The 88,245-nt window shown below is 71.6% G+C and carries 51 protein-coding genes and 4 pseudogenes; 32 read left to right on the top strand and 23 right to left on the bottom strand.

Features of this window, described 5'->3' with window-relative positions; genetic code table 11:
- Positions 1-286: 286 nt before the first annotated feature.
- The gene (locus tag A5481_RS27245; RefSeq protein ID WP_048435982.1) at positions 287-982 is read right to left on the bottom strand and encodes a hypothetical protein; all 696 of its coding nucleotides are present in this window, start codon (positions 980-982) and stop codon (positions 287-289) included.
- A 17-nt stretch (positions 983-999) separates the two neighbouring features.
- On the bottom strand, positions 1,000-1,656 hold the full coding sequence (locus tag A5481_RS27240) for a glycosyltransferase family 29 protein (RefSeq protein ID WP_425339761.1): 657 nt from the start codon (positions 1,654-1,656) through the stop codon (positions 1,000-1,002).
- Between the two features lie 97 nt (positions 1,657-1,753).
- On the opposite strand from A5481_RS27240, the gene A5481_RS27235 reads away from it, so the two are divergent.
- Positions 1,754-2,743 carry a glycosyltransferase family protein gene (locus A5481_RS27235; protein ID WP_048435981.1) on the top strand — a complete coding sequence of 330 codons (990 nt, stop codon included), beginning with the start codon at positions 1,754-1,756 and terminating at the stop codon, positions 2,741-2,743.
- A gap of 3 nt (positions 2,744-2,746) precedes the next feature.
- On the opposite strand, the gene A5481_RS27230 is transcribed toward A5481_RS27235, so the two are convergent.
- Both A5481_RS27230 and A5481_RS27225 read right to left on the bottom strand, forming a co-directional pair.
- A complete protein-coding gene (locus A5481_RS27230) occupies positions 2,747-3,931 on the bottom strand; it encodes a glycosyltransferase family 4 protein (protein WP_048435980.1) in 1,185 nt (394 codons plus the stop codon).
- Positions 3,931-4,971 (bottom strand): glycosyltransferase family 4 protein, encoded by a 1,041-nt coding sequence (locus A5481_RS27225; protein ID WP_048435984.1) that lies wholly within the window; start codon positions 4,969-4,971, stop codon positions 3,931-3,933. The genes A5481_RS27230 and A5481_RS27225 overlap by 1 nt, the downstream gene beginning before the upstream one ends.
- Before the next feature lie 78 nt (positions 4,972-5,049).
- On the opposite strand from A5481_RS27225, the gene A5481_RS27220 reads away from it, so the two are divergent.
- The 6 genes from A5481_RS27220 to A5481_RS27195 are packed head-to-tail and all read left to right on the top strand — an operon-like array spanning position 5,050 to position 11,931.
- Positions 5,050-7,104, top strand: a complete 2,055-nt coding sequence (locus A5481_RS27220) for an HAD-IIB family hydrolase (protein ID WP_048435979.1) — start codon at positions 5,050-5,052, stop codon at positions 7,102-7,104.
- Complete coding sequence (locus tag A5481_RS27215; RefSeq protein ID WP_197514246.1) at positions 7,094-7,963, top strand: glycosyltransferase family 2 protein; 870 nt, start codon at positions 7,094-7,096, stop codon at positions 7,961-7,963. Before A5481_RS27220 ends, A5481_RS27215 begins: the two co-directional genes overlap by 11 nt.
- Positions 7,964-7,971: 8 nt before the next feature.
- The gene (locus A5481_RS27210) at positions 7,972-9,165 is read left to right on the top strand and encodes a glycosyltransferase (protein ID WP_048435978.1); all 1,194 of its coding nucleotides are present in this window, start codon (positions 7,972-7,974) and stop codon (positions 9,163-9,165) included.
- A gap of 47 nt (positions 9,166-9,212) precedes the next feature.
- Positions 9,213-10,166, top strand: a complete 954-nt coding sequence (locus A5481_RS27205) for a galactosyltransferase-related protein (RefSeq protein ID WP_048435977.1) — start codon at positions 9,213-9,215, stop codon at positions 10,164-10,166.
- Positions 10,163-11,257, top strand: a complete 1,095-nt coding sequence (locus tag A5481_RS27200; protein WP_048435976.1) for a glycosyltransferase — start codon at positions 10,163-10,165, stop codon at positions 11,255-11,257. Before A5481_RS27205 ends, A5481_RS27200 begins: the two co-directional genes overlap by 4 nt.
- Positions 11,254-11,931, top strand: coding sequence for a class I SAM-dependent methyltransferase (locus A5481_RS27195; protein WP_048435975.1), 678 nt, complete (start codon positions 11,254-11,256; stop codon positions 11,929-11,931). The genes A5481_RS27200 and A5481_RS27195 overlap by 4 nt, the downstream gene beginning before the upstream one ends.
- A gap of 149 nt (positions 11,932-12,080) precedes the next feature.
- On the opposite strand, the pseudogene A5481_RS32910 reads toward A5481_RS27195, so the two are convergent.
- The 10 genes and pseudogenes from A5481_RS32910 to A5481_RS32835 all read right to left on the bottom strand — a co-directional run.
- A pseudogene (locus A5481_RS32910) lies at positions 12,081-12,363 on the bottom strand (transposase); the annotation flags it as partial.
- A 284-nt stretch (positions 12,364-12,647) separates the two neighbouring features.
- Positions 12,648-29,246 (bottom strand): tandem-95 repeat protein, encoded by a 16,599-nt coding sequence (locus A5481_RS35435; protein ID WP_064504422.1) that lies wholly within the window; start codon positions 29,244-29,246, stop codon positions 12,648-12,650.
- A 148-nt stretch (positions 29,247-29,394) separates the two neighbouring features.
- Positions 29,395-39,969, bottom strand: a pseudogene (locus A5481_RS34770) (calcium-binding protein); the annotation flags it as partial.
- Positions 39,970-44,474: 4,505 nt separating this feature from the next.
- Positions 44,475-44,921 (bottom strand): hypothetical protein, encoded by a 447-nt coding sequence (locus tag A5481_RS33980; RefSeq protein ID WP_156312157.1) that lies wholly within the window; start codon positions 44,919-44,921, stop codon positions 44,475-44,477.
- Between the two features lie 52 nt (positions 44,922-44,973).
- Positions 44,974-45,528, bottom strand: a complete 555-nt coding sequence (locus tag A5481_RS27185) for a toxin-activating lysine-acyltransferase (protein WP_048437265.1) — start codon at positions 45,526-45,528, stop codon at positions 44,974-44,976.
- Positions 45,529-45,831: 303 nt separating this feature from the next.
- Entirely contained in the window at positions 45,832-50,172 is a 4,341-nt protein-coding gene (locus tag A5481_RS27180; RefSeq protein ID WP_156655656.1) for a hypothetical protein, read from the bottom strand.
- A gap of 29 nt (positions 50,173-50,201) precedes the next feature.
- Positions 50,202-50,828, bottom strand: a complete 627-nt coding sequence (locus tag A5481_RS33975; RefSeq protein ID WP_156311778.1) for an imm11 family protein — start codon at positions 50,826-50,828, stop codon at positions 50,202-50,204.
- 42 nt (positions 50,829-50,870) lie between these two features.
- Positions 50,871-51,410 (bottom strand): toxin-activating lysine-acyltransferase, encoded by a 540-nt coding sequence (locus A5481_RS27175; protein ID WP_048432956.1) that lies wholly within the window; start codon positions 51,408-51,410, stop codon positions 50,871-50,873.
- 304 nt (positions 51,411-51,714) lie between these two features.
- Positions 51,715-52,218, bottom strand: coding sequence for a hypothetical protein (locus A5481_RS27170; protein WP_048432957.1), 504 nt, complete (start codon positions 52,216-52,218; stop codon positions 51,715-51,717).
- A gap of 104 nt (positions 52,219-52,322) precedes the next feature.
- Positions 52,323-52,697: pseudogene (locus tag A5481_RS32835) on the bottom strand (molybdopterin cofactor-binding domain-containing protein); the annotation flags it as partial.
- Between the two features lie 365 nt (positions 52,698-53,062).
- Between A5481_RS32835 and A5481_RS27160 the strand changes: the two are divergent.
- The 9 genes from A5481_RS27160 to A5481_RS27120 all read left to right on the top strand — a co-directional run bounded on the left by A5481_RS27160 (position 53,063) and on the right by A5481_RS27120 (position 63,283).
- Positions 53,063-54,142 (top strand): tartrate dehydrogenase, encoded by a 1,080-nt coding sequence (locus tag A5481_RS27160; RefSeq protein WP_048432959.1) that lies wholly within the window; start codon positions 53,063-53,065, stop codon positions 54,140-54,142.
- A 45-nt stretch (positions 54,143-54,187) separates the two neighbouring features.
- Positions 54,188-55,138 carry a LysR family transcriptional regulator gene (locus A5481_RS27155; RefSeq protein WP_048432960.1) on the top strand — a complete coding sequence of 317 codons (951 nt, stop codon included), beginning with the start codon at positions 54,188-54,190 and terminating at the stop codon, positions 55,136-55,138.
- A gap of 104 nt (positions 55,139-55,242) precedes the next feature.
- Complete coding sequence (locus A5481_RS27150; protein WP_048432961.1) at positions 55,243-56,367, top strand: ABC transporter ATP-binding protein; 1,125 nt, start codon at positions 55,243-55,245, stop codon at positions 56,365-56,367.
- Between the two features lie 33 nt (positions 56,368-56,400).
- Positions 56,401-57,135 carry an HAD-IA family hydrolase gene (locus A5481_RS27145; RefSeq protein WP_048432962.1) on the top strand — a complete coding sequence of 245 codons (735 nt, stop codon included), beginning with the start codon at positions 56,401-56,403 and terminating at the stop codon, positions 57,133-57,135.
- Positions 57,136-57,137: 2 nt separating this feature from the next.
- Positions 57,138-58,439, top strand: a complete 1,302-nt coding sequence (locus A5481_RS27140) for an NAD(P)/FAD-dependent oxidoreductase (protein ID WP_048432963.1) — start codon at positions 57,138-57,140, stop codon at positions 58,437-58,439.
- Between the two features lie 30 nt (positions 58,440-58,469).
- Positions 58,470-59,510 carry an ABC transporter substrate-binding protein gene (locus A5481_RS27135; RefSeq protein ID WP_048432964.1) on the top strand — a complete coding sequence of 347 codons (1,041 nt, stop codon included), beginning with the start codon at positions 58,470-58,472 and terminating at the stop codon, positions 59,508-59,510.
- Between the two features lie 392 nt (positions 59,511-59,902).
- Entirely contained in the window at positions 59,903-60,772 is an 870-nt protein-coding gene (locus tag A5481_RS27130; protein ID WP_048432965.1) for an ABC transporter permease, read from the top strand.
- A 1-nt stretch (position 60,773) separates the two neighbouring features.
- Complete coding sequence (locus A5481_RS27125; protein ID WP_048432966.1) at positions 60,774-61,568, top strand: ABC transporter permease; 795 nt, start codon at positions 60,774-60,776, stop codon at positions 61,566-61,568.
- Positions 61,565-63,283: a GMC family oxidoreductase gene (locus A5481_RS27120; protein ID WP_048432967.1), complete on the top strand. Its 1,719-nt coding sequence runs from the start codon at positions 61,565-61,567 to the stop codon at positions 63,281-63,283. The genes A5481_RS27125 and A5481_RS27120 overlap by 4 nt, the downstream gene beginning before the upstream one ends.
- A 25-nt stretch (positions 63,284-63,308) precedes the next feature.
- On the opposite strand, the gene A5481_RS27115 is transcribed toward A5481_RS27120, so the two are convergent.
- On the bottom strand, positions 63,309-64,103 hold the full coding sequence (locus A5481_RS27115) for an enoyl-CoA hydratase/isomerase family protein (protein ID WP_048432968.1): 795 nt from the start codon (positions 64,101-64,103) through the stop codon (positions 63,309-63,311).
- A 176-nt stretch (positions 64,104-64,279) separates the two neighbouring features.
- On the opposite strand from A5481_RS27115, the gene A5481_RS27110 reads away from it, so the two are divergent.
- The 8 genes from A5481_RS27110 to A5481_RS27075 all read left to right on the top strand — a co-directional run bounded on the left by A5481_RS27110 (position 64,280) and on the right by A5481_RS27075 (position 72,609).
- Positions 64,280-65,053 carry a GntR family transcriptional regulator gene (locus A5481_RS27110; RefSeq protein WP_082173014.1) on the top strand — a complete coding sequence of 258 codons (774 nt, stop codon included), beginning with the start codon at positions 64,280-64,282 and terminating at the stop codon, positions 65,051-65,053.
- 61 nt (positions 65,054-65,114) lie between these two features.
- Positions 65,115-65,948: a transporter substrate-binding domain-containing protein gene (locus A5481_RS27105; protein ID WP_048432969.1), complete on the top strand. Its 834-nt coding sequence runs from the start codon at positions 65,115-65,117 to the stop codon at positions 65,946-65,948.
- Between the two features lie 22 nt (positions 65,949-65,970).
- Positions 65,971-66,636: an amino acid ABC transporter permease gene (locus A5481_RS27100; RefSeq protein WP_048432970.1), complete on the top strand. Its 666-nt coding sequence runs from the start codon at positions 65,971-65,973 to the stop codon at positions 66,634-66,636.
- A gap of 10 nt (positions 66,637-66,646) precedes the next feature.
- Positions 66,647-67,312, top strand: a complete 666-nt coding sequence (locus A5481_RS27095) for an amino acid ABC transporter permease (RefSeq protein WP_048432971.1) — start codon at positions 66,647-66,649, stop codon at positions 67,310-67,312.
- Between the two features lie 16 nt (positions 67,313-67,328).
- Positions 67,329-68,123 (top strand): amino acid ABC transporter ATP-binding protein, encoded by a 795-nt coding sequence (locus A5481_RS27090; protein WP_048432972.1) that lies wholly within the window; start codon positions 67,329-67,331, stop codon positions 68,121-68,123.
- 19 nt (positions 68,124-68,142) lie between these two features.
- Positions 68,143-69,057 (top strand): aminotransferase class IV, encoded by a 915-nt coding sequence (locus tag A5481_RS27085; RefSeq protein ID WP_048432973.1) that lies wholly within the window; start codon positions 68,143-68,145, stop codon positions 69,055-69,057.
- An 11-nt stretch (positions 69,058-69,068) separates the two neighbouring features.
- Entirely contained in the window at positions 69,069-70,820 is a 1,752-nt protein-coding gene (locus A5481_RS27080) for a chloride channel protein (protein ID WP_064504420.1), read from the top strand.
- Between the two features lie 73 nt (positions 70,821-70,893).
- Positions 70,894-72,609, top strand: coding sequence for a M14 family metallopeptidase (locus A5481_RS27075; protein WP_048432975.1), 1,716 nt, complete (start codon positions 70,894-70,896; stop codon positions 72,607-72,609).
- Between the two features lie 51 nt (positions 72,610-72,660).
- Here the strand turns inward: A5481_RS27075 and yghU are convergent, their stop codons facing one another.
- The 5 genes and pseudogenes from yghU to A5481_RS27055 all read right to left on the bottom strand — a co-directional run bounded on the left by yghU (position 72,661) and on the right by A5481_RS27055 (position 75,838).
- Entirely contained in the window at positions 72,661-73,539 is an 879-nt protein-coding gene (gene yghU / locus A5481_RS27070) for a glutathione-dependent disulfide-bond oxidoreductase (RefSeq protein WP_048432976.1), read from the bottom strand.
- A 136-nt stretch (positions 73,540-73,675) separates the two neighbouring features.
- On the bottom strand, positions 73,676-74,485 hold the full coding sequence (locus tag A5481_RS27065) for an N-acyl homoserine lactonase family protein (RefSeq protein WP_048432977.1): 810 nt from the start codon (positions 74,483-74,485) through the stop codon (positions 73,676-73,678).
- Positions 74,486-74,496: 11 nt separating this feature from the next.
- Complete coding sequence (locus A5481_RS35855; protein WP_342586429.1) at positions 74,497-74,895, bottom strand: NAD-binding protein; 399 nt, start codon at positions 74,893-74,895, stop codon at positions 74,497-74,499.
- 18 nt (positions 74,896-74,913) lie between these two features.
- Positions 74,914-75,399: pseudogene (locus tag A5481_RS35850) on the bottom strand (NAD(P)-dependent oxidoreductase); the annotation flags it as partial.
- 43 nt (positions 75,400-75,442) lie between these two features.
- On the bottom strand, positions 75,443-75,838 hold the full coding sequence (locus A5481_RS27055; RefSeq protein WP_048432979.1) for a carboxymuconolactone decarboxylase family protein: 396 nt from the start codon (positions 75,836-75,838) through the stop codon (positions 75,443-75,445).
- A 206-nt stretch (positions 75,839-76,044) separates the two neighbouring features.
- On the opposite strand from A5481_RS27055, the gene A5481_RS27050 reads away from it, so the two are divergent.
- From A5481_RS27050 to A5481_RS27020, 7 genes are read left to right on the top strand one after another with little or no spacing between them, the layout of a single operon-like run.
- Positions 76,045-76,791, top strand: coding sequence for an IclR family transcriptional regulator (locus A5481_RS27050; RefSeq protein ID WP_048432980.1), 747 nt, complete (start codon positions 76,045-76,047; stop codon positions 76,789-76,791).
- A gap of 49 nt (positions 76,792-76,840) precedes the next feature.
- Complete coding sequence (locus tag A5481_RS27045) at positions 76,841-77,905, top strand: TRAP transporter substrate-binding protein (RefSeq protein ID WP_082173015.1); 1,065 nt, start codon at positions 76,841-76,843, stop codon at positions 77,903-77,905.
- 37 nt (positions 77,906-77,942) lie between these two features.
- Entirely contained in the window at positions 77,943-79,145 is a 1,203-nt protein-coding gene (locus A5481_RS27040) for a CaiB/BaiF CoA transferase family protein (protein WP_064504419.1), read from the top strand.
- A 12-nt stretch (positions 79,146-79,157) separates the two neighbouring features.
- A complete protein-coding gene (locus tag A5481_RS27035; RefSeq protein WP_048432982.1) occupies positions 79,158-80,324 on the top strand; it encodes an acyl-CoA dehydrogenase family protein in 1,167 nt (388 codons plus the stop codon).
- Positions 80,325-80,339: 15 nt separating this feature from the next.
- Positions 80,340-80,813: a MaoC family dehydratase gene (locus A5481_RS27030; RefSeq protein ID WP_048432983.1), complete on the top strand. Its 474-nt coding sequence runs from the start codon at positions 80,340-80,342 to the stop codon at positions 80,811-80,813.
- Complete coding sequence (locus A5481_RS27025; RefSeq protein ID WP_053082301.1) at positions 80,810-81,382, top strand: TRAP transporter small permease; 573 nt, start codon at positions 80,810-80,812, stop codon at positions 81,380-81,382. The genes A5481_RS27030 and A5481_RS27025 overlap by 4 nt, the downstream gene beginning before the upstream one ends.
- Positions 81,379-82,662: a TRAP transporter large permease gene (locus tag A5481_RS27020; protein ID WP_048432984.1), complete on the top strand. Its 1,284-nt coding sequence runs from the start codon at positions 81,379-81,381 to the stop codon at positions 82,660-82,662. The genes A5481_RS27025 and A5481_RS27020 overlap by 4 nt, the downstream gene beginning before the upstream one ends.
- 230 nt (positions 82,663-82,892) lie before the next feature.
- Here the strand turns inward: A5481_RS27020 and A5481_RS27015 are convergent, their stop codons facing one another.
- Genes A5481_RS27015 through A5481_RS27005 form a run of 3 tightly spaced genes read right to left on the bottom strand, consistent with a single transcriptional unit; the run spans position 82,893 to position 87,088 of the window.
- On the bottom strand, positions 82,893-84,083 hold the full coding sequence (locus A5481_RS27015) for a CaiB/BaiF CoA transferase family protein (RefSeq protein ID WP_048432991.1): 1,191 nt from the start codon (positions 84,081-84,083) through the stop codon (positions 82,893-82,895).
- An 11-nt stretch (positions 84,084-84,094) separates the two neighbouring features.
- Positions 84,095-85,333 carry an ABC transporter substrate-binding protein gene (locus A5481_RS27010; RefSeq protein WP_048432985.1) on the bottom strand — a complete coding sequence of 413 codons (1,239 nt, stop codon included), beginning with the start codon at positions 85,331-85,333 and terminating at the stop codon, positions 84,095-84,097.
- A gap of 60 nt (positions 85,334-85,393) precedes the next feature.
- Complete coding sequence (locus A5481_RS27005; RefSeq protein ID WP_156311779.1) at positions 85,394-87,088, bottom strand: acyl-CoA dehydrogenase family protein; 1,695 nt, start codon at positions 87,086-87,088, stop codon at positions 85,394-85,396.
- Positions 87,089-87,192: 104 nt separating this feature from the next.
- Between A5481_RS27005 and A5481_RS27000 the strand changes: the two genes are divergently transcribed.
- Positions 87,193-88,086: a LysR family transcriptional regulator gene (locus tag A5481_RS27000; RefSeq protein WP_048432986.1), complete on the top strand. Its 894-nt coding sequence runs from the start codon at positions 87,193-87,195 to the stop codon at positions 88,084-88,086.
- Positions 88,087-88,245: the final 159 nt, after the last annotated feature.

The following is an 88,245-nucleotide window of genomic DNA, read 5'->3' as shown; positions in this document are numbered from 1 at the left end:
ACGATCCAGGCCGAAACCCGGATCCGCAGGGACGACGCCGTCCACGCTTCTCTTTCTCAGATGCACTTGTCAAAGAGCAGACCGACCAGGAGCCGATCTCGACCTCCGGAGAACGAAAAGCCGAACCAGGTCGCCCCGGCCCTTGCTTGATCATCTCTGGAGAGGTCCGTCGCGGCGGCCGGTTCGTCGGCGCCCCGTCGGTGAGCGGCTGTCTAAGGGTAGCCGGCTCCCCTGTCAACACGCCCCGGTCCGGGGGTCGGGAGCGGCCGAGCTTCGGACGCGGCCGTCACCGTTCGAGCGCCGAGGGCGGGCGCGGGGAATCCGGGTTCCCCTTCCCTCGAGAACCGAGCCAGGCCGCATGAACGGAGCCCTGGGCCGTGTCCGGCTTCGCATCGCCGATGAAGATCACGACCGGGCCGTGCGCATCGCGTCGGGGATCGTAGAAGTCGAGCAGGGCCGGGTAGCGGTGCTGGAGGAAGAGCGGCCTCCGGTCGCGGCGACCCAGCAGGTGGTCGATGACGACCTGGTCGCCATGGACGGCATTCGGGACCGGGCCGCACGATCCCGGCCTCATCCAGCGCTCGGGCTCGGCCGCGAAGGCGGCGTAGAGGGGGGACAGCTCGTCGCCGTGCCAGCGCAGCAGCGCGCTGGAGACGCGGCCTCTATGAAAATAGTCCTCCATCGCGGCGAGGCCGGGCTCGGCGAGGGCGTCGGCCGGTCCGGTGAGGACGGTGTCGAGGTCGCACAGCAGCGCCGTCCCGTCGACGAGGCCGGGGCGGAACGCCTCCATCTTCGCCCACCAGGCCGGCCAGTCGTGCCGGAGCGGCACCCGCTCGACCCCGTCGACCGCGAGCGGAAGGTCGGTGAGGCAGAGGATCCGCTCGAAGGTTGGGGCGTGGCGGCGGACGCCGTCGGCCAGGCGCGCGACCCATGTCGCATCGTAGCGGCCGCCGCCCTTCAGGACGGTGATCAGGGTTGCCATGGTGCAGGGGCCATCCGTCAGGGTCGTGCGTCGGTCGAGGGGGGATGCAGCCGCAGCCGCCCGGCCGCGCCCGCCTCGGCGAACCAGGCGCGCTCGGCCGCCCAGGGGTGGCCGGGCCAGCCGGCGAAGCCGAACCCGTAGGCCTCGACCGCGGGCGACCCGGCCGGACGCCCGAGGAGGAGGGCGAGCGCCACCAGGAAGCCGGTGCTCGGGTTCGGCCGGCCCTCGGTGCGGGCGCCGAGCGCGCGCCGGGCCTCGTCGTGCAGCGCCTCGGGCAGGACGTGGACCGGCTTGCCGAGCGGGCGCAGCATCGCCAGCGCCTCGCGGGTGAAGCAGATCGGCTCAGGGAGGTTATGCGCCGCCGGCAGCATCGGGAACGGCAGCAGGAAGGCCTGCGCCTGCCGGACGACCGGGCGGTCGAGGAAGCCCGGATCGGCCACCCACTCGCGCATCTGCCCGCCGCGGTTGACGAGGGCCAGGTGCGTGACCCGCGACCCGGTCCGGCCGCCGAAGCCCGGGGCATTGTTGAAGCGCACGACGCTGTCCGCCGCATCCGCCGCGGCCGCCTCGATTCCGGGCGCGTTGCCGACGAGGGCGATCGAGGCGAGGTCGGAGAGGCCGGACCAGGAGAGGCCGGAGCAGGCCGCGCGGAGGGGGTCGACGTCGTCGGGCAAGCGGGGCAGAGGTCTCGGCGGGGGCGTCACGGGCGAACCCGGGAGGTATGGCGCGCAGGGCCGCGCGACCAGCCCCAGCCGGAACGGGACCTTCGCGATGACCCTCGAGACCCGCCGCTGCTTCCTCTGCGCCGCCGCCATGCTGGCGCCGAGCGACCGCCGCCTGATCGACGGCGAGGGGCGCCCGCGCGCCTTCCCGGTGGCCTGCGCCTCCTGCGGCGTCCTGACCGAGCGGGACGCGGATCCGGCGCAGAGCTGGCGCGACCTCGCCGGGCGCCTCGCCGGACCGATCTTCGTCCCCGATCCGGACGGCGCCTACGGCCTCGACATCTACACCCTGCGCATCGCCGCGACCCGCCTCGGCCGCGGCCTGCGCCCGCTCACCCCCGAGGACCGTGCGGCGCTGCTGGCGCCTCACGGCCCTCGTCCGGCGCGGGCCGCGCTCTACGATCTCGCGGACGGGCCGCCGGTCTCGCTGGGCCTTCTCTGCCGGCCGGCCGAGCTCGACGCGGTGCTCGCCGGCCTCGCCGCGCAGGCGGGCTGGACCGACGACGTCGCGATCCTCCTCGACGGCGAGGCCGCGCCGCCGCGCGCGGTCGCGGTCGAAGGCTTCGCGGCGGGCGCGGTGCGGGTGGCGGCACGCCCCCTCGCGGGCGACTTCGCCGCGCAGCGCAACGCCCTGCAGGACCTGGCCCGCCACGCCTGGATGCTGCAGCTCGACGCCGACGAGACCCTCGGCCCCGAGACCGGCCGCCGCCTTCCCGCCCTCGCGGCCCTGGCCGAGGACGGCGACATCCTCTCGGTCGGGCTGCCCCGCTGCAACCAGGTCGATGGGGTCCTGTCGGACGTCTACCCGGACGTGCAGTACCGGCTGAACCGGACTTCCGTGCGCTATGCCGGCCGCGTCCACGAGCGCCCGGCCCTCGACGGCGGCTGGCGCCGCAGCTTCATCGCCCTGCACGGGGCGATCGAGCACCGCTTGAGCCGCGCCCGCGTTCTCTCCCGCTCCCGGTCCTACGAGGCCCTCGATCCCGGGCGCGGCCGGCTGGAGGAAGAGGAGGCGCTGCTGCGCCCCTATCGGGCGTGAGGATCAGCCCTCGCGCGCGGCCGCGATCGCCCGGGCGTACAGGTCGAGCGTCGCGCGCCCGAGGCTTGCCCGGGTGAAGCGCCCGGCCGCCGCCAGCGCCCGCGCGCGGTAGGCCCGGCGGAGCGCGGGATCGCGCAGGAGCGGGCGCAGGGCGTCGGCGAGCGCAGGTCCCGTGGCCGCCGCCGCGAGCGGGCCGGCCCCGGGCGCGCCGACGAAGGCGCGGGCGCTCGCATCCTCGGCGCAGGCCACCACCGGCCGGCCGTAGGCCAGGGCCTCCTGGTAGACGAGGCCGAAGCTCTCGTAGCGCGACGGGGCGAGAACCGCGTGGGCGTCGGCGTAAGATCCGGCCAAAGCCTCGGCGCCGATCCGGCCGCGGGCGCGGAGGCGGGCCCGGGCCGCATCGGGCAGGTCCGCCGGCAGGTCGTCCGGCGGCACCCCGACGAGGTCGAGCCGGAACGCCGGCAGGGCGCCGCGCTCCGCCTCGTCCGCCAGGATTACCAGGGCATCCATCAGCGCGTCGAACCCCTTTCGCGCCTCCGCCCGCCCGACGAAGAGCAGGCGCACGGGCGCCTCCGCCTCGGGATAGGGGGCGTCCCGGGCGCCCTCCGCGAGGTCCGGCGGCAGGCTCAGCCCGATCACCGCTTCGGGCCGGCAGCCCGGGAGGCGGTAGGCTTGGCCGATCACCGCCCCGTGCGCCGCGGTGTTGGCGATGAGGCCGGCGCTGCCCCGCGCCTGGCGCCGCTCGAGCGCATCGGCGGTCGCGCCGTCGAGGCGGTCGCGAAACGACGGGGCCGGCCCGCGGGTGAAGGCCGCCGGGGTCGAGGACCGCGTCACCAGGGGCAGGTCCCGGCGGCCTGCGAGCAGCACGGCGGGCGCGTACCAGTTCGTCGCCTCGACCACGTCGAAGGGGCGGCCGGCATGGGCGGCCAGCACCGCGCGCCGGAACGCCAGCGGGGCGGCGAGGTGGCCGACCGAGCCCCAGAGGCGCAGAGCGGCGAGGCCCCCCGCCGGCGGCAGGGCGAGGCCTAGGACCGTCACACCGTTGATCCGCTCGGTGACCGCGCGATCGAGGGTGAACACCGTCACGTCGGCGCCTGACTCGGACAGGCTCTCGGCGATCTCCCGGGCCGCGGTCGAGAGGCCGCTCGGGGCCGGCGGGTAATCCCAGGCGAGAAGGGCGGTGCGCATCAGGCGGACAGGAGGCGACGGTAGAGGGCGAGGTAGTCCCGCGCCATGCGCTCGGCGGTGAACCGCTCCTCGAAGCGGCGGCGCACCCCCGCCCGATCGATCTCCCCGACCCGCGCGAGCGCCGCCACGGCCTCCTCCTCGGAGGCGACGACGAAGCCCGTCACCCCGTCCTCGACGATCTCCGGCACCGAGCCTCGGTTCCAGGCGATCACCGGGGTGCCGCAGGCCATCGCCTCGATCATCACGAGGCCGAACGGCTCCGGCCAGTCGATCGGGAACAGGAGCGCGCGGGCCCCGCCGAGAAGCGCGCCCTTCCCCGCATCGTCGACCGGACCGAGATAGACCGCGTCGTCGGTGAGCAGCGGGCGGACCTCGCGGTCGAAATAGCCCGGGTTGCCGACGTCGATCGTGCCGCCGAGCCGGATCGGCAGGCCGGCCTGCCGCGCCACCCGGATCGCGGTGTCGGGCCGCTTCTGGTCGGTCATCCGGCCGATGAAGGCCAGGTACTCTCCGGCTGCCAGCGACGCGGCGTAGCGGTCGCGGGCGATGCCGTGATGCACCACCCCGGCCCGGTTCGCGGCCGGGATGGCGGCGCCCTGCGCCGCCGAGATCGCCGCCACCGGCAGGTCGGGGAAGCCCGCGAAGAACAGCGCCCGGTCGAGCTCGTCGACCCGCCAGTGGATCGTCGTCAGGCTGTGCCGCCGGCGCTCGCCGAGGAGAGCGGCGTGGGCGAACTCGCCGTGGCAGTGGACGATGTCGAAGTCGTCGAGGTGCTGGCGCAGGGCCTCGAGCTGCACGGCGTCGAGGGCCGCCGGCACCCCGGGCGCGACCTTGCCGTAGCGACGCTCCAGGGCGGCGAGGCTCGGATTTTTACCGATACGGGGTAAGTGTGTCGCACTATCCGAAGGGGCGAACAGCGTTACCTCAACGCCCAAGCTTCTCAGCGCCGTGCCGAGGTCGTGGATGACCCGCTCCGTGCCGCCGTGATGCTCCGGGGGAGTAGGAAAGATGTTCGGGGCGACCTGCGCGACACGGATGATTTGGGCGACACGATTCACGGAAAACACCTCACTCGAATCGTCCTGTGCGGCGGGCGCCTGCCTGGCGGCCGCGACCTGATGTTCGTCCTTCACGTCGCCCTGCAGGGCTGCCTGCGCGGCCGGGACGTCGTCTACGGGCTCACCGCCGATACCGGCGGCCATATCCGCTACCTGCTCGATCTCGTCGCCGCCTCGGCGCAGGATCCCGGCCTCAGTCGGATCGTCGTCGCGACGCGCCGGTTCTCCGGCGCGCCCGGTCCCGACTACGCCGTGCCCGAAGAGCGCCTCGGCGACAAGGCCACGCTGGTGCGGCTGGCGAGCGCGTCGCCGGGCTACCGCACCAAGGAGGAGATGCACGCCGAGGTCGGGAGCTTCGCCGAGAGCCTGATCGCCTGGATCGGCGCGCAGGAGCGGGCCCCGGACCTGATCCACGCCCATTACGCGGACGCCGCCGCCGTGGCGCAGATCGTCGAGGACCGCTTGAGGATCCCGTTCGTGTTCACCGCCCATTCCCTCGGCCGGGTCAAGGCGTCGATGCTGGGCGAGGCGGCGGCGCGGCATCCCGACCTCGCTGGCCGGATCGCCACCGAGGAGCGGGCGCTCGCCCGCGCGAGCCTCGTCATCGCCTCCTCGCGCGACGAGGCCGAGGTCCAGTATGCCGGGTACGAGGCCTACGATCCGGGCCGGGTGCGCGTCCTGCCGCCGGGCAGCGACCTCGCCCGCTTCGCCGACAGCCGGCCCGACCCCCGGGTCGACGCGACGATCGCGCGCTTCCTGCACGATCCCGGCAAGCCGGTGCTGCTGGCGCTGGCCCGCCCGGTGGCGCGCAAGAACCTCGCCGCCCTGGTGCGGGCCTACGGCGAGAGCCCCGCGCTGCAGGCGCGGGCGAACCTCGTCCTGATCGCCGGCACCCGCCAGGACATCGACGCGCTCGACGGCGAGATGGCCGGGACGATGCGCGAGCTCCTGGTGCTCATCGACCGCTACGACCTCTACGGCCGGGTCGCCTACCCGAAGAGCCACCGGCCCGACGACGTGCCGGCGCTCTACGCCCATGCCCGGGTGCGGGCTGGCCTGTTCGTCAACCCGGCCCTCAACGAGCCCTTCGGCCTGACCCTGCTCGAGGCCTCGGCCGCCGGCCTGCCCCTCGTCGCGACCGACAGCGGCGGCCCCAACGACATCGTCGAGACCTGCGGCAACGGCATCCTGGTCGATCCCCGCCGGCCCGACGCCATCGCGGCGGCCGCCTTGCGCCTCCTCGACGACCCCGCCCTCTACGCGGCGTGCGTCGCCGGCGGGGCGCGGGCGGCGGCGGCCTACGACTGGGACCGGCACGCCGCGCGCTACCACGCCCTGCTGCAGGCGCTGCGCGCGGCCGAGCCGCCCCTGCGGGCACCGCGCCAGCTCCTGATCTGCGACATCGACAACACGCTCGTCGGCTGCGCGTCGGGCTTGAGCACCTTCCGCCGCTGGCGCAGCCGGCAGGCCGCGCTCGCCTTCGGGGTCGCGACCGGGCGCTCGTTCCACAGCGCGATGGCGATCCTGGAGCAGCAGGACAGCCCGCGGCCGCAGGTGATGATCACCTCGGTCGGCTCCGAGGTCTACCACCTCGACGGGAACGGCGTGACCTACACGGCGGATGCCGCCTGGCGCGCGGCGATCCTGCCCGGCTGGGAGCGGGAGGCGATCCGCGCCGCGCTCATCGGCCTCGACGACCTGGCGCCCCAGGGGCCGCTGGAGCAGCGCGCGTTCAAGCTCAGCTATTTCGGCGGTGCGGCGGCGGCGGCGCAGGTCCGCGCCCGCTTAGGCCGAGCGGGCCTGCGGGCCTCGGTGATCCACAGCCACGGCCGCTACCTCGACGTCCTGCCCGAGCGGGCCTCGAAGGGCAGCGCGGTCGACCACGTGCGCGCCCTCTACCGCCTGCCCGAGCGGGCGGTGTTCGTCGCGGGCGATTCCGGCAACGACGTCGAGATGCTGCGCGCGCGGGTGCAGGCGATCATCGTGGCGAACTACTCCGACGGGCTCGCCGCCCACGCCGCCCTGCAGCACTCCTACGTCGCCCGGGCCTCGCATGCCCGCGGCATCATCGAGGGCGTCGGCCATTTCCGCCGGATGTTCGCGCATGCGACCTGAGGCCTGCACCGTGAGCGTGCTGACCCTGGTGCGCGGGCGCGACGACCGCCTGCGTCACCTGATGCGCGGCTTGCGCCGCCAGAGCGCGCGCCCGCGCGAGCTGGTGATCGCCTGGATGCAACCGGAGCCCGCGCCCGACCTGCCCGATCCCGGCTGCCCCGTGCGCCACCTCCACGTGCCGGGCGAGCCGATGCCGCTCGCCGCCGCGCGCAACCGGGCGGCGGCGGCGGCGGAGGGCGACCTGCTGATCTTCCTCGACGTCGACTGCATCCCGGGCCCCGGCCTCGTCGCCGCCTACGCGCAGGCGGCCGCGACGAGAGACGGCCTGTTCCTCGGCGAGGTCCTGTACCTGCCGCCGGGCGCGGCGCACCACGACGAGACCGTCCTCGACCGGCTCGGCCGCGCCCATCCGGCCCGGCCCCCGGTCCCGCAGGCCGGTCTGCGCCCCGAGCCCGATGCCGGGCAGCTCTGGGGCCTGTCCTTCGCGCTGCCGGCGCGGGCATGGCGCGCGGTCGGCGGCATGGACGAGGCCTTCGCCGGCTACGGCGGCGAGGAGACCGACCTTGCCGCCCGCCTCGGCGCGAGCGGCCTTCCGGCCTTCTGGGTCGGGGGGGCGCGTGCCTACCACCAGCACCACCCGGTCCACGTGCCGCCGCTGCAGCATTTCGAACCGATCCTCGCCAACGCGGCGCGCTTCCGCGAGCGGCACGGGCGCTGGTGCATGACCTACTGGCTCGGCCAGTTCCGCGACGCCGGACTGATCGCCTGGGACGAGGGGGCGGACGCGATCCGCCTCCTGCGCAGCCCGACCCCGCCCGAGATCGCCGCCTCCCTGCGGCCCAACGCCCTGTTCTCCTGAGAGACCCCATGAAGAAGCCGATCGCGTTCTTCGTCCACCACCAGGGACGGGGCCACGCCAACCGCACGATGGCGGTCGCGGCCGAGTTCGCCCGCGACCGCCCGGTCTCGGTGCTGACCGCCGGCCCGCACCTGTTCGACGGCTTTTCCCGCGATATCGAGATCGTGGCCCTGCCGAACATGATCGGCGCCGCCGTGCCGACCACGCGCCTCTACGCCGAGCCGACGCCGCAGGTGATGCATTGCGTGCCCCTCGGCCTTCCTGAGATGCGCCGGACGATGCGTCAGATCCTCGATCACCTCGACGAGCGCGGGGTCGGCCTGTTCGTCGTCGACGTCTCGGCGGAGATCGCGCTGCTCTCGCGCATCGCCAGCGTGCCGGCGGTGCAGATCCGCATGCACGGCGACCGCCAGGATATCGGCCATGTCGGGTCCTACGAGGCCTGCGTCGGCATGCTGGCGCCCTTCGACGCCCGGATGGAGCAGGACGACTACCCGGCTCGCCTGCGCGCCAAGACCTTCTACAGCGGCGGGCTGTGCACCAGCGTCGACCGGGTGCCGGACCGGGCCGAGGCGCGAGCGAGGCTCGGGCTCGATCCCGATCGCGAGATCGTCGTGGCGGTCACCGGCGGCGGCGGCAGCGGCACGCCCTACGCTCCCCTCACCGTCGCGGCCCGCGCCGCCCCCGACGCCCTCTGGCTCACCCTCGGGCCGACCCACCGCGAGGGCCATGAGACCGACTTCTCGAATTTGCGCGAACTCGGGTGGGTGCCCTCGGTCACCGACTACCTGGCGGCGGCCGACATCGTGGTGGCGTCTGCCGGCGACAACACGGTGCACGAGGTCGCCCGGGTCGGCGGCCGCCTGATCGTGATGCCGGAATGGCGCTACTTCGGCGAGCAGACCCGCAAGGCCGAGGCGCTGGTGCGCCTCGGCGCCGCCGTCCAGGCGCCGGTCTGGCCCGGCGACCTGCAGGGCTGGCGCGACCTCCTCGCCCGTGCCCGCGCCCTCGACGGCGCGGAACTGCGCGGCCTCTACGCGCCGGACGCGGCGTCCCGCGCCGCCGGCTGGCTCGAGGGCCTGACCGACGAGCTCTGGCAAGGCGCCGCCGAGCCCTTCCCAGGCGCCGCCGGGCCCTCGCAAGGCGCCGCCGAGCCCTCGCAAGGCGCCGCCGCCCCGCTGCGCGTCGTTGCAGCCGGCTGACCTCCCCTGCCCCCTTGCCTGCCCCCTTGCCGGAGCCGAGAGCCCGCATGTCCACCGTTTCCGTCGTGACCCTGGCCAAGGGCCGGCCCGCGCACCTCGCCAACGTGCTGCGCGGCCTGGAGCGCCAGACGCAGGCACCCGTCGAATTCATCGTCGCGGTGATGCAGGACGACCTGTACGATCTGCCGCACGCCTCGTTCCCGGTCCGCCAAATCCGGGTGCCCGGCGAGGCGCTGCCGCTCGCCGCCGCGCGCAATCGCGGCGTCGCGCTCGCGAGCGGGGATGCGGTCGTCTTCCTCGACGTCGACTGCATCCCGGCGCCCGACCTCGTCGCCGACTACGCGCAGGGTCTCGCCGCCCTCGACGGCCTGCTGATGGGCGAGGTCCTGCACCTGCCCGAGCACGCCGCGGCGGGGGACTGGGCCTACGAGGGTCTGGCCCGGGTCGCCGAGAAGCATTCCGACCGTCGCGGCCCGCCGGCCTCCGGCCTCGAGATCTGCCACGACTACCGCTGCTTCTGGTCGCTCAACTTCGCGATCCGGCGCGCCACCTTCCTGGCCACCGGCGGCTTCGACGAGCGCTATACCGGCTATGGCGGCGAGGACACCGATTTCGGCAAGCTCCTCGACCGGCGCGGCCTGCCGATCGCCTGGATGAAGGGCGGGCTCGCCTATCACCAGTACCACCCCCACCACATGCCGCCGGTCCACCACCTCGACAGCGTGGTGCGCAACGCCGAATTGTTCGAGGCCAAGTGGGGCTACCGCACCATGGGGCACTGGCTCCACGCCTTCCGGACGATGGGGCTGATCGACGACACGCCGGACCGGCCGATCCGCATCCTGCGCCGCCCGGATGCCGACGACCTCGCGCTCACCGGCCAGCAGGGCCACCAGCCCTACACCAACTCGGCCTCGGTCATCCGCGCCATCGAGGCCCGGGAGCAGCAGGCCGCGCAGGAGGCCGCGCACGAGCCGGGGCCGGCGCCGGTCCCCGCGTGAGAATCGCGGTCCTCGCCCATCTGCGCCACCCGATCGCGCCGCCCTTCGCGGGCGGCTTGGAGGCCTATTGCTGGCACCTCGCCGACGGGCTGACCGCGCGGGGCCACGAGGTGGTGCTGTTCGCCTCCGGCGACAGCGACCCGCGCTTCACCCTCGACGCGGTCGTCCCGGTCCATCACGAGCGGCGCTTTCCGGGTCTCGAGCACCGGGGCGATCCCGGCCTCAGGGCCGCGGTCGATGGCGCCTACGCCGCCGCCCTCGACCGGATCGCGGCCGGGGGGTTCGACGTCCTGCACAACAACTCCCTCAGCCGCCTGGCCCTGGAGCGGCGGCGCACGCAGGTCGTGCCGACACTCACCTCCCTGCACGCGCCGCCCTACGATGCGCTCCGCTGGTTCGTGCACGACAGCCCGGCGCCCGGGCACCGCATCACCGCGACCTCGGCGGCGCATCTGCGGGCGTGGTGGCCCGACGGCGCCCCACCGAGGGCGGGCGTCCTGCACAACGGCATCGATCCCGCGGCCTGGCCCTGGCGTGATGCCGGCGACGGCTCCGCCGTCTGGAGCGGGCGCATCGCCCGCGTGAAGGGCGCGCACCACGCGATCGCGGCCGCCCGGCGCGCCGGCCTGCCCCTGACCCTGTTCGGCCCGATCGAGGAGCCGGATCACTGGGAGGCCGACATCCTCCCGCAGCTCGGCGGATCGGTCCGCTACGGCGGCCACCTGCCCGGACCGGTCCTCGCCGCCGAGATCGCCCGCGCCTCGGTCTTCCTGTTCACGCCGTGCTGGGACGAGCCGTTCGGGCTCGCGGCGATCGAGGCGATGGCCTGCGGCCTCCCCGTCGCGGGGTTTGCCCGGGGCGCGGCCGCGGAGATCGTCGGCGAGGCCGGACACCTCGTCCCGTCCGGCGACGACGCGGCGCTCGCCCGCGCGATCCCTGAGGCGCTCGCGATCCCGCGCCGCGTCCCGCGCGAGCGGGTGCTGCGCCTGTTCACCCGCGACCGCTGGCTCGACGCCTGCGAGGCCCTCTACGCCGCGATCCGCGCCGCCGCCGCGCCGTCCCCCTCCCCCGCATCCCGAGCCGCCTCATGACCCGCCGGACGATCATCGACGCGCTGTGGCACGGCCGCGATCCCTTCGCGAACCCGCCGGAGACCTTGCGCCCGTCCGACCTCCAGGGCTGGCGCAGCGTGCATCCCTACCTCGAGGAGGCGGTGCGCGAGCGGCGGCCCGGCATCGTCGTCGAGATCGGCACCTGGAAGGGCGCGAGCACGCTCTACCTCGCCAAGGTGATGGCCGAGCACGACGTGCCCGGGACGGTGATCGCGGTCGATACCTGGCTCGGCGCCGTCGATCACTGGGCCGATCCGGACCTGTTCGCGGAGCTGGGCCCCGAGAACGGCTATCCGAGCCTCTACCGCACCTTCCTGGCCAACGTCCTGCGCTCGGGGCTGGCCGACCGGGTGGTGCCGCTGCCGCTCGATTCGGTGAACGCCGCCGAGCTGATGCGCCTGCGCGGCGTCGCCGCCGACGTGATCCACCTCGATGCCGGCCACGAGGAGGCCTCGGTGGCGGCCGACCTGCGGGCGTGGTGGCCGGTCCTGCGTCCCGGCGGGCTGTTCATCGCCGACGACTACGACAGCCAGGGCGGCAAGTTTCCCGGCGTCGGCCGCGCCGTCGATGCGTTCTGCGCCGAGCATGGCCTGCAGGGGCCCTGGTCCCAGGGCGGCAAGTGCAAGTTCGTCAAGCCGCCCGCCGACGGCTGAGTGCGGCCGGACAAGGCATGTTCCGGCGACATCGCTGCCGGTCTCTCGACAGAAGATGCCCCATGATCGAGGACCCGACGCCGGCGTTCGATGTCTTCGTCCGCGAAGGTCGCGGTCACGGGACGGCAATGTCGCGTCGTCGCCTGCATCGCGGGCGCGCGCTCGCTGTCGCCGCTCGCCCGGCTCCAGTCGATCTCGCCCGCCGCGCGGCCGGCGCCGGCAGCCCATCCCGCAGCCGCTCTTCATCGCGGCCGGCAGCATCTCCCAGGAGATGCCCGAGCGCAGCGCGAACAGGATGCCGGTCAGGGCGGCGCGGTCGTCCAGCCGAGGACGCCCGCCCTTGGGGCGAGGCGGGTGGGGCGAGGCGGGTGCGGCGGCAGGAGCGGGGCGATCGCAGCCCGGACGATCGTCGGGCAGAGGCGGGCGAGCCATACCAGCCCGACGACCCGACCGCCCCGGCCTGTCATACCGCCGCGCCTTCGAATGGATCCGTTCGAGGGCGCTGGCTAAGCCCGCAAGGTTTCCCTGTCCCCGCGTCGGCGCCGATGCGCCGGACGCCTTGGCATCGACGTGTCGATGCCAAGGCGCGAGGGTATCAGGCGTTCTTAGCCCGCAAGGCCTCTCTCCTCGCGCCGGCGCCGATGCGCCGGACGCCCTAGCACCGACGTGTCGATGCCAGGGCGCGAGGGTATTGCTGGCGGATGCGAGATTTTCGCTCAGCTGAACGTGAAGTTGGATTCTGACAGGCTGTTGAGTGCAACATCCTGGAGCCTGATATTCGAATCCTGCGTTACGGCGATCACAACATCCCCACCCTCCTGCGAGCTTGCAGCCTGCACGGCGGCGAACGAGGTCATGACGCCCGAGTTGAAAGCGATGACGTCGGCCTCGGATCCACCGGTGATGAAATCCCGGATCGTGTCGCGTCCGTCGCCGATACCGAACCCGAAGGTGTCGCGGCCGCGGCCGCCGGCGAGCCAGTCGTCCCCGGCATTACCCAGCAGGAAATCATCGCCGTCCTCGCCGTAGAGGTCGTCATTGCCGGATCCGCCATAGGCGACATCATTGCCATCACCGGCCGCGATGAAGTCGTGCCCCTCACCGCCGTCGACGGTGTCGTTGCCGGCCCCGCCGTAAGCGGCGTCGTCTCCGCTGCCCCCGTCGATGGAATCGTCGCCCTCCTCGCCGTAGAGCCGGTCGTTGCCGGCGCCGCCGGTCACGGCATCGTTGCCGGTGCTGGCTGCGATGTAGTCGTTGCCGTCCTCGCCGTGGAGCCGATCGTTGCCGGCGCCGCCGGCGACGACATCGTCGCCGCTGCCGGCTGCCACGAGGTCGTCGTCTTCCTCGCCGTGGATCTGGTCGTCCCCGTCCGATCCGTTCAGGGTGTCGCTGCCGGACCCGCCGGCGATGAAGTCGTTGCCGGCACCGCCCTCGACCCAGTCGCTGCCCATCTCGCCGTAGATCGTGTCGTTGCCGCTACCGCCGGTGACGACATCGTTGCCGGCGCCGGCTGCGACGAGGTCGTCGCCTTCCTCGCCGTGGAGCTGGTCGTTGCCGTTGCCGCCGTAGAGGGCATCGTTGCCGCTGCCCGCGTCGATGAGGTCGTCGCCCTCCTCGCCCTGGATCCGATCGTGACCGATGCCGCCGGAGAGGACATCGTCGCCGCTGCCTGCGTCGATGAAGTCGTCTCCCTCGTCGCCGTGGAGCCGGTCGTTCCCATCGCCGCCGTAGAGGACATCGTTGCCGCTACCCGCATCGATGACGTCGTCACCCGCCTCGCCGTGGATCTGATCGTTGCCGGCGCCACCGAAGAGGGCATCGTCGCCGTCGCCGGCCGCGATGAAGTCGTGACCCTCACCGCCGTCGATAGTGTCGTTGCCGGCCCCGCCGTAAGCCGCGTCGTCTCCGCTGCCGCCGTCGATGGAATCGTCGCCCTCCTCGCCGTGGAGCCGATCGTTGCCGTCCCCGGCCACGATGACGTCGTCTCCCGCCTCGCCATGGATCTCATCGTTCCCGTTGCCGCCGGAGAGGGTATCGTCACCGTCACCGGCCGCGATGAAGTCGTGCCCCTCACCGCCGTCGACGGTGTCATTGCCGGCCCCGCCGTAAGCCGCGTCGTCTCCGCTGCTGCCATCGATGGAATCGTCGCCCTCCTCGCCGTGGAGCCGATCGTTGCCGGCGCCGGCCACGATGACGTCGTCTCCCGCCTCGCCGTGGATCTCATCGTTCCCGTTGCCGCCGGAGAGGACATCGTCGCCGTCGCCGCCCGCGATGACGTCGTGACCCTCACCGCCGTCGATAGTGTCGTTGCCGGACCCGCCGTAAGCCGCGTCGTCTCCGCTGCCCCCGTCGATGGAATCGTCGCCCTCCTCGCCGTGGAGCCGATCGTTGCCGTCGCCACCGGAGAGGGCATCGTCGCCGTCGCCGCCCGCGATGACGTCGTCACCCGCCTCGCCGTCGACGGTGTCGTTGCCGGACCCGCCGTAAGCCGCATCGTCTCCGCTGCCCCCGTCGATGGAATCGTCGCCCTCCTCGCCGTAGAGCCGGTCGTTGCCGGCGCCGCCGGTCACGGTGTCGTTGCCGGTGCTGGCTGCGACGTAGTCGTTGCCGTCCTCGCCGTGGAGCCGATCGTTGCCGGCGCCGCCGGCGACGATATCGTCGCCGCTGCCGGCTGCCACGAGGTCGTCGTCTTCCTCGCCGTGGATCTGGTCGTCCCCGTCCGATCCGTTCAGGGTGTCGCTGCCGGACCCGCCGGCGATGAAGTCGTTGCCGGCACCGCCCTCGACCCAGTCGCTGCCCATCTCGCCGTAGATCGTGTCGTTGCCGCTACCGCCGGTGACGACATCGTTGCCGGCGCCGGCTGCGACGAGGTCGTCGCCTTCCTCGCCGTGGAGCTGGTCGTTGCCGTTGCCGCCGTAGAGGGCATCGTTGCCGCTGCCCGCGTCGATGAGGTCGTCGCCCTCCTCGCCCTGGAGCCGATCGTTGCCGTTGCCGCCGGAGAGGACATCGTCGCCGCTGCCTGCGTCGATGAAGTCGTCGCCCTCGTCGCCGTGGAGCCGGTCGTTCCCATCGCCGCCGTAGAGGGTATCGTTGCCCTCGCCGGCTGCGACGAGGTCGTCGTCTTCCTCGCCGTAGATCTGGTCGTCCCCGTCCGATCCGTTCAGGGTGTCGTTGCCGGACCCGCCGGTGATGAAGTCGTTGCCGGAACCGCCGTCGACCCAGTCGCCCCCCTCGTTGCCGTTGATCGTGTCGTTGCCGTCGTCGCCGTTGACGCGATCGTTGCCCATCCCGGCGTCGTAGAGGTCGCTGCCGGCCAGCAGGCTCACCGTATCGTCGCCCGACGTGCCGGAGAGCACGTCGTCGAACGCCGTGGGAACCGCATCGGCCACCAGGGCCGTGACATCGATCAGCCGGGTCGCTGCCGCGCTCCGGCTCACGCCGTCATCGGCCATGATGCTCAGGCTGCGCGTTCCCGCGGTCGGTGCCGCCGCGGTGTTCCTGTAGGTCACGGCCCGCAACGCCGCCTCGAACTGCGCCACCGTCGCGCTCGCCCCCGACGAGGCCAGCGTCAGCACGCCCGTGGCGGTGTCGTAGCGGCCCGCGATGGTGCCGTAGACCGCGGCATCCGTGTTGGCGAAATCCAGCACGTCCTGGTCAGTCACGAAGCCGCTCGCGATCGACACCGTGACCTCGGCCAGCGTGGCGTTGTCGGCGTCCGACAGGCTCAGGGCGGCATCCACCGCCGTCGCCTTCGTCCCGCCCGTCGCGCTGCCGGGCGAGGCCGTCACCACCGGCGCGTCGTTGACCGCCCGGACGACGAACCGGAAGCGCCCGGTCGCCGTCTCGGCGCCGTCGCTCGCCGTGACGGCGAGGTCGAGGACACCGGTGAAGTCCCGCGGCGGCGTGCCGGCGAGCCGGCCGTCGACCAAGCTCATCCAGGACGGCAGAGCGGAACCGTCGTCGAGCGTCGCGGTCAGGGCCAGGCGGTCGCCGTCGACATCCGCGAAGGCCTCGACCGGCAGGGCGATCGAGAAGGCCCGATCCTCGTCGGTCTCCGCGTCGGGGATCGTCCCGACGGGCACCGGCGCGTCGTTGACCGGGGCGATCGAGACCAGGAGGTCGCGCCGCGTCGTCGCGGTCGCGTCCGAGGCCGCGATCTCGAGGACCAGGGTGCCGTTGAAGTCCGCCGGCGGGTCGCCGCTCAGGGTCCGGGTGCGGGCGTCGAAGGCGAGCCAGGACGGCAGCGCAGCCCCGCCCGGGCTGCGGATCTCGACGAGGAGCGCGTCGCCGTCGGCGTCGGTGATCGCGTCCGCCGGCAGGGTCGCGCTGAAGCGCCGGTCCTCGGTGCCCTTCAGCACCGGCAGTGCGGCGATGACCGGCGCGTCGTCGACGGGGGCGACCGACACCGCGACCCGGGCGGTCGCGGACAGGCCGGTGCTGTCCTCGATCGCGTAGTCGAAGGAGGCCTCGCCGTTGAAGTCGGCGTCGGGATCGATCCGGAGCTGGCCGAAGCCGAGATCGGTCACGCGCAGGCCGTGCGTCCCGGCGATCCGGCCGAGCACGATCGCCTGGCCGTCGGCGTCGCCGTCGTTGGCGAGGAGCTGGCTGGCAAACAGCGTCAGCGGCTCGTCCTCGCGCAGGGCGAGGGCGTCGGGCCGGGCGACCGGCGCGTCCGCCACCGGCAGCACGCGGATCGTCACGGTGGTGGAGACCGCGAAATCCTGCTCGTTCCGGACCGCGTAGGTCAGCACGAGGTCGCCGTTGAAGTCGGCCGGCGGCGCGACCCGCCAGGTGCCGTCGGGCTGCCGCTCGGCCCCCTCGATCCCGACGAAGGTCAGGACCGAGCCCTCGGGCACAAAGTCGTTCGCCATCAGGGCCCCGGGGTCGATGTCGAGGACGTGGTCCTCCAGCATCTCGAAGCCGGTATCCGAGACCGGGATCGGCAGCGGCACGTCCGGCGCCACGAGGAGGGTGGCGGTGCCGACGCTCGAGGCGCCCCGCGCGTCGACGACCCGGTAGCGGAAGCCGGCATCGCCGACATAGCCGGCCGCCGGCGTGAAGACGGCGCCCGCGCCGTCGCGCAGGACCGTGCCCTGGTCGCCGTCGAAGACCTCGACGATCGCGAAGCCGTCGCCCTCGACGTCGCGGTCGTTGGCGAGCAGCACCGCGAGGTCGATCGTCAGCGGCCGGTCCCGCGTGGTGCGGAACACGCCCGCCGGGTCGTTGGCGGTGCCGGCGCCGTCCGGGTTGGCGATCGGCGCGTCGTTGACGGGGGCGACCGCGAAGGTGACGGTGCCGGTTCCGAGCCGGCGCCCGTCGCCGATCGTGTAGGCGAAGGCGACCGGGCCGGTGACGTTCTCGTCCGGGACGAACTGCCAGCGCCCGTCGGGCAGCTCGGCGATGCGTCCGCCGGTCGCCCGGCGCGACAGCGACTGGAAGGTGATCGCGTCCCCGTCCGGGTCGCCGTCATTGGCCATCAGCTCGGCCGTCGTGAACACGAACGGCACGTCCTCCTGCGCGTCGAAGCCGTCGGCCGTCGCGACCGGCGCCCGGTTGGTCGCCGCGACCTTGACCCGCACCCGGCCGGTGCCGGTGCCGTGGCGATCGTCGGTGACGAGGTACTCGAACGCCGCGTCGCCGTCGAAATCGCGGTCGGGCGTGAACAGGATGCGCGACCCGTCGAAGTCGACGCGGCCGTGGCGGGGATTGGCGACGCCGACGAAGCGGATCGGATCGCCGTCGACGTCGCGGTCGTTGGCGGTGAGGTCCCGCGGGTCGATGACGAGCGGGGTGTCCTCGCGCGCCTCCACCGTGTCGGCGACCGCCTCCGGCGGATCGAACAGGGGCGCGACGCGGACGGTCGCCGCGCCGGTCGCGGGCCCCTCGCGGTCGTCGGTGACGACGTAGGTGAAGGGATCCTCGCCCGAGAAGGCGCCGGCCGGGGTGTAGACGACCCGCGCCCCGGCATTGCCGTCGAGGCGGTGGCGGGCCACCAGGCTCGTCGCGACGCCGTCGAGCGTCCGGGTGAAGCGGATGTCGACGCTCTGCGCGACCGCGAGCGGCACCTCGCCCGAGAGGGTCCCGGTCGCCGGGTCGAGGACGAGCCAGGACGGCAGCGGCGAGCCGTCGGCGCGCGTCGCCGTGAAGGTCGCGCCGGGCGACGGCGCCAGGTCGTCGGGAGCCGCGATCACCGCCCGCGCGAGTTCGAGAAGCAGGGTGCCGTTCGCCGGCTGCCCGAGGGCCAGGATCCGCACCGGGTCGCGGTCGCGGTCGCGGTCGTTGCGCAGGAGGTCGGAGACCGCGAAGCGCGTGCTCTCGCCCTCGCGCGCCGCGATGGCATCGGCGCCCGGATCCGGGCGCTCGCGCGCCGGCGCGACGTCGTAGAAGATCAGGGCCGGGCTCGCCGACACCCCGCCCTTCTCGTCGGCCGCGTCGTAGCTCAGGACGATCGTGCCGTTGAAGTCCTGCGGCGCGGCGAGCCGGAGCGCCCCCGGCGCCGGCTCCACGGCGGCCGAGAGCCCGGCGAGCTTCACCGTGTCGTCGACGACCGCCTCGGCGATCACCGACAGGGCCGGGCGGCCGCCGCCGGCCGCCACGTCGAGGCGGACCGGCAGGGCGCCGACGAAGGCCGGCGGCGGCGAACCCGAGAACCCGAGCGTCGTGGGATCGAAAGACAGCCAGGACGGCAGCGGCGCCCCGCTCTCGCGGGCGGCGGTGACGGGGCCGGCCCCCTCGAGGTCGAGGGCGAACAGGCCTTGCGCGGCGAAATAGGCCTCGCCCGCGAGCGTCCGGTTGATCGCCGCCACCTGCGCGTCGAGCGCCTGGCCGGGATCGACCTGGAATTCCAGGGTGAAGCCGCGGTCGCTGGTGGCGACCACCCCGTCCGGAAGGGCGCGCGGGCCCGGGGCGAACACGACCTGCAGGCGCGCGCTCCCCGCGCCGTCCTCCGGCGGGAAGCCGGTGAGGCCGAGCGTGCGGGTCGCGGCGTCGAAGGACAGCCAGTCCGGCAGCGGACGCCCGCCCGCCGTCGCGGCCGAGACCGTTCCGGCCCTCGGGTCGAACAGGGCGATGCGGCTGTCGTAGCCGATGCCCGCCGGCAGGGAAGCCGGATCGAGGTCGAGGCGGTCGGTGAAGACGAGGGGCCCGGTCCCGGCCGGTCCCGGCCGGGTGAAGGTGAGCCGGGCCGCGATCGGGCCGGTCGTCCCCTGCGGCGGCGTGCCGGTGAAGCGCAGGGTCGCGGCATCGAAGGCAAGCCAGCCGGGCAGGGCCGTGCCGTCGGCGAGCGAGGCCGTGACGCCGGTGGCGGCATCGAGGTCGTCGGCCCCGAACCGGTACGAGACCGCGAAGGGCCGGCGGATCTCGTAGCCCTCGAGCACGACCGGGCGGGCGTCGAAGCCCTGGCGGATCATCGTCCCGGTCAGGGCGAGCCGGGTGTCGAACACCCGCCCGTTGGCCGGATCGGTGACCCAGACGTCGACGGCGACCGGCGCGTCGCCGGCCGGGGTGCCGGAGAAGCGCATCGTGGCCGGATCGAAGCGCAGCCAGGACGGCAGCGGCGAGCCGTCGGCGAGCGCCGCGTCGGCCGTGAAGCCGGCCGACAGGAAGCGGTGGTCGACCGCCCCGAGCACCCGGGCGCGGCGGAAGAACAGCACGTCGCCGTCCGGCTCGACGTCGTTGCCGAACGCCTCGGCCGGGATGACGAGGAGCGGTCCGTCCTCGATGCCGGCGACGCGGTCGTTGCGCAGGATCGGGCCCTCGTTGCGGGGCAGGATCGTGATCGACGCGGTGGCGGTGGCGGTGCCGCCGCGTCCGTCCGAGACCGTGTAGGCGAAGCGGGCCGCGCCGTTGTAGTCGGGTTTCGGCCGGAACTCGATCCGGCCGTCCTCGCGCAGGCGGACCTTGCCGCCCTCGGCGAAGCGGGCGACGCTCTCGACCACGAGCGTGTCGCCGTTCTCGTCGGTGTCGTTGGCCAGGAGCACGGCCGGATCGATGACGAGGACCTGGTCCTCGAGCGTGCGCAGGCCGTAATCGTTGGCGGCCCGCGGCGCGTCGTTGAGCGGCCGGACCCAGAGGTCGTAGGTCAGCGTCGCCGCCGCACCGCGCGCATCGACGACGTCGTAGGCGATGCCCGCCCGCCCGAGGGCGAACGGCGTGAAGGTGAGGGCGCCGGCGTCGAGCACCGCCCGGCCGTTGCTGCCGGGCTCGCCGTCGAGGCCGCCATGCAGCCCGACGAAGGTGATCGCGTCGCCCTCGACGTCGTAGGTGTCGGCCAGGAGATCGGCCACGGCAAGGACCGCGTCGCGGCCGAGCCGGATCTCGTGGACCCGGTCGCGGTCGCGCGGCGCGTCGTTGACCGGCGCGACCGCGATCTCGACCCGCGCGGTGGCCGTGGCCCCGTCGGCGTCGCTGAGCGTGTAGACGAAGCCTGCCGGCCCGAAATAGTCGGGCCGCAGCCGCAGCTCCAGGTAGTCGCCGTCGAGCCGGGCGGTGGCGTTGGTGGCCGCGAAGGGGAAGCCGGATTCCTTGTAGCGGTCGATCTCGATCCCGGCCCCGTTGGTCAGCGGATCGACGCGGGCGATGTGCAAGCCCTCGAACTCGCCGTCGACGTCGAGATCGTTGGCGAGCAGCGAGGCGATCCGGATCCGCAGGATCCGGTCCTCGACGGCGGGAACCAGCGGATCGTCGAGGGCGGTCGGCGCGTCGTTCACGGCCGCGAGGTCGACCTCGACCCGGGCGCTCGACTCGCGGCCGAATGCGTCGCGCACCGTGTAGGTGAAGAAGGCGTCGCCGTTGAAGTCCGGCGCGCCGAGGAACGCGATGCGGCCGTCCGGGCGCACGCCCACGCTGCCGTTCACCGCCCTCCCGACGCCCACGAGGGTGAGCGCGCCGGCCTCGCCCGCGGCGTCGTTCTGCGTGAGCAGGGCGGGATCGATGACGAGCGGCTCGTCCTCGCGGGCGAAGCGCACGACGTCGTCGGCGGCGTTGAAGCGGCCGAGGCGCTGCAGCGCGTCGAGGCGTTCGCGCGCCCAGACCGTGCCGTCGGCGAACACGACCTCCTCGAGGCCGGTCTCGCGCCCGAGGAAGTGGCCGCGCGCCCGCACCGCGTCGACGAGGAAGCCGTCCTGGCGCTCGAACTCGAGCAGCAGGTCGTCGCCCTCGCGGATCACCGAGACGTCCCGCGGCGCCACGGCGGCGGCCAGCACGAGGCGGTCGGTGTCGTCCGCAGACCCCTCCTCGACGACGAGGTCCTGCCCGTCGTCGAAGCCGAACAGGTAGGTGTCCGAGCCGGCCGCCCCCGCGAGGGTGTCGTCGCCGCGCCCGCCCTGGAACCGCTCGTCGGCGCCCGAACCGGCGAGCCGGTCGGCGTGGAGCGAGCCGAGCAGCCCCTCGATCGAGACCAGGCGGTCTCCCGCCGCCTCGCCGCCGGTGCCCTGCCCCGCCGCGAGGTCGACGCTCACGCCCTCGTCGGCCCGGCTGTAATCGGCGGTGTCGACGCCGCCGCGCCCGTCGAGGAGGTCGGCGCCGCGGCCGCCGCGGAGGCGGTTGTCGTTGGCGTCGCCCCGGATCGTGTCGTCGTGGTAGGAGCCCTGGACGATCTCGATGCCGGAAAATGCGTCGCCCTCGGCGTCGCCGCCGCCGGCCGCGCCGTTCTCCATGTCGACGAGGACGCCCTCAGCCGAGAGCGTGTAGTCGGCGACGTCGATCCCGTCGCCGCCGTCGAGCCGGTCGGCCCCGCGGCCGCCGATCAGGGTGTCGTCGCCGCGTCCGCCCGTCAGCACGTCGTCGCCGCGCCCGCCCGCGAGGACGTTGCCGCCCGCATCGCCCTCCAGGGTGTCGGCGGCGTCGGTGCCGGTGAGGTTCTCGATGGCGACGAGCACGTCGCCCTCGGCGTCGCCCCCCGAGGCGCGGCCGGTCGCGAGCGACACCGCGATGCCGACCGCCCCGAAGGCGTAGTCGGCGGTGTCGGTCCCCGTCCCGCCGTCGAGCGTGTCGCGGCCGGCGCCGCCGACGAGCCGGTCGTCGCCCGCGCCGCCCGCAAGCCGGTCGTCGCCGCCCCGTCCCTCGAGGAGGTCGTCGCCGCCCTCGCCGTCGAGCCGGTTGTCGCCGGCATCGCCGCCGAGCTGGTCGGCGAAGCCCGAGCCGACCAGGGCCTCGAGGCCCGTGTAGGTGTCGCCCTGCGCGGTGCCGCCCTGGCCGATGCGGGATTCGAGGTCGGCACGGATTCCGACCGCGGAATCCCGGAAGCTCGCCGTGTCGAAGCCGTCGCCGCCGTCGATCCGGTCGGCCCCGAGGCCGCCGGCGATCCAGTCGTCGCCCGCCCCGGCCTCGACCGCATCGTCGCCGTCCCCGGCCTCGATCGCGTCGTCGCCCGCCCCCGTCCGGACGAGGTCGCTGCCGGAGAGCGCCCGGACGATGTCCGCCCCCGCGCTCCCGACCAGAAGATCGGCGCGGCTGGTGCCGCGCAAGGCACCGTCATAGGCCGCATCGACCCGCGCCATGGCGAAGCCGGTATCGGTCGCGCCGTCGGCATCCGCGATGCGGTACTCGACCGCGACCGCGCCGGTGAAGCCCTCGGCGAAGCGCACGACCACGAAGGTCTCGCCGGCCCAGGTCACCGCCTCCGCCTCGCCGCGCGGGATCCGCTCGCCGAGGGCGAGCGCCTCGGCGTCGAAGACGCCCACGACGCCATCGAAGGCCGGGCGGGGCCGGCGCGGGTCGTCGAGGTCGACGTCGATCGTGCCGTCGCCGTCGCGGTCGGCCTGCTCGATGTCGAAGTCGTTGGCGAGGAGGTCCGCGGTGCGCAGGACCAGCGGCACGCCGAGCGGCGTGACGAAGCCCTCGTCGTCCCCGACCGTCGGGTCGTCGTTCGACGGCACGACGACGATGTCGACGTAGGATTCGGCCTCGCCGTCGGCGTCGTCGGTGATCCGGTAGACGATGCCGGAGCTCCGGCTCGCGTCGCGGTCCGGCGTGAACACCAGGTTGCCGGCGCCGTCGGCCTCGATCGTGCCGTTCAGCCTGTTCCCGGCATCGGCCCCGTAGGTCAGGGCATCGAGCGCGGTCGGTGCCCGCCAGCCGACGAAGCGCACCGGGTCGCGGTCGACGTCGTCGTCGTTGGCGAGGAGCTGCGCGATCGGGATGACGACGGGGATGTCCTCGTTGACGTAGATCACGTCGCGCCGCGCCACCGGGGGAGCGTCGCCGACATTCTCGAACCACAGGGTGACGGTGGCGCCGTCGACCGCGCCCTCGCGATCGGAGACGAGATAGGCGAAGGTCGCCTCGCCCCAGTAATCGGCATCCGGCGTGAACACGACGGTGCCGTGGTCGGTGACCCGGATGTCGCCGTGGATCGCGCTGCCGGCGCTCTTGAAGCGGACCGTGAAGCCCTCCGGGTCGATGTCGTTCTTGAGGAGCTCGACGACCGGGATCTCGATCGCCTGGTCCTCGCGGCCGCGCAGGATCGGGAACGCGCGGTCCTCGTAGCTGTCGTCGGCGGCGACCGGCAGGTCGTTGACCGCCTGGTAGACCAGGGTCGCCCGCGCCCACGAGGCCCCGCCGTGCCCGTCCTCGACACGGTAGTCGAAGGCGGCCTCGCCGTTGAAGTCGGTCCAGGGCGTGAACAGGACGGTGCCGTTCTCGAGGAGCCGCGGCGCGCCTCCGCGCACGCCGCGCACCGCGGTCACGGTCATCGCCTCGCCGTCGTGCTCGACGTCGTTGGCGAGCAGCCGGTCGGCCCCGACGACGACCGGGTTGTCCTCGCGGATCGGCGCGCCGGCATCGGTGGTCTCGAACCGGTCGTCGCCCGGATCGGGCGGGTCGTTGACCGGGGTGACGGTGAACCGGACCTGTCCCGTCGCGGTCGCCCCGGCGGCATCGGCGACGACGTACTCGAACGCCGCCTCGCCCCAGTAATAGGCGCGCGGTTCGACGTGGATCAGGCCGTCCTCGCCGATCGACACCGCGACGTCGGCGCCGGAGCGCACCGAGCGGACCGTGAGCGCGTCGCCGTCGATGTCGGCGTCGTTGGCGAGAAGCGTGCGCGGGTCGAGGGAGAAGCGCGTGCCCTCGGCGACCGCCTCCGCCCGGTCGGCCCGGGCGACCGGCGCGTCGTTGACGGCGCCGACCTGGATCGTGACCGCGGCCTCGGCCCGGCCGCCCTCCGGGGTGTTCGCCGCGTAGGTGAAGGCGGCGGTGCCGTTGAAGTCGGGCGAGGGGGTGAAGGTGATGTTGCCGTCGCTCGCCAGCGCCACCGTGCCGTTCACGGCGCCGTAGACCTGGCCGACGACCATGCGGTCACCGTCGAGGTCGTTGGCGAGCAGGCGCTCGACCCGGATCACCAGGGCGGAATCCTCCGCCACAGTGAACCCGGAATCCGGCCGCGCGGTCGCGATCGGCCGCACCCGGAGGTCGACCGAGGCGGTGGCGAAGCCGTTGCGCCCGTCCGAGACCGTGTAGGCGAGCGAGGCCGCGCCGTAGAACCCGTCGAGCGCCCGGTAGCGCAGGTCGCCCCGCTCGTCGATCCGAACGAGGCCGGTGGCGGCGGTCTCGACGGCGACGATGCGCAGGCGGTCGCCGTCGGCATCGAAGTCGTTGCGCAGGAGGTCGGCGGCCTTGAGGACGATCTCGTCCCCGGTCCGCACCGAGTAGAAGCCGTCGTCGAGGGCCACCGGCGCCCGGTTGCCGAGGAGCCGGACCAGGGTATCCTTGGTCCAGACCACGCCGTCGGCGAAGGTGTAGCTCTCGATCCCCTTCTGGTCCGGCGCCAGGGCGCCGAGCACCGTCAGGCTGTCGGCGGGAGCCCCGGTGAAGCGCAGCACCACGGAGTCCGAGCCGCGATAGAGCTGCTCGATCCGCGCCTGCGTCGAGGCGAAGTCGCGGATCTCGATCCGGTCGGTCCCGGAGGTGCCGGTTTCCGCCACGGTGTCGTGGCCCGCGCCGGCGCCGAAGCGATAGAGGTCGCCGCCCTCCAGGCCCGCCAGCAGGTCGTCGCCGGGCCGCGCCGCGAAGGTGTCGGCGCCGTCGAAGCCGGTGACGGTGTCGTCGCCGGACCCGTCGCTGTCGGCGAGCGCCCGCGCCCGCATGGCATCGCGGTCCCACGTCGTGCCGTCGGCGAAGCGCAGGGTCAGGCTGCCCTGCGCGCCGTTGAGCCGATGGAGGGCGTCGCGCAGCACCAGCCGGTCGCCGGCCCCCGCGAAGGTCACGACGAGGTCGTGGCTGTCGGGGCCGGCGCGCAGGGCCGAGACGACGTCCGAGGGGACGTAATCGGCGAGGCTCACGGTGTCGATGCCGGCACCGGCCGCCTCGATGCGGTCGTCGCCGTCGCCGCGCCGGTACAGGTAGGTGTCGTCGCCGCCAGCCCCGCGCAGGAGGTCGTCGCCGCGCCCGCCCGCGAGGGTGTCCGGGCCGTCGGTGCCGACGACGACGTCGTTGCCGGGGGTCGTGCGGCTCGCCAGGATCGCCCGGCGGATGTCGGCGACCGAGAAGTCCGGGCCGCCGGCGAGCGCGACGGTCTCGATGCCGGCACCGCCGAGCGCGAGCGCGTCGACGATGACGATCTGGTCGGTGGTGCCGGCGAAGCGGATCGCGACGTCGGCGCCGTCGGCGGTCAGGCGATGGAAGCTGACCTCGGCGGCGGCGTAGCCGCTGATCTCGAGCCGGTCGGCGCCGGAACCGGAGCGGTCGTGGACGACGTCGCTGCCGTCGCCGCGGGCGAAGCGGTAGACGTCGTCGCCGCGGCCGCCCGACAGGCTGTCGTTGCCCAGGCCCCCGATCATCACGTCGGCGCCGTCGTCGCCGGTGAGCGCGTCGTCGCCGAAGGTCGGCGTCCGGGCCAGCAGGTCGGCCACGGTCCAGACCGTGCCGTCGGCGAAGCGGACGGCCTCGATCCGGCCCCCCGACAGCGCGTTCTCGATCGTGAGGCGCGCGCCCGTCGCCGTCACGACCAGGGCGAGGTCGGCCCCGTCGCGGCTCTGCGTCACGGCGATGTCGGCCGGCGCGAGGCCGGGCGCGAGCACCACCGCGTCGGTGCCGCCCGCATCGAGGATCCGGTCGTGACCGCCATCGGCGGAGAACAGGTAGGTGTCGTCGCCGCTCCCGCCCTCGAGGCGGTCGTGGCCGGGACCGCCGTCGAGGGTGTCGGCGCCGGCAAGACCGATCAGCCGGTCGTCGCCGGCCCCGCCCGACAGGACGTCGTCGGGCGGCCCGCCGCGCAGGACGTCGTCGCGCTCGGTGCCGGCGCGCGACAGCGCGACCAGCGCGCCCTGCGTCCAGACGGTGCCGTCCGCGAAGGTGACCCGCCGGATGCCCATCTCCGGCCCCGCCGGGCCGCCGAGGTCGATGCGGTCGCCGGTCCCGGCGATCTCAAGAACGAGATTCGTGGCGCCGTCGACGGCGCGCACCTCGTCGGGCCGGATGCCGGCCGCGAAGGCGAGGGTGTCGAGGCCGGCGCCGTCGCGGATCAGGTCCTGGCCGTCGCCGCGGGCGAAGACGTAGGTGTCGTCGCCGGTGCCGCCCGCGAGGGTGTCGTTGCCGGTCCCGCCGGTGAGCGTGTCGTCGCCGGTCCCGCCGAGGAGGTCGTCGTTGCCGGCCCCGCCCGCGAGGCTGCCGCCCGGCCGCCCCGCGGCGGCGTAGAGGCGCACGTCGTCGAGCACCGGGCCCGCCGCCGAGCGGTCGCCGGCGCCCCGGAAGCGCAGGATGTTGTCGCCGGCCCCCGCCGTGACGGTGAGCGTCGCCGTACGCATCCCGTTCCCGTCGGCGGTGAGGGAGGCGACGCCCGTGCCGTTCCACGAAACCTCGAGGCCGCGCGTCCCGGCCCCCGCCGGCAGGCCGTAATCGAAGCTCAGGACGAGCCGCTCGCCCGCCTGCCGGCCGGACACGACCTGGCTGACGTCCAGGTGGGCGAAGAACGCCTCCAGGTCGAGGCCGTAGCCGACGCCGCTCGCGTCGGGCCGGTAGCGGAAGGCCTGGCCGCTCGCCTCGGTCCAGCCGGGGATCGCGCGAAGCCGCAGGGAACCGCCGACGCCGTCGAGTACCTCGCCGGCCGCGAAGGCGTTGAAGTCGCCGTTCGTCACGAGGTTGTCCTCGCGCCGCACCGGGAGCGCCAGCCGGTCGTCGCCGCCCGTGCCCTGGAGAGCGCGCGCCAGCACCTCGCTCCAGGTCCAGGCGCTGCCGTCGGCGAAGGCGACCGTCTCGATGGCGCTGCCGCCGTCGAGGGCGTCGAGGATCCGGATGCGCCCGCCCTCGTCGGCGACGCGCAGCTCGATCCCGCGCCCGACCTGGACGACGCCGACCTCGGCGGCGGTGATGCCGGAGAACACGATCCGGTCGGTGCCGCCGCGATCCACGAGGGTGTCGCGCCCGTCGCCGCGGGCGAAACGGTAGATGTCGGTGCCGAGCCCGCCGGCGAGCGTGTCGTCGCCGCGTCCGCCCGAGAACACGTCGGTGTCGGTGGACAGGCTGCCGTCGCCGGTGCCGACGAGGACGTCGTCGCCGGTGCCGCCCGCCATGACGTCGCTGCCGCCGCCGCCGACGATCCGGTCGTCGCCGTCCTCGCCCGCGATCAGGTCGTCGCCGAGGCCGCCCTCGATCAGGTCGCCGTCGGCGCCGCCGGCGAGGCGATCGTTGCCGGAGAAGCCCCGGATCGTATCGGCGCCGCCATTGCCGAAGATGCGGTCGTCGAGGGGCGAGCCGTCGAGGACGTGGGCGCCGTCGTCGTCGCCGAGGCTGACGGTGTTGTCGACCGCCACCGAGACGCCGTCGAAATTCGCCGCCGTCAGGGCCGTCGCCTCGACGCCGAGGAGGCGCACCAGTATCGCGTCCGGCCCGGCCGTGCCGCGGCGCAGCACCAGGGTGTCGCTCCCCGACTGCGCCAGCCGGATCACCCCGGCCTCGAACGGGTTGGGGTTGCCGACCGAAAGCCGGATGACGTCGCCGCCGGGCCCGGCCCGGAAATCGGTGATCACGTCGGCCACCACCGCGGCGTCGCCGCCCACGGGCAGGAGGGCGTAGGTGTCGCGGCCGGCGCCGCCGGTCAGGGTATCGACCGAGGCGTCCGCCGACAGGTCGGCGAAGAGGTCGTCGCCGGCCCCGCCGCCCAGGGTGTCGGCGCCCTCCCCGCCCGAGAGGACGTCGTCGCCGTCGCCGCCGGCGAGCGCGTCGTCGCCGGCCCCGCCCGCCAGCCACCGGCCGGTGAGCGCGACATCGTCGACGAGCCGCGCACGGATCTCGGCGAGCGACAGGGTGACGCCGTCGGCGAGGATGTCGACGGTCTCCAGGCCGCCGGCCGCATCGTCGAGGCCGCCCAGCACGGTGATGCGGTCGGCGCTGTCGGAGAACCGGATGACGAGGTCGCGGCCGCGGGCGCCGAAGCGGATCCGCTCGAGCCCGTAGCCGGCGATCTGCAGGCCGTCGGCGGCGGCGTCGCCCCGGTCGTCGATCGTGTCGGCCCCGTCCCCGGCGCCGAAGACGTAGATGTCCGCGCCGGCGCCGCCGCTCAGGGTATCGTCGCCCCGGCCGCCGACGAGGCGGTCGGCCCCGCCCCCGCCCTGCAGCCGGTCGCGGCCCTCGCCGCCGAGCAGCACGTCGTCGCCCTCAAAGCCGGCGAGCGTGTCGTCGCCGGCCCCGCCCTCGAGCCGGTCCGCGCCCGCGCTGCCGGTGACGGCGTCGTCGCCGTCGCCCCCGAGCAGGGACAGGGTCCTGAGCTCGGCCGCGTTCCAGACGGTCCCGTCGGCGAAGGCGACGCTCTCGATCGCGTTGGCCGCCGAAGCGAGCGCGTCGGTGAGCGTCAGTTCCTCGCCGGTGTCGCGCAGGCGCAGCACGAGGCTCGCGGTCCCGCGGGCGATCACCCGCACGTCGCCCGGCGCGACGCCGGCGCCGATCTCGACCCGGTCGATCCCGCCGGTCTCGATGACGACGTCGTTGCCGGCGCCGCGGCCCCAGAGGTAGACGTCGTCGCCGAGCCCGCCCGCGAGGGTGTCGTGGCCGGTCCCGCCGTCGAGGGTGTCGATGCCGGCCGAGCCGGTCAGGACGTCGTCCCCGGCCTCGCCGAGCAGGGTGTCGCGCCCGCCCGCGGCGAACAGCCGGTCGTTGCCGGCCCCGCCCGCGAGGCGCTCGTCGGGCCCGGTGCCGACGATGACGTCCGCCCCCGCGGTGGCCGTCTGCCAGCGGGCGGCGAGGTCGGCCGCGGTCCAGACCGTGCCGTCGGCGAAGGCGAAGCTCTCGATCGCGGCCCGATCCGCGATGGTGATCCGGTCGTCGCCGTCGCGCACCGCGACGACGAGCGTCGCGCCGTCGCCGGCGAGCCGGAGCGCCACGTCGGCCGGGGCGATCCCGGCCGCGAAGACGAGGCGGTCGGTGCCCGAGGCGTCGGCGATCGCGTCGTGCCCGTCGCCGGGCGCGAACAGGTAGACGTCGTTGCCGGCGCCGCCCGTCAGACGGTCCGAGCCGCGCCCGCCCGCCCGCCAGGGTGTCGTTCCCGGCCCCGCCGTCGAGGACGTCGCTGCCGTCGCGGCCGTCGAGGCGGTCGTCGCCGGTCCCCCCCGAGACGGTGTCGTCGCCGTCGCCGCCGCGGATCGTGTCGTCGCCCTCGAAGCCCGACAGGACGTCGTTCCCGACGCCCGCGCCCGCCACCGCCTCGGCCCGGTTGAGCCGGACGTTGTCGAGGGAGGCGCCGCGCCCGTCGGCGTAGCCGGTGCCGCGGAAGCCGAGGCGGTTGGTCCCGGTCCGCGCGGTGACCAGCACCGCCCCCGGATGCATCCGGGTCGCAGGCTCGGCGAAGCTCGCCACGACGGCGCCGTTCCACAGCACCTCGAACGCGCCGCTCTCGGCCGAGGTGCGGTTGGCGTGATCGAAGCGGACGAGGAGCGTCTCGCCCTCGGCGAGGCCGGTCACGTCCTGGGCGAGGTGGAGGTTGCTGCCGGCGGCGCCGTCGCCGTCGAGGTCGAGCCAGTAGCCGGACTCGGTCGCCGCGATGTCCGCCCGGCCGTACGCGACCCGCTCGAACCCGCGGGCGGCGGCGCCCTGCGCGTTGTCGATCCGCGTCCAGCCGGGCAGGGTCGCGGCCGAATCGCCGTACCATTGCGCGGCGGCGTCCGTCGCGCCCTGCTCGAAGCCGCCGTTGACGAGGAGGCTGTCGCCGACCGCCCGCCACCGCACGGTGCCGCCGCCCTCGATCTCGTCGGGGCCGGCGGTGCCGACCAGCGTGTCGCTGCCGGCGGTGCCGACCACGCGCGAGCCGCCGGTCGAGCCGGTGATCGTCGGCGCCTCGACGTAGGCGAGCCGCGCCTCGAGGTCGGCGGCGCTCCAGACGGTGCCGTTGCCGAAGCGGATCTCCGCGATCACCGCCTCGCGGCCCCAGCGCGAGACCCAGATCCGGTCCTCGGTGCCGGCGAGCGACAGCGAGAAGGCGCCCCAGAGGTCCGAGGTCCGGGCGAGGACCTCGACCTGGCCTGGATCGATCGAGGCGTCGAACACGATGACGTTGCGCTCGCCCGCGGCGGCGTCGTAGATCCAGTCCTCGCCGAAGCCCGCCGAGAACCGGTAGGTGTCGCTGCCGGCCCCGCCTTCGAGCCGGTCGGCGCCGGCCCCGCCGGTCAGGACGTCGTCGCCCGCCCGGCCGTACAGGGTGTCGTTGCCGCCGAGGCCCTCGATCACGTTGGCGTCGGCGGTGCCGGAGATCGCGTCGTCGGTCGCCCCGCCGATCATCGGGACCCCGCCGCCGTCGCCCTGGATCGTCGAGCGTTCGACCGCGACCCAGCGCGCCCTCACATCCGCGGCGGTCAGCACCGTGCCGTCGGAGAACCGGACATCGTAATCGGCGGCGCCGAAGCCGCCCCGCAGGGTGACCCGGTCCTCGCTGCCGGCGACCCGCAGCACGAGGTCGAACCAGGCGCCGTAGGCCTGCGCCGGCCGCTCGACGACCAGGTCGGCCGGGGTGATCGGCGCCTCGAAGACGAGGTGGTTGACGATGCCGGTCCCGCCCTGCGAGTCGAAGACGACGTCCTGGCCGAAGCCGGCGGCGAACCGGTAGGTGTCGGCGCCGTCGCCTCCGTTCAGCTCGTCGTCGCCGCTTCCGCCCTCCAGGGTGTCCTCGCCGCCCGCTCCGCCGAGGATGTCGTCGCCTCCCAGCCCGACGAGGCGCGAGGCGGCACCCGGGATGGCGTAGAGGGCGTCCCGGCCCTCGGTGCCGACGGTCTCGCCTCCCTGGTCGCCGTGCCGCGCGACGCCCTGCCAGGCCGCGAGCCGGGCCAGCATGTCGGCATAGGTCCAGACGGTGCCGTCGGCGAAGCGGATCGTGTCGGCATTGTCGAGGTTGGTGAGTTCGAGGGTGTCGGTGCGGCCCGCGATCGTCACCACCATGCCGGCAGCAGGGTCGACGCCCCGCGCCGCCAGCATCACGTCGGCGGCCGCGATCGTCGCGTCGAACGCGACGACGTCGGCCTCCCGCGGGCCCCAGCCGTAGTAGTTCGAGACCTCCACCCGGTCCCGGCCGAAACCGGCGGAGAAGCGGTAGGTGTCGGCGCCGTCGCCGCCCTCCAGGCTGTCGTCGCCGGTACCGCCGACGAGCGTGTCGTCGCCCGCGCCGCCCAGAAGCGTGTCGTTGCCGGCCTCGCCGAGGAGGAGCTCGGAGCCGGTGCCGCCGTCGATCCGGTCGTCGGACCCGGCCCCCGACAGCGTCGCGGCGGTCGCGCCGCCGGTGAGCGCGACGCCGGGCGCGGGGGTGGCCGCCGCCATGAGCGCGTCGCGGGTCCAGACCGTCCCGTCGGCGAAGCGGACCTCGTCGACCCCGTAGGCCTGGCTGAAGGCGCCGTTGCGCAGGGTGATGGCGTCGTCGGAGACCCGCGAGCGCAGGATCAGGTTCCAGCCGTCCTGCGAGACGTGGACGGCGATGTCCGACGGGGCGACCGTGGCGTCGAAGACGACCGCGTTGACGCTCCCCTCCTCGTGCTCGTCCCAGATCACGTCGGCGCCGAAGCCGGCCGAGACGAGATAGGTGTCGCCGCCGGTGCCGCCGGCGAGGTCGTCCGCGCCGTCGCCGCCCTCGAGGAGATCGGCGCCGTCGCCGCCGGTGAGCTGGTCGGCCCCCGCTCCGCCCCGCAGCGTGTCGTCGCCGGCCCAGCCGGTCAGGGTGTCGGCCTCCGCGGTGCCGACGAGGAGGTCGTCGGCAGGCACGCCCCGGCGCGCCACCCCGCCGGTCGGGACCGCCGCGGCGGCCAGGTCGGCGAGCGTCAGGACCGTGCCGTCGGCGAACCGGATCCCCGCGATGGTGTCCCCGCCCCGCAGCGCGTCGGGCAGTTCGATCACGTCCGCCGTGCCGCGAAGGATCACCAGCAGCGTGTCGGAGAGGCTGTCGGGGTCCCACGGCCGGGGCGGCCGCTGCACCACGATGTCGGACGCACGCACGCCCGCCTCGAACACGATCCAGTCGAGGCCGGCCTCGCCGGGAGTGACGGTGTCGTGCCCGAAGCCGGCGGCGAAGCGGTAGATGTCCGCGCCCGCGCCGCCGGCGAGGGAATCGTTGCCGCTGCCGCCGCTCAGCACGTCGTCGCCGTCGCCGCCCTCGAGGGTGTCGTTGCCGGCGCCGCCCTCGAGGGTGTCGTCGGCCCCGCCGCCGTCGAGCCCGTCGTCCCGCGCCGTGCCCACGAGCCGGTCGGCGGTCGGGAAGTCGGCGGCGGTGAGGACCCGCTCGTTGCTCCCGTAGCCGACCAACCGCTCGATCATCTGCGGGCGCGTCAGCACGGTCCCGTCGGCGAAGCGGATCTCGGCGATCGCGTCGAAGTCGCGGATCTCGATGCGGTCCTCGGTCCCGGCGAAGCGCAGGCGTGCCGGGCCGTAATCGGCCGGCCCGCCCCAGTTCCAGGACGTCGATGCGATGACGAGGTCGTCGGGCGAGAACGAGGCGTCGAGCTCGATGACGGTGTCGGCCCCCGACGAGGCCCATTCCTCGATCGTGTCCTGCCCGAAGCCGGCTGAGAACCGGTAGATGTCGGCGCCCGTCCCACCCGTCAGGAGATCGTTGCCGGCGCCGCCGATCAGCACGTCGGCGAAGCGGCTGCCGGTGAGGGTGTCGGATCCGCCGCGTCCGTCGAGGGTGAGGCCGGCCGAGAAGCCCGAGGCGTCGAGCCGGTCGGCGCCGGCGCCGCCCGCCATGCCGCCGCTCCCGGCGAGCCCGCGGACGAACAGGCCGCCGGTCTCGGCGGCGGCGATTCGCGCCTGGATGTCGGCGAGGGTCTTCGCCGAGCCGTCGGCGAAGCGCAGCGCCTCGACGCGGTAATTGACGTTGCCGAGGCCCTCGACGATGCGAAGCCGGTCCTCGGTCCCGGCGACGCGGATCACGAGGTCGTTGCCGGCGGCCGTGAACGCGAGGTCGTCCCAGCCGATGCCGGCGCCGAACGCGATCGCGTCGGTGCCGCCGGTATAGAAGTCGTAGTCGTCGCGCGCATCGGTGACCGTGTCGTCGCCGTCGCCGCGGGAAAACACGTAGACGTCGTCGCCGCCGCCGCCGCGCAGGACGTCGTTGCCCCGCCCGCCGGTCAGGGTGTCGTCGCCGAAATAGCCCGACAGCGTGTCGTCGCCGGCCCCGCCCCGCAAGCCGCCCGCGCGGGCATCGTCGACGAGGACGTCGTCGCCCGCGCCCCCGGTCGACAGGACATCGAGGATCGCCTCGTAGGAGGCCGTCGTGCCGTCGGCGAAGCGCAGCGCCTCGACGCGGTAATTCTCGCGCCGGAAGCCGTTGACGATCCGGATCCGGTCGTCGCCCCCCGCGATGACGAGGTCGTTGCCGGCGGCCGTGAACGCGAGGTCGTCCCAGCCGATGCCGGCGCCGAACGCGATCGCGTCGGTGCCGCCGGTATAGAAGTCGTAGTCGTCGCGCGCGTCGGTGACCGTGTCGTCGCCGTCGCCGCGGGAAAACACGTAGACGTCGTCGCCGCCGCCGCCGCGCAGGACGTCGTTGCCCCGCCCGCCGGTCAGGGTGTCGTCGCCGAAATAGCCCGACAGCGTGTCGTCGCCGGCCCCGCCGGCGAGGAGCCCGTTGCCCGAATCGTCGACGAGGCCGTCGTCGCCGGCTCCGCCGGTCGACAGCATCCGCATCAGCGCGTCGTAGGTCGTCACCGAGCCGTCGGCGAAGCGCAGGGACTCGATGCGGTAGTTCTCGCGCCGGAAGCCGTTGACGATCCGGATCCGGTCGTCGCCCCCCGCGACCGCAATGACGAGGTCGTTGCCCGAGACCGAGAGGCGCAGGTCGGAGAGCGCGATGCCGGCGCCGAACGCGATCGCGTCGGTGCCGCCGGTATAGAAGTCGTAATCGTCGCGCCGGTCGGTGATCGTGTCGTCGCCGTCGCCGCGCTCGAACACGTAGACGTCGTCGCCGCCGCCGCCGCGCAGGACGTCGTTGCCGGACCCGGCGACGATGCGGTCGGCGCCGGCATGGCCGAGGAGCGTGTCATTGCCGAAGCCGCCCTGGAGCGTGTCGGCGGCCTCGGTCCCGTCGACGACGCGGTCGGTGGCGAGGGTGAACCTGGCCCCGGCGAAGTTGACGGCCGTCAGGTCGCCCGCCGCCACGTTGGCGAGGCGCAGGAGCAGGCGCGCGTCGGCGAAGCGCCGCACGCCGTCCTCGACGAAGTAGACGAGCGTGTCGGCGCCGCTCGCGCGCACGACGATCCGTCCGGCCAGGCCCGTGGCGACGGCGACGTTGAGGGCGTCGCCGGCATCGCCGGCGCGGAAATTGGTGACGGTGTCGACGCCCTCGCCCCAGCGCGCGACGGGCACGAACACGTCGTAGGTGTTGCGCGCCGCCGCGCCCGCGAGCTCGCGGGAGAACAGGCCGGAGCCGATCTGCGCGATCGTGCCGACCGTCGCCGGATCGGCGCCGGCATCCTCGACGATCGCGACCGAGACGATCTCGACGCGCTGGTCGTTGGTCGCGCCCCCGGTCGCACCGCCGAAGCCGTACCAGACCGTGCTCTGGCCCTTGAACAGCGCGGCGACGGGATCGTAGGTCCTGCTGCCGGCCGGCACCCCGTCGACCATGTAGGCGAAGGTCTTCGTCGTCGCGTTCCAGGTGATGACGACGTCGTGCCAAGCGCCGTTCTCGAGCTGGTCGTAGTCGCGGCGCGGCTCGCGGCTGGCGTTGCCGTCCTCGCCGTCGACGACGAAGCGGCTGAAATCGGTCGACTGGCCGTAGGTGTCGAACAGGATGCCGAACGAGCCGGGGATCAGGGCGCCCATATTGGCGATCGCCGGGGTGATCGCGGCCGGACCCGAGTTCTGAACCGCGAAGGAGACCCCGTCGCCGCCGCCCTCGGCGCCGCCGAAATACAGCCGCGCCGTCCAGACGATGCTGTTTTCCAGGTCGACATTGCCCCAGACCGCCCCGGTCTGCCATCCCCGGTCGGGGGTGAGCTGGTAGGCGCCGCCGCCGAGGGAGGAGGCCGATCCCACCGTGGCGAGGCCGCCGACCGGCAGCCGCCGGATCGGCGTGCGCGCGAGGCCGATCGTCGAGGCCGCGAGGGCGGTCCCGCCGCCCGGCCCGGCCGCGGCGCCGGCGAAGGCGGGATCGCCGAACGGGTCCGCGCTCCCCCCCGGCGCGAGGGCGCGCCCGGCGGCCGCGGGCGACAGGGCGCGTCCGGCCAGCATCGCGGCCGACCACTGGGTCCCGTCGCTGAAGCGCACGCGGTCGATCGGGGCCGCGCTCGCCGTCGCCTGCCCGCGCAGGGTCAGGCTGTCGTCGCCGCCGACGAGCCGCAGGACGAGGTCGTCGCCGCTCTGCACCACCACGACGTCGGCGGGCGCGATGCCGGGGCCGAGCCGCAGGGTGTCGGTCGATCCCGCCCAGTCGACCCCTTCGACGATCGTGTCGCGGCCGTAGCCGCGGCCGAAGACGTAGGTCGTGCTCCCGCGCCCGCCGGCCAGGAGGTCGTCGCCGGCCCCGCCGTCGAGGGTGACGGCGACGTCCGACTGCGCACCGAGATCGACCGTGTCGGCCCCCGCCCCGGTCGAGGCCGCCGCCCGCGCCAGGATCTCGGCGAAGTCCCACACCGTCCCGTCGGCGAAGGCGAAGAGCTCGACGCCGCGATCGCCCGCGCCGCCGGCCCGGAACATGTCCCGCACCGTCAGGCGGTCGTCGCTGCCGGACAGGCCGATGACGAGGTCCTGCGGCCCGACCGAGAGGAACCGCACGTCGCCGGGCTGGATGCCGGCCGCGAAGCGCACCCGGTCGAGGCCGGCGCCGTCCACGGTCTCGATGTCCGCGATCGTGTCCTGGCCGTCGCCGCGGCCGAAGACGTAGGTGTCGGCGCCGTCGCCGCCCTCGAGCCGGTCGTCGCCGCGCCCGCCGACGAGGATGTCGGCCCCGCGCCCCCCCTCGAGCCGGTCGTTGCCGGCGCCGCCGTGGATCTCGGAGCCGATCCCGGGCGCGGCGAGGTCGGCCGGCACCGTGATGCGGTCGTCGCGGTCGCTCGGCGCGACCGAGGCCGAGAGCGCCCGGTAGCCGATCCGCCGCCCGTCCGCGAAGGCGATCGCGGCGACGACCGGGTCAGGGTCGCCCTCGGGGTCGACCAGGGTGACGCGGTCGTCGCTGCCGCGCAGCGACAGCACGAGGTTGCCGTCGCGGTCGCGGGTCGCGACGACGTCCTCGAGCGCGATGCCGGGACCGAACAGCAGGGTGCCCCGGCCGTCGGCGCTGCCGCCGCTCTCGATCCGGTCCTGGCCGTCGCCGCGGGCGAAGCGGTACACGTCGTCGCCGCCGCCGCCGCGGATCACGTCGTCGCCGGGCCCGGCCGCGAAGGTCTCGCCGCCCGCGGCCCCGCTCAGGCGGTCGTCCTGCGGGGTGCCGCTCGCCGTGACCATCTCGCGCAGCCGCTCCAGCGTCAGCACGGTGCCGTCGCCGAACCGGACGGTGTCGATCCCGCTCCAGCCGGAATCGTAGCGCAGCACGATCTCGTCGGTCGTGCCGACGAAGGAGAGCACCAGCTCGGTGCGGGACGGATCGACCTGCCGGACGCGCATCTCGTCGGGCCGGTAGCCCGTGATCGCGAGCGCGTCGCGGCCGGCGGAATCGTCGATGACGTCGCGTCCGTCGCCGCGGGCGAAGGCGTAGGTATCGTCGCCGCCGCCGCCGCTCAGGGAGTCGTCGCCGGTGCCGCCCGCCAGGGTGTCGGCGCGGCCGCTGCCGACGACGACGTCGTGGCCGGTGCCGGCCTGGCCGGCGATCGCCGCCCGCACCAGGGCGGCCTCGTCCCAGACCACGCCGTCGGCGAAGGCGAGCGCGGGCAGGCGGCCGGAGCCGAGCCCCGCCCGGACGACGAGCTGGGCCCCGGAGGCGAACGCGACCACGAGATCGGTCGAGCCGATGGCGGCCCGGCGCACCGAGGCCTCGGCGGAGGCGTAGGCCTCCAGCACCACCGTGGCGCTGGTCACGCCGTCGGGCATCTCGACGCTGTCGATCCCCTCGCCGGCGCCGACGACGACCCGCGCGCCCTCGGCCAGGATCAGCCGGTCGTGCCCGGCGCCGGGCCGGAACGTGCTGCCGGCCGGGAGATCGCGCAGGTCGACGAGGTCCTGGCCGCCGTTCGGCGATCGCTCGCGGATCAGGCCGCGCACCGCCTCGATCGACAGGGCGGAGCCGTCGGCGAAGACGAAGCTCTCGACCGGCCGGGCGCGCAGGCCCGAGAGCACGACGAGCCGGTCGGCCGCGTCGCCGTCGCCGTCGCCGTCGCCGAGGGCGACCACGAGATCCTCGCCGACCGCGCGGAAGCGCACGACCTCGCGGGTGATGCCGGGCCCGAACACCACCCGGTCGACGCCGCCGGTATCCAGGATGCTGTCGCGGCCGTCGCCGAGGCCGAAGCGGTAGGTGTCGTCGCCCCGCCCGCCCTCGAGGGCGTCCGATCCGGCCCCGCCCGACAGGGTGTCGTCGCGGGTATCGAAGCCGATCAGGTGATCGTCGCCGGCCGTGCCGGTGAGCATCCGGTCGACGATCGCCTCGATCGACAGCACGCGCCCGTCGGCGAACTCGAACCGCTCGACCCGGCGCGTCGACAGGCCGTCCACGATGGTGAGGACGTCGAGGCCGCTGCCGAGGTCGAGAACGAGGTCGTCGCCGCTGCGGGTGACCCGCAGGTCCTCCTGGCGCACCGAGGCGCCGAACACCACCCGGTCGACGATGCCGGCGCGGTCGGGCCGCTCGAGGATGCGGTCGAAGCCGTAGCCGGCCGAGAAGGCGTAGGTGTCGGCCCGGTCGCCGCCGACCAGGGTGTCGTCGCCCTGGCGGCCGTCGAGCACGGTCTCCTGGTCGGCCAAGCCCTCGATCAGGTTGTCGCCGCGGTTGCCGCCGGCGATCTGCAAGAGGTCCTCGACGTCGGAGATCCGCAGCGTCGTGCCGTCGAAGAACCGGAACAGCTCGACGCCGTCCTCCGCGTCGCGGAACTGCGCACGGATGCGCAGGGTGTCGGGACGGCCCTTGAGCGAGGTCAGCAGGTCCTGGCCGTCCTTGGTGAAGACGACCGCGTCGCGGGTGATGCCGCCGCCGAACTGCACCACGTCGTCGACCGGCACGCGCACGCCGCGCCGGTCGGTCCAGCCGGCCCGCGCCCGGCGGTCGACGATCACGTCCTCGCCGTAGCCGGCGTCGAACAGGTAGGTGTCGCCGCCGTCGCCGCCGGCGAGGGTGTCGTTGCCGGCGCGCCCGTCGAGGGTCTCGGCGAAGTCCGAGCCGGCGATCGCGTCGGCGCCGGCGGTGCCGACGAGGTCGATGTCCTCCGGGTTGACGTCGGTGAACGACACGGTGCGGTCGGAGAAGACCAGCGCCTCGACCGCGAAGGCCTGCTGCCCGTCGCGGACGTACTGGTTCTCGAGGACGAAGCGCTGGCCGGTCGCCCGCACGGTGACGACGAGGTCGAGGGCGGTGCGCGAGAACGTGACGTCGCCGGAGGCCAGGCCCTCGAACACGACCCGGTCGTCGCCCGCGGAATCGAGGATCGTGTCGTTCCCCTCCCCGGCCGCGACCCGGTAGGCGTCGTTGCCGGCAAAGCCGATCAGCCGGTCGTCGCCGGCGCCGCCGTCGAGCGCGTCCGAGAGCGCGTCGTAGCCGTAGATCGTGTCGTCGCCGGGCGTGCGCGCCACGTCGATGAAGTGCTGGGCGAGCTTGAGTCCGCTCCAGGCGGTGCCGTCGCCGAAGACGATGTCCTCGATGAGGTTGAGGAAGCCGAAGATCGGGACCGTATCGAGGAAGTCCTGCAGCACCACCTCGTCGGTCGTGCCCTTGACGCGCAGGCGCAAGGTGTCGCTCGGTCCGTCGCGCAGGAAGTCGAGGTCGGTCCAGCGGATCTCGTCGACGAAGGTGAGCCGGTCGTGGGCGGGCGGGTCGAACAGGCCGTTCAGCCCGTTGTCGAGGATCACGTCGCGGCCGTAGCCGCGGCCGAACACGTAGGTGTCGTCGCCCTGGCGACCGGACAGGAAGTCGTCGCCGGCGCCGCCGTCGAGGGTGTTCGAGTTCAGCATGCCGAAGATCGCGTCGTCGCCCGCGGTCTTGGCGGTCTTCAAGACCTTCTCGGCGATCTGCCCGAAATCGAGGCTGGTGCCGTCGTCGAACAGGAAGCGTTCGATCAGATTGGGGGCGACGTAATCGAGCCCGTCGCTGCTCTCGAGCACCTGGGCGAAGATGCCGACGCCGGTGCGCATGCCGCCGAACTGGCCGATGATCTCCAGCGTGTCGCCGGTCTCGCGCCCCTCGGCGTCGAGGATCACGATCCTGAGGTTCTGGCTCTCGCCGTCGCGGATCAGCCGGAGGTTGTCCGCGGTGATGCCGCCCTTGAAGGTCAGGACGTCGATGCCGGCCTTGACGATGCCGAACGAGAACGCGCCCTGGTCGTCGATGACGTCCTGGCCGTCGCCGCGCTCGAAGACGTAGATGTCGCCGCCCGCGCCGCCCGACAGGTAGTCGTTGCCGCGCCCGCCCCACAGCACGTCGGCCGAGCCCGAGCCGATCAGCGCGTCGTTGTAGAGGCCCGCCGCGCGGGCCTTGTCGACCACCTCCATCGACATCCGGAAGCGGTCCCAGACAACCCCGTCGGCGAACACGATCGAGGCGACGCCGGACTCCCCGCGGCCGCCGCCGGGCAGCACGCCGTTCAACTCGCCGAGGAATTGATTGGTCAAACGCAACGATAAGTTGTGTTTTTGGGCGCGCAAGACCAGGTCCTGCCCGTCGCGCACCGCTGCGATCTCGCCCGACAGGACGTCGGTGAAGCGCAGCTGGTCGGCCTCGCCGTGGTCGGTGTCGTCGATGACGTCGTTGCCGGATTCCCGCCCGACGAAATAGACGTCCGCCCCGCGGCCGCCGCGCAGGGTCTGGTCGCCCTTCGTCAGGTAGAAATAGTCGATGCCGCCGGTGCCGGCGACCTCGGTCGCCTCGGCCGCGTGGGTGACGAGGCGCTCCTCGCTGATGCCGAGCGCGTGGGCGACGCCGCTTATGTCGAGGTCGACCCCGATCGTCTCGAAGGCCGGCAGCAGCATCTGCAGCACGAAGGGCTGGTCGACGGCGAGCGTGCTGCCGACGAGGTTGCCCTCGCCCGAGGGCCGGTAATCCGGATAGACCTGCGACAGCACGCCGTGCCAGTCGGTCAGGTAGTCGAGGACCGCGTCGTCGCGGTTGCTCGCCGGGGCGCGGCGGAAGATCGCCTCGAACAGCGGCGCGAGCTCGCGGTTCGTGGTCGGCCGGTAGCTGTCGGTGGCGACGTCGTAGGCGATGCCGGCGAACACGTCCTTGAGGCCGCCCTGCATCGCGAGGCGCATGGCGTAGCGGCGCGAGGTCGCGACGTACTGCTCCATCACCGGCTGCAGGAGCGCGATCATCGCGTCGATGCCCGAGACGTAAGCCGCCGGGTCCGCCGACAGGTTGGCCCGCCCCGTCGGGCCGACCGCGTAGGCGAGGTGACCGGTGGCGGCATCGAGCCGCGCCGTCAGCATCTCGGGCCGGAAGTCGATCCCCGCCAGCGAGGTCGCGAAGTGGAACTGCGCCGGCGTCAGCATCTCGACCCGGTAGGTCGAGGAATCCGTCGAGCCGACCTCGTCGAGGTGGTCGAAGTCGATCGCGTAGTTGCGTAAGGAGAACTCGCGGCTGTCGCCGGTCTTCCACTCGAGCTGCAGCGCCCGGTCGAGGTTGCGCGCCCAGACGTGGAAGCTCCCGTCGCGGTCGGTCACCTGCACGGTGTAGTCGACCGCGATCCCGTCGGTGAACCGCACCCCGATCCGGTCGACCGGCAGGGCCGCGAGCGGGTTGAAGCCCAAGGCCTCGCGCCGCCACTCCGTGCCCGCCGGATGGCCGAGCGCCAGGATCGCCTCGGCGCTGGCGTAGCGGGTGCCGGGGTCGGAGGCGAGGCTCCAGGAGCCGTCGGACCGGCGCACGCCGTGATCGAGGATCACCGCGCGCCCGTCGACCACCCGCATCAGGTAGGGCGCCGCCTCGCGGTGGCCGAGCGCCGCGGCGCGCTCCGAGGGCGACCAGGTCTGCTCCAGGCGCCAGCCGGCGCCTTGCGCCAGCACGTCCTCCAGGGTGGCGCGGGCGATCGCCGCGCCGGCGGCGTCGCGCAGGGGCGTGCCGGACGCGAGCGTCCAGTACCCGCCCGCCGCATCCTCGACGTAGACGCCGCGGTCGAGCAGCACCGGCGCACCGGCGGCATCAACGCCGGTGAGCACCGGGGTGAGCTCGCGGGTCTGTTCCTGGCTCGCCCCCCAGGCGCCGAGCAGGTCGCCGACCTTTGCGACGAGGTCGCGCATCCGCGGCACCGTCATCGCGGCGGCGGTGGCGGCGGCGCGCTGTCCGAGCGCGATGTCGTTGGCGGTGGCGACCGCGAGGTCGGTGACGCGGCCGAAGCCCTTGAGATCGAGGCGGGCGCTGCCCTGCCAGGCGGCGCGGCCGGCCTCGCCGGCATAGCGGGTGTCGGTGTCGTTGGCCGGCAGCACCGCGTCGAAGATGCGGCGGGTGCGGCCATCCGTGAAGGTGACCTGGCCTGCGGCGGTCAGGCGGGTGCCCTGCGGGGTGGCGACGTCGAGACCTTGCGTCGCCAGGCCGATCTCGGTGATGCCGAGGGCCTCCAGCGAGAGGAGTTCGCCGGCATCGGTCTCGCCGTCGCCGTCGCGGTCGCGCCAGACCTGGAGGGTGGACCAGAGCAGGTCGGCCCTGGTGATGCGGCCGTCGCCGTCGGAATCGAGCGCCGAGAGGTCGGCGAAGCCCGAGCGCCCGACGCCGCCGAACATCTCGGCGATGTCGTCGATGCGACCGTTGTTGTTGCGGTCGCGGACCAGGAAGCCGTCATCGGCGCCGATCCATCCGGTGCGCTCGGCGAAGAGGTCCTGGTCGAGGTCGAAATAGACGCCGGAGGTGGCGAGTTCGGTGGTCTCGATGCCGTCGCCGTCGAGGTCGATGACGAGGGGATCGATCTCGGAGGACCAGGCGGTTCCCTTGGCGGAGCGGGCAACCGCGGCCGAGAGGGTGAGGGCCTGCTCGACGAGGGCGAGGCCGCCATACTTGGCGGCGAGACCATAGCCGATGGCACCGCCGAGGAGGGGCGCCATGAGGGCGAGGAGGTCGCCGATCGGGTTGGCGGCCTTGAACACCATGTTGAAGGTGCCCTGGCGGTCGAGCCCGTTCTGGAGACCGCCGAGGTAGCTTCCGACGAGGTCGAAGTTCTCAACCTTCATCCATCCCTTGAGGATGCCCTGCTTGTCGAGCTCCTGCTGCGCCTTGTAGGCCTCGCTCGGCGATCCGCCGAACACGGCATTGAAGACCTGATCGAAGGAATTGGTGATATACATGTCGAGACCGCCCCTGGCGTTGGGGCGGAACATGTATGTCATCCAGGGAAGGAGATGATCGAAGTAGATCGAGCGGGCGGGATCGTACTTCCCGTTCTCGTCGAGGGAGGCGTAGAGGTTAGCAAGCCCCATGGCGCCGCCGAGGCTGCCGTTCAAGGCGAGCCCGAGGACGCCGCCTTCGGCGTTGCCGCCGGTGAGGGTGAGGCCGTAGAACTTGAGGAAGTCGTGGTGCTGGGCGTCCTTGACGACAGTATTGGGCGAGTACCAGATGTCGTCGCTGTTGGCGGCATTGTCCTCGATGGTTTTGCCGGTGGCCGGATCGAGGCGATCGATGGTGTCGCCATATATCTCGCCGCCGTATGAACGGTTGTAGATCCAGTCCCTGCCGATTCCACCTGCCGTTGTTGCGCGCTTACCGCCAATTGTGACAACCAAATCTTTACCGGACCCACCATCAATGACCATCGACAGGTCTTTTGGCGCGACCGGACTTTCTTTATTTGCGGGGTCAACGGGAGATCCCGCATTGACAAATTTGGGATCCCAACCAATTAATATATCATTACCGCCAGATCCATTTAGATGCGACCACTTTGTAGCGAGCAACCAATCGTCACCACTGCCTCCGGTACCAGTCTCGAAGTCGAATCCAAAGCTTGCCGCTATCTTTTTAACGTAGTCATCCGAAGTTTCACCGTCATCAAACGGATTCAATTCAGAGAGCTGATCGTAAATAGGGTTTATATATGAGTCGAAAATCTTGTTATTGAGATCGTATAGATAGCCTCCAAGCTCAGCGCCAGCGTATGATGCTCCTACGCCTCCAGCAACAGCCCCGATTATCGGCCCCCACAGACCCCCATATCCCTTGAGGATGGCTGTCGCGAAAAACGCCCCAAGCGCGCCGCCTGTAAGTCCACCAGCAGTTTCGAAGATGTACGACGCCCATAGCCGATTAGCACTCTGAACATCGTTCTTCGATCGAAGCTCTGCCGCTTGCGCAACGGTTACCCCAAAGCTAAGCACATCACCAACAATACCAACCTGACGAAGTATCTCGACAATCGCAACTATAGCTGTTACCTTGAATCCCGCCTTGGCCGCGCTGGAAAAACCTCCACTCTTTATAGTATCTGAGCCATAATATGCCCTTATATCAACTTCGTCGAAGCTAAATTGATGATCCCGAGTAATATTCGACAACCTCGAAGTTTTTTTCATTTTATCTGACAATGCGACCGCTTGCTCGACGGAAACTCGCTTGTCTAAAATTACTTCTCCGATAAATCCGGGCGTCGATTGATGAACTCGAAAATTACCCACTCCGCGATAAGCATGCAAATCTTTGTCTTCTGTTATAATTTCATATAGTACCCCATTCGCGCGATTCTTTTCTAAGAATTTTTTTATAGAAATGTCACCTTCTTGCTTTGATTTATTTGTTGGATTGTATTTTTTCTTATCGGCTTCGGTGATTGGATCGTCAATCTGAATAATGCTTCCCAAATTATTATTATACCATTGTTGGAATTTTGGCCCAAAGTCTAAACTGCGCATTATCTCGTCATAAATATCCTGAGTAATAAGAACTTTCCGCCCTCCGGCGGTTAGAGCGTCTAACCCACCCATGCTTGCGAGTGTGTAAGCAGCGCCAGTGTCTAAAAGATTTACAACACTCACAGGGACACCCCTATCGCAAAGCGAAAGTGTTTATATTATCATTAGCATCAGGTATCATCAACAACCATGTTGCTCATCTCTAGAAATGAGGCTTTTATATCATTCGCCTCCATTTTACCTCCTTGCTGTGCCATGTTTTTTAGAACTAAATAACATGTAGAGTACGGAGCTCGCACTTCTTTTATATTATTTTTTATTCTGAACCAGCGTACAAATTCACTCATCAAAACACTTGCCTCGTAATTTTCATCGAAATCTCCTTCTGAATACTCTTTTGGTGTTAAAGATCCACTTTTCAATTTATTATTTAGTGCCTCAAATTTTCCCCAAATTTCTTCGTCCGATCTCGCTAGTCTACAGCATTCTATTAAATTTGTCAGCCTTGCGCGCGGGAGCGATGCTGGACTCTCGATAGTATTTTGACTATCGCTTACCCTTGAATGACTCTCATACCAAGAAGACAACTCTTCTTTCCATGAGTTTCGATTTGTCATGTCTCAAGCCTCTACGCAGCCTGCTTCAAATTATGCCATTTTCTTAAATTTTTCAATTCTCGATATTTTGAGGAAGACGACCCCGCATCCGCTCCAACACCGCCGGATCCACAAGCTGCGCCACCACCGGATGCACCCGCACCGCACGGTCCTGCACCACCTGACGAAAATTCGCCAGAACCGCCGTCGCCACACGCTGCGACGGCGCGATCACGTCCAGAAGCCACGCCGTCTCCCCGCTCGTCCACTCCTCCGGCTTCAGACGAACCGGAAACACCCGCGCCTGCACCTGCTCGCGGATCTTGGCATCCACCTCGTCCGACACGCTCGCCCAGATCGCGATCCCCGCCGTCTCCTCAAGGCGCCCCTCCCCGCCTGTCCGCGCGATCGCAATCCGGTCCCGCGTCAGAGGCTCGATCACCACGGACAGAAGGTCCGACACCGCGAGGTGCCGGTAGCGCGGCAGGCTCACCAGGGCCAGCACCACCTCGCCGATGCTCGCCTGCAGCCGGGTCCGGAACGCCGTGACCTGCGCCAGCAGCGCCGGGTCGAGCGCCCCGTCCTGCCCCGTCTCCGCCGCCGCGCTCGCCTCGATGCCGTCCGCCATGATGCGTCCTTCTGCGTCATACGAATGTCATGCCGCCTGCCCGGCCAGCATGGGAGACGATCCCGACACCCGTCGGCGCGGCCACCTCCGAAGAGGCGCCGAACCACCGGCCGTCTTCCTCTGCGTCACTCCCCACTCGGGGCGGCGTGCGCGAGCCTCTCCGCTGTACGGAACAGCAAAGCTTGTGCAACTTCAAGGAAAAAATCGGACACGTGGAATAAAACGTTACGTGAGCGCTTGGCAGCGGCGGTCGTCGTTAAAATTTTATGGAAATCATTGCCATGATGTCCCAACGGCAGACGATCACGCCGCGCGGCGCATATCATGGTGTCCAGGCGCGATATCGCTGGCGATGCCCGAGACGCAGGCCCCCGGGTCCGCCGACAGGTTGGCCCGCCCCGTCGGGCCGACCGCGTAGGCGAGGTGACCGGTGGCGGCATCGAGCCGCGCCGTCAGCATCTCGGGCCGGAAGTCGATCCCCGCCAGCGAGGTCGCGAAGTGGAACTGCGCCGGCGTCAGCATCTCGACCCGGTAGGTCGAGGAATCCGTCGAGCCGACCTCGTCGAGGTGGTCGAAGTCGATCGCGTAGTTGCGTAAGGAGAACTCGCGGCTGTCGCCGGTCTTCCACTCGAGCTGCAGCGCCCGGTCGAGGTTGCGCGCCCAGACGTGGAAGCTCCCGTCGCGGTCGGTCACCTGCACGGTGTAGTCGACCGCGATCCCGTCGGTGAACCGCACCCCGAGCCGCGACACCGGCAGGGCCGCGTGCGGGTTGAACCCCAGCGCCTCGCGCCGCCACTCCGTCCCCACGGGATGGCCGAGCGCCAGGATCGCCTCGGCGCTGGCGTAGCGGGTGCCGGGGTCGGAGGCGAGGCTCCAGGAGCCGTCGGACCGGCGCACGCCGTGATCGAGGATCACCGCGCGCCCGTCGACCACCCGCATCAGGTAGGGCGCCGCCTCGCGGTGGCCGAGCGCCGCGGCGCGCTCGGAGGGCGACCAGGTCTGCTCCAGGCGCCAGCCGGCGCCTTGCGCCAGCACGTCCTCCAGGGTGGCGCGGGCGATCGCCGCGCCGGCGGCGTCGCGCAGGAGCGTGCCGGACGCGAGCGTCCAGTACCCGCCCGCCGCATCCTCGACGTAGACGCCGCGGTCGAGCAGCACGGCTGCACCGGCGGCATCAACGCCGGTGAGCACCGGGGTGAGCTCGCGGGTCTGTTCCTGGCTCGCCCCCCAGGCGCCGAGCAGGTCGCCGACCGTTGCGACGAGGTCGCGCATCCGCGGCACCGTCATCGCGGCGGCGGTGGCGGCGGCGCGCTGTCCGAGCGCGATGTCGTTGGCGGTGGCGACCGCGAGGTCGGTGACGCGGCCGAAGCCCTTGAGATCGAGGCGGGCGCTGCCCTGCCAGGCGGCGCGGCCGGCCTCGCCGGCATAGCGGGTGTCGGTGTCGTTGGCCGGCAGCACCGCGTCGAAGATGCGGCGGGTGCGGCCATCCGTGAAGGTGACCTGTCCGGCGGCGGTCAGGCGGGTGCCCTGCGGGGTGGTGGCGTCGAGACCTTGCGTCGCCAGGCCGATCTCGGTGATGCCGAGGGCCTCCAGCGAGAGGAGTTCGCCGGCATCGGTCTCGCCGTCGCCGTCGCCGTCGCGCCAGACCTGGAGGGTGGACCAGAGCAGGTCAGCCCTGGTGATGCGGCCGTCCCCGTCGGAATCGAGCGCCGAGAGGTCGGCGAAGCCCGAGCGTCCGACGCCGCCGAACATCTCGGCGATGTCGTCGATGCGGCCGTTGCCGTTGCGGTCGCGGACCAGGAAGCCGTCATCGGCACCGATCCAGCCGGTGCGCTCGGCGAAGAGATCCTGGTCGAGGTCGAAATAGACGCCGGAGGTGGCGAGTTCGGTGGTCTCGATGCCGTCGCCGTCGAGGTCGATGACGAGGGGGTCGAGGTCGACAGCCCACGCAGCTCCCTTGGCGCGGCGCACGGTGGCGGCGGCGAGTGTGAGGGCCTGCTCGACGAGGGCGAGGCCGCCGTACTTGGCAGCGAGGCCCTGGCCGATGGCGGTGTGGAGGAGCGGGGCCATGAGGGCGAGGAGGTCGGCCACCGGATTGGCGGCCTTGAACACCATGTTGAAGGTGCCCTCACGCGCGAGCGCTGGCTGTTCCGCACCCCAGAGGCTGATGGCGAGATCGAAGTTCTCGACCTTCATCCAGCCCTTGAGGATGCCCTGCTTGTCGAGTTCCTGCTGTTTCTTGTACGCCTCTTTGGTACTTCCACCGTAGATGGCATTGAAAACCTGATCAAAGAGGTTGGTAACGTACATGTCGAGTTTGCCCGATGCGTTCGGGCGGAACATGTATGTCATCCAGGGAATGAGGTGGTCGAAGTAGATCGACCGGGATGGGTCGTATTTTCCGTTCTCGTCGAAAGCGCGATAGAAATTGGCCAGACCGGTGGCGCCTCCGAAAGCGCCACTCACGGCGAGGCCAGCGATGCCACCTTCGGCGCTGCCACCGGTGAGGGTGAGGCCGTAGAACTTGAGGAAATCTCGGTGTTGAGCATCCTTGACGACGGTGTTGGGCGAGTACCAAATGTTGTCGCTGTTGGCGAAGGTGTTTTCGGCCTTTCCGTCCTTGTCGTTGTCGCCGTAGATGATCCCGCCCTCGGACCGATTGTAGATCCAGTCACGTCCAAGGCCGCCGATGGTGGTGACCTGCTTGCCGCCGAGCGCGATGACCCAATCGTTACCCACTCCGCCGTCGAGCCTCAGCGCGAGATCGGCCTCGGCGAGGGGGCTGTCGGCCCGCGACGGCCACACCCGATCGCCCTTCTTGATGGCCTTTCCGGCGAGACCGAGGAGGATGTCGTTGCCGCCCTCGCCGAAGACTTCGCCGAAGCCGCTGTGGAACAGGATGTTCGCATTTTCATTGCCGAAGATCTGCGCCTGATCCTGCCCGGAGAGCCACACTTTCCACCCGACATCGGTGGGCAGGCGCGCGGCCGTTGCTCCCGTATAGACCTCGACTTTAGGGGTGAGCGGCGCTGTAATATAATTCGAAATTTCGCCGAGCTTTGAATAGTACTCATGCACGGCTTTGAAGACGGTCGTCTTCTCCATCGTGGCGAACGCTTCCGACAGCGCGGCGAGCGGTCCGGCGAGCTGGCTATCGGGATAGGCCTTGACGTAGTTCTTGGCGAACTTGGTGAAGGCCTCGTAGCCCATCGCGACATCGGTCGAGATGACGAAGGCCAAGCCAACCCGACCGGCTATGGCGAGCAGATGCAGGCCGACGAGTTCGACCGCTGCCGCCGGCACGGAGGCCAGAAAGGCAGGCGCCTTCTCGGCGGCCCAATCCTCGAACGATTGCTTGGTTTCGACGGTGTCGGCAGCGTAGGCGGTTTGGAGATAGAGCGCGGCAGCGCCGAGCATTGCCAATGTCAAGCCAATGCGTACACTGGTCTCGCCGCCCTCGTTCTTATAGAATGCATCTATTTTTTCGTCGAGCGTGCGCAATCTCTTCGTGCCGATGGGATCGGCATCTTGCATCTTATACATAATATCGGACAGAAGCGCGCGTGATTCGGTGCGGCTCAGGTCGAGATCTTCACCTACCTTACCGATAGCGAGATTGCTGATGGCTGAAGTCACACCGATTAAATCGGTCGGAATCTTCGATCCGGCCCGAATGACATTGGGATTCGAGATGGCCGCATAGATGGTATCGCGGAAGGATGTAAATTCCGCGGTTTGGCGAATTTGCGCGACCCGCTCAGGATTGGCGATGTTGGCGCGCGTTAACTGGTCAGTCGCGATGATATCGGCACGTGTCTCAAGAAATTTTTTCCGATCCGCTGCATCAGGGAAATCAGAGGGCTCCATTAACAGGATGCGCTCTCGGTCGTAGGGCAGCGTACGGCCTTCGATCCCTGCTCGGTACGCTTCTGTGCCACCTTTCGTTGTTGCAATCTTGCCCTCTTCTAGAACGAGTTCGCCTGCAATTTTCTCGATCGGCATTCGAGAATAAAAATCAAGATTATAATCTAAAACGTTAGAAAAACTTGATGATTTCAGAAATAAATCGCCTTCATGCATTGCGAGTGCGGGGCGATTCGAAATCTTAGCTTCGGGAATCCCGTCAATTTGGTATGCCAATCGTAATGCATTCTCGACGCCCCTCCACTCTCTAGCCATAAAATCGTTTGCAAGTTTCTCTGCGCTCTTCAGCCCGTCTTCGAAAGACGTCGCCTTTTCTAATCGCATTATTTCGTCGAATTTGAATTCTTTGATAATTTCCGCACGGCGTAACGCAGCATCTCTGTATTTTCTAACGATTGCTGTGTAGCTACCGTGACTTCCCCTATGCGCAGACATACCCAAACGAACGCCATCGGCGTATGAATAGGGTAGGGCTGAGCCGTTCAGCGCAAAATCGGCACCGTTAAATCTTACACTCAGATCAACATCAGCGGAACTTATCCTTTCTACGAAATCCTTGCCCAACACAGCCATGTCTTCTTTTGGGTGGACATGTTGCTTCCGAAATGCGCTTTTAAAATTATTACCACCCTTAGCAAGAGGGCGATCAAAAAAATAACTGCCGTCCAGGCGCCGTAGACCGTCGGCTGGCAAATTAATGTCATCAAAATCATAAATCGACATTTTAATCTCCAATTATACACATCTATAATTTAGATTTCTTCGCAGTATTCGTCGAGATCGCATCCAGTCAGATTTTGTCGCCGAATAAGATCAGCCAATCTGTCGGAAACGAACCAACAGTGGCCGTATCGACGATCAATCCAACACGCTCTATTTGATACGATTGACGAGTCAACAGCACATTTCCACGGCCCAACCTTCTTTTCGTAAATCCATCCCTTAACGTACTCTCGACCAGTAGCATTTAGATTGCTCTTTTCTTCAATAATTGCCTCGATTTGGCCAACAACATTGAAAATGTAAAATCTTCCTGGGAGAGTAGCGTCGCTATCTGAGTCAATTTCTACCGGAAAAAATTGGTGTTTACTGGGCTCTATCGACTCAATCGCCTCTTTAAATCGCTCACTTACTAATACTCCCCCGCCTTGCAGGCCCAAAAAATCATACATGTTAATTCCTTTAATAAATTTTAAATGCGTTGGCATAATCTCTGATGGAAAAACTGTTCCTGTGAACCACGACGCTCGCTGTATGGATCCAGGATAGGAAACAGTTCTATTGAAATAATCGAATATTGTCTTTTGATATTTCTCGGGCAATTCGATTTCTGTCACTCCCAAAGGGTTGTTCAGATCGGTGCGCAGTATATAAGCCATCTCGCCAGCCTCTCGCCCGTAAATTCAAGATTAATTATCTTATCAGTGCCCAGGGGTTCGCATCCGCTCTAACACCGCCGGATCCACCAGTTGCGCCACCACCGGATGCACCCGCACCGCACGGTCCTGCACCACCTGACGGAAATTCGCCAGAACCGCCGTCGCCACACGCTGCGACGGCGCGATCACGTCCAGAAGCCACGCCGTCTCCCCGCTCGTCCACTCCTCCGGCTTCAGGCGAACCGGAAACACCCGCGCCTGAACCTGCTCGCGGATCTTGGCGTCCACCGCGTCCGACACGCTCGCCCAGATCGCGATCCCCGCCGTCTCCTCCAGGCGCCCCTCCCCGCCCGTCCGCGCGATCGCGATCCGGTCCCGCGTCAGCGGCTCGATCACCAAAGGCAGAAGGTCCGACACCGAAAGGTGCCGGTAGCGCGGCAGGCTCACCAGGGCCAGCACCACCTCGCCGAGGCTCGCCTGCAGCCGGGTCCGGAACGCCGTGACCTGCGCCAGCAGCGCCGGGTCGAGCGCCCCGTCCTGCCCCGTCTCCGCCGCCGCGCTCGCCTCGATGCCGTCCGCCATGATGCGTCCTTCTGCGTCATACGAATGTCAGGCCGCCTGCCCGGCCAGCATGGAAGACGATCCCGACACCCGTCGGCGCGGCCCACCTCCGAAGAGGCGCCGAACCACCGGCCGTCTTCCTCTGCGTCACGCCCCTTTCGGGGCGGCGTAGGCGAGCCTCTCCGCTGTACGGAGCAGCAAAGCTTGTGCAACTTCAAGGAAAAAATAGGACACGCAGAAGAAAACGTTACGTGAGCGCTTGGCAGCGGCGGTCGCCGTTAAAATTTTATGGAAATCATTGCCATGATGTCCCAACGGCAGCCGATCACGCCGCGCGGCGCATATCATGGTGTCCAGGCGCGGCATCGCTGGCGATGCCCGAGACGTAGGCCCCCGGGTCCGCCGACAGGTTGGCCCGCCCCGTCGGGCCGACCGCGTAGGCGAGGTGACCGGTGGCGGCATCGAGCCGCGCCGTCAGCATCTCGGGCCGGAAGTCGATCCCCGCGAGCGAGGTCGCGAAGTGGAACTGCGCCGGCGTCAGCATCTCGACCCGGTAGGTCGAGCCGTCCGTCGAGCCGACCTCGTCGAGGTGGTCGAAGTCGATCGCGTAGTTGCGTAAGGAGAACTCGCGGCTGTCGCCGGTCTTCCACTCGAGCTGCAGCGTCCGGTCGAGGTTGCGCGCCCAGACGTGGAAGCTCCCGTCGCGGTCGGTCACCTGCACGGTGTAGTCGACCGCGATCCCGTCGGTGAACCGCACCCCGAGCCGCGACACCGGCAGGGCCGCGTGCGGGTTGAACCCCAGCGCCTCGCGCCGCCACTCCGTCCCCACGGGATGGCCGAGCGCCAGGATCGCCTCGGCGCTGGCGTAGCGGGTGCCGGGGTCGGAGGTGAGGGGGTGTCTCCGGATGAGACTCCTCCGGTACCACCCCCTCAGCCGTCCTGCGAGGAGATCCGCGCGCCCCCGACCCCGTCGAAGGCCGCCGACGGGTTGGTGATCTCGATGAAGGCGGCAAGCCCGATGCCGCGATGGATACCCTGCTCGCGTAAAGCGGACTGCTCGGCCCGCAGGGAATCGTAGCCCATCATCTCCTTCGGCCTGGCGAGCGCCGCCTGGTGCGACAGTGTCTCGCGCTCGATGCCCGACACCCCGGCGCACGGATAGGCGTCGTACGGGATGACGTCGCGCTCGCGAACGCCGAGGGGATCGAGCCCGAGCCGGGCGGCGCCGAGATCGACGAGGCCTTCCGCCACCATGGTGGCGACGGGGTGACCCACCGCCCGGTACTGGCAGGTCGGCGCCTTGTTCTGGTGCTGGCCGACATGCGGGCGGAATCCGGCCTGCCGAGCCCCGAGGCCCAGCCCCTGGCGCCGGACGAGTTCGAGCTGCTCTTCGGCATCCACGGCGCCCTGGTCTATGTGGGCCTGCGCTCGCGGGTCCACGGGATGGACGGCACGGCCGACCGCGACGCCGTGCGCGCCGCGATGCCGGACGCCGCCCTGCCGGGCCTGCTCGCCACCCATCGCCGGATGGTGACGCGGGCCAGGCCGACGGAGGCGTGGGCCCGTCCGTCCTCCGTCGCACGGCGGCCCCCTCGACGAGGTGTTGCGCGACGCCCTCGCCGAGGGCAAAGCCGCGGCGCGGCCGCGTCCGCCCCTCCCTCCGGAGACCCGTCATGACCAAGACCTACACGATCGCCGCGATCCCGGCCGACGGCATCGGCATCGAGGTCATCGCCGCCGGCATCGAGGTGCTGGATGCCCTGGCCGAGAAGGCCGGAACGTTCAAGTTCCGGTTCGATCACTTCGACTGGGGCTCGGACTACTACAGGACGCACGGCGTGATGATGCCGGCCGACGGCCGCGAGCGGATCCGGCACCACGACGCGATCTTCTTCGGTGCCGTCGGCGCGCCGGACGTGCCCGACCACGTCAGCCTGTGGGGCCTGCGCCTCGCGATCTGCCAGCCCTTCGACCAGTATGCCAACGTCCGCCCGACCCGGATCCTGCCCGGCATCACCAGCCCGCTGCGCCACGTCTCCGGGCCCGAGCTCGACTGGGTGATCGTGCGCGAGAACTCGGAGGGCGAGTATGCGGGCGTCGGCGGGCGCGTCCACCAGGGCCATCCGGAGGAGGTCGCCACCGACGTCTCGATGATGACCCGCACCGGCGTCGCCCGCATCATCCGCTACGCCTTCACGCTCGCCCGGAGCCGGCCGCGCAAGCTGCTCACCGTGGTCACGAAGTCGAACGCCCAGCGCCACGCCATGGTGATGTGGGACGAGATCGCCGCCGAGGTGGCGCAGGAGTTCCCGGACGTGACCTGGGACAAGATGCTGGTCGACGCCATGACGATGCGGATGGTGATCAAGCCCGAGACCCTCGACACCATCGTGGCGACGAACCTGCACGCCGACATCCTGTCGGACCTCGCCGCGGCGCTCGCCGGCTCGCTCGGCATCGCGCCGACCGCGAACATCAACCCGGAGCGCAGGTTCCCGTCGATGTTCGAGCCGATCCACGGCTCGGCCTTCGACATCGCCGGCAAGGGCATCGCCAACCCGGTCGCGACGTTCTGGACCGCCTGCCAGATGCTCGAGCATCTCGGCGAGCCGGACGCGGCGGACCGGCTGATGCGGGCGGTAGAGCGGGTGACCGCCGATTCCAGCCTGCACACCCCCGACCTCGGCGGCCCGGCGACGACGCGCCAGGTCACCGACGCGGTGATCGCGGCGATCCGGGGCGACAATGCATAGGGGCGGAAACCGCGCACCGCGCGAGACGAGAGGCGTGCCGCCGCGATGAACCCGCTCCGACGCATGCTGCCGTCCAACCACGCCCTGTTCGTGTTCGAGGCGGTGGCGCGCAACGCGAGCTTCACCCGGGCGGCGGCCGAGCTGAACGTGACCCAGCCGGCGGTCAGCAAGGCGATGGCGCAGCTCGAGCGCCATCTCGGCGTGCGCCTGCTCGACCGCTCGGGCGAGGGGATCGCGCTCACCGAGGACGGCGCGATCCTCTACCGCCGGGTGGCGGATGGCTTTCGCGGCATCGAGGCGGCGTTGCGCGAGATCGACATCCGCCGCACCGGCATCGACACGGTCACGCTCTCCCTGTCCTCGGCCTTCACCACCCACTGGCTGATGCCGCGCATCAACACCCTGCAGGAGGCGTTCCCCTCGGTCGATTTCCGCTTCCAGCTCATCCCGGGAGCGCTCGCCGGGCCGGTCGACGACGTCGATCTCGGCATGCGCTTCGTCGAGGGACCGGACCTCGACCACGAGGCGGTGTTCCTGATGAACGAGGTGATGCTGCCGGTCTGCAGCCCGGCCTACCTGGCGGGCCGGGCGGCGGATGCCGAGCGCCGCACCACCTTCGTCAACCTCACCGCCACCTCGCCGATGTGGATCGGCGGGGTCGATCCGGGGCCGGACTGGAACGGCTCGCGCGCCTCGCTGAATTTTTCGGATTACGCGGTGGTGCTGCAGGCCGCCCTCCTCGGCCAGGGCGTGGCGCTCGGCTGGGCCAGCGTGGTCTCGCATTGGCTCTCGACCGGCGACCTCGTGCCGGCCGCCTCCCGCCTCACCCGCACGGCGCGGGAATGCCAGCTCATCCACCTGCGCTCGCGGCCCCTGCGCCGCTCGGTCGCCGCCGTGCGCGACTGGATCGTCGCCGAGATGCGCGCCGACGTCGCGAAGGTCGACCGGCTCTATCCGGACCTCGCGTTGAGCCGGGCCTGCTTCGACAGGTCATAACCTGGAGTTATGACCCGGCGGATTCTTTCGACATTGAACCAGGGCACCGCTTTTGTGAGCATCCGGTCCATCGACGGCAGCGGACGCGAAGGCGGCACCCCACGATGGCGGCAGCGGGATCGAAGTCGGGCGTGAGCGGCGGAGCGCTCGCCGGCGGCAGCGTCGGGGTGTCGATCCGCAACGCGACCCGGCGCTACGGGGCCTTCACGGCCCTCGACGACGTCTCCCTCGAGGTCGCGCCCGGCGAGTTCCTGTCGCTCCTCGGGCCGTCGGGCTCCGGCAAGACCACGCTGCTCGGCATCCTCGGCGGCTTCACCGTGCCCTCCTCCGGCAGCGTGCATGTCGGCGAGGTCGACATGACCTTCGTGCCGCCCCACAAGCGCGACATCGGGGTCGTGTTCCAGAACTACGCCCTGTTCCCGCACCTCACCGTCGCGGAGAACGTCGCCTTCCCGCTGCGGGCCCGGCGCGAGCCGAAGGCCTCCTGGGGGACGCGGGTGGCGGAGGCGCTGGCGATGGTCGAGCTCGCCGGCTACGAGAACCGGGCGATCTCGCAGCTCTCCGGCGGCCAGCGCCAGCGCGTGGCGCTCGCCCGCGCCATCGTGTTCCGGCCGCGGCTGATCCTGATGGACGAGCCGCTCTCGGCCCTCGACAAGCAACTGCGCGAGACGATGCAGATCGAGCTGCGGCGCCTGCACCGGCAGCTCGAGGCCACCATCATCTACGTCACCCACGACCAGCGCGAGGCGCTGACGATGAGCGACCGCATCGCCATCCTGCGCGGCGGGCGGCTTGCCCAGGTCGACACGCCCGAGCGCCTGCACGACCGGCCGATGAGCGCCTTCGTGGCGAGCTTCATCGGCGAATCGACCCTGGTGCCGGTGACCCGCGCCGGTGCCGACGCCGTCGCGCTCGGGTCCGCCACCCTGCGCAGCGCCCGGCCCCTGCCGGCGGGCGAGGCCCTGTTGCTGGCGATCCAGACCGAGAAGCTGATCGTCGCGGGCGAGGCCGTCCCCGACGGCTACAACCGCCTGACGGGCCGGGTGACCGACATCGTCTACCAGGGCGAGAGCCTGCGGGTGTTCGTCGCCCTCGACGACGGGCCGGAGATCTCGCTGCGCCAGCCGGCCCACCATGCCGGGCGCCTCGCGATTCCCGCCCCCGGCGGCGTCCTCACTGCCCTCCTCCACCCGCAGGACACGATCGTCGTCCCGGCGGAGCCCGCCTGACCCTCCCCTCCTCGCCCTCCGAAAGGACGTCCCATGCCCGCCCCCGCACTCGACAGCTTCAAGGTCCTCACCTTCGACGTCGTCGGCACCCTGATCGACTTCGAGAAGGGCATCCTCGACCACCTGCGCGCCGTCTCGGGCCGCAGCAGGGAGGAGTTGAGCGACGCGACGATCTTCGCCTCCTACCTCAAGGGCCGCGAGCTCAACTACGAGCGCTCGAGCGAGGTCTTCGCCGACGTCTACCGCCACGTCGCCCGGGAACTCGGCTTCCCGAACTCGGACGCCGATGCCGACGCCTTCCAGCTCTCGGTGCTGCGCTGGCCGGCCTTCGCGGATTCGGTGGCCGCCCTGAAGCGCCTGCGCAAGCATTACCGCCTCGTCGCGATGACCAACGCCGACCGCTCGGCCTTCTCGTTCTACGCCCACACCCTCGGGATGCCGTTCCACGACAGCGTCACCTACGACGATACCGGCGTCGCCAAGCCCAACCCGCAATTCTTCGCCTTCAACCGCGGCCGGCAATCGGCGCTCGGCTACAAGCAGAGCGACATGCTCCACGTCGCCCAGAGCCAGTACCACGACATCGGCGTCGCCCGGGACCTCGGCTACACCGTGTGCTGGATCGAGCGCCGCCAGGGCCTCGACGGCTTCGGCGGCACGCCCGAGCCCGCGCGGCTGACGACGCCCGACTACCACTTCCCGACGCTGGAAAAGCTCGCCGACGCCGCCGACGCGGCCTTCGCGGCCGCCGCCCGGCAGGCGGCCTGACCATGGACGCCTTCCCGAAGCCACCGGTCGCCTCGCTCTGGGCCGCCGGCGCGGTGCCGGCCGGACGCTTCGGGCCGCTCGATCGCGACGTCCAGGCCGACGTCGCGATCGTCGGCGGCGGCTATACCGGCCTCTCGGCGGCGCTCGCGCTCGCCGCGCGCGGCGAGCGGGCCGTGGTGCTGGAGGCCAGCGCCATCGGCTGGGGCGCCAGCGGGCGCAACGGCGGCGTGGTCTCGGCGAAGTACCGCCCGTCGTTCCAGGCGATCGCGGGCCGGCACGGCATCGCGGTGGCCAAGCGCATGCACGCCATCGCGTACGACTCGGTCGAGACCCTGGAGCGGCTGATTTCCGAGCACGGCATCGCGGAGGCCAACTACGCCCGGGTCGGCCAGCTCAAATGCGCCCACACCCCCGCCACCCTGGCCGCCACCGTCGCCGACATGGAGTGGATGCGCCGGGCGATGGGCGACGCCTCCGTCTCGGTCCTGTCCCGCGAGGCGGTGGCGGCCGAGACCGGCTCGCAGGATTTCGTCGGCGGCGTGCTCTCGACGAAGGCCGGCGGCCTGCAGCCGCTCAACTACGCCCGCGGCCTCGCCCGGGCGGTCGCGGGCAAGGGCCTCGCGATCCACGAGGCAAGCCCCGCCACCCGCTTCCACCGCGAGGCGGGCGGCATCCGGGTCGAGACGCCGGGCGGCTCGGTGCGGGCGCGCCAGGTGATCGTGGCGACGAACGGCTACACCGACCTCACCGGGGCGGGCGAACCCTTGCGCACCCGCCTGATCCCGTTCCGCAGCGCGATCCTCGCCACCGAGCCGCTCTCCGACAATCTCAAGGCCGCGATCCTGCCGAGCCGGCGGATCTACGTCGAGACCCGGCGGATGATGCGCTGGTTCCGCATGGTCGACGACCGGATGGTGTTCGGCGGCCGCGGCGCCTTCGGGCGCGCCGATTCCGAGGCCGCCTTCGCCACCTTGCGGCGGGCGATGGTGCGCACCTTCCCGGCGCTGGCCGACACGGCCGTCGCCTATCGCTGGTCGGGCCTCGTCGGCATGACGCTGGACGCGCTGCCGCATGTCGGCCGGCTCGACGACCGCGTCAGCTTCGCCATGGGCTACAACGGCGCCGGGGTCGCGATGTCGAGCCACCTCGGCGGCCTCGCGGCCGCGTTCGCCCTCGGCGAGCGCCCGGACGTGGCGCTGCTGGGTGCCGGCGGCTTCCAGCCGGTCCCGTTCTACGGCTTGCGCGAGCCGGTGATCCGGCTCGTCGCCGGCTGGTACCAATTCCTGGACGCGATCGGCCGATAGGCGGCCGGCGACAACAGAGGGGAAGTCGAGATGGCGTCGCTCATCAGAACCACCGTCCTGGCCTGCCTCCTCGGGGCGGGCGGCCCGGCCCTGGCCGCCGAGCAGGTCACCTTCGTGTCGCAGGGCGGCGCCTACCAGCAGGCCCAGACCAAGGCGATCCTCGATCCGGCCGCCAAGGCGCTCGGCATCACCATCAACCAGGACAGCGCCCCCGATGCCTGGCCGGTGATCCGCACGCAGGGAGCGACCGGCAAGCCGACCTGGGACGTCGTCGACACCCCGACCCAGGATTGCGTGCGCGGCGGCAAGGCCGGGCTGATCGAGAAGCTCGACTTTTCGAAGATCCCGAACGCCGCCGCGATCCCGGCGATCTACAAGACCGACTACTCGGTGCCCTACGAGTTCTATTCGAGCGTGCTCGCCTACAGCAAGTCCAAGTACGGCAAGAACCCGCCGCAGAGCTGGGCCGATTTCTGGGACGTGAAGAAGTTCCCGGGCGCCCGGGCCTTGCGCAACCATCCCTTCGCCACCCTCGAAGCCGCGCTGATGGCCGACGGCGTCGCCCCCGACAAGCTGTATCCCCTCGACGTCGACCGCGCCTTCCGCAAGCTCGAGGCGATCAAGCCGCATATCTCGGTCTGGTGGACCTCCGGCGGCCAGTCGGCCCTGCTGATCCAGGGCGGCGAGGTCGACATGGAGATGATCTGGAACGGCCGCGTCTCCGCGGTGATGGAGGCCGGCGCGGATGCCGACTACACCTACAACCAGGGCATCCTGCAGAACACCTCGCTCTGCATCCTGAAGAACGCCCCGAACCTCGCCACCGCCGTGAAGTTCGTCAACGAGGCGATCGACCCGAAGCTCCAGGCCAACCTGCCGCTCAACATTCCCTACGGCCCCGGCAACCCGGCGGCCTTCGACACCGGCATCATCCCGGCCTCGCTGGCGGCCAAGCTGCCGAGTTCCCCGGAGAACGCCAGGAAGCAGGCGGTGCTCTCGGCCGAGTGGTGGACCTCGGACGCGGGTGACGCGGCGCTCAAGCGCTGGGCGGAGTTCGTGCAGAGGAAGTGAGGGGGGGACGCTGCCGCTGGTAACCCTCCCCCTCAGAAGACAGGACTATCCGGAGAAAGAAAAGCGCAGGGAAATCCCCTCTCCCCGCGGGCGGGGAGAGGGCTCCGGCGACCTTGTCGTCGACGGAGCTAGCGGAGGCGGAGCCGGAGCGAGGGTGAGGGGGTCTCGACGAGTGAGGCTCCTCCGGACCCCCCCCCTCACCCTCGCGGCGAACCTGCGGTTCGCGGCTCCCTGAGCCCCTTCGGAGCTCAGGCCTCTCCCCGCCCGCGGGGAGAGGGGGAAACCCGCGCCTTTTCTCTTCATGGACAGCCCCGCGCAGAGGCGGAAAGATTTGCGGCAGCGCCTCTCGCGCCATCCTCGTCCCGCCGACATCCGTCCCGGACACCCCCGCCATGACACCATCCAGCCCCGCCCTGCGGCGGCACGAGCGGCGCGAGCGGCTCCTCGTCCTCGCCCTCATCTCCCCCGCCCTCGCGGTCGTCGCGGCGCTCCTCGTGGTGCCGCTCGCCTGGCTCGCCGTGCAGTCGGTCACCACCGACGGGGCGTTCACCCTGGAGCATTACCGGCGCTTCCTCACCGAGGACATCTACTGGCGCAGCTTCCTGCTCACCTTCCGCATCGCGCTCACCGTGACGGTGCTGGCGCTGCTGCTGGGCTACCCGGTCGCCTACGCGGCCGCGACCCTGCCCCGGCGCTGGAGCGTGGTGGTGCTCGGGATGGTGATCCTGCCGTTCTGGACCAGCGTGCTGGTGCGCGCCTATGCCTGGATGGTGCTGCTGCAGCGCCGCGGCCTCGTGAACGCGATGCTCCAGGGCCTCGGCCTCACCGACCAGCCGGTCGCGCTCATCAACAACGAGTTCGGCACGGTGCTCGCCACCCTGCACATCCTCCTGCCGTTCATGGTGCTGCCGCTCTACGCCACGATGCAGCGCATCCCCCGCGACCTGATGCTCGCCGGCGCCAGCCTCGGCGGCGGGCCCCTCCACGTCTTCCTGCGGGTGTTCCTGCCGCTGTCGATGCCGGGCGTCGTCGCCGGCACGGTGCTGGTCTTCGTGCTGGCGCTCGGCTTCTACATCACGCCGGAGCTCTTGGGCGGCGGGCGCACCTTCATGGTGTCGATGCTGGTGAGCCGCAACGTCGAGATCTACAACCAGTGGGGCGCGGCGAGCGCCATCGGGGTCGTACTGCTGGTGTGCGTGGCCGTCCTGTTCTGGCTCGCCTCCCGGGTCGTCCCCTTCGAGCGCATCATGGGAGCGCGCTGACATGCCGGCCTCGCTCGCCCCCCGCCTCGCCCTCGGCCTCCTCGTCGGCCTGGTGCTGCTGTTCCTGGTGCTGCCGATCCTGATCGTGGTGCCGATGTCGTTCTCGAACGCCCGGTTCCTCACCTTCCCGCCGCCGGGCTATTCCTTGCGCTGGTACGAGGCGTTCTTCGGCAACCCGGCCTGGATGCAGGCGGCGCGGGTCAGCCTCGGGGTGGCGCTCGCGACCGCCCTCGGCGCGACGCTGATCGGCACCGCGGCGGCCTACGCGCTCAGCATGAGCGGGTCGCGGCTCGCCCGCAGCCTCACGGTGATCCTGCTCCTGCCGCTCGTCGTGCCGATCGTCATCACTGGGATCGGGGTGTTCTTCGTCTTCGCGAAGACCGGGCTGCTCGCCACCCTGCCGGGGCTGGTGCTCGCCAACGTGATGCTCGCCACGCCCTACGTCGTCACCGCGGTGCTGGCGGGCCTGCGCGGCTTCGACCCGACGCAGGAGATGGTGGCGCGCAGCCTCGGCATGAACCGCCTGCGCGCCTTCCTCGCCGTCACCCTGCCGCAGATCCGGCCGAGCGTGGTCTCGGGCGCGCTGTTCGCCTTCATCTCGGCCCTCGACGAGACCGTGGTGGCGATCTTCATCGCCGGCGGCCAGAACCAGACCCTGACGAAGCGGATGTTCACGGCGCTCCGCGACGAGATCGACCCGACCATCGCGGCGATCTCCTCGCTCCTCACCGCGGCCTCGCTGATCGTCGTGGTGGCGGCGAGCCTGAGCGCCCGCAAGGCGCGCAACGCCCCGTGACCAGGATCCTGATCCTCGGCGGCGGCTCGGCCGGCTGCGTGCTCGCCGCGCGGCTCTCGGAGGAGCCGTCGTTCCGCGTCACCCTGGTCGAGGCGGGCGACGACCTGACCGCGGCCGCGATGCCGCCGGAGATCCGCAGCCGCTATCCCGGCCGGGCCTATCTCGACCCGCGCAACATCTGGCCGGCGCTGACCGCCCGGATGGGGGCGCCGGCCGGCAACCGCCCGGAGGCGCCGGCGCCGCGGGCTTACGAGCAGGCGCGCCGCCTCGGCGGCGGCTCGGCGATCAACGCCATGATGGCCAATCGCGGCGCGCCCGGCGATTACGACGCATGGGGCGCGCTCGGCGCCGAGGGCTGGTCGTGGGAGGCCTGCCTGCCCTACTTCCGCAAGCTCGAATCCGACCGCGATCACGACGGGCCGCTGCACGGCCGCGACGGCCCGCTGCCGATCCGCCGCGCCGCGCCGGACCGGCTCTCGCCCTTCGTCGCCGCCACGATGCGGGCGCTCGTCGCCCAAGGGTACCCGGCCGGGGCCGACCAGAACGGCCCCTGGCGCGACGGGGTCTATGCCGGCACGACCGCGATCTCGGACGAGGGCGAGCGGGTGCCGGTCTCGGTGGCCTACCTCACCCCGGCGGTGCGGGCGCGGGCGAACCTCGTGGTGCGCACCGGCCTCCTGGCCGAGCGCGTGCTGTTCGAGGGCCGGCGGGCGGTCGGCGCCGCGGTCGCGCCGCTCGCCGGCGGTCCGTCGGAGACGATCCCGGCCGACCGCGTCGTGGTGGCGGCGGGCGCGATCCACAGCCCGGCCCTCCTCATGCGCAGCGGCGTCGGCCCCGGGGCGGCCCTGGGCCGGCACGGCGTGCCGGTGATCGCCGACCGGCCGGGCGTCGGCCGCAACCTGATGGAGCATCCCTCGATCGCGGTCTCAGCCTACCTCACCCGCGCCGGCCGGGTCCGCGACCGGGGCGAGCACCACGAGCAGGCGATCCTGCGCTACTCCTCGGGCCTGCCCGGCACGCCGCCGGGCGACATGCACGGCGCGATCCTGTCGCGGACGGGCTGGCACAGCGTCGGCGAGCGGATCGGCGGGATCTTCTTCTGGGTCAACACGTCGTATTCGCGCGGCGAGGTGGTCCTGGCCTCGCCCGATCCGCGGAGCGAGCCGCAGGTCGATTTCCGCATGCTGTCCGACCCCCGCGACCACGCCCGGCTGATGGATGCGGTCCGCCGCGGCGCCCGGGCCCTGCGCGATCCGGCCCTCGCGGCCGTGCGCGGCCCGGTCTTCCCGGCGAGCTATTCGCCCCGGGTCGCCCGGGCGGCGGCGCCCAAACCCTGGCCGGCGGCGCAGCGCGGGATCCTGTCGGGCCTCCTCGACCTCGCCGGCCCGGCCCGGGCGGCGCTGATCCACGGCCTCGTCACGCAAGGCGTCACCCTCGACCGCCTGCTCGCCGACGAGCGGGCGCTCGCCGCCTTCGTGTCGGCGGAGGTCGGCGGCACCTGGCATCCGTCGGGCACCTGCCGCATGGGCGCGGCCGACGACCCGATGAGCGTCTGCGACGGGCTCGCCCGGGTGCGCGGCGTCGAGGCCTTGAGCGTCTGCGACGCCTCCCTGATGCCGACGATCCCGCGGGCCAACACCAACATCCCGACCGTGATGATGGCCGAGCGCGTCGCCGACCTGATCCGGCGGGACGGGGCGGCGTCCTACGGTTAGGTCGTGGTTCGACCAAGGCGACGCCTCACCGTCCGACGAAGACGGGCCGGCGTTTCTCGTTGAAGGCCCGGACCCCTTCGCGACGATCCTCGGTCGGGACCATGCGGTTGTACGCCTCGACCTCGAACAGCATGCCGTCGGCGAGGCTCATCCCCAGCCCGTGATGCAGCGCGCGCTTGGCCTGGGCGACCGCGATCGGGGCGTTCGCCGCGATGGCGGCGGCGGTGGCGACCGCGTCGGCGACGAGGGCATCGGGCTCGCACAGGCGGTTGACCATCCCCCAGGCGGCCGCCTCCCCGGCCGAGAACGGCCGGCCGGTCAGGAGCAGCTCCTTGGCGCGGCGCTCGCCGACCGCGCGGGGCAGGGTCTGCGTCCCGCCGGCACCCGGCATGATGCCGAGCGTCACCTCGGTCAGCGCGAACCGTGCGCCGGGCACCGCGTAGATGAAGTCGCAGGCGAGCGCGATCTCGCATCCCCCGCCATAGGCCGCGCCGTTCACGGCGGCCACGACCGGCACCGGGCACTCGATCAGCGCCCGCACCATCCGCTCGAAGATCAGGTGCTGCGCCTGCCAGGCCGCGTCGGTCATGCCGTGACGCTCCTTGAGGTCGCCGCCGGCGCAGAACGCCTTCGGGCCCGCGCCCGTGAGGACGACCGCGCGGCAGCGATCCGGCTGCGCGACGAGGCCGGTGAACAGGTCGAGCAGGTCGAGGCCCATCCGGGTGTTCAGGGCGTTGGCGGCGGCGGGACGGTCGAGCGTGACCAGGAGGACGGCCTCGGCGGGCTGCGCCTGGGCGATCGTCTCGTAGCGCGTGAGCATGGTGGGCCTCCCTGCGGGCGGTGCGGATCCCGGGATCAGGCCGCACCTCGTGCCCCGACAGGTAGGCCGGGACCGGGATCGTCGAGGGGCGCGCGACCGCGCACTCGACGATCGTGCACGTTCCCCTCTTGCGCAACGTCGTCGATTGTTGACAATCGACGACGGATGGGGGCCGGATGACCGACAGGCGCGCGAAGACCCGGACGGACGGCCCGGGGACGGAAAGCCCGGCGACGAGCGGCTCGGCGACCAGCGGCCCGGCGACGAGCGGCTTGGCCCGCGTGGCCAAGCACACCTTCCGCAGCCGCATCGCCGACAGTCTCCGGGACGCGATCCTCGGCGGCGACATCGAGCCCGGCTCGCAGCTCGTCGAGACCGCGCTCGCCGAGCAGTTCGGCGTCAGCCGCGGCCCGCTGCGCGAGGCGATCCGGCAGCTGATCGAGGAAGGCATCCTCAAGACCGTCCCCTATACGGGAACCTACGTCATCGACATCTCGGTCGGCGACGTCGACGAGATCTACTCGATCCGCCGCAACCTGGAGACCTTCGCCTTCGAGCAGGTCTGGGACCGGCGCGACGCGGCGTTCCGCGGCGAGCTGCAGCGCCGCCACGACGCCCTGACGGCGACGATCGATGCGGGCGACGACAAGGCCAGCATCCTGGCCGAGCTGAGCTTCCACGGCGCGGTCTACGAGGCGACCGGGCATTCCTTCCTGCTGCACATCTGGGCCGGCCTGCGCGGCCGGCTGCAGCTCTACTGGGCCGCGCATCACCGCGCCCACGGCTTGCGCGGCCCCCGCCGCGACGGGCACGACGCCTATCTCCGCCTCGCCCTCGGCGGCGACCTCGAGGCGATGCGCCGCGAGATCGACAGCCACATGCGCCGGGGCGCCGAGCAGACCAAGGCCTTCCTCGACGGGCGCGAGCGCCGGCCCGCGAGGCGGGCGTGAGCGCGCCCGGGATGTCCGAGACCCGCCGCGCCGAACCCCGATCGACACCAGGAGAGCACCCATGACCCGTCGCCGCGACGTCCTCGCCCTCGCCCTCGCCGCGGCGGCCGCCGCCGGCCTGCGCCCCGCCGCGGCGCAGGGCACGGCCTCGCTCGACCGCATCCGGCAGAGCGGCCGCTTGCGCATCGGCGTCACCTCGGCCGAGCCGTGGTTCTTCAAGGATCCGATGGCCGGGACCTGGAGCGGCGTCGGCGTCGATCTCGGCCGGCAGCTCGCGAGCGACCTCGGCGTCGCGATGGTGCCGGTGGAGACGAGCTGGGCGAACTGCGTCGCGGCGATCCAGGCCGACCAGATCGACGTGATGTTCGTGCTCGACCCGACCGAGGAGCGCCGCAAGGCGATCGACTTCCCCGACAGCCCGCTCTTCTACTACGCCGCCGGCGCCCTGGTGCGGCCCGACCAGACGGCGACCGCCTGGAGCGACCTCGACAAGTCCGGCACCCGCATCGGCGTGACGCTCGGCACCTCGGTCGACCGCACGGTGACCGAGACCCTGAAGAACGCCAGCATCAGCCGCTTCTCGAACAACGACGAGGCGGTGGCGGCCTTCGCGGCCAAGCGCGTCGACGCCGTGGCGCAGTTCCACCCGGCCCTGGTGGTCCAGTATGCCCGGCTCAAGCTCGGCAAGGTGGTGCTCCTGAAGCCGGTCACCCCCGTGGCCACCAGCGCCGGCATCCGCCGGGCCGCGGACCCCGCCTTCAAGGACTGGCTGAGCGAGCGCTTCGCCGCCCTCTACGCCGCCGGAAAACCCCAGGAATACTTCGCGGCCTACCTCAAGACCCGCGGCATCGACCCGGCGACCGTGCCGGGCCTCGCGCGCGAGAAGTGGGCCTGACGGCCCGCGGCGGGAGGCGGCCGTGACCTATTCCTGGGACTTCATGCCCGTCCTGCGCCACCTCGACATGCTGGCGCTCGGGCTCGTCAACACGGTCAAGATCGCCGCGGTGTCGATCGTGCTCGGCGTCGCCCTCGGCCTCGTGCTCGCGCTGATGCGGCTGTCGCCGTCGCGGCTGGTGCGGGGGCCGGCGACCGCCTTCATCGAGTTCTACCGCAACACGCCGCCGATCGTGCACTTCTTCTGGTTCTTCTACGCGCTGCCGGTGCTGGCCGACATCAGCCTCGATCCGCTCGCGGCCGCGATCCTGGCGCTCTCGACCCAGTCCGGTGCGTTCTACGCCGAGGTGTTCCGCGGCGGCATCCTGTCGATCGAGAGAGGGCAGTGGGAGGGCGCCCGGGCGCTCGGCATGAGCCGGGGCCAGCTGATGCGCCGGATCATCCTGCCCCAGGCGGTCGGCCGGATGGTGCCGCCCTTCGTCGAGCGCTCGTTCGAGCTGACGAAGACCACGGCGCTCGCCTCGACCCTCGCCTACGGCGAGCTCCTCTACCAGGCGATGCAGGTCAACAGCCAGACCTTCCGGCCGCTCGAAGTCTACACGGTGGTCGCCCTGCTCTACCTCGTGCTGCTGGCCTCGGCGAGCGCGCTCGCGCGCCTCGCCGAGCAGCGCCTGACCGCCTACCGCTGAGGGACCCGCCATGGAGTACGAGTGGGACTTCAGCCTGCTGGCGCAGAACTATCCGGTGCTGCTGCGCGGCCTCCTCGTCACGGTGGAGCTGTGGCTGCCCTCAATGGCGCTCGGGCTCGCGCTCGGCCTGGGCCTCGGCCTCGCGCGCCTGGCGGGGTCGCGCTGGCTCGCCCGTCCGGCGCTCCTCTATGTCGAGCTGTTCCGCGACACCCCGGTCCTGATCCAGCTGATCTGGTTCTTCTACGCCTTTCCGATCCTCGTCGGCGTCCAGCTGTCGCCGTTCACCGCGGCCCTGCTCGCGCTCACGCTCAACACCTCGGCCTATTGCGCCGAGATCGTCCGGGGCGGGATCCAGTCGGTGCCGAAGGGCCAGTTCGAGGGCGCCAAGGCGCTCGGCATGAGCCGGCACCAGGCGATGCGGCGCATCATCCTGCCCCAGGTCGTGCGCCGCATGCTGCCGGCCTTCACCAATCGCGGCATCGAGCTGGCGAAGGTCACCTCGCTCGCCTCCGTGCTCTCGGTGCACGAATTGATGTACCAGGGCCGGCTCCTGAGCTCGACCTATTACCGGCCGCTCGAGATCCTGACCACGGTCGCGATCGTCTACTTCGTCCTGATCTATCCCGGCAGCTTCCTCTCCGCCCGCCTCGAGCGGCGGCTGGCCGCCCGCAGCTGAAGGGTCTCCCCCCGCGATGACGAACCCGCTTCCCGAGACCCGCGGCGCCCTTCTCGACGTCCAGGACCTGCACAAGTCGTTCGGGCCGCACGAGGTCCTGCGCGGCATCGACCTCGCCGTCATGCCGGGCGAGCGCGTGGCGATCATCGGCGGCTCGGGCTCGGGCAAGAGCACGCTGCTGCGCTGCCTGAACTTCATGGAGGTGCCGACGCGCGGCCGCATCGCCCTCGACGGCCGCGCCCTCGGCCGGACGGGGCGGGACGGGACGGTCGCCTATCCCGAGGGCGAGCTGTGCCGGGTCCGCCGCCGCGTCGGCATGGTGTTCCAGCAGTTCAACCTCTTCCCGCACATGACGGCGGTCGAGAACGTCATGGAGGCCCTCGTCACCGTGAAGGGCACGCCCCGGCGCGAGGCCCGCGCGCGGGCCGAGGCCGAGCTCGCCAAGGTCGGCCTCGCCGAGAAGCGCGACGCCTATCCGAGCCGGCTCTCGGGCGGCCAGCAGCAGCGCGTGGCGATCGCCCGGGCGCTGGCGATGGATCCCGAGATCCTGCTCTTCGACGAGCCGACCTCCTCGCTCGACCCCGAGCTCGTCGGCGAGGTGCTGCGGGTCATCCGCGGCCTCGCCGAGGAGGGCCGCACCATGCTCCTCGTCACCCACGAACTCGGCTTCGCCTATCACGTCGCCACCAAGGTCGTGTTCCTGGCCGACGGCCGCTTCTACGAGACCGGCACCCCCGACGAGGTCCTGAAGCACCCGCGCGGGGAGCGCACGCGGAGCTTCCTCGCCCGCCACAGCGAATTCGCGTTCTGACATCATCCGAGGACCGATCGTGACCCAGACCACCAGCGCCTCCGCGCAGGGCTACCTCGACGACCCCCGCAACGAGGGCGTCCTCGTCTCCATCAACGGCGAGTTCTTTCCCCGCGACCAAGCCTCGGTCTCGGTCTTCGATGCCGGCTTCGTGCTCGGCGACGGGGTGTGGGAGGGCCTGCGGCTCGTCGACGGCAAGCTCCTCGCCCTCGACGACCACATGGACCGCCTCTACGAGGGCGCCGGCGCGATCGCCCTCGACATCGGCCTCACCCGCGAGGAGATGGTCGCGGCGATCCGGGCGACGCTCGCGCGCAACGGGATGACCGACGGCGCCCATATCCGCCTGATGGTGACCCGCGGCCGCAAGCGGACGCCGAACCAGGATCCGCGCTTCGCGCTCGGCCGGGCGACCGTCGTCATCATCGCCGAGTACAAGACGCCGCGGCCCGAGGCCAAGGCCGCCGGCCTCACCCTGATGACCTCGACCATCCGCTGCAGCACGCCCGACGTGTTCGACCTGCGGCTCAACTCGCACAGCCGCCTGAACTTCATCCAGGCGCTGATCCAGGCGATCAACTGCGGCGCCGACGAAGCGCTGATGCTCGACCCGTCCGGCTTCGTGGCGAGCTGCAACTCGACCAACTTCTTCATCGTCCGCAAGGGCGAGCTGTGGACCTCGACCGGGCGGTGCAACTTCAAGGGCATCACCCACCGCAAGGTGATGGAGCTCTGGCGCGAGGACGGCGGCAGGTTACGCGAGCTCGACTTCACCCTGGCCGAGACCTATGCCGCCGACGAGGCCTTCGTCACCGGCACGCTCGGGGGCATCACCCCGGTGACCCGGATCGACGGTCGCCGCATCGGCGCCGGCAAGCCCGGCCCCGTCACCGCGGAGGTCGCCCGGCTCTACCAGGCCTATACCCACCGCTGAGGACTCCGCCGATGCCGCTGCGCCGGGCCGCCGCGTGGCGGCCCTCCTTCGTCCTGCGCCGCCTGGTGCGCCAGGAGGAGATCCTCGTCGTGCTGCTCTCGGCCGGCGTCGGCTTCCTCGCCGGGCTCGTCGTCGCCGCGATGATCCTGGCGGCGCGGGAGGCGCACATCCTGCTGTTCGCCCTGCCGAGCGAGGCGCTGAGCGGGGCCGAGGCGGTCGCGCCGTGGCGCGCGCTCCTGGTCCCGGCGGCCGGCGGCCTCCTCCTCGGGGGCTTCGGCGTGCTCCTCGCCCGCTGGCGCCGGGCCGGCCGCATCGTCGATCCGATCGAGGCCAACGCGCTCCACGGCGGCCGGATCTCGGTGCGCGACAGCCTGATCGTCGTCGCCCAGACCCTGCTGTCGAACGGCTGCGGCGCCTCGGTCGGGATGGAGGCGGGCTACACCCAGGCGGCGGGCGCGATCGCCTCGAAGCTCGGCCGGGCGTTCAAGCTCCGGCGCAGCGACATGCGCGTCATCGTCGGCGCGGGCGCGGCGGGCGCCATCGCGGCCGCCTTCGACGCGCCGCTGACCGGCGCCTTCTACGCCTTCGAGCTGGTGATCGGGGCCTACGCGATCGGCTCGCTGGCACCCGTCGTCGCGGCGGCGATCTGCGCGGTCGGCGCCATGCGGCTCGTGGTCGAGCCGTCCTCGTTCCAGGTCGGCTTCGCCGGGACCCTGGCGTTGCGGGACTACGCGCCGATCGTCGCGATGGGCTTCGTCTGCGCCGCGGTCGCCATCGCGGTGATGCGCGGCGTGCCGCTGGTCGAGGCCGGGTTCCGGCGCAGCCGCGTGCCGGTCCCGCTGCAGCCGGCCCTCGGCGGGCTCGCGGTGGGGGGCCTCGCCCTCGTCACCCCGGCGGTGCTCTCCTCGGGCCACAGCGCCCTGCATGTCGGCTTCGAGGCGTTCTACACCCCTGCCGTCCTGGTCGGGCTGATCGGCCTCAAGGCGGTCGCGTCCGCCGTCTCGATCGGGTCGGGGTTTCGCGGCGGGCTGTTCTTCGCCTCGCTGTTCCTCGGCGCGATGCTGGGCAAGCTCGTCGCCTTCGCGTGGATGTCGCTGTTCTCGCTCCAGATCCCGGCGGTCGTGCTCGGCATCGTCGGGATGAGCGCGATGGCGACGGCGATCCTCGGCGGTCCGCTCACCATGGCGTTCCTCGCCCTCGAGACGACCGGCAGCCTGCCGCTCACCATCGCGGTGCTGGCGGCCTCGGTCGTGGCCTCGCTCACCGTGCGCCGGACCTTCGGCTACTCCTTCGCGACCTGGCGCTTCCACCTGCGCGGCGAATCGATCCGCAGCGCCCACGACGTCGGCTGGATCCGGAGCCTCACCGTCGGGCGGCCGATGCGCTCCGACGTCCGGACCGTACGGGCGGACATGCCGGTCAAGGGCTTCCGGCGCGAATTCCCTCTCGGCTCGACCCAGCGCGTCGTGATCGTGGGGACCGACGGCCTCTATGCCGGCATGGCATACGTCCAGGAGCTGCACGACGGGACGCGGGAGGTCGCGACCCTCGACGAGGTCCTCCACCTGCGCGACGCCGTGCTGACGCCCGAGATGAACGTCAAGGAGGCGCTCGCGGTCTTCGAGCGGGCGGAGGCCGACGCGCTCGCGGTGGTGGCGGGCCCGCGCGACCGGCGGGTCGTCGGCCTGCTCACCGAGCAGCACGCGCTCAGGCGCTACAGCGAGGAGCTCGACCGCACGAGCCGGGACCTGGCCCCGACCTGAGCGGCCGCGACAGGGCGGCCGCCCCGGCTTAAGCATCGCGAGCGACGCTCCCCTCCTGCATGATCCTCCTCTCATGACCCTCCTTCTCGACACGACCCTGCCGCGCAGCCTCGACGCGCTCCTCGCCCGGCCCTGGCCGTCGGGCGCGACGGTCGAGGCCTGGCTGTTCGAGGACGCGGAGAGCCGGCGCGCGGCCGAGCGCGCGCTGGCCGCCCGGGGCGTCGCGGCGCGGCTGCGCAGCGCCTACAAGCCGCTGCTGCACGCCTTCCTGGAGGAGATCGACCTCGCCGGAATCATCGAGATCGCGGTCGCCTATCCGGTGCACCCGGCGGCCGCCCCCCAGCGCTTCCTCACCGAGGCCTATCCGCTCGCGGCCCTCGTCGGCGCGGTCCCGCTCCGCTTCACAGCCCAGGAGCCGCAGGAGACCGGCCTGCCGGCCTACGAGGTCCGGCTGACCGACGGGACCGGCGGGATCCGGGACCTGCGCGTTCCGGCACCGAACCGGCGCCACGCCGACGCCTTCGGCCGGGTGCTGCTCTCGCCCACGGGCTGGCTCGGCGACGGGGAGACGGGCGCGCGCCTCGAGACCGACGTCGAGGCCGCCTTCGCGCAGGCGATGGCGGCGGTGGCCGACCACCCCTGGGGCGACACCGAGCCGTTCTTCGAGGAACTGTCGGTCCGGATCGGGATCCCGGCCCGCGACCGGGCGCTGCCCTGCGGCGAGGAGGCGGTCAGCCTCGCCGAGGCGCTGCACGAGGACCTGTACTTCTCGCTCCTCGAGCATTTCCAGCACCGCACCGGCCGCCCGCCGGGCGACCGGCACCTGCGCCCGGGCCAGATCGTGCCGGAGATCGCGATCCGCGACGGCGCCGTCGCCGTCACGGTCGAGACCCGTCCGCTCCACGGCCCCGGCGATCCGCTGCCGGCGGCCGGCGCCGGCATCCTGGCCGCCGAGGACCTGCCGGCCGCCCTCGCGGCCCTCGGCGGCGCAGCCCTCGCCGCGACGACGCGCGCGGGCCGCCCGGTGCTCGGCCGCTACCTCGCCGGGACCGACCGCGCGGTGACGATCGGCTCCGGCCAGCATCCGAACGAGGTGACCGGCCCCGCCGGCGCCCTGGCCGCCGCCCGGATCCTGGCGGCCCGCGACGGCGCGCATGTCACGGTCTCGCCGCTCGAGAACCCGGACGGCGCGGCGCTCCAGCGCCGCCTCGCGGCGGGGAACCCGCGCCACATGCACCATGCGGCGCGCTACACCGCGCTCGGCGACGACCTGGAATACCGGATTGCCCCGCCCTTCTACGAGACCGCGCTGCGGCACGAGGTGGAGCGGTCGAGCGGCGCGCTCCTCCACCTGAACCTGCACGGCTACCCGGCGCACGAATGGACCCGCCCGTTCTCGGGCTACCTCCCCTCCGGCTTCGAGACCTGGTCGCTGCCGCGCGGCTTCTTCCTGATCCTGCGCCACTGGCGCGGCTGGGGCGAGGCCGCGGAGGCGCTGGCGACGGCCGTCACGGCCGAGCTGGCGGAGGATGCCGGGCTCATGGCCCTGACGGAAGCCCAGCTCGCGCTCAGCGCCCGGCACGGACCCCTGCCGGCGCTGCGGATGATCCACGGCATCCCGTGCCTGATCGCCGAGGACGCGCGCCACCGCGTGCCCCTCACGCTGATCACCGAGTACCCGGACGAGACCATCGCGGGCGAGGCCCTCGCGGCGGGCATCCGGGCCCAGGCGCGCACGGTGATCGCCGCCTACGACGCATTCCAGGGGCTCGCGCTGCCGGTGGCGTGAGCGCGGGGGGCAAGGCCGCAGGCCCGGGAAGGCCTGCGGCCGGCGCTACCCCTACCCTGCCGTCCCGCCGACCTTGTCCTGCGTCTTCGTGTCGAAGTCGCCCGCGTCGTGGCGCTCGTGGAGCTGGTCGGCGGGGTCGCCGGTGAGGCGGTTGACCTTGCGGCCGCGCTGCACCGCCGGGCGGGCGAGGAGCTGGTCGGCCCAGCGCTGGACGTTGCGGTACTCGTGCACCGCGAGGAACTCGGCCGCCTCGTAGAGCCAGCCCTTCGCCAGGCCGCCGTACCAGGGAAAGATCGCCATGTCGGCGATGGTGTAGGCGTCGCCGGCCACGAACTCGGTCTCGGCGAGCCGCCGGTCGAGCACGTCGAGCTGGCGCTTCGCCTCCATGGCGTAGCGGTTGATCGGGTACTCGAACTTCGTCGGCGCGTAGGCGTAGAAATGGCCGAAGCCGCCGCCGACGAACGGCGCCGAGCCCATCTGCCAGAACAGCCAGGACAGGGCCTCGGCCCGCGCGGCCGGCTCGGTCGGCAGGAAGGCGCCGAACTTCTCGGCGAGGTAGGTCAGGATCGCGCCCGATTCGAACACCCGGACCGGGGTCGCGCCGCTGCGGTCGACGAGGGCCGGGATCTTCGAGTTCGGGTTGGCGGCGACGAAGCCCGAGCCGAACTGGTCGCCGTCGCCGATGCGGATGAGCCAGGCATCGTACTCGGCGCCGGCATGGCCGAGCGCCAGCAGCTCCTCCAGCAGGATCGTGACCTTCTGCCCGTTCGGCGTGCCGAGGGAGTAGAGCTGGAGCGGATGGCGGCCGACCGGCAGCGGCTTGTCGTGGGTCGCCCCCGCGACCGGGCGGTTGATGCTGGCGAACCGGCCGCCGCTCGCCTTGTCCCAGGTCCAGACCTTGGGGGGCACGTACTCGGCTGAATCGGTCATGGGGTCGCTCTCCGGAAAAAAGGCGTGTCGAGGCGGCGGATCGGGGTCCTGTCAGGGCCTCGGGACGCCGCCGGCGGTTAGGTGGAGCGCGCCGGCCGGTTGGAGAAGGCCGGTCGCGAGCATGGCCGGGCGCGCGTCAGGCCGGGGCGCGGGGCGGGAGATGGAGGAGCGCGGCCTCGACCGACGCCGAGGGGTGGCGCGGGTAGCGGGCCATGACGAGGGGGTCGTGCCCGGGAACGATCCGCTCGGGATCGCCGGCGAGCCGTTCGAGCGTGCGCCAGCTCTCCATCATGGCGGCGACGTCGACCACGATCGGGAAGGGGTTCTGCCGGGCGATGTTCGCGTAGAAATGCGCCGCGTCGGAGGCGAGCACCACCGGGCCGCGGGCTGTCTCGACCCGCACGCATTGCAGCCCGCGCGTGTGCCCCGGCACGGCGTGGACGGTGACGCCCGGGGCGATCTCGCCCGTCCCGTCGACGAAGGCGACCCGCCCCTCGTAGACGCGCCGCACCATGGCGCAGACGTCCTCGACCGAGAAGGCGCGCCGCAACCGCGCATGGCACATGCAGCGCCCGGTCGCGTAGGCCATCTCGGCCTCCTGGAGATGGAAGGTCGCGTTCGGGAAGCCCGCGAGGTTGCCGGCATGGTCGTAGTGGAGATGCGTGACGATCACGTCGCGGATCGCCGCCGGGTCGACGCCGAGGTCGCGCAGGCCGTCCAGGGGGTGGCGCAGCAGGGTCCGGCCGTAGGCCTCGGCGGCGGGCCGGTCGAAGCCGGTATCGACGACGATCGTGCGGGCGTCGTTGCGGATCACCCAGACGAAGTAGTCGATCGGCATCGGCGCGTCGTGCGGGTCGTCGCCGGGCTCCGGCGGGTAGAGCAGGTTTTCGGAGGCCGGACGGTCGTGGGTGGCGTAGCGCAGCGCGAGGATCTCGTAGGGCGCCATTCCCGGCCTCCTCAGGCGCCGTCCGGACCGGGACGGGGGGCGAGAAACGCATCGATCGCGGTGTGGTCCGCCCCCTCGCCGAGCGCCGCCAGGGCGTCCTGCCACAGGGCGGCGACCGCCCGCGACAGCGGCGCCGGCACGCCCTCGTGGCGGGCGAGCTCGTCGGCGGTGCGCAGGTCCTTGGCCATCAGCGCCATCGAGAATCCCGATGCGTAGGTCTGCGGGATCACGAACGGCTTCAGCTTCACCTCGGTCGAGTTGTTGCGGCCGGTCGAGGCGTTCAGGACGTCGGTCATCAGCGCGGGATCGAGGCCGAAGCCGGCGCCGATGCGCAGGGCCTCGCAGGCGGCGGTGAGGCCGGCGGCGGAGACGTAGTTGTTCAAGGCCTTCATGGCGTGGCCGGAGCCGATCGGCCCGGTCTCGAAGATCGACGTGCCGAGGCTTTCGAGGAGCGGGCGCACCGAGGCCGCCGCGCCGCCGCCCACCATGATGGCGAGCGTGCCGTCGACGGCGCGCTTCACGCCGCCGGAGACCGGGGCGTCGATGAGCCGGATCCTCGCGCCGGCGAGTTCCTCGGCGAGCGCGCGGGTGCCGACCGGCGCCGACGAGCTCATGTCGATCACGGTCGCACCGGGCGCGAGCACCCCGGCGACGCCGTCGGGCCCGGTGAGGGCGGCGCGCACCGCGCCGCCGTCCGGCAGCATCGTGACGACGACGTCCGCCCCCTCCGCCGCCTGCCGGCCCGAGGACGCGACCGTGCCGCCGGACGCCGCGAAGGCGGCGCACGCCGCCGGGGCGGGATCGAACCCGGTCACCGTCCAGCCCGCCGCGGCGAGCCGGCTCGCCATCGGCAGCCCCATCTTGCCGAGGCCGAGGAACGCGATGCGGGCGGAAGCGCGGTCGATGGTCATCGGTCGGTCCTGATCCTGTCGTCCCCCGGGCTCGGGCGGGCGCGCCTCACGCCTTGTCGGGCACCGCGCCCTCGGCCTTCAGCACCTCGTGCGCGGCCTTGAAGGCGTCGAGGCCGGCCGGGATGCCGCAATAGACCGTGGCGTGGAGCAGGATCTCCTTGATTTCGTCGACGCTCACGCCGTTGGCGAGCGCGCCCTTGACGTGCAGCTTGAGCTCGGCCGGCTTCGACAGGGCGGTCAGCATGGCGAGGTTGAGCATCGAGCGCGTCTTGCGGTCGAGCCCGTCGCGGGTCCAGGCGTAGCCCCAGCACCATTCCGTGGTGATGCGCTGGAACGCCATCATGAAGTCGTCGGCCCTGGCGAGGCTGCCGTCGACGTAGTCGGCGCCCAGCACCGCCCGGCGGACCTCGAGTCCCTTCTCGAACTGCTCGCTCTCGGCCATCGCGTCCTCCCTTGCGAAGGCTTCGCCCTCGCGTTTCTGTCTCGCAGACCCGTTTGCGAATCTCCGTTTCGAGCACGCTAGCAGGCAACAGAACCGAGGGCGACCGCGGCGGACGGCGAAAATCGTCCCGTCCCGCCCGATTGACACCCCAGCCCGTTAGCCCCTAGCCTTCACCCACACGAAGAAAACGTCGTGGGAATGAAACCTTGAAGGCTGCCGAGCAGGTTCTCGACCTGTATGTGCGCTTCGCCGAGGCGCAGGGACCGCTGGCGCCGGCCGAGCTGGCGCGGCGGCTCGAGATGGCGCCCTCGACCTGCTTCAACCTGATCCGCACCTTCGAGCAGCGCGGCTTCCTCTACACGACGGGCGCCCGGCGCAGCCTCTACCCGACGCGGCGGATGCTGGCGCTGGCCCAGGAGATCGCCCGGCACGATCCGGTCGGGACCGACCTGCTGCGGGCGCTCGAAGCCCTTCGCGACGAGACCGGCGAGACGATCGTGCTCGCGAGCCTCAGCCGCGACCGGGTGGTCTATCTCGAGGTGCTCGAATCGCCCCACCGCATCCGCTACTCGGCCCGGATCGGCGAGACCCGGCCGGCGCAGGTCAATTCGATGGGCAAGGCGCTGGTCTCGCGGCTGCCGCTTCCCGAGCGCGAGGCCCTGGCGGCCGGCTTCCGCTACGAGCGCCTGACCGACCGGACCATCCTCACCGCCGCCGACTACCTCGCCGACATCGCGCGCGCGCTCGACCGCGGCTGGTTCCTCAACGACGGCGAGAGCTACCCGGACGTGATCGCGGTCGCGGTGCCGGTCGTCGTGCACGGCGCCGCCTTCGCGGTGACGCTCGCCGGCCCCCGCCACCGGATGGAGGGGCGGATCGAGGAGCGGGCGGCGCAGGTCCAGGCGGCCTGCAAGGCCATCGAGACCGCAGCGGACCCGCCGGCCGCGCCGTAGGGGCGGAACGACGCGAACCAAGAAAGACGGCTCTTGAGGGAGGGCGCCCATGTCGAGATTGAAGCCGAGATCGACGCTGAGCCGCATCGTGGCGCGATGCGTGGCGCTCCCGGCGCTGGCCCTCGCCCTGGGGGCGGGCGGACCGGGAGCGGGCGGCGCGCAGGCGGCCCCGGTGACCCTGCGGCTCGCCGACAGCTTCCCGGCCGGCCACTACATCGCCGACAAGGTGACGAAGTGGTTCATGCAGCAGGTCACCGAGCGCACGCAGGGCGCGGTCAAGTTCGAGTATTACCCGGCCGAGCAGCTCGGCAAGGCCAAGGACATGCTGACCCTCGTCGGCAACGGCGTCGCCGACATCGCCTACGTGGCGCCCTCGTTCACCACCGACAAGCTGCCGCTCTCCGGCGTCGCCGAACTGCCGCTCGGCTTCGCGACCTCGTGCGAGGGCACCAAGGCGTTCTATCAGATCGCCGCCGAGGGCGGCATCGTCGCCCAGCGCGAGCTGGCGCCGAACAACGTCCGGCTGCTGTTCACCCTGGTGCTGCCGCCCTACCAGGTCTTCCTGCGCGGCCCGAACCTGAAGTCGATCGCCGACGTCAAGGGCCTGAAGATCCGCACCTCCGGCAAGGCGAAGGAGCTCGCCGTGCAGGCGCTCGGCGCCGTGCCGATCCAGATCGCGACGCCGGACGTCTACCAGGCGCTGTCGCGCGGCACGATCGACGGGATGCTGTTTCCCTACTCGTCGATCTACTCCTACGACCTGCAGGACCTGACGAAGTCGGCCTCGCTCGGCGCCAATTTCGGCAGCTTCATCGTGATGTACGCGATCAGCGAGCGGAAGTGGCGCACGCTCGCCCCCGACGTGCAGGCGATCCTGCGCAGCATCGGCAAGGAGGCGACCGAGCGCGGCTGCCGGATCTCGCAGGAGCAGGAGCACGCCGACCAGGAGCGCCTGAAGGCCAAGGGCGTGTCGGAGATCGCGCTCGGCGAGGCCGACAGGGCCATGGTCGCCAAGGAGATGGCCGGGATCGGCAAGGTGTGGGCGCGTGATCTCGACGGCCGCGGCAAGCCCGGCACGGCGGTGCTCGATGCGTTCGAGAAGGCGCTGCACTGATGCGCCGCCCGTTCTCGTCTCCCGCGCGGTGACCGCCATGGCCGGCGCGCTCGCAGGTCTCCGGGTCCTCGACCTCACCAATACCCTGATGGGGCCCTACGCCACGCAGCTCCTCGCCGACATGGGCGCGGACGTGATCAAGGTCGAGCCGCCGGGCGGCGACCCGGTGCGCGGCCTCGGGCCGTTCCGCAATCCCGGCATGGGGGCGATCTTCCTTCAGGTGAACCGGGGCAAGCGCAGCCTCGTCCTCGACCTGAAGCAGGAGGCCGGCCGCGACGCGCTCCTGCGCCTCGCCACGACGGCGGATCTCCTCGTCTACAACATGCGCCCCAAGGTGATGGAGCGGCTCGGCCTCGGCTACGCCGACCTCTCGGCGGTGCGGCCCGACATCGTCTATGCCGGGCTGTTCGGCTTCGGCCAGGACGGTCCGCATGCCGGGCGCCCGGCCTACGACGACCTGATCCAGGGCGCGAGCGCCCTGCCGAGCCTCGCCGTGCAGGCCGGCGCGACCGCCCCGCGCTACGTGCCGCTGGCGCTCGTCGACCGGGTGGTCGGTCTCTACGGCGTCGGCGCGATCACCGCCGCGCTCTGGCACCGCGAGCGCACCGGCGAGGGCCAGCGCCTCGACATCCCGATGTTCGAGACGATGGCGAGCTTCGTCCTCGCCGACCACATGGGCGGGCGCCTGTTCGATCCGCCGATCGCACCTCCGGGCTACGCCCGGCTCCTGTCGAAGGACCGGCGCCCCTACGCCACCCGCGACGGCTACGTCTGCGCGCTGATCTACAACGACGGCCAGTGGCAGCGCTTCTTCGCGGCGGTCGGCCGGCCGGAGGTGTGGCGGGACGATCCCCGCTTCCGCACGATCAGCGAGCGCACCCGCCACATCGACGCGATCTACGGCCTGGTGGCGGAGATCCTGGCGGGCTTTTCCACCGAGGAGAGCGTGGCGCTGCTCGAGCGCGCCGACATCCCGGTCTCGCGCCTCGCCACCCTCGCGTCGCTGATCGACGACCCGCACCTCGCCGCCAAGGGCTTCTTCGTCGCGATCGACCATCCGAGCGAGGGCCGGCTGACCATGCCGGGCATCCCCGGCCGGTTCTCGGCGACGCCGCCCGCGATCGGCCGCCCGGCGCCGCGCCTCGGCGCGGACAGCCGCGCGGTGCTCGAGGAGGCCGGCCTGTCCGCCCCCGAGATCGCCGCGATGGCGGAGGCCGGCGTCACGCTGTCCGCTCCCTGAAAGGAAACCGCCATGGACTTCGCCCTGTCGGAGCAGCAGGAGAGCATCCGCTCCGCCATCCTGACCCTGTGCGGCCGCTTCGGCGATGCGTACTGGACCGAGCGCGACCGGCACGGCGGCTTCCCGGACGAGTTCCACGCCGCGCTCGCCCGCGACGGCTGGCTCGGCATCTGCATCCCGGAGGCCTATGGCGGCGTGGGCCTCGGCATCGCGGAGGCCGCGATCATGATGGGGGCGATCGCCGAATCGGGGGCCGGCATGTCGGGCGCCTCGGCGGTGCACATGAACATCTTCGGGCTCAACCCGGTCGTGGTGTTCGGCACCGAGGCGCAGAAGCGGCGCATGCTGCCCCCGCTGATCGCCGGCGAGCACAAGGCGTGCTTTGCCGTGACCGAGCCCAATACCGGGCTCGACACCACCCGGCTCAGGACCCGGGCCGAGCGGCGGGGCGACCGCTACGTCGTCAACGGCCAGAAGGTCTGGATCTCGACCGCCCAGGTCGCCGACCGGATGCTGCTGCTCGCCCGCACCACCCCGATCGAGCAGACGAAGCGGCCGGCCGACGGCCTGAGCCTGTTCTACTGCCGGATCGACCGCGACCGGGTCGAGGCGCGCGAGATCGACAAGATGGGCCGCAAGTGCGTCGACACCAACCAGGTGTTCTTCGACGACTTCGAGATCCCGGTCGAGGACCGCATCGGCGAGGAGGGCGAGGGCTTCCGCTACATCCTGCACGGGATGAACGCCGAGCGCATCCTGATCGCCGCCGAGGCGGTCGGGCTCGGCCGCGCCGCGCTCGCCCGGGCCGTCGCCTACGCCAAGGACCGGGTCGTGTTCGACCGGCCGATCGGGCAGAACCAGGCGATCCAGCACCCGCTGGCCGAGAGCTGGATGAAGCTCGAGGCCGCCTGGCTCGCGACCCTGTCGGCGGCCTGGCACTTCGATTCCGGCAAGCCCGCAGGCCCGATGGCCAACACCGCCAAGTACCTCGCCGGCGAGGCCGGGTTCGAGGCCTGCGAGCGCGCCGTGATGAGCCATGGCGGCTTCGGCTACGCCCGCGAGTACCAGGTCGAGCGCTACCTGCGCGAGGTGATGATCACCCGCATCGCCCCGGTCAGCCCGCAGCTGATCCTGTGCTTCATCGCCGAGAAGGTCCTCGGCCTGCCCAAGTCTTATTGAGAGGAGGGATTCTCGATGAGTGGCGAGAGACGGGGCCTGCGCCTCGGGACCGGGCTCTACTGGGACGATCTTTCGGTCGGCGCCTGGTTCCACACCGCCGGGCGCACGATCACCGAGGCCGACCTGTCCGCCTTCGTCAATCTCACCTGGCTGACCGAGGAGCTGTTCACCAACGCCGCCGAGCGCGACGACATGGCGATCAAGGGTCGGGTGGTGCCGGGCGCGCTCGTCTATTCCTTCGCCGAGGGGCTGCTCACCGCCTTCATGCAGGGCACCGGCCTCGCCTTCCTGGAGGCCGGGTTCACGGTCCACGCCCCCACCCTCGTCGGCGACACGATGCGCCTCGAATGCGAGGTGAGCGAGCTGCGCCCGACCTCGAAGCCCGATCGCGGCCTGGTGCGGACGACGAACCACGTCGTCAACCAGCGCGGAGAGACGGTGGTGACCTACACGCCGCTGCGGCTCATGCGCCGGCGGGCCGCGCCGTGATCGCCGCCTTGCGCCGCCTCGACCGGGGGCTCGCGGGCGTCGAGGTCGCCGCCTCGTGGCTGTCGGCGCTCGCGCTGTTCGCCATCATGTGGATCGTCGGCATCGACGTCGGCATGCGCTACCTGCTCAACCGGCCGTTCGGCTGGTCCTACGACGTCATCTCGCTCTACGTCATCGTGGCGCTGTTCTTCCTCGCCCTGTCGCGCACCTTCGCGGTCAACGGCCACATCAACGTCGACCTCCTGCACCACGTGCTGCCGCGGCGCGGCCGCTACGCCTGCGAGGTGGTGATCTGCGCCCTCTCGGCGGCGTTCTTCGCCGTCCTGACCAAGGCCGGGGCCGACCGGGCGATCGAGGCCTACCAGGCCGGCGACGTGCTCGCCGGCAGCTACCCCTGGCCGACCTGGGCCTCGATCGCCTTCATGCCCCTCGGCGCCGGGCTGCTGACGCTCCGCCTCGTCCTGTCGGGGACCTGCCACGCCGTCTCCCTCGCCACCGGCCGCGAGGTGCTCGCGCTTCCCGCCATCGCCGGCTCGGCCGAGGCCATCGCCCAACGAGGGTTCGAATGATCGTCGCCGCCGTCGTCCTCGCCCTGTTCGCACTGCTGGCGATCGGGCTACCGGTCGGGTTCGCCATGGCGGTCTCGGGCGCCGCCGGCCTGTGGGCGCTCGGCGGCACCGACATGGTGACGGGCATCCTGCAGACCTCGCCGCTCTCCGTCGTGGGCTCCTACGAGCTCCTGACGATCCCGATGTTCCTGCTGATGGCCGAGCTGGTCCTCGTCAGCGGCGTCGCCGACGACCTGTTCCGGGCCGCGGCCGCCTGGGTCGGCCGCATCCCGGGCGGGCTCGGCATGGCGACCGCGCTCGCCGGCGCCGGATTCGGGGCGATCTGCGGCTCGAGCACGGCGTCCGCCGCCACCCTGTCCTCGACCTCGCTGCCGGCGATGCTCAGGCAGGGCTACGAGCCGCGCATGGCGTCCGGCGTCGTGGCGATCTCCGGCACCCTGTCGATGCTGCTGCCGACGAGCGTCGCCCTCGTCATCTACGGCCTGCTCGCCGAGGTGAACGTCGGCAAGCTGCTCGTCAGCGGCATCATCCCGGCGATCCTCGTCACCGCGACGATCATGCTGACCATCCTGCTCCTCGTCTGGGAGGATCCGCGCCGGGCCCCGACGGTGAAGGGCGTCGCCCTCGCCGACAAGCTGCGGCTCTTGAAGGCCGTCGGCCCGATGCTGGTGCTGTTCGGGATCGTGACCGGGGTGATCTATACCGGCGTCGCCACCCCGACCGAGGCCTCGGCCTTCGGCGCGCTGGGTGCCTTCTTCCTCGCCCTGCACCGGCGCAAGCTCGATGTCGCCACCGGCGTGAAGGCGTTCCAGCACGCCGCGCAGGGCACCTGCATGATCACCATGATCCTGGTCGGGGCCAGCATCTTCGGCTACTTCTTCACCATCACGCAGGTGACGCAGGGGCTGGTGAGCTGGGTCGGCGCCCTCGACGTCTCGCGCTGGGTCGTCATCACGCTGATCCTGTGCGGCTACATCGTGCTCGGCTCGTTCATGGACCAGATCGCGATCCTGGTCCTCACCGTCCCGATCGTGCTGCCCCTGATCAAGAGCCTCGGCTTCGACCCGTTGTGGTTCGGGGTCGTCAAGATCGTCACCGCCGAGGTCGGGATGATCACGCCGCCGATCGGGCTCAACTGCTTCATCGTCGCGCGCTACGCCAACCGCCCGGTCTCGGACGTCTTCCACGGCATCTGGCCGCACTTCGTCGCCCACCTGATCGCCATCGCCATCCTGGTGGCGTTCCCGTCGATCATCCTGTGGCTGCCGTCGCGGATGTGAGGCTTTCGTCCTTTCATCGGGCCCTCCGCCCTTTCCCGGGCGACTGCAACGCAGTGGAAGGTGATCCGGGATCCAGCACAAGACGTCGCGAAGCGTCCGCCTGTCTGCAACGTTGCAGAAATGGAGCCGCTACGCGGCACGCCTCCCCTGGATCCCGGATCTCCTTCCGCTACCGCGTCAGTCGTCCGGGAAAGGGGGGCGCGTCACGACGGCGTCGGTCGGCCTCCAGTTCACCCCTCGGGCGAACCGTCGCCACCGCCCCGCCGCGCCCGGTAGGGGCCGAGCACCTCCTCGGCATGCTCGTCGAGGCGCGGGGGCGGGCGGCGCACGCTGGCGGGGGTGCGCGAGAGCTTCACCGGGGGGCCGAGCCCCTGGTAGCCGTCGCGCTCGACCACCATGCCGCGGTGACGGGTGTGGGGATGGGCGAGCACCGCGCCGACATCCGACACCGCCGCCGCCGGGATGCCGGCCTCGAGCAGGGTCTGGGCGAGCACTGCCGCCCGGTGGTCGCGCAGCCGCTCGGCGAGCGCCGCCCGCAGCCGCTCGCGGTTCGCGAGCCGCGCGGCGTTGGAGGCGAAGTCCGGCTCCTGCGCCAGGTCCGGGACGCCGAGGAGCCGGACGAGGCCGGCGAATTGCCGGTCGTTGCCGATCGCCAGGAAGATCTCGCCCTCGGCGGTCGGCAGGGTCTCGTAGGGGGCGATGTTCGGATGCGCGTTGCCGGTCCGGCCGGGGACGCGGCCGTTCATGAAGACGTTCGCGGCGTGCGGATGCAGGAGCGAGATCGCGCAGTCGTAGAGCGTGGCGTCGACGAACTGGCCTCGCCCGCTGCGCTCGCGCTCGTAGAGCGCGAAGGCGATGCCGATCACCGCGTTGAGGCCGGTCGCCATGTCGACGACCGGCAGCCCGACCCGGGTCGGCGCGCCGCCGGCCTCGCCGTTGACGCTCATCAGGCCGGCCATCGCCTGCGCGCAGGCATCGTAGCCGGGCAGCCCGCCGAGCGGCCCGTCGGCGCCGAAGCCCGAGATCCGGCAATGGACGAGGCGCGGGAACTCGGCCTCCAGTACCGCGCGCGGGAAACCCCAGCGCTCGAGGGTGCCGGGCTTGAAGTTCTCCACCAGCACGTCGGCGTCGGCGAGCAGCGCGCGCAGGAGGTCGCGCCCGGGCTCGGCCGCGAGGTCGAGGACGATCGCGCGCTTGTTGCGGTTCGCGCCCTGGAAGTAGGAGGCGGTGCCGTCCCGGAACGGCGGTCCCCAGCCGCGGGTCTCGTCGCCGCCGGGCGGCTCGACCTTGATCACGTCGGCGCCGTGGTCGCCGAGGATCTGCGTGCAGTACGGCCCGCCGAGGACCCGCGAGAGGTCGATCACCCGGATCCCGGCGAGGGCGCCGGCCGGCGTGCCGGATTCCGTAAGGTCAGGGGTCATGGCCGGCGCGCTCACGACCGCACCATCGGGCACTGGCCCTCGGCGAGCGGCCGGAAGGCCTGCTCGCCCGGGGTCGTGCGCACCAGCCGGTAGAGGTCCCAGGACGACGTGGATTGGGCCGGCGTCTTCACCTCGAACAGGTGCATGTCGTGGATCTTGCGCCCGTCCTCGCGCACCCGGCCCTGCCCGAAGACGTCGTCGTCGGTGGGGATCTGCTTCATCTGCCGCACCGCCGCGGCGCCGCTGGCGCGGGCCGCCTCGACGCCCATCGCGGCGACCGCCTTGAGGTAGTGCAGCACGCCCGAGTAGCAGCCGACCTGGATCGTGCAGGGCATCTGCCCGTCCATCCGGGCGCCGTAGCGCTTCGAGAACGCCCGGGTGCGGTCGTTGAGGTCCCAGTAGAACCCCTCCGTCAGCAGCAGCCCCTGCGCCGCCTGCAGCCCGATGCCGTGGATCTGCGGGATGAAGCAGAGCAGCGAGGCGAGCTTCTGCCCGCCCTGGGTCAGGCCGAACTCGCCGGCCTGCTTGATGCAGTTCGCCGCGTCCGCCCCCGCATTGGCGAAGGCGACCACCTGCGCCCCCGAGGCCTGGGCCTGGAGCAGGAACGAGGCGAAATCCATCGTGCCCGGGAAGGGATAGCGCACGGTACCCTTCACCGTGCCGCCCTGCTCGGCGACGATCCGCCCGGTATCGGCGGCGAGCGCCGCTCCGAAGGCGTAGTCCGCCTGGACGAAGTACCAGGACCGACCGCCGCCGGCGAGGATCGCCCGCCCGGTCGAGTTGGCGAGCGCGTAGGTGTCGAAGGCCCAGTGGACGTGGTTGGGGCTGCAGGCTTTGCCCGACAGGTCCGAGGTGCCGGGATTGAGGATCGCCGCCTTGTCCTTCTGGCGCGCGACATGCGCGACGGCGAGGGCCGCCGAGGAGACCGGCAGGTCGACGATGAGGTCGATCCCGTCGCGGTCGTACCAGGCCGAGGCGAGCGCCGAGGCGACGTCGGGCTTGCCCTGCATGTCGCCGGAGATCAGCTCGACCCTGAGGCCCGGATCGATCCTGGCGAAATCCTCGATGGCGAGCTGCGCCGCCACGACCGACCCGCGCCCGCTATCCTCCGAGTAGGGCCCGGCCATGTCGGTGAGGACGCCGATCCGGATCGGCGGGGTCGCCGCCCGGGCGGGCCGGGGCAGGAGCGGGGCGACCGAGGCGGCGGCGAGGCCGCCGAGCAGGTGACGCCGGTTGGCGGCGACTGGCATGATATCCTCCCTGTCGTTCGTCGTTGTCACTGTCGGCGGCGTCCCGGGTGGGCGGCGCCGCTACGCCGGCCCCGCCGCCGCGTCGAGCACCTGGTCGATCAGCGCCGCGTCGTCGGGGGCCCCGAGGGGATCGCGCGGCGCGAGCCGGTGGATCAGGACGAGGCGGGCGAGCGCCGCCCGGTGGGGCAGGCCGGCGCAGGCCGCCTCCCGGGCGAGGCCCGCCGCGGTCACCGCGTGGTAGAGGGCGGAGGCCGCCTGCCGGGCCAGCGTGTCGGCGCCCGCCCGCGCGGCGTCCTGCGCGAAGGCGCAGGCCCGCGCGGAGGCCGCCGCGAAGGCGTCGCGGAGGGTCGCGTCGAGCCCCGCCTGGTCGAGGAGCGCGTCGAGATGCGCCCGCAGGGCCGGCAGCGCGTCGTCGCGGGTGATCGCCCGCAGGACGTCGAGGGCGACGATGTTCGAGGTCCCCTCCCAGATCGAGCCGAGATGCGCGTCGCGCAGCAGCCGCGGGTCGGACCATTCCTCGATGTAGCCGCAGCCGCCCCGCACCTCCATGGCGTCCCCGGTGACCCGCCGCGCGTCGCGGCAGGCGCGGAACTTGATGAGGGGCGTGAGGATGCGGGCGAGCCGCGCCGCCTCCGGGTCGCCGCCGTTGGCCCGGTCGAGGGCCTCGGCGGTGAGGAACATCATCGTGCGCGCCTGCTCGGTCGAGACCAGCATCTTGGCGAGCTGGCGCCGCATCAGCGGCAGGGCGATCAGCGAGCGGCCGAAGGCCTGGCGGCGGCAGGCGGTGAACAGCGCCTCGGTCGTGGCCCGGCGCATCAGCCCGGCCGCCCGCATCCCGTTCGACAGGCGCGAGTTGTTGATCATGTCGGCCATCTGGTGGAAGCCGCGGCCGCGCTCGCCGACGAGGTAGGCCTCGGCCCCCTCCAGGCGGATCTCGCCGCTCGCCATCGAGCGGGTGCCGAGCTTGTCCTTCAGCCGCAGGATGCGAAAATCGTTCGGCAGGCCGTCGCGGCGCACCTTCGGCAGCAGGAACAGCGACACCCCCTTGAGCCCCGGCGCCGGCTCGCTGCGGGCCAGCACCATGGCGAGGTCGGCGTCGGCGTTCGAGCAGAACCACTTGTCGCCGGTGAGCCGCCAGGTCCCGTCGCCTCGCGCCTCGGCCAGGGTCGCCGTGGCGGCGACGTCCGAGCCGGCGCCCTGCTCGGTCATGAACATCGCGCCCTGCGCCAGCGCGTCGACGTCGAGGCTGGTGAGCCGGCCGACATAGCGCTCGACCAGGGCGGGATCGCCGTAGCGCTTGAGCGTGCGGGTGAGCGAATCGGTCATCGAGACCGGGCAGCACAGGCCGAACTCGGCCTGCACGAACAGGTAGGTCAGGGCGTACTTGGCGGAGGGCGGCATCGGCTCGGGCCAGCCGAGCACGCCGCCGCGATGCGACAGGGCCGCGAGCCCGAACTCGGAATAGGCGAGCCGCTCCATCTCGACATAGGCCGGGTGCTTCTCGACCACGGCGCAATCCTCGCCGGTGCGCCGGCGCAGGTGCAGGACCGGCGGGTTGCGGTCGGCGGTGGCGGCGAGGTCGTCGAGGGGACCGCCGGCGAGCGCCCCGAGCCGGTCGAGATGCGGCGCGAGGTGCCGGAACAGTGCCTCCGGCAGGTAGAAGCCGAACAGGGCGGCCGCGTCGCGGTCCGCCCGGTACAGGTTGAGGCCGCGGGAATCCGGGATCGCCCCTGCGACCTGCGCCGTCATCGTCATCCGGATCCTCCCGTCTCGTCGGGCTGGAGCATCGCGGGGCGGATCGATAGTGTCCAATACGGATCCTGTCCTGATCGATACACGAACCTTTCGGATGGCGGCGGATGGACCTTCGGCAGTTGCGCTACTTCGCGGTGCTCGCGGAGGAGCGGCATTTCGGGCGGGCGGCGCGCCGGCTGTCGCTGTCGCAGCCGCCGCTCAGCCACGCGATCCGCCAGCTCGAGGAGGAGCTCGGCGCGGCCCTGTTCGTCCGCACGAGCCGCCAGGTGGCGCTGACCCCGGCGGGTGCGGCCCTGCAGCGGGAGGCGCAGGCGATCCTGCAGCGCGCCGCGGAGGCCCGCCTGCTGGTGAGCGACGTCGCGGCGGGCCGGCGCGGGCGCCTGCGCATCGGGTTCTCCGGCTCGACGGTCTATCGCGGCCTGCCGCGGATCGTGACGGCGATGCGGGCGCAGGCGCCCGACCTCGAGGTCATCCTGCGGGAGATGAACTCGGGCGAGCAGGTCGAGGCGCTCCTGCACGACGAGCTCGACGCCGGCTTCGTCCACCTGCGCGAGCGGCCGGACGGGCTCGACGGCACGCTCTTCCACGCCGAGCCGTTCGTCCTCTGCCTCGCGGCGGACCACCCGATGGCGGCGGCCGGCGCGGGGGATGCGCGCCTGATCGACCTGCGGGACGAGGACTTCATCCTCTTCTCGCGCTCGGTCTCGCCGGACTACTACGAATCGATCATCGCCCTGTGCCGCCTGGCGGGCTTCCTGCCCCGGGTGCGCCACGAGGTGCGCCACTGGCTCACGGTCGCCGCGCTCGTCGCCCACGGGGCCGGCATCGCCCTGGTGCCGCGATCCCTCGCGGGGGCGGTCGCCGGCATCGTCTGCCTGCCGCTCCCGCCCTCCCCGATCCGGTCCGAGACCTGGTGCGTCTGGAAGGCGGGCGCGCCCGCCCCGGGGGTCGTGGAAACCCTGCTGCCGCAGGTGAGGGGCGGGCCGGTACTGCCCTAGAGAATTTTCCGACGAAGCGGATACCGGTTCGTCGAAGAAAATGCGGCGAGACAAAGGCTTAGAGAGCTTCGCGATTGCAGCGCGACACGGTACACGACACCGCGACCTCGGCCCGACCATAGGGGCGGACGATCCTCGTGAGCCTCCCCCTTTCCCGGA

The sequence above is a fragment of the Methylobacterium platani genome (assembly GCF_001653715.1).
Taxonomy (GTDB): domain Bacteria; phylum Pseudomonadota; class Alphaproteobacteria; order Rhizobiales; family Beijerinckiaceae; genus Methylobacterium; species Methylobacterium platani.
Note: the sequence above shows the minus strand (reverse complement) of the source record. Positions and strands in the feature narration are given on the sequence as shown.

What these genes read in the sequence shown, in the direction of transcription:
- A5481_RS27130 (WP_048432965.1), top strand. Translation starts at nt 59,903, where the DNA reads ATGACACCATCCAGCCCCGCCCTGCGGCGGCACGAGCGGCGCGAGCGG.
- A5481_RS27065 (WP_048432977.1), bottom strand. Translation starts at nt 74,485, where the DNA reads ATGGCGCCCTACGAGATCCTCGCGCTGCGCTACGCCACCCACGACCGT.
- A5481_RS27150 (WP_048432961.1), top strand. Translation starts at nt 55,243, where the DNA reads ATGGCGGCAGCGGGATCGAAGTCGGGCGTGAGCGGCGGAGCGCTCGCC.
- A5481_RS27155 (WP_048432960.1), top strand. Translation starts at nt 54,188, where the DNA reads ATGAACCCGCTCCGACGCATGCTGCCGTCCAACCACGCCCTGTTCGTG.
- A5481_RS27045 (WP_082173015.1), top strand. Translation starts at nt 76,841, where the DNA reads ATGTCGAGATTGAAGCCGAGATCGACGCTGAGCCGCATCGTGGCGCGA.
- A5481_RS27180 (WP_156655656.1), bottom strand. Translation starts at nt 50,172, where the DNA reads ATGTCGATTTATGATTTTGATGACATTAATTTGCCAGCCGACGGTCTA.
- A5481_RS27000 (WP_048432986.1), top strand. Translation starts at nt 87,193, where the DNA reads ATGGACCTTCGGCAGTTGCGCTACTTCGCGGTGCTCGCGGAGGAGCGG.
- A5481_RS27010 (WP_048432985.1), bottom strand. Translation starts at nt 85,333, where the DNA reads ATGCCAGTCGCCGCCAACCGGCGTCACCTGCTCGGCGGCCTCGCCGCC.
- A5481_RS27205 (WP_048435977.1), top strand. Translation starts at nt 9,213, where the DNA reads ATGTCCACCGTTTCCGTCGTGACCCTGGCCAAGGGCCGGCCCGCGCAC.
- A5481_RS27090 (WP_048432972.1), top strand. Translation starts at nt 67,329, where the DNA reads ATGACGAACCCGCTTCCCGAGACCCGCGGCGCCCTTCTCGACGTCCAG.
- A5481_RS27075 (WP_048432975.1), top strand. Translation starts at nt 70,894, where the DNA reads ATGACCCTCCTTCTCGACACGACCCTGCCGCGCAGCCTCGACGCGCTC.
- A5481_RS27230 (WP_048435980.1), bottom strand. Translation starts at nt 3,931, where the DNA reads ATGCGCACCGCCCTTCTCGCCTGGGATTACCCGCCGGCCCCGAGCGGC.
- A5481_RS27095 (WP_048432971.1), top strand. Translation starts at nt 66,647, where the DNA reads ATGGAGTACGAGTGGGACTTCAGCCTGCTGGCGCAGAACTATCCGGTG.
- A5481_RS27115 (WP_048432968.1), bottom strand. Translation starts at nt 64,103, where the DNA reads ATGCTCACGCGCTACGAGACGATCGCCCAGGCGCAGCCCGCCGAGGCC.
- A5481_RS27235 (WP_048435981.1), top strand. Translation starts at nt 1,754, where the DNA reads ATGACCCTCGAGACCCGCCGCTGCTTCCTCTGCGCCGCCGCCATGCTG.
- A5481_RS27015 (WP_048432991.1), bottom strand. Translation starts at nt 84,083, where the DNA reads ATGACCCCTGACCTTACGGAATCCGGCACGCCGGCCGGCGCCCTCGCC.
- A5481_RS27145 (WP_048432962.1), top strand. Translation starts at nt 56,401, where the DNA reads ATGCCCGCCCCCGCACTCGACAGCTTCAAGGTCCTCACCTTCGACGTC.
- A5481_RS27220 (WP_048435979.1), top strand. Translation starts at nt 5,050, where the DNA reads ATGTTCGTCCTTCACGTCGCCCTGCAGGGCTGCCTGCGCGGCCGGGAC.
- A5481_RS27210 (WP_048435978.1), top strand. Translation starts at nt 7,972, where the DNA reads ATGAAGAAGCCGATCGCGTTCTTCGTCCACCACCAGGGACGGGGCCAC.
- yghU (WP_048432976.1), bottom strand. Translation starts at nt 73,539, where the DNA reads ATGACCGATTCAGCCGAGTACGTGCCCCCCAAGGTCTGGACCTGGGAC.
- A5481_RS27005 (WP_156311779.1), bottom strand. Translation starts at nt 87,088, where the DNA reads ATGACGATGACGGCGCAGGTCGCAGGGGCGATCCCGGATTCCCGCGGC.
- A5481_RS27185 (WP_048437265.1), bottom strand. Translation starts at nt 45,528, where the DNA reads ATGGCGGACGGCATCGAGGCGAGCGCGGCGGCGGAGACGGGGCAGGAC.
- A5481_RS27195 (WP_048435975.1), top strand. Translation starts at nt 11,254, where the DNA reads ATGACCCGCCGGACGATCATCGACGCGCTGTGGCACGGCCGCGATCCC.
- A5481_RS27040 (WP_064504419.1), top strand. Translation starts at nt 77,943, where the DNA reads ATGGCCGGCGCGCTCGCAGGTCTCCGGGTCCTCGACCTCACCAATACC.
- A5481_RS33975 (WP_156311778.1), bottom strand. Translation starts at nt 50,828, where the DNA reads ATGGCTTATATACTGCGCACCGATCTGAACAACCCTTTGGGAGTGACA.
- A5481_RS27175 (WP_048432956.1), bottom strand. Translation starts at nt 51,410, where the DNA reads ATGGCGGACGGCATCGAGGCGAGCGCGGCGGCGGAGACGGGGCAGGAC.
- A5481_RS27080 (WP_064504420.1), top strand. Translation starts at nt 69,069, where the DNA reads ATGCCGCTGCGCCGGGCCGCCGCGTGGCGGCCCTCCTTCGTCCTGCGC.
- A5481_RS27215 (WP_197514246.1), top strand. Translation starts at nt 7,094, where the DNA reads ATGCGACCTGAGGCCTGCACCGTGAGCGTGCTGACCCTGGTGCGCGGG.
- A5481_RS27035 (WP_048432982.1), top strand. Translation starts at nt 79,158, where the DNA reads ATGGACTTCGCCCTGTCGGAGCAGCAGGAGAGCATCCGCTCCGCCATC.
- A5481_RS33980 (WP_156312157.1), bottom strand. Translation starts at nt 44,921, where the DNA reads ATGACAAATCGAAACTCATGGAAAGAAGAGTTGTCTTCTTGGTATGAG.
- A5481_RS27030 (WP_048432983.1), top strand. Translation starts at nt 80,340, where the DNA reads ATGAGTGGCGAGAGACGGGGCCTGCGCCTCGGGACCGGGCTCTACTGG.
- A5481_RS27105 (WP_048432969.1), top strand. Translation starts at nt 65,115, where the DNA reads ATGACCCGTCGCCGCGACGTCCTCGCCCTCGCCCTCGCCGCGGCGGCC.
- A5481_RS27020 (WP_048432984.1), top strand. Translation starts at nt 81,379, where the DNA reads ATGATCGTCGCCGCCGTCGTCCTCGCCCTGTTCGCACTGCTGGCGATC.
- A5481_RS27140 (WP_048432963.1), top strand. Translation starts at nt 57,138, where the DNA reads ATGGACGCCTTCCCGAAGCCACCGGTCGCCTCGCTCTGGGCCGCCGGC.
- A5481_RS27160 (WP_048432959.1), top strand. Translation starts at nt 53,063, where the DNA reads ATGACCAAGACCTACACGATCGCCGCGATCCCGGCCGACGGCATCGGC.
- A5481_RS27245 (WP_048435982.1), bottom strand. Translation starts at nt 982, where the DNA reads ATGGCAACCCTGATCACCGTCCTGAAGGGCGGCGGCCGCTACGATGCG.
- A5481_RS27110 (WP_082173014.1), top strand. Translation starts at nt 64,280, where the DNA reads ATGACCGACAGGCGCGCGAAGACCCGGACGGACGGCCCGGGGACGGAA.
- A5481_RS27055 (WP_048432979.1), bottom strand. Translation starts at nt 75,838, where the DNA reads ATGGCCGAGAGCGAGCAGTTCGAGAAGGGACTCGAGGTCCGCCGGGCG.
- A5481_RS27135 (WP_048432964.1), top strand. Translation starts at nt 58,470, where the DNA reads ATGGCGTCGCTCATCAGAACCACCGTCCTGGCCTGCCTCCTCGGGGCG.
- A5481_RS27125 (WP_048432966.1), top strand. Translation starts at nt 60,774, where the DNA reads ATGCCGGCCTCGCTCGCCCCCCGCCTCGCCCTCGGCCTCCTCGTCGGC.